The 95,605-nt window shown below is 58.6% G+C and carries 89 protein-coding genes and 2 pseudogenes; 44 read left to right on the top strand and 47 right to left on the bottom strand.

What is annotated here, in order from left to right; translation table 11 throughout:
• The 3 genes and pseudogenes from RRF55_RS10015 to RRF55_RS10005 all read right to left on the bottom strand — a co-directional run.
• Window positions 1-688, bottom strand: a pseudogene (locus RRF55_RS10015) (peptidylprolyl isomerase); the annotation flags it as partial.
• Complete coding sequence (locus RRF55_RS10010; RefSeq protein ID WP_004145917.1) at window positions 685-1,095, bottom strand: hypothetical protein; 411 nt, start codon at window positions 1,093-1,095, stop codon at window positions 685-687. The pseudogene RRF55_RS10015 and the gene RRF55_RS10010, both read right to left, overlap by 4 nt.
• A 247-nt stretch (window positions 1,096-1,342) precedes the next feature.
• Window positions 1,343-1,690, bottom strand: coding sequence for a YacC family pilotin-like protein (locus RRF55_RS10005; protein WP_002888808.1), 348 nt, complete (start codon window positions 1,688-1,690; stop codon window positions 1,343-1,345).
• Window positions 1,691-1,835: 145 nt separating this feature from the next.
• Here RRF55_RS10005 and cueO point away from each other — a divergent pair, with 145 nt between their 5' ends.
• Window positions 1,836-3,434 (top strand): multicopper oxidase CueO, encoded by a 1,599-nt coding sequence (cueO, locus tag RRF55_RS10000; protein WP_064153124.1) that lies wholly within the window; start codon window positions 1,836-1,838, stop codon window positions 3,432-3,434.
• 83 nt (window positions 3,435-3,517) lie between these two features.
• On the opposite strand, the gene RRF55_RS09995 is transcribed toward cueO, so the two are convergent.
• Window positions 3,518-5,908, bottom strand: a complete 2,391-nt coding sequence (locus tag RRF55_RS09995) for a glucose/quinate/shikimate family membrane-bound PQQ-dependent dehydrogenase (RefSeq protein ID WP_064153123.1) — start codon at window positions 5,906-5,908, stop codon at window positions 3,518-3,520.
• Window positions 5,909-5,988: 80 nt separating this feature from the next.
• Between RRF55_RS09995 and RRF55_RS09990 the strand changes: the two genes are divergently transcribed.
• Window positions 5,989-6,108, top strand: a complete 120-nt coding sequence (locus tag RRF55_RS09990; RefSeq protein ID WP_012542835.1) for a hypothetical protein — start codon at window positions 5,989-5,991, stop codon at window positions 6,106-6,108.
• 4 nt (window positions 6,109-6,112) lie between these two features.
• Window positions 6,113-6,649, top strand: a complete 537-nt coding sequence (gene hpt / locus RRF55_RS09985; protein WP_002888819.1) for a hypoxanthine phosphoribosyltransferase — start codon at window positions 6,113-6,115, stop codon at window positions 6,647-6,649.
• 59 nt (window positions 6,650-6,708) lie between these two features.
• Here hpt and can read toward each other — a convergent pair whose 3' ends face one another.
• Window positions 6,709-7,371: a carbonate dehydratase gene (gene can, locus RRF55_RS09980; RefSeq protein WP_002888821.1), complete on the bottom strand. Its 663-nt coding sequence runs from the start codon at window positions 7,369-7,371 to the stop codon at window positions 6,709-6,711.
• A 184-nt stretch (window positions 7,372-7,555) separates the two neighbouring features.
• On the opposite strand from can, the gene RRF55_RS09975 reads away from it, so the two are divergent.
• From RRF55_RS09975 to RRF55_RS09960, 4 genes are all read left to right on the top strand, one after another.
• Complete coding sequence (locus RRF55_RS09975; RefSeq protein ID WP_002888823.1) at window positions 7,556-8,482, top strand: ABC transporter ATP-binding protein; 927 nt, start codon at window positions 7,556-7,558, stop codon at window positions 8,480-8,482.
• Window positions 8,479-9,249, top strand: a complete 771-nt coding sequence (locus RRF55_RS09970; protein WP_002888827.1) for an ABC transporter permease — start codon at window positions 8,479-8,481, stop codon at window positions 9,247-9,249. The genes RRF55_RS09975 and RRF55_RS09970 overlap by 4 nt, the downstream gene beginning before the upstream one ends.
• Window positions 9,250-9,371: 122 nt before the next feature.
• Window positions 9,372-9,812, top strand: a complete 441-nt coding sequence (locus RRF55_RS09965; protein ID WP_004177394.1) for a PTS sugar transporter subunit IIA — start codon at window positions 9,372-9,374, stop codon at window positions 9,810-9,812.
• A gap of 58 nt (window positions 9,813-9,870) precedes the next feature.
• Window positions 9,871-11,124 carry a polysaccharide deacetylase family protein gene (locus tag RRF55_RS09960; RefSeq protein ID WP_021314222.1) on the top strand — a complete coding sequence of 418 codons (1,254 nt, stop codon included), beginning with the start codon at window positions 9,871-9,873 and terminating at the stop codon, window positions 11,122-11,124.
• A 35-nt stretch (window positions 11,125-11,159) separates the two neighbouring features.
• Here RRF55_RS09960 and panD read toward each other — a convergent pair whose 3' ends face one another.
• The 9 genes from panD to thpR all read right to left on the bottom strand — a co-directional run bounded on the left by panD (window position 11,160) and on the right by thpR (window position 18,155).
• Window positions 11,160-11,540 carry an aspartate 1-decarboxylase gene (gene panD, locus RRF55_RS09955; RefSeq protein ID WP_002888834.1) on the bottom strand — a complete coding sequence of 127 codons (381 nt, stop codon included), beginning with the start codon at window positions 11,538-11,540 and terminating at the stop codon, window positions 11,160-11,162.
• Window positions 11,541-11,632: 92 nt separating this feature from the next.
• Window positions 11,633-12,487: a pantoate--beta-alanine ligase gene (panC, locus tag RRF55_RS09950; protein ID WP_002888835.1), complete on the bottom strand. Its 855-nt coding sequence runs from the start codon at window positions 12,485-12,487 to the stop codon at window positions 11,633-11,635.
• Between the two features lie 11 nt (window positions 12,488-12,498).
• The gene (gene panB, locus RRF55_RS09945; RefSeq protein ID WP_002888841.1) at window positions 12,499-13,290 is read right to left on the bottom strand and encodes a 3-methyl-2-oxobutanoate hydroxymethyltransferase; all 792 of its coding nucleotides are present in this window, start codon (window positions 13,288-13,290) and stop codon (window positions 12,499-12,501) included.
• 120 nt (window positions 13,291-13,410) lie between these two features.
• Window positions 13,411-13,890, bottom strand: coding sequence for a 2-amino-4-hydroxy-6-hydroxymethyldihydropteridine diphosphokinase (gene folK, locus RRF55_RS09940; RefSeq protein ID WP_004145905.1), 480 nt, complete (start codon window positions 13,888-13,890; stop codon window positions 13,411-13,413).
• The gene (gene pcnB, locus RRF55_RS09935) at window positions 13,887-15,281 is read right to left on the bottom strand and encodes a polynucleotide adenylyltransferase PcnB (protein ID WP_071526609.1); all 1,395 of its coding nucleotides are present in this window, start codon (window positions 15,279-15,281) and stop codon (window positions 13,887-13,889) included. Before pcnB ends, folK begins: the two co-directional genes overlap by 4 nt.
• Window positions 15,282-15,343: 62 nt before the next feature.
• Window positions 15,344-16,225, bottom strand: coding sequence for a tRNA glutamyl-Q(34) synthetase GluQRS (gene gluQRS / locus RRF55_RS09930; RefSeq protein ID WP_004177391.1), 882 nt, complete (start codon window positions 16,223-16,225; stop codon window positions 15,344-15,346).
• 59 nt (window positions 16,226-16,284) lie between these two features.
• The gene (gene dksA, locus RRF55_RS09925) at window positions 16,285-16,740 is read right to left on the bottom strand and encodes an RNA polymerase-binding protein DksA (RefSeq protein WP_002888845.1); all 456 of its coding nucleotides are present in this window, start codon (window positions 16,738-16,740) and stop codon (window positions 16,285-16,287) included.
• 162 nt (window positions 16,741-16,902) lie between these two features.
• Window positions 16,903-17,619 carry a DNA/RNA nuclease SfsA gene (gene sfsA / locus RRF55_RS09920; protein WP_002888848.1) on the bottom strand — a complete coding sequence of 239 codons (717 nt, stop codon included), beginning with the start codon at window positions 17,617-17,619 and terminating at the stop codon, window positions 16,903-16,905.
• Complete coding sequence (thpR, locus tag RRF55_RS09915; protein WP_004145901.1) at window positions 17,619-18,155, bottom strand: RNA 2',3'-cyclic phosphodiesterase; 537 nt, start codon at window positions 18,153-18,155, stop codon at window positions 17,619-17,621. The genes sfsA and thpR overlap by 1 nt, the downstream gene beginning before the upstream one ends.
• Before the next feature lie 72 nt (window positions 18,156-18,227).
• On the opposite strand from thpR, the gene hrpB reads away from it, so the two are divergent.
• Complete coding sequence (hrpB, locus tag RRF55_RS09910; protein WP_064153122.1) at window positions 18,228-20,657, top strand: ATP-dependent helicase HrpB; 2,430 nt, start codon at window positions 18,228-18,230, stop codon at window positions 20,655-20,657.
• 47 nt (window positions 20,658-20,704) lie between these two features.
• Here the strand turns inward: hrpB and RRF55_RS09905 are convergent, their stop codons facing one another.
• Genes RRF55_RS09905 through RRF55_RS09840 form a run of 14 tightly spaced genes read right to left on the bottom strand, consistent with a single transcriptional unit; the run spans window position 20,705 to window position 32,445 of the window.
• On the bottom strand, window positions 20,705-21,505 hold the full coding sequence (locus tag RRF55_RS09905) for a prepilin peptidase (RefSeq protein ID WP_004145898.1): 801 nt from the start codon (window positions 21,503-21,505) through the stop codon (window positions 20,705-20,707).
• Window positions 21,502-22,248: a type II secretion system protein N gene (locus RRF55_RS09900; RefSeq protein WP_087791831.1), complete on the bottom strand. Its 747-nt coding sequence runs from the start codon at window positions 22,246-22,248 to the stop codon at window positions 21,502-21,504. The genes RRF55_RS09905 and RRF55_RS09900 overlap by 4 nt, the downstream gene beginning before the upstream one ends.
• Window positions 22,238-22,723: a type II secretion system protein M gene (locus tag RRF55_RS09895; protein WP_023312675.1), complete on the bottom strand. Its 486-nt coding sequence runs from the start codon at window positions 22,721-22,723 to the stop codon at window positions 22,238-22,240. Before RRF55_RS09895 ends, RRF55_RS09900 begins: the two co-directional genes overlap by 11 nt.
• The gene (gene gspL / locus RRF55_RS09890) at window positions 22,716-23,909 is read right to left on the bottom strand and encodes a type II secretion system protein GspL (RefSeq protein ID WP_004191957.1); all 1,194 of its coding nucleotides are present in this window, start codon (window positions 23,907-23,909) and stop codon (window positions 22,716-22,718) included. The genes RRF55_RS09895 and gspL overlap by 8 nt, the downstream gene beginning before the upstream one ends.
• A complete protein-coding gene (gspK, locus tag RRF55_RS09885) occupies window positions 23,896-24,882 on the bottom strand; it encodes a type II secretion system minor pseudopilin GspK (RefSeq protein WP_077254427.1) in 987 nt (328 codons plus the stop codon). Before gspK ends, gspL begins: the two co-directional genes overlap by 14 nt.
• A complete protein-coding gene (gspJ, locus tag RRF55_RS09880) occupies window positions 24,879-25,475 on the bottom strand; it encodes a type II secretion system minor pseudopilin GspJ (RefSeq protein ID WP_004145893.1) in 597 nt (198 codons plus the stop codon). Before gspJ ends, gspK begins: the two co-directional genes overlap by 4 nt.
• A complete protein-coding gene (gene gspI, locus RRF55_RS09875) occupies window positions 25,472-25,837 on the bottom strand; it encodes a type II secretion system minor pseudopilin GspI (RefSeq protein ID WP_002889025.1) in 366 nt (121 codons plus the stop codon). The genes gspJ and gspI overlap by 4 nt, the downstream gene beginning before the upstream one ends.
• A complete protein-coding gene (gene gspH / locus RRF55_RS09870; RefSeq protein WP_032414529.1) occupies window positions 25,834-26,349 on the bottom strand; it encodes a type II secretion system minor pseudopilin GspH in 516 nt (171 codons plus the stop codon). Before gspH ends, gspI begins: the two co-directional genes overlap by 4 nt.
• Window positions 26,349-26,771, bottom strand: a complete 423-nt coding sequence (gspG, locus tag RRF55_RS09865; protein WP_002889054.1) for a type II secretion system major pseudopilin GspG — start codon at window positions 26,769-26,771, stop codon at window positions 26,349-26,351. The genes gspH and gspG overlap by 1 nt, the downstream gene beginning before the upstream one ends.
• A gap of 20 nt (window positions 26,772-26,791) precedes the next feature.
• Window positions 26,792-28,006 carry a type II secretion system inner membrane protein GspF gene (gspF, locus tag RRF55_RS09860; RefSeq protein ID WP_032414530.1) on the bottom strand — a complete coding sequence of 405 codons (1,215 nt, stop codon included), beginning with the start codon at window positions 28,004-28,006 and terminating at the stop codon, window positions 26,792-26,794.
• 1 nt (window position 28,007) lies between these two features.
• Window positions 28,008-29,501: a type II secretion system ATPase GspE gene (gene gspE, locus RRF55_RS09855; RefSeq protein ID WP_004151936.1), complete on the bottom strand. Its 1,494-nt coding sequence runs from the start codon at window positions 29,499-29,501 to the stop codon at window positions 28,008-28,010.
• Window positions 29,498-31,471: a GspD family T2SS secretin variant PulD gene (pulD, locus tag RRF55_RS09850; protein WP_004151935.1), complete on the bottom strand. Its 1,974-nt coding sequence runs from the start codon at window positions 31,469-31,471 to the stop codon at window positions 29,498-29,500. Before pulD ends, gspE begins: the two co-directional genes overlap by 4 nt.
• Window positions 31,472-31,480: 9 nt before the next feature.
• Window positions 31,481-32,323 (bottom strand): type II secretion system protein GspC, encoded by an 843-nt coding sequence (gene gspC, locus RRF55_RS09845; protein ID WP_019705882.1) that lies wholly within the window; start codon window positions 32,321-32,323, stop codon window positions 31,481-31,483.
• Complete coding sequence (locus tag RRF55_RS09840) at window positions 32,308-32,445, bottom strand: hypothetical protein (RefSeq protein WP_004219434.1); 138 nt, start codon at window positions 32,443-32,445, stop codon at window positions 32,308-32,310. The genes gspC and RRF55_RS09840 overlap by 16 nt, the downstream gene beginning before the upstream one ends.
• A gap of 184 nt (window positions 32,446-32,629) precedes the next feature.
• On the opposite strand from RRF55_RS09840, the gene pulA reads away from it, so the two are divergent.
• Together pulA and gspB are read left to right on the top strand one after the other, a co-directional pair.
• Window positions 32,630-35,938, top strand: a complete 3,309-nt coding sequence (gene pulA / locus RRF55_RS09835; RefSeq protein ID WP_023287263.1) for a pullulanase-type alpha-1,6-glucosidase — start codon at window positions 32,630-32,632, stop codon at window positions 35,936-35,938.
• A gap of 256 nt (window positions 35,939-36,194) precedes the next feature.
• Window positions 36,195-36,752 (top strand): type II secretion system assembly factor GspB, encoded by a 558-nt coding sequence (gspB, locus tag RRF55_RS09830; RefSeq protein WP_016530435.1) that lies wholly within the window; start codon window positions 36,195-36,197, stop codon window positions 36,750-36,752.
• Window positions 36,753-36,790: 38 nt separating this feature from the next.
• On the opposite strand, the gene gspS is transcribed toward gspB, so the two are convergent.
• Together gspS and RRF55_RS09820 are read right to left on the bottom strand one after the other, a co-directional pair.
• On the bottom strand, window positions 36,791-37,165 hold the full coding sequence (gene gspS, locus RRF55_RS09825) for a type II secretion system pilot lipoprotein GspS (RefSeq protein ID WP_004194926.1): 375 nt from the start codon (window positions 37,163-37,165) through the stop codon (window positions 36,791-36,793).
• A 125-nt stretch (window positions 37,166-37,290) separates the two neighbouring features.
• Window positions 37,291-37,362 (bottom strand): annotated as a pseudogene (locus RRF55_RS09820) (hypothetical protein); the annotation flags it as partial.
• 390 nt (window positions 37,363-37,752) lie between these two features.
• On the opposite strand from RRF55_RS09820, the gene mrcB reads away from it, so the two are divergent.
• The 5 genes from mrcB (at window position 37,753) to fhuB (ending at window position 46,459) form a co-directional block, all read left to right on the top strand.
• Entirely contained in the window at window positions 37,753-40,305 is a 2,553-nt protein-coding gene (gene mrcB / locus RRF55_RS09815; RefSeq protein WP_004213431.1) for a bifunctional glycosyl transferase/transpeptidase, read from the top strand.
• 234 nt (window positions 40,306-40,539) lie between these two features.
• Complete coding sequence (gene fhuA / locus RRF55_RS09810) at window positions 40,540-42,747, top strand: ferrichrome porin FhuA (RefSeq protein WP_004178624.1); 2,208 nt, start codon at window positions 40,540-40,542, stop codon at window positions 42,745-42,747.
• Between the two features lie 45 nt (window positions 42,748-42,792).
• Window positions 42,793-43,590: a Fe3+-hydroxamate ABC transporter ATP-binding protein FhuC gene (gene fhuC / locus RRF55_RS09805; RefSeq protein WP_002889212.1), complete on the top strand. Its 798-nt coding sequence runs from the start codon at window positions 42,793-42,795 to the stop codon at window positions 43,588-43,590.
• Window positions 43,590-44,480 carry a Fe(3+)-hydroxamate ABC transporter substrate-binding protein FhuD gene (fhuD, locus tag RRF55_RS09800; RefSeq protein ID WP_004147133.1) on the top strand — a complete coding sequence of 297 codons (891 nt, stop codon included), beginning with the start codon at window positions 43,590-43,592 and terminating at the stop codon, window positions 44,478-44,480. Before fhuC ends, fhuD begins: the two co-directional genes overlap by 1 nt.
• The gene (gene fhuB, locus RRF55_RS09795; protein ID WP_004147134.1) at window positions 44,477-46,459 is read left to right on the top strand and encodes a Fe(3+)-hydroxamate ABC transporter permease FhuB; all 1,983 of its coding nucleotides are present in this window, start codon (window positions 44,477-44,479) and stop codon (window positions 46,457-46,459) included. The genes fhuD and fhuB overlap by 4 nt, the downstream gene beginning before the upstream one ends.
• A 136-nt stretch (window positions 46,460-46,595) precedes the next feature.
• Here the strand turns inward: fhuB and hemL are convergent, their stop codons facing one another.
• On the bottom strand, window positions 46,596-47,876 hold the full coding sequence (gene hemL / locus RRF55_RS09790; protein WP_002889272.1) for a glutamate-1-semialdehyde 2,1-aminomutase: 1,281 nt from the start codon (window positions 47,874-47,876) through the stop codon (window positions 46,596-46,598).
• A 180-nt stretch (window positions 47,877-48,056) separates the two neighbouring features.
• Here hemL and clcA point away from each other — a divergent pair, with 180 nt between their 5' ends.
• Window positions 48,057-49,475, top strand: a complete 1,419-nt coding sequence (clcA, locus tag RRF55_RS09785) for a H(+)/Cl(-) exchange transporter ClcA (protein ID WP_004191940.1) — start codon at window positions 48,057-48,059, stop codon at window positions 49,473-49,475.
• A gap of 81 nt (window positions 49,476-49,556) precedes the next feature.
• A complete protein-coding gene (erpA, locus tag RRF55_RS09780) occupies window positions 49,557-49,901 on the top strand; it encodes an iron-sulfur cluster insertion protein ErpA (RefSeq protein ID WP_002889275.1) in 345 nt (114 codons plus the stop codon).
• A gap of 71 nt (window positions 49,902-49,972) precedes the next feature.
• Here erpA and RRF55_RS09775 read toward each other — a convergent pair whose 3' ends face one another.
• From RRF55_RS09775 to mtnN, 3 genes are read right to left on the bottom strand one after another with little or no spacing between them, the layout of a single operon-like run.
• On the bottom strand, window positions 49,973-50,596 hold the full coding sequence (locus tag RRF55_RS09775) for a TRIC cation channel family protein (RefSeq protein WP_002889277.1): 624 nt from the start codon (window positions 50,594-50,596) through the stop codon (window positions 49,973-49,975).
• Window positions 50,597-50,632: 36 nt separating this feature from the next.
• The gene (gene btuF / locus RRF55_RS09770) at window positions 50,633-51,433 is read right to left on the bottom strand and encodes a vitamin B12 ABC transporter substrate-binding protein BtuF (RefSeq protein ID WP_002889279.1); all 801 of its coding nucleotides are present in this window, start codon (window positions 51,431-51,433) and stop codon (window positions 50,633-50,635) included.
• Entirely contained in the window at window positions 51,426-52,124 is a 699-nt protein-coding gene (gene mtnN, locus RRF55_RS09765; protein WP_002889282.1) for a 5'-methylthioadenosine/S-adenosylhomocysteine nucleosidase, read from the bottom strand. The genes btuF and mtnN overlap by 8 nt, the downstream gene beginning before the upstream one ends.
• Window positions 52,125-52,207: 83 nt before the next feature.
• On the opposite strand from mtnN, the gene dgt reads away from it, so the two are divergent.
• The 3 genes from dgt to cdaR all read left to right on the top strand — a co-directional run bounded on the left by dgt (window position 52,208) and on the right by cdaR (window position 56,614).
• The gene (gene dgt / locus RRF55_RS09760; RefSeq protein ID WP_032414543.1) at window positions 52,208-53,722 is read left to right on the top strand and encodes a dGTPase; all 1,515 of its coding nucleotides are present in this window, start codon (window positions 52,208-52,210) and stop codon (window positions 53,720-53,722) included.
• Window positions 53,723-53,856: 134 nt separating this feature from the next.
• Window positions 53,857-55,290, top strand: coding sequence for a serine endoprotease DegP (gene degP, locus RRF55_RS09755; RefSeq protein ID WP_004145870.1), 1,434 nt, complete (start codon window positions 53,857-53,859; stop codon window positions 55,288-55,290).
• A gap of 166 nt (window positions 55,291-55,456) precedes the next feature.
• On the top strand, window positions 55,457-56,614 hold the full coding sequence (gene cdaR, locus RRF55_RS09750; protein WP_002889289.1) for a DNA-binding transcriptional regulator CdaR: 1,158 nt from the start codon (window positions 55,457-55,459) through the stop codon (window positions 56,612-56,614).
• Between the two features lie 118 nt (window positions 56,615-56,732).
• Here the strand turns inward: cdaR and RRF55_RS09745 are convergent, their stop codons facing one another.
• From RRF55_RS09745 to map, 4 genes are all read right to left on the bottom strand, one after another.
• The gene (locus RRF55_RS09745) at window positions 56,733-57,119 is read right to left on the bottom strand and encodes a DUF3461 family protein (protein WP_002889292.1); all 387 of its coding nucleotides are present in this window, start codon (window positions 57,117-57,119) and stop codon (window positions 56,733-56,735) included.
• Between the two features lie 107 nt (window positions 57,120-57,226).
• Window positions 57,227-58,051: a 2,3,4,5-tetrahydropyridine-2,6-dicarboxylate N-succinyltransferase gene (gene dapD, locus RRF55_RS09740; protein WP_002889295.1), complete on the bottom strand. Its 825-nt coding sequence runs from the start codon at window positions 58,049-58,051 to the stop codon at window positions 57,227-57,229.
• Between the two features lie 30 nt (window positions 58,052-58,081).
• A complete protein-coding gene (gene glnD, locus RRF55_RS09735; protein WP_439419121.1) occupies window positions 58,082-60,745 on the bottom strand; it encodes a bifunctional uridylyltransferase/uridylyl-removing protein GlnD in 2,664 nt (887 codons plus the stop codon).
• Window positions 60,746-60,802: 57 nt separating this feature from the next.
• On the bottom strand, window positions 60,803-61,597 hold the full coding sequence (gene map / locus RRF55_RS09730) for a type I methionyl aminopeptidase (protein ID WP_011977676.1): 795 nt from the start codon (window positions 61,595-61,597) through the stop codon (window positions 60,803-60,805).
• Window positions 61,598-61,919: 322 nt separating this feature from the next.
• On the opposite strand from map, the gene rpsB reads away from it, so the two are divergent.
• The 20 genes from rpsB to tilS all read left to right on the top strand — a co-directional run bounded on the left by rpsB (window position 61,920) and on the right by tilS (window position 85,600).
• The gene (rpsB, locus tag RRF55_RS09725) at window positions 61,920-62,645 is read left to right on the top strand and encodes a 30S ribosomal protein S2 (protein WP_002889299.1); all 726 of its coding nucleotides are present in this window, start codon (window positions 61,920-61,922) and stop codon (window positions 62,643-62,645) included.
• 119 nt (window positions 62,646-62,764) lie between these two features.
• Window positions 62,765-63,616: a translation elongation factor Ts gene (gene tsf, locus RRF55_RS09720; protein ID WP_004151930.1), complete on the top strand. Its 852-nt coding sequence runs from the start codon at window positions 62,765-62,767 to the stop codon at window positions 63,614-63,616.
• A gap of 150 nt (window positions 63,617-63,766) precedes the next feature.
• Window positions 63,767-64,492, top strand: a complete 726-nt coding sequence (gene pyrH / locus RRF55_RS09715) for a UMP kinase (RefSeq protein ID WP_002889306.1) — start codon at window positions 63,767-63,769, stop codon at window positions 64,490-64,492.
• Between the two features lie 150 nt (window positions 64,493-64,642).
• Window positions 64,643-65,200 carry a ribosome recycling factor gene (frr, locus tag RRF55_RS09710; RefSeq protein ID WP_002889308.1) on the top strand — a complete coding sequence of 186 codons (558 nt, stop codon included), beginning with the start codon at window positions 64,643-64,645 and terminating at the stop codon, window positions 65,198-65,200.
• 228 nt (window positions 65,201-65,428) lie between these two features.
• Complete coding sequence (gene ispC, locus RRF55_RS09705) at window positions 65,429-66,631, top strand: 1-deoxy-D-xylulose-5-phosphate reductoisomerase (RefSeq protein WP_002889310.1); 1,203 nt, start codon at window positions 65,429-65,431, stop codon at window positions 66,629-66,631.
• Between the two features lie 237 nt (window positions 66,632-66,868).
• On the top strand, window positions 66,869-67,627 hold the full coding sequence (ispU, locus tag RRF55_RS09700) for a (2E,6E)-farnesyl-diphosphate-specific ditrans,polycis-undecaprenyl-diphosphate synthase (protein WP_002889316.1): 759 nt from the start codon (window positions 66,869-66,871) through the stop codon (window positions 67,625-67,627).
• Between the two features lie 12 nt (window positions 67,628-67,639).
• Entirely contained in the window at window positions 67,640-68,497 is an 858-nt protein-coding gene (gene cdsA, locus RRF55_RS09695) for a phosphatidate cytidylyltransferase (protein ID WP_002889318.1), read from the top strand.
• Window positions 68,498-68,508: 11 nt separating this feature from the next.
• Window positions 68,509-69,861: a sigma E protease regulator RseP gene (rseP, locus tag RRF55_RS09690; protein ID WP_004177358.1), complete on the top strand. Its 1,353-nt coding sequence runs from the start codon at window positions 68,509-68,511 to the stop codon at window positions 69,859-69,861.
• Window positions 69,862-69,892: 31 nt separating this feature from the next.
• Entirely contained in the window at window positions 69,893-72,322 is a 2,430-nt protein-coding gene (gene bamA / locus RRF55_RS09685) for an outer membrane protein assembly factor BamA (protein ID WP_004177357.1), read from the top strand.
• A 121-nt stretch (window positions 72,323-72,443) separates the two neighbouring features.
• On the top strand, window positions 72,444-72,929 hold the full coding sequence (gene skp, locus RRF55_RS09680; RefSeq protein WP_002889325.1) for a molecular chaperone Skp: 486 nt from the start codon (window positions 72,444-72,446) through the stop codon (window positions 72,927-72,929).
• 3 nt (window positions 72,930-72,932) lie between these two features.
• Window positions 72,933-73,958 carry a UDP-3-O-(3-hydroxymyristoyl)glucosamine N-acyltransferase gene (lpxD, locus tag RRF55_RS09675; RefSeq protein WP_004147159.1) on the top strand — a complete coding sequence of 342 codons (1,026 nt, stop codon included), beginning with the start codon at window positions 72,933-72,935 and terminating at the stop codon, window positions 73,956-73,958.
• A gap of 105 nt (window positions 73,959-74,063) precedes the next feature.
• Complete coding sequence (gene fabZ / locus RRF55_RS09670) at window positions 74,064-74,519, top strand: 3-hydroxyacyl-ACP dehydratase FabZ (RefSeq protein ID WP_004145858.1); 456 nt, start codon at window positions 74,064-74,066, stop codon at window positions 74,517-74,519.
• Between the two features lie 3 nt (window positions 74,520-74,522).
• Window positions 74,523-75,311 carry an acyl-ACP--UDP-N-acetylglucosamine O-acyltransferase gene (lpxA, locus tag RRF55_RS09665; protein WP_004178647.1) on the top strand — a complete coding sequence of 263 codons (789 nt, stop codon included), beginning with the start codon at window positions 74,523-74,525 and terminating at the stop codon, window positions 75,309-75,311.
• Window positions 75,311-76,462, top strand: a complete 1,152-nt coding sequence (gene lpxB / locus RRF55_RS09660) for a lipid-A-disaccharide synthase (RefSeq protein ID WP_004177355.1) — start codon at window positions 75,311-75,313, stop codon at window positions 76,460-76,462. The genes lpxA and lpxB overlap by 1 nt, the downstream gene beginning before the upstream one ends.
• Window positions 76,459-77,058, top strand: a complete 600-nt coding sequence (gene rnhB, locus RRF55_RS09655; protein WP_002889376.1) for a ribonuclease HII — start codon at window positions 76,459-76,461, stop codon at window positions 77,056-77,058. Before lpxB ends, rnhB begins: the two co-directional genes overlap by 4 nt.
• A 17-nt stretch (window positions 77,059-77,075) precedes the next feature.
• On the top strand, window positions 77,076-80,558 hold the full coding sequence (dnaE, locus tag RRF55_RS09650; RefSeq protein WP_032438743.1) for a DNA polymerase III subunit alpha: 3,483 nt from the start codon (window positions 77,076-77,078) through the stop codon (window positions 80,556-80,558).
• A gap of 12 nt (window positions 80,559-80,570) precedes the next feature.
• Window positions 80,571-81,530 (top strand): acetyl-CoA carboxylase carboxyl transferase subunit alpha, encoded by a 960-nt coding sequence (gene accA / locus RRF55_RS09645; RefSeq protein WP_004145855.1) that lies wholly within the window; start codon window positions 80,571-80,573, stop codon window positions 81,528-81,530.
• A 113-nt stretch (window positions 81,531-81,643) separates the two neighbouring features.
• The gene (locus RRF55_RS09640) at window positions 81,644-83,797 is read left to right on the top strand and encodes a lysine decarboxylase LdcC (protein WP_002889384.1); all 2,154 of its coding nucleotides are present in this window, start codon (window positions 81,644-81,646) and stop codon (window positions 83,795-83,797) included.
• Window positions 83,798-83,843: 46 nt separating this feature from the next.
• Window positions 83,844-84,233 (top strand): VOC family protein, encoded by a 390-nt coding sequence (locus RRF55_RS09635; RefSeq protein ID WP_002889387.1) that lies wholly within the window; start codon window positions 83,844-83,846, stop codon window positions 84,231-84,233.
• Window positions 84,234-84,286: 53 nt separating this feature from the next.
• Entirely contained in the window at window positions 84,287-85,600 is a 1,314-nt protein-coding gene (gene tilS, locus RRF55_RS09630) for a tRNA lysidine(34) synthetase TilS (RefSeq protein WP_032414545.1), read from the top strand.
• A gap of 13 nt (window positions 85,601-85,613) precedes the next feature.
• Here tilS and rof read toward each other — a convergent pair whose 3' ends face one another.
• Both rof and RRF55_RS09620 read right to left on the bottom strand, forming a co-directional pair.
• Window positions 85,614-85,874 (bottom strand): Rho-binding antiterminator, encoded by a 261-nt coding sequence (gene rof / locus RRF55_RS09625; protein ID WP_002889424.1) that lies wholly within the window; start codon window positions 85,872-85,874, stop codon window positions 85,614-85,616.
• Window positions 85,861-86,061 carry a YaeP family protein gene (locus tag RRF55_RS09620; protein WP_002889429.1) on the bottom strand — a complete coding sequence of 67 codons (201 nt, stop codon included), beginning with the start codon at window positions 86,059-86,061 and terminating at the stop codon, window positions 85,861-85,863. The genes rof and RRF55_RS09620 overlap by 14 nt, the downstream gene beginning before the upstream one ends.
• A 196-nt stretch (window positions 86,062-86,257) precedes the next feature.
• Between RRF55_RS09620 and RRF55_RS09615 the strand changes: the two genes are divergently transcribed.
• The 3 genes from RRF55_RS09615 to nlpE are packed head-to-tail and all read left to right on the top strand — an operon-like array spanning window position 86,258 to window position 87,954.
• Window positions 86,258-86,803 carry a YaeQ family protein gene (locus RRF55_RS09615; protein ID WP_002889431.1) on the top strand — a complete coding sequence of 182 codons (546 nt, stop codon included), beginning with the start codon at window positions 86,258-86,260 and terminating at the stop codon, window positions 86,801-86,803.
• Entirely contained in the window at window positions 86,800-87,213 is a 414-nt protein-coding gene (gene arfB / locus RRF55_RS09610; protein WP_002889433.1) for an alternative ribosome rescue aminoacyl-tRNA hydrolase ArfB, read from the top strand. The genes RRF55_RS09615 and arfB overlap by 4 nt, the downstream gene beginning before the upstream one ends.
• 42 nt (window positions 87,214-87,255) lie before the next feature.
• On the top strand, window positions 87,256-87,954 hold the full coding sequence (gene nlpE, locus RRF55_RS09605; RefSeq protein ID WP_085354199.1) for an envelope stress response activation lipoprotein NlpE: 699 nt from the start codon (window positions 87,256-87,258) through the stop codon (window positions 87,952-87,954).
• Window positions 87,955-88,085: 131 nt separating this feature from the next.
• Here the strand turns inward: nlpE and RRF55_RS09600 are convergent, their stop codons facing one another.
• The 7 genes from RRF55_RS09600 to metN form a co-directional block, all read right to left on the bottom strand.
• Window positions 88,086-88,928, bottom strand: a complete 843-nt coding sequence (locus tag RRF55_RS09600) for a YaeF family permuted papain-like enzyme (RefSeq protein WP_004212714.1) — start codon at window positions 88,926-88,928, stop codon at window positions 88,086-88,088.
• Window positions 88,929-88,986: 58 nt separating this feature from the next.
• A complete protein-coding gene (proS, locus tag RRF55_RS09595) occupies window positions 88,987-90,705 on the bottom strand; it encodes a proline--tRNA ligase (protein WP_004151928.1) in 1,719 nt (572 codons plus the stop codon).
• Window positions 90,706-90,817: 112 nt separating this feature from the next.
• Entirely contained in the window at window positions 90,818-91,525 is a 708-nt protein-coding gene (gene tsaA / locus RRF55_RS09590; protein ID WP_032414548.1) for a tRNA (N6-threonylcarbamoyladenosine(37)-N6)-methyltransferase TrmO, read from the bottom strand.
• Complete coding sequence (rcsF, locus tag RRF55_RS09585; RefSeq protein ID WP_002889443.1) at window positions 91,522-91,929, bottom strand: Rcs stress response system protein RcsF; 408 nt, start codon at window positions 91,927-91,929, stop codon at window positions 91,522-91,524. Before rcsF ends, tsaA begins: the two co-directional genes overlap by 4 nt.
• A 107-nt stretch (window positions 91,930-92,036) precedes the next feature.
• Entirely contained in the window at window positions 92,037-92,852 is an 816-nt protein-coding gene (gene metQ, locus RRF55_RS09580; protein WP_002889445.1) for a methionine ABC transporter substrate-binding lipoprotein MetQ, read from the bottom strand.
• A 43-nt stretch (window positions 92,853-92,895) separates the two neighbouring features.
• Entirely contained in the window at window positions 92,896-93,549 is a 654-nt protein-coding gene (locus tag RRF55_RS09575) for a methionine ABC transporter permease MetI (RefSeq protein ID WP_002889448.1), read from the bottom strand.
• On the bottom strand, window positions 93,542-94,573 hold the full coding sequence (gene metN, locus RRF55_RS09570; RefSeq protein WP_002889450.1) for a methionine ABC transporter ATP-binding protein MetN: 1,032 nt from the start codon (window positions 94,571-94,573) through the stop codon (window positions 93,542-93,544). The genes RRF55_RS09575 and metN overlap by 8 nt, the downstream gene beginning before the upstream one ends.
• Before the next feature lie 188 nt (window positions 94,574-94,761).
• Between metN and gmhB the strand changes: the two genes are divergently transcribed.
• Window positions 94,762-95,328 (top strand): D-glycero-beta-D-manno-heptose 1,7-bisphosphate 7-phosphatase, encoded by a 567-nt coding sequence (gene gmhB / locus RRF55_RS09565; RefSeq protein ID WP_002889452.1) that lies wholly within the window; start codon window positions 94,762-94,764, stop codon window positions 95,326-95,328.
• Window positions 95,329-95,605 lie beyond the last annotated feature (277 nt).

The following is a 95,605-nucleotide window of genomic DNA, read 5'->3' as shown; positions in this document are numbered from 1 at the left end:
CGGCGGCCAGCCGGGTCGCCAGCGGCTGTTTGTCAGCGTTAAGCGCTTTGACCTGCTCAAGAGCGGCCTGTTTCTCTTTTTCCGCAGCGGCCAGTTGGGTCATTAGCGCGTGTTTATCTTTATTAAGCGTGGTAAAGCTGGCGCTGAGGCGTTTATTTTCAGCTTCGGCTTGCTGAATCTGCGTCGTTAATTGCTGGATCTGCTGACGCGCCGCGGCCTGGCTTTGCTGTAGATTATTATTCTGCACAACGCCTGCTTTTTTTATTAATGCCTCTTTTTCTGCAGTAGCGGCGCTTAAGGCGACCTGTAATTCATTAATTCTCTTATTCAACGCCGCTTGCTCATTCGCTCCGGCAGTATCCGTTTGCGGCGTAGCGGCAAGCTGTTTTTTTAATTGCTGTATAAGCTTATCTTTTTGTGCAATCGCCGCCTGCTGGCTGGTGATTCTTTTTTGTAATTGTGAGGTGTTGGTACCGGTTTTTTTATTATCTGCGCTCTGGCGGCTTTCTTGTGTTTGTTTTGCGCTTGCGGCATCGTTTTTTTCTTGCGCCTGAGATTGCTGGGTTTGCTGTTGGGCGTAATCAAGAAAGGCCGGCGCGGCGCCGGCGGTGAAGGGGGTTGAAAGCGCCAGCGCAGCGACGAGCATCAGCAGGGGCGCGTTGAGGGTCAGCGTGGCGGCTCTGTTCATGGCTGTTTGCTTTCACCACGCTGTACCAGGCTATCGATCAGCGTTTTCTGGATATCGGCGCACAGTTTGATGGATTTAAACTGATACATGGAGTCAATGCCAAGCCGGGTAGGATCCGCCACTTTCTCGCGCACGCTATTGTATTGTGACGCCGCGCGCACTAAAGCGTTAAAGTCATTGCTGAGTTTAGTGGCTTGCTGTGGGTTAACCTCTTTTAGCGAATCCAGCGCCTGGCGACAGGATTCAATGCGCGCTTGTTCGCTGGCCGCCCGCTCCTGCTCTGCCTGCTGCTGTGACGTCAGCGGCGTGGCGATCGGTTTAACCGGCTGGCGGGAAGAGGTATTGCTACAGCCGGCTACTAACAGCGCGGCGAGTGGGATAACACGAAGAGTCAGCGAGATATTCACAATTTCAGTCCATGAAGTAGGTATATTTTTACCGGATTCTAGAAGGGTGCTTTTTATTTTGCAATATATGAATAATGATATTTTATTAGTTTTTTAGTCATTCTTCATTATTATGGGTTTACTTTATTTGGCAAATTGATAGGTTCGCAATTAAATAAGGTTTGTTTATATACAATAATAAATATAAATATTTAAAGGGGGAAGTTGAAATGCTAAAGGCGCGGAGCGTTGCCGCCCGCGCAGGGAATTATTTAACGTAAGCCAGCAGGCTGAGCGAATCGCGGGCCAGCGCTTTACATTTTTTCGCCGTCGGAATGTTAATGCCGCTAAGATCGCGATAGCTGTCTTCGCCTAGCGCTTTCATGTTGTAGCTGTCATAGTTGCTCAGGTCCCACTGGTTCTGTTGGGCAAAGAACACCAGCGCGCGACGGATCTGCGTGTTGGGCAGGTTCTGGTAGCCACAGTCGTTTTTCAGAAACACAAAAACCGCGGTTAAATCAGCCATATCTTCCGCTTCGGATTCGCTGAGCGCGTAGCTGTTGGCGGAGAGAGCAAGCAGGCTGCCGAGTACCATTGTTCTGAAAAGCGTCTTCATTTTTTCTACCATTAGATCACCGACGCTTCAAATTAGCATACTTCTTTACACAGCGCCGATCTTTATTCTTACTCTTCTGCTTGACCTTCCCGTTACGGTAGGGTTTAAGCTCAAATATTCGCCCGCAGAATAAAAGGATGTGAATATGCAACGTCGAGACTTCCTCAAACTGACCGCCGCGGTCGGCATGGCCAGCGCATTGCCGTTATGGAGCCGGGCGGTCTTTGCCGCCAGTCGCCCGGCTCTGCCGATACCGTCGCTGTTAGCCGCCGATGCGCGCAACCGCATCGCGCTCAGGATCCAGGCGGGCAAAACGCGGTTTGGCGCCCTGAATGCCACTACCTGGGGCTACAACGGGTCGCTGCTGGGCCCTGCGCTGCAGTTGACGCAGGGGAAAACCGTCACGGTGGATATTACTAACCAGCTGGCGGAAGAGACCACGCTGCACTGGCATGGTCTGGAGGTACCGGGCGAGGTCGACGGGGGGCCACAGGGGGTTATCGCGCCGGGTGCCACCCGCACGGTAAGCTTCACGCCAACGCAGCGGGCGGCGACCTGCTGGTTTCATCCGCATCAGCATGGAAGCACCGGCCGGCAGGTGGCGATGGGCCTGGCCGGCCTGGTGCTGATCGAGGATGAAGAGAGCGGGCGCCTGCTGCTGCCTAAGCAGTGGGGAATCGATGATGTGCCGGTGATCGTCCAGGATAAGAAGTTCACCGCCGCCGGCGAGATCGACTATCAGCTGGATGTGATGAGCGCCGCCGTCGGCTGGTTTGGCGATACGCTACTGACCAATGGGGCCCTCTATCCCGAACATGCCGCGCCGCGCGGCTGGCTGCGCCTGCGCTTGCTGAACGGCTGTAATGCCCGTTCCCTCAATTTTGCCACCAGCGATAAGCGCCCGCTGTACGTAGTGGCCAGCGATGGCGGTCTGTTGGCCGAGCCGGTCAAGGTCGATGAATTGCCGGTCTTGATGGGGGAACGCTTTGAGGTGCTGGTGGACACCAGCGACGGTAAACCTTTCGATCTGGTGACCCTGCCGGTGAGCCAGATGGGCATGGCGATTGCGCCTTTTGATAAACCACAGCCGGTACTGCGCGTCCAGCCGCTGGTCATTCCCGCCTCCGGCAAGCTGCTGGATACTCTGGCCGCTCTCCCGGCGTTACCGTCCCTGACGGGGCTGACGCAGCGTCAGCTCCAGCTGTCGATGGATCCGATGCTCGACCGGATGGGCATGCAGGCGCTGATGGAGAAGTATGGCGACCAGGCGATGGCCGGAATGGATCACGGCATGATGGGGCATGGCGACATGAGCGACATGGGGAATATGCATCACGGCGACATGAGCATGAACCACGGATCCGGCATGGAGCATGGCATGTCGTCAGGCAAGGGCTTTGATTTCCATAACGCCAACCGCATCAACGGCAAAGCCTTCGACATGAATGAGCCGATGTTTGCCGCCGCCAGAGGCCAGTATGAGCTCTGGGTGATTTCAGGTAAAGGCGACATGATGTTGCATCCGTTCCATATCCACGGCACCCAGTTCCGTATCCTCAGCGAAAACGGCAAGCCGCCAGCGGCGCATCGTCGCGGCTGGAAAGACACCGTTCGTGTGGAAGGGGAGGTGAGTGAAGTATTAGTGAAGTTTGATCATCCGGCGCCGAAGGAGTTTGCCTATATGGCCCACTGCCACCTGCTGGAACATGAAGACACCGGGATGATGTTGGGGTTCACGGTTTAAGTCTCTGCGATCTGCTGCCATCCCCTACGGGAAGAAGGACGGAACACCAAAAAAAACGGCAACTTTCGTTGCCGTTTTGCGTTTTATTTGGCGTCATCCGGGAGCGCATAGGCGACAATATAATCGCCCATTTTGGTACCGAACGAGCCGTGACCGCCGGCAGAGATGACAACATACTGTTTGCCATTCACTTCGTAGGTCATCGGAGTCGCCTGACCGCCGGCTGGCAGACGGGCTTCCCACAGCTTCTCGCCGTTGCTCATATTGTACGCGCGCAGGTAGTTATCTGCAGTCGCGCCGATGAACAGGACGTTACCGGCCGTGGAGATCGGACCGCCCAGCATCGGCATCCCCATGGTAAACGGCAGTTTAACCGGCATCGGGAACGGCAGGCTGTCCTGCGGAGTACCGATACGTTTTTTCCATACCACTTCGTTGGTTTTCAGATCCAGGGCGGAGATATACCCCCAGGCCGGCTGTTTGCACGGCAGGCCGAACGGCGACAGGAACGGGTTCAGCGTTACGCCGTACGGGACGCCGTACTGCGGCTGCACGCCGGACTCGGTACCAGAGCCTTTCGCATCTTTCGGCGGCTCCATCGGATTGCCTGGCCCGCGCGGGATCAGTTTTGAGACGAAAGGCAGCGCCATCGGGTTGGCGATAGCCACCTGACGGTTCGGATCGACGGAGATACCGCCCCATTCAAACATCCCCAGGTTACCCGGGAACACCAGCGTGCCCTGCTCAGACGGCGGGGTGAAGATACCTTCATAGCGCAGCTGGTGGAAGATCACGCGGCACACCAGCTGGTCGAACATAGTGGCGCCCCACATGTCCGCGCCGGTCAGATCTTTCTTCGGACGGAAGCTCAGATCGGAGAAGGGCTGGGTTTTGGTAACGTAATCACCTTTGGCAGCGCCCTGCGGTACTGGTTTTTCCGGCGCCGGGACCACCAGCTCGCCGTTACGACGATCCAGCACGAAGATGTTGCCGGTTTTCGCCGGGGCATAGATGACCGGTACGGTTTTGCCGTTGACCTCAATATCAGCCAGCGTCGGCTGGGAAGGCATGTCCATATCCCACAGATCGTGATGGACGGTCTGATAGCTCCAGGCCAGCTTACCGGTGGTGGCGTTCAGTGCCACAATCGAGCTGGCATAACGCTCTTGCTCCGGCGTACGGTTGCCGCCCCAGATGTCCGGAGTGGTCACGCCCATCGGCAGATAGACCAGATCCAGCTTAGCGTCGTAGGCGGCAGGCGCCCATGAGTTCGGCGAGTTGAGCGTGAAGTGATGTTCATCGCTCGGGATGGCGTTCGGATCTTTCGCACCCGGATCGAAGGCCCACAGCAGTTTACCGGTATTCACATCAAAGCCGCGGATCACGCCTGACGGCTCGCGGGTAGAGAAGTTATCGGTGACCGCGCCGGCAATCACGATGGTTTTATCGGTGATGATCGGCGGTGAAGTGGGTTCATACATGCCCGGCGTGGTGACCGGCATGTTGGTCTGCAGATTGAGAATACCTTTATTAGCAAAGGTTTCGCACAGCTTACCGTTGTCGGCGTTTACCGCGAACAGGCGACCATCGTTCACCGGCAGGATAATGCGGCGCGGACAGTCGGCGACGACGTCGGCAGGGGCGTTATCCGCTTTCGCTTCGTGATAAGAAACACCGCGGCAGGTGACGTGCTGGAACGACGGATCGGCGTTCAGCTGCGGGTCAAAATGCCACTTCTCTTTACCGGTGGCGGCGTCCAGCGCAAACAGGCGCTGGTGAGCGGTACACAGGAAGAGCGTATCGCCGACTTTAATCGGCGTCACTTCGTTAGTGATTTCACCCGGATCGTTCGGCTGTTTCAGGTCGCCGGTGCGGAACACCCAGGCTTCCTTCAGGTTCTTCACGTTATCGGCGTTAATCTGCTTCAGCGGGGAGAAGCGCTGCCCTTCCTGGTTACGGCCATAGGCCGGCCAGTCGCCGTCGGCGACGGTGGAAATCGGTACGGCCGGCGTAGCGTCGGCGCTCAGGGTGCCGTTGACTTCCTGCGGGTCGTTAAAACCAGCCCAGGTCAGCATGCCGCCGCTGATCAGCAGGGCGACGACCAGCGCGCCAACGGCGCCAGCGGAAGGCACCGGCAGACGACGCCAGACAAAGGGCAGGATCAGCCAGATGCCAAAGAAGACGAGGATATCGCTACGCGGCGTCAACGCCCAGAAGTCGAAACCAACCTCCCAGACGCCCCAGATCATGGTCGCCAGCAGCAGCGCGGCGTACAGCCACAGCGCAGCGCGCTTGCCGCGGAACAGCATTACGGTCACGCCCAGCATCACCAGCCCAGCGATAGGGTAGTACCAGGAGCCGCCAAGCACGACCAGCCATGCCCCGCCGATTAATAGATAGAGGCCGCAGAACGCTGCAAATAGCGCAGTCAGCGTCACCAGGAGCCTTGATTGTTGAGACTTTGTTTCAGCCATAAAAAGTTACTCATGTGTTTGTTAAATTTTTTAACTGCAATTAATTATAGGATTTAACAAGTGTGATCGGAATCACAAATATGGCTTTATTAATCCCTGCACCGAAGATTTCTTTTTGCTGGTATACTGGATGGCTTGCCGGTCATCGTCGGGGCGAAAGCAGCGGCTTTGATGATTTATATTTAGAATCAAATGGTTAGTATTATGAAACATACTGTAGAAGTGATGATCCCGGAATCCGAGATCAAAGCGCGTATCGCGGAACTGGGTCGTCAAATCAACGAACATTATCAGAACAGCGGCAGCGAAATGGTGCTGGTGGGGCTGCTGCGCGGCTCGTTTATGTTCATGGCCGACCTGTGCCGTGAAGTGCAGGTGCCGCATGAAGTCGATTTTATGACCGCCTCCAGCTACGGCAGCGGCATGTCCACCACTCGTGATGTGAAAATCCTTAAAGATCTGGATGAAGACATCCGTGGTAAAGACGTTCTGATCGTGGAAGACATCATCGACTCCGGCAATACCCTGTCTAAAGTTCGCGAAATCCTCAGCCTGCGCGAGCCGAAATCGCTGGCCATTTGTACGCTACTTGATAAACCCAGCCGCCGCGAAGTGAACGTCCCGGTTGAATACGTCGGTTTCGCGATTCCGGATGAGTTCGTGGTGGGCTACGGTATCGACTATGCTCAGCGCTACCGCCATCTGCCGTATATCGGCAAAGTCACCCTGCTGGACGAGTAAGGGGATATCCCACTCTGGACAGCGCACGCCGCGCTCTCCAGGGTGGCGAAGTCTGAAGGCTATCTGTGGTTGATGTGCTTGATCTTGAGGTTGGAGATCCCGTGGCGATAGCGCTGTTCGAGGGTTTCCCTGCTCACAGCGGTGACATCCAGATCGCGCAGCAGTCCGTCGTGAATCCCGTAAGCCCAGCCGTGGATGGTCACCTTCTGTCCGCGCTTCCACGCGGATTGCATAATCGTCGAATGTCCCAGATTGTACACCTGTTCCATCACGTTCAGTTCACAAAGGGTATCCAGACGGCGCTCCTCTGGCATTTCACCGAGCAGCGAGCTGTGCTTAAACCAGATATCGCGGATATGCAGCAGCCAGTTGTCGATAAGCCCCAGCTCCGGGTTCTCCACCGCCGCCTGCACGCCGCCGCAGCCGTAGTGGCCGCAGATAATAATGTGCTCGACTTCCAGGACATCGACGGCATACTGCACCACCGACAGACAATTGAGATCGGTGTGGATCACCAGGTTCGCTACGTTACGATGCACGAACAGTTCGCCAGGCTCCAGGCCGGTGAGTCGCTCAGCGGGAACGCGGCTGTCCGAACAGCCAATCCACAGGAAGCGCGGTTTCTGCGTCTGCGACAGTTTCTCAAAAAAGCCGGGGTCCTCTTCCACCAGCATTTTTGACCATAGTGCATTGTTGCTGATGAGTGTATCTATATCATTCATGGACGTTATCGGCCTGTAACCAAGTAAGTGCGTTGCGCTAATATAGGGTAAGCTCACCTTTTTTAAAACCATCTTAACCCGTGATACTTCAGGCTGCAGATGCGTTGGCGGCGTCAGCGCCGGTCCAGCGCAAACGTGAGTCAGGCGGGTTAATGACGTGTCACGACACGAGAAGAGATATTTAATGACCATTGCTCTGGAATTAAAACAGCTCAAAAAAACCTATCCCGGCGGGGTTCAGGCGCTGCGGGGGATCGACCTGCAGGTCGAAGCGGGGGATTTTTATGCCCTGCTGGGCCCGAACGGGGCCGGAAAATCCACGACCATCGGCATCATCAGCTCGCTGGTGAACAAAACCTCTGGTCAGGTCAATGTCTTTGGCTACGATCTGGAGAAAGACGTCGTCAATGCCAAGCGCCAGCTTGGCCTGGTGCCGCAGGAGTTTAACTTCAACCCGTTCGAAACCGTGCAGCAGATCGTCGTTAACCAGGCGGGCTACTACGGCGTTGAGCGTAAAGAAGCCCTTTCCCGCAGTGAAAAGTATTTAAAACAGCTCGACCTGTGGGAAAAACGCAACGAACGCGCGAGGATGCTCTCCGGCGGGATGAAGCGCCGTCTGATGATCGCCCGCGCGTTGATGCATGAGCCGAAGCTGCTGATCCTCGACGAACCGACCGCCGGCGTCGATATTGAACTGCGTCGCTCGATGTGGGGCTTTCTCAAGGATCTCAACGATCGCGGAACCACCATTATCCTGACCACCCACTATCTCGAAGAGGCCGAAATGCTATGTCGCAACATCGGCATCATCCAGCACGGCGAGCTGGTGGAAAACACCTCGATGAAAGCGCTGCTGTCGAAGCTGAAGTCAGAGACCTTTATTCTTGACCTCGCGCCAAAAAGCCCGGTGCCGAAGCTCGAAGGCTACCAGTACCAGCTGGTCGATACCTCGACGCTGGAAGTGGAGGTTCTGCGTGAGCAGGGAATTAACAGCGTCTTCGCGCAGCTGAGCGCCCAGGGGGTGCAGGTACTGAGTATGCGTAACAAAGCTAACCGTCTGGAAGAGCTGTTTGTCACGCTGGTGCATGAGCGAAAAGGAGAATCAGCATGATGCAGCTTTATTGGGTCGCGCTGAAAAGCATCTGGACCAAAGAGATCCACCGTTTTATGCGCATCTGGGTACAGACGCTGGTGCCGCCGGTGATCACCATGACCCTGTATTTCGTGATCTTTGGCAACCTGATCGGCTCGCGCATTGGTGAGATGCATGGTTTTACCTATATGCAGTTTATCGTCCCAGGCCTGATCATGATGGCGGTGATCACTAATGCTTACGCCAACGTCGCCTCATCCTTCTTCAGCGCCAAGTTTCAGCGCAATATTGAAGAGCTGCTGGTGGCGCCAGTGCCGACGCATGTGATCATCGCTGGCTACGTGGGCGGCGGGGTAGCGCGAGGACTGTGCGTAGGTATCCTGGTGACCGCGGTGTCGCTATTCTTTGTGCCGTTCCAGGTTCACTCCTGGCTGTTTGTCGCCCTGACGCTGCTCCTCACCGCGGTGCTGTTCTCGCTGGCCGGGCTGCTGAACGCGGTGTTTGCCAAGACCTTCGATGACATTAGCCTGATCCCGACCTTTGTGCTGACGCCGCTGACCTATCTCGGCGGGGTGTTCTACTCGCTGACCCTGCTGCCGCCGTTCTGGCAGGGGCTGTCGCATCTGAACCCCATCGTCTACATGATCAGCGGTTTTCGCTTCGGCTTCCTCGGTATCAACGACGTCCCGCTGGCGACCACCTTCGCCGTGCTGGTGGTGTTCATTGTCGCCTTCTATCTGCTGTGCTGGTCGTTAATTCAGCGCGGTCGCGGCCTGCGTAGCTGATACTCATCATGGTTAGCGCTTCCTGAAGTAAATATGCGAAGCGCTAACCGCTTATCTTTGACTCCCATCACCGATACGTCATCTTCACCTTGCTACATTATTCGCTGGCTAAGGAGGGAAGCATGCTCGGATGGGTCATTACCTGTCACGATGAGCTGGCGCAGGAGATGCTGGATCGTCTTGAACAAAAGTTTGGTCCGCTGGCCCAGTGCCGGGCGGTCAATTACTGGCGCAATCTCAGCAGCAATATGTTGAGCCGGATGATGTGCGATGCGCTGCATGCCACCGACTCCGGGGACGGGGTCATTTTTCTCACTGACAAAACCGGTGCGGCGCCTTATCGGGCCGCGGCGCTGATGAGTCACAAACATACCCACTGCGAAGTGATCTCCGGCGTCAGCTATCCACTCCTTGAGCGAATGTATCTCCTGCGAGGCACGTTAAGCAGCGTGGCGTTTCGCCAGGCGATCGTCAGCGCGGGCGGGCCGATGGTGAGCAGCCTGTGGCATCAGCAGCAGAAGAACCCCCCGTTCCGGTTGCGCCATGATGCCTGGGGAAATTAAGCAGCGGGACAGATACCGCTTTTGTTACAATAACCGCCGTTGATAGTATAACGGTTTGATGCGTATGCTTGCCCGATTTTTGACCCTGCTTCTTTTCCTGACCTCACTCAGCGCCTCCGCCAGCCTGCTTAGCCAGCAGGGCAAGGCTGTGCGCTATATGCAAACCACCGAAAACGCGGTCATCTGGGCGCAGGTGGGAAACCATGTGGTCAGCGTCGGCAATGTTCGTGCCGGGCAGATCCTCGCAGTCGTCCCGACGGCGGCTGACTACTATGAGTTTCGTTTCGGCTTTGGCACCGGGTTTATTGATAAAGGGCATCTCGAGCCGGTGCAGGGCAAGCAGCGGGTGGAGGACCGTCTGGGGGATCTTAATAAACCGCTGAGTAACCAAAATTTACTCACCTGGAAAGATACACCGCTCTATGACGCTCCCTCGGTAAGCAGCGCGCCGTTCGGCACGCTGGCCAACAATCTGCGCTATCCGATCCTCAGCAAGCTGAAGGACCGGCTCAATCAGACCTGGTTTCAGATCCGCATTGGCGACCGGCTGGCGTGGGTCAGTAGTCTGGACGCGCAGGAGGATCACGGTATTCCCGTGCTGACCTATCACCATATTCTGCGCGATGAAGAGAACACCCGTTTTCGTCATACGTCGACCACCACCTCGGTTCGCGCCTTCACGAATCAGATGACCTGGCTGCGCGATCAGGGCTATACCACGCTGACCCTGTATCAGCTGGAAGGCTATGTGCGTAATAAAATCAATCTCCCGGCGCGGGCGGTGGCGATCACTTTCGATGATGGCTTGAAATCGGTGAACCGCTACGCCTATCCGGTGCTGAAACAGTACGGTTTCCATGCCACCGCGTTTATTATCTCCTCGCGTATTAAGCGCCATCCGCAGAAGTGGGATCCGAAATCCCTGCAGTTTATGAGCATTTCCGAGCTACGCCAGATCCAGGACGTCTTTGATATTCAGTCGCATACTCACTTTTTGCATCGGGTTGACGCCGGCCGGCGGCCGATTTTATTCAGTCGCAATTACCATAATATTCTGTTTGATTTCGCCCGCTCGCGCCGGGCGCTGAGCCAGTTTAATCCGCACGTTCTCTACCTTTCCTATCCCTTCGGCGGCTATAACGCTACGGCGGTGCAGGCGGCGAATGACGCCGGGTTTCATATGGCGGTAACGACGGTGCGTGGGAAGGTGAAGCCGGGGGACAATCCGTTTCTGTTAAAGCGGTTATATATCTTACGCACGGATTCGCTGGAGACGATGTCGCGGCTGATCAGTAACCAGCCGCAGGGGTAATACCGACGCTGCGCCTGAGCGCAGCGTCGCGGCCATCAGGCGACCTGTACCGGAATAGCTTTTGCCTGGCGCTTCATTTCGTTGTCGCCTTCGAAGTAGGCGATGTTAGGCTGCCAGCTGCGCGCCTCTTCGTCCGACATGGTAACGAAGCTGGCGATGATCAAAATATCGCCGACGCTGGCGCAGTGCGCGGCGGCGCCGTTAACGGAGATGATCCGGGAGCCCCGCTCGGCGGCAATGGCGTAGGTGGAGAAACGGTTGCCGTTGGTGACGTTCCAGAGGTGAATAGTTTCATTCTCCAGAATACCGGCCGCATCCAGGAAGTCCTGGTCAATGGCGCAAGAACCTTCATAGTGCAGGTCCGCCTGCGTGACTTTTACGCGGTGGAGCTTGCCCTGCAGCATATTACGCATCATAACTTCTACCCTTCAACCTTAATGTAGCAGAGCGGACACGGCGCCCGCCCTGAGAAAAGCCCGGGCAGTATTGCCCGATTTTTACCCGCTGTCTACTGAGCGAGCGTGACGATCCGGTTGTCGATCAGGCGGGCCTGCCCCAGCCAGGCGGCCATCAGGATCACCGCGCGCTGGCTGGCATCGGTCAGCTCAAGCAGGGTGTCGGCATCGCGGATCTGAATGTCGTCGGCGCGGAAGCCTTTCTCATTCAGCTCTTGTTCAGCGATAGCGATGATCTCATCGAGCTGCCGATCGCCGGCGGCCAGCTTTTCCGCCACCGCGCTCAGCACTTTATACAGACCAGGCGCGATTTTGCGCTGGTCGGCGGTCAGGTAGCCGTTACGCGAACTCAGCGCCAGGCCATCTTTCGCGCGGACGATCGGCACGCCGATGATCTCAATGTCGTAGCCCATGTCGGCGACCATCTTGCGGATCAGCGCCAACTGCTGGAAGTCTTTCTCGCCGAAGCAGGCGACGTCTGGTTGAACAAGGTTGAACAGCTTACTGACGATGGTCGACACGCCGCGGAAATGGCCCGGGCGGCTGGCGCCTTCGAGCATGGTGGATAATCCCGGAACGTCGACGTAGGTCTGGCCTTCAGTACCCTGGGGGTACACTTCCGCCGGCGTCGGCGCGAAGACAAAGTCGACATGACGTTTGTTCAGCTTTTCGCAATCATCCTGTAAGGTGCGCGGGTAGCGCGCCAGGTCGTCGACGCGGTCAAACTGCATCGGATTGACGAAAATACTGACCACCACCACGTCCGCACTGGCTTTGGCTTCATCAACCAGCTTCATATGACCATCATGCAGGTTGCCCATCGTCGGGACCAACGCGATACGCTTACCTTCCTGACGCAGACGGCGGATATGCTGCCGCAGCAGCAGTACGGATTCAATAATCAGCACAACAAGACTCCTTAATGGAAACTGTGTTCTTCGCCCGGATAGACTCCGGATTCGACTTCGGCAATATACTGCCGCACCGCGGCGCGGATGTCGCCCGCTTCGGCAAGGAAATTCTTGGCAAATTTAGGAATGTGGCCGCCGGTAATGCCGAAAGCGTCATGCATCACGAGGATTTGCCCGTCGGTGACATTGCCCGCGCCGATGCCGATCACTGGAATGGTCAGAGCGTCGGTGATGCGCTTCGCCAGTTCAACCGGCACGCACTCCAGGACCAACAGCTGCGCACCCGCCGCCTCCAGCGCTAACGCGTCTTCAAACAGGGTCTGCGCCGCATCGCCGCGACCCTGCACTTTATACCCACCGAATACGTTCACCGACTGCGGCGTCAGGCCAAGATGGCCGCAAACCGGCACCGCGCGCTCCGCCAGCATCCTCACGGTGTCGGCCAGCCAGGCGCCGCCCTCGAGTTTGACCATATTGGCGCCAGCGCGCATCACGATGGCGGCATTTGCAAAGGTCTGCTCGGGGGTGGCATAGGCCATGAACGGCAGGTCGGCAAGCAGCAGGCTGTTTGGCGCGCCGCGGCGGACGGCGCGGGTGTGATAGGCGATATCTTCCACGGTAACCGGCAGGGTGGAGTCGTGACCCTGCACCGTCATTCCCAGCGAGTCGCCTACCAGCAGCACATTTATGCCTTCATCGGCGAACAGCTTCGCGAAGCTGTGATCGTAGGCGGTAATGGTGGCAAAGCGCTTCTTTTCCTGTTTGCATTTCTGCAGCAGGGCAATGGTGGTCGGTTTCATAACATTTCCTGATGATGAAAGTCATATTAACCGGCATTCTAACAGCAGCATTCAGAGGGGCAATGATTTTGGGCAACCGATTACGACGATCGCCGCAAATGCTAAAAAAGGAAGAGGGGATTACCAGCTGGCGGGCTTTTCCGCGCCGAGATTATCCAGCACGGCGCGCAGCGCCGGTCCGTCAGGAAAGTGAAGGTCCGGGGCGATCTCGAACAGCGGCCAGAGCATAAAGCCGCGGTTTTTCATATCGTAGTGCGGAACGGTCAGGCGCTCGCTGTTAATGACAGCATCGCCAAACAGCATGATATCGAGGTCCAGCGTGCGCGGCCCCCAGCGTTCGGCTTTGCGCACTCGCCCCTGCTGCAGTTCGATGCGCTGAGTATGATCGAGCAGCGTCTCGGGGGGCAGGGCGGTTTCCAGCGCAACGGCGGCGTTGAGATAGTCCGGCTGATCCTGCGGGCCCAGCGGCGGCGTGCGGTAGAACGAAGAGACGGCGACCACGCGGCTGTGCGGAATTTCGCCCAGGGCGCGGATAGCCGCCTGCGCCTGCTCCAGTGGAGAAGCAAGGTTGCTGCCAAGAGCGATATAGACCAGAGTCATGCGCTACCCTGGCGCGGCGCGCGCTTGCGCGGACGACGGTGACGACGGCGCGGCGCCGGATCGTCCCCGAGGTCGTTGAGCATATCTTTTTGCGCCGGCGGCGCGGCGACCTGGAATTCGCCCCACCATTTGGTCAGGCGCTGCAGTTCGTGGTTGTTCTCGGCGCCGGCGCGTAGCTCCAGCAGGTCATAGGCGGCGCGGAATTTCGGATGCTCCATCAGCTTCCAGGCGCGTTTGCCCTGACGACGGGACATGCGCAGCTGCAGCTGCCAGATATCACGAATAAGGGTGGTGATGCGCTTAGGGATCGCCAGCGTACGGCAGGCTTCGTCCAGCACATCGTTCATCGCCAGGGCGAAGGCGTCGTAGTACGCCAGGCCGCTCTCCTGAGCGATTTTTTGCGCCGTCTCCAGCAGCGGATACCAGAACATCACCGCGAAGAGGAAGGCCGGATTGACGCGCATATCGTTATGAATGCGGGTATCGGTATTCTTCAGCACCTGGCTGATGATCCGCTCCATCGGGCTGTCGCCGCGCTCGGTAAAGTAGCGGGTGATGGTCGGGAACAGCGGCTGGAACAGGCTGTATTCCCGCAGCAGCATGTAGGTCTGGTAGCCATACCCGGCCTGCAGCAGCTTGAGCACTTCTTCGAACAGACGCGCTGGCGGCACATCGTGGAGCAGGGCGGCCAGGCGCGGCAGCGGTTCAGCCGTTTCCGGGCTGATGGTCATATTGAGCTTGGCGGCAAAGCGCACCGCGCGCAGCATGCGCACTGGATCCTCGCGATAGCGGGTTTCCGGGTTGCCGATCAGACGGATCACGCCGTCCTGGAGATCCTTCATGCCGCCGACGTAGTCGCGAACGGTAAAGTCCGCCACGCTGTAATAGAGGCTGTTGATAGTGAAGTCGCGACGCTGGGCATCCTCCTCGATCGAGCCGAAGATGTTGTCGCGCAGCAGCATGCCGTTCTGGCCCCGCTGGGAGGTGACGCGATCGGTGGTATGCCCTTCGTGATGGCCACGGAAGGTGGCGACCTCAATGATTTCCGGCCCGAACATCACATGCGCCAGGCGGAAACGTCGCCCAACCAGACGGCAGTTGCGGAACAGCTTGCGTACCTGATCCGGCGTGGCGTTGGTGGTAACGTCAAAATCTTTTGGCTTTTTGCCAAGCAGCAGGTCGCGGACGCCGCCGCCGACCAGCCAGGATTCGTAGCCCGCCTTGTTGAGGCGGTACATGACCTTGAGGGCGTTTTCACTGATATCTTTGCGGGAAATAGCATGCTGCTCACGCGGGATCACCGTCATAGGCGTTGGTTCGACGGCGGCTTCTGCCTCGCGCTCCTCACGGCTTAGCACCTTACGGCAAAAATTAGCGACTCGGGTAAAAATGGTGCACCTCGTAGTGTCAGACGGACTTCAGATCAACTGTACAGTGTAAAAATAGCGGCTAATCATAGCTCAGCGGGAGCCATTTGAGAATGCTCGATTTTCGCCGGCTGCCAGTTGGCGACGGCCTGGACGAGTAAATCATCGATGCTCAGGGCCTGCCACTCCTCGGGGATCGCCTGATTCAGAAAGCGGAGCGCCCGGACGATTTCGGGGCGCGGATCGCCTTCCGGCAGCGCCGGCGCGTGGTTTTGTTTAGAGAGTTTATTGCCGTCGCCATTGAGAGCCAGCGGCAGATGGAGGTAATCCGGCGCCTGCCAGCCAAAATGCTGATACAGCGAAATCTGCCGCACCGTCGGCTCAATCAGGTCTGCGCCGCGGACAATCTCGGTGATCCCCTGAAAGTGGTCGTCGACCACCACCGCCAGGTTGTAGGCGAACAGCCCGTCGCGACGGTGGATAATAAAATCCTCACGCGCCAGCGGCTCATTGGCGATGAGCGTGCCGCGCAGACGGTCGCTAAACTGCAGCACCGGACGGGTTTGGCGCAGGCGCAGCGCGGCGTTTTCCGCCCCCAGCCCGAGATCGCGGCAGTGGCCGTCGTAGATCCCGCCCACGGCGTGGATCCGCGCGCGGGTGCAAGTGCAGTAATAGCTCAGCCCTTGCTCGCCCAGCCACGTCAGCGCCTCGCGGTAGGCTTCGTGCCGTTGCGACTGCCACAGCACGTCGCCATCCCAGTGCAGACCGTAGTGGTCAAGCTGGCGCAGGATGGTATCGGCGGCACCGGGGACTTCGCGCGGCGGGTCGATATCTTCAATACGAACACGCCAGATGCCCTGGTTCGCGCGGGCTTGCAGGTAGCTGCCGAGCGCGGCGATCAGAGAGCCGAAGTGGAGTTCGCCGGAGGGGGAGGGGGCGAAGCGCCCTATATAGCGTGAGTCAGTCATGGTACGGACAACAGAACCAGGCGGGAGAGACTCCCGCCAGAGAGTGAGGCAGCAGGGGATTAGCCCGCCATCTGTTTTTCGCGAATTTCCGCCAGGGTTTTGCAGTCAATGCACAGATCCGCTGTCGGACGCGCTTCCAGACGGCGAATGCCGATCTCCACGCCGCAGGATTCGCAGTAGCCGAAGTCTTCGTCTTCAACTTTTTTCAGCGTTTTCTCGATCTTTTTGATCAGTTTACGTTCGCGGTCGCGGTTACGCAGTTCCAGGCTGAACTCTTCTTCCTGGGCGGCACGGTCTACCGGGTCCGGGAAGTTAGCTGCTTCATCCTGCATGTGCGATACGGTGCGATCCACTTCATCCCTGAGTTGATTACGCCATGCTTCAAGAATACGCTTGAAGTGCGCCAGCTGGGCTTCGTTCATATACTCTTCGCCCGGTTTCTCTTGGTACGGCTCCACCCCAGCGATGGCGAGAATACTCAGGGACGATGTTTTACGGTTTTGCCCTTCTTGCATGTTGCTTCTCCTTAACACGCACTATCGATCCCCATGTGGGGGAAAATCAGGCCGCTATAAATAGCAGATGCTTTTCCGGATAGCAATTATCTAAACGTTACACTTGACAACCCTGTGAAGAAAAGCGTATTCGCGCTTGCGACCCGAACACTATTTAGCCACTTATTTACCGGGGTTTAACACCACGGCGATCGGCTTATTCAGAGTCATCCTCGTCGTAGAAAGTTCCGCTTTCCAGGCGAGAATTTCCACCCCCTTGTCCTGGGCTTCTGTTAACAGCTGTGCGTATCTGGCATCAATATGATGCGCGGGAGAAAAACGGTCAATTGCCGAATGCAGGACGGCAAATAAAATCACCGCGCGGTCGCCATTTGCCGCGACGGCCATCAGTTCCCGCAGATGCTTCTGACCGCGCGTGGTCACCGCATCGGGAAAATAACCGTATTCTTTCTCCGCCAACGTAACCGATTTCACTTCAATATAGCAGTTTTGTCGGTCATCTGCCTGTAACATAATATCGATACGGCTATTCTCTTCGCCATATTTCACTTCGCTTTTCAGCTGGTTATAGCCTGAAAGTTCAGGAATTATTCCGGCGGAAATCGCCTCTTTCGCCAAAGAATTCGCGCGCAGCGTATTGACGCAAATAACTGCGCCCTGCTGGGTTTCAGTTAATTCCCAGGTGTGGGCATATTTGCGCTTCGCATTGTCCGAGGTGGAATACCAGACGGTGTCGCCCGGGGCGGCGCAGCCGGTCATCGCCCCGGTATTCGGGCAGTGGAGCGTCAGCTCGCGGCCATCGGGGGTGACCACGTCAGCAAGAAATCGTTTGTAACGTTTAAGCAAAATGGCGGGCTGCAACGGCGGATCAAACTGCATCAACTTTCCTTATCAAACGGATAACGTTCCAGCGCCGTGTAGCGCGTGCGCCCCCGGCTAAAGCTGGACTCATAGAGCACGAACTCGTTCACCGGAAATGTCCAGCGAAAGCCGGGGGCCGGGATCGGCACCGCCCGGCGAGCATCGCGCCACAGGGTAATATGCGGGTGAAACGGCTGCGGGCTCTGATAGCAGCCGCTGCGCGCCGCCTGAGCGCGCAACATGCTGGCGAGCTGCAGCAGGCCGCGCGGCGGCTGGCGGGTTCCGAGCCATACCACTCGCGAACGTAGCCACTGTCCGGCATCGTCCAGCGTCAGGGTAAAGCCCGGCTGGCGCAGCCGGCCAGCGAGAGCGGCCAGCGCCCGCTGTTTTTCCGCGCTCACCTCGCCGAGAAACGCCAGCGTCAGATGAAGATTATCCGCCGCGACGGGCCTGCCGGCATCTTCGGGGAAGTGCGTTGCCCGCCACTGGACAATTTGCTTCTGGACGGCAGACGGCAGTTCAAGCGCAAAAAACAGCCTTTTCGGCTCAGACATGATAGAGACTCGGTAATGAATTAGGGGGATGCTACAATGCGAACCCCTGAATGTTAACCCCCGGAGCCTTTTGTGTCCTCATTGCCGGTTGCCGCTGTCCTTCCAGAACTGTTATCCGCCCTGCAGCATGCGCCGCAGGTTTTGCTCAACGCGCCGACCGGCGCCGGGAAGTCGACCTGGCTGCCGCTGCAGATCCTCGCCGAGGGCAACATCGCGGGACGCATTATCCTGCTCGAGCCGAGGCGCCTGGCGGCGCGTAATGTCGCGCAGCGGCTGGCTGAACTGCTTGGCGAAAAGCCGGGGGAGACCGTGGGTTTCCGCATGCGCGCCGAAACCTGCGTCGGACCGCAGACCCGCCTGGAGGTGGTTACGGAGGGGATCCTGACGCGCATGATCCAGCGCGATCCGGAGCTGACGGGCGTGGGGCTGGTGATCCTCGATGAGTTTCACGAGCGCAGCCTGCAGGCGGATCTGGCCCTGGCCCTGCTGCTGGACGTCCAGCAGGGGTTACGTGACGATCTCAAGCTGCTGATCATGTCGGCGACCCTCGATAACGATCGCCTGCAGCGTCTGCTGCCGGAGGCGCCGGTGGTGGTCTCGGAGGGGCGCGCTTATCCGGTGGAGCGTCGCTTTAGCCCGCTCTCCGCGCACCAGCGTTTTGATGAGGCGGTGGCGGTAGCGGCGGCGGAGCTCCTGCGGCATGAACAGGGATCGATGCTGCTGTTTCTGCCGGGCGTCGGCGAGATCCAGCGCGTTCAGGAACAGCTGACGGAGCGCGTGGCGGAGGATGTCATTCTCTGCCCGCTGTATGGCGCGTTGCCCTTAAGCGAACAGCGCAAAGCGATCCTCCCGGCGCCGGCCGGGAAGCGCAAAGTGGTGCTGGCCACCAATATTGCCGAGACCAGTTTGACCATCGAGGGGATCCGCCTGGTGGTCGACAGCGCCCAGGAGCGGGTCGCCCGCTTTGACCCGCGTACCGGCCTGACCCGGCTGGTGACGCAGCGCATCAGCCAGGCATCGATGACGCAGCGTGCCGGACGCGCCGGTCGTCTCTCCCCGGGGATCTGCCTGCATTTGCTCGGCAAAGAACAGGCGGAACGGGCGGCGGCGCAGAGCGAGCCGGAGATCCTGCACAGCGATCTGTCGGCGCTGTTGCTGGAGCTGCTGCAGTGGGGCTGCCACGATCCGGCCGCGCTGGCCTGGCTGGATCAGCCGCCCGCGGTCAATCTGGCCGCCGCGCGTCGCCTGCTGGAGGCGCTGTCGGCGCTGGACGGCGAGCGGCTGTCGGCGTTTGGCCGCAAAATGGCAGCGCTTGGCAACGAGCCGCGGCTGGCGGCGATGCTGGCCGCCGCGCAGACCGATGACGAGGCGGCGACAGCGGCAAAGCTGGCGGCGATCCTCGAGGAGTCGCCGCGCGGCGGACTGGTGGATTTGGGGGCCGTCTTTTCCCGTCAGCAGGCCAACTGGCAGCAGCGAGCGCAGCAGCTGATGAAGCGCCTGGCCCGCCGCGGCGGCCAGCCCGATGTCGGGCTAATGGCGGGGCTGCTGGCGTCGGCCTTCGCCGATCGCATCGCCCGCCGCCGCGGTCAGGAGGGGCGCTACCAGCTGGCGAACGGCATGGGCGCGATGCTGGACGCCGACGACGCGCTGGGCCGTCATGAATGGCTTATCGCTCCGCTGCTGCTGCAGGGTAGCGCTTCGCCGGATGCCCGCATGCTGTTGGCTCTGCCAGTGGAAATCGGCGAGCTGATCGCCGCCCGCCCTGAACTGGCGAAAAGTTCCGACACGGTGGAGTGGGATGAAGCGCAGGGGACGCTGAAAGCCTGGCGGCGGACGGTGATCGGCCAGTTGGTGATCAAGACCCAGCCGCTGGCGAAGCCCTCTGAGGCAGAGCTGCATCAGGCGATGCTCAACGGTATTCGTGAGAAAGGCCTCGGGGTGCTCAACTGGCCGCCAGAGGCTGAGCAGCTGCGCCTGCGGCTGCACTGTGCGGCGCAGTGGCTGCCGGAAGAGGCATGGCCCGCAGTGGATGACGCTTCGCTGCTGGCCTCGCTGGAGGCATGGCTGCTGCCGCAGATGAACGGCGTTCATTCCCTGCGGGCGCTGAAGGCGCTGGATCTGCGTCAGGCGCTACAGGACTGGCTGCCATGGCCGCTGCGCCAGAAGCTGGATCGCGAGCTGCCGACGCACTATACCGTGCCGACCGGCAGCCGCCTGGCGATCCGATACCATGCGGAGAACCCGCCAGCGCTGGCGGTGCGTATGCAGGAGATGTTCGGCGAGGCCACGACGCCGGTGATCGCCGAGGGGCGGGTGCCGCTGGTGCTGGAGCTGCTGTCGCCTGCCCAGCGTCCGCTGCAGATCACCCGCGATCTGAGCGCCTTCTGGCAAGGGAGCTACCGCGAGGTGCAGAAAGAGATGAAGGGACGCTATCCGAAGCACGTCTGGCCGGACGATCCGGCCAACGCCGCCCCGACCCGCCGCAGCAAAAAATACTCGTAGCCGCCGCTGCCGGGCGGCATCCTGCCCGGCCAGTCGGTTCGCAAACGCTAGACCATCTGCTGCCAGAGAAAAATACCCCCGCCGGCCAGCGCCAGCCAGGGGCCGAAGGCCAGCGGCTGCTGCAGCGACTGCCGGGTCCACAGGCGTTGCAGTAGGGTCCACACCAGCCCGCTGGCCGAAGCGAGCAACAGCACCTGCGGCAGAACCTGCCAGCCGCACCAGGCGCCCAGCGCCGCCAGCAGCTTAAAATCGCCATAGCCCAGCGCCTCTTTCCCGGTCAGCAGGCGGAACAGCCAGTAGACCGACCACAGCGCCAGATAACCGGCCATCGCCCCGGCGACCGCATCCGGCAGGGCAATGTACACCTCGTTAAGATTGAACAGCAGCCCGGCCCACAGCAGGGGCAGAGTCAGGCGATCGGGCAGCAGCTGGGTCCGGGCGTCAATCCGCGCCAGTATCAGCAGGAACGAGAGCAGCACCAGGCCGCCCGCCAGCGGCAGGCCCGGCGCCAGCAAAGCTCCGGCGAGGATAAACAGCAGGCCGGTGGCCAGCTCGGTCAGCGGATAGCTCCACGCGATGGGCGCCTGACAGCAGCGGGCGCGACGGCCCAGCCAGAGGAAACTGAGCAGCGGGATATTGTCCCGCCAGGCGATCGGCTGGCGGCACTGCGGGCAGGAAGATCCCGGGGTGCTGAGGGTTATCCGCTCGTCGTCCGCGGTCTGGGTCAACATGCGCGGCAGACGATAGATCACCACATTGTAAAAGCTGCCCAGCGCCAGGCCGAACAGCAGCAGAAAGCCATACCAGACAAAGGGAAAGTGCAGCGATAACGCGGCTAGTGTCGTCATTTTTGCTCCTGTGGTAACCATTTTCCCTGCAGCTGCCACGGCGTCGGGCCCGGGGCGTTATTCGCTGTCGGGCGCGTGACCAGCAGCGCCAGCAGCGGCGGCATTCCCTGCCGGGGCTGTAGCGTGCCGCGAAACAGATAGCGGCCATCGGGCGACAGAGTCCCCTGGCCGCTGAGGCTCAGCTGATGAGAGTCCTGACGGAGAGTCAGCGCCACGGCGCCGTCCACCGTACAGCGGAAGGTGCCATTAACCTGGGCCAGCTCCAGGCTGCCGACCGGGGAGTGCAGTCGGGCCTGCCGCCACTGCGCGCCTCCGGCGATGATATGCCGGCAGCGTCCGTCGCTGAACCGCCCTTCGGTCAGGCTGAAGGTGACCTCCCCCGCGGCCTTGACGGGCATAGTCGACATCAACCAGCGGCTGAGCAGGCTGGCGGGGGCGGTGAGCCGCCCCTCCTGTAGGCGCAGATCGCGAAGGCCCCACAGCCGGGCCTGACCCATCACGCCGCGGGGATCGCTGAGAGAGACCTGCCAGCCCGCCAGGGTCAGCGACCACGCCAGTCGTTCAAGCCGTTCCCCATGCCAGTAGACCGGTTGCGCCGCGCCGAGCCAGACGCTGCCGCTAAACTGCCCCACCTGTACGCCGGGCGGCAGCATGGGGGCCAGCAGGCGCGCCGGAGCCGTGGCGGTGAGCCACAACAGATAGAGGACCAGCAGCAGTCCGCCCGCGATCCAGTTAGCCTTCATCGTCGCGCTCCAGCAGCAGATGGTTGACCGTGACCCAGCCGGGCCGCGATGGCTGCCCGGTCACGGACAGCGAAATCGCGTTGACGCCGCGCATCGCCGGAGCGTCCAGCCAGTCGATCAGCGCCTGGACAGCGCAGGGCTGAAGGGTGATCTGCAGACGTTTTCCCTGCGGCTGCAGGCGGACGACCGTCAGTCCGTGGCTCGCCGCCTCGCGCATCACCAGCGCGGTGAGCTCCTCTTTTGCCGCCGGCGCGGGCTGCTGGCTGAGCTGCTGCAGGCGCGGAGCCTGCTCCGTCATCCAGCGCAGGCTGGCCTGCTCTTTCACCAGGGTTTGCCGCCACTGCGCCTCGCGGGCTCGCCAGGGCTGCCACAGCCCATACCAGAAGGCGCATGCCGCCAGCAGCCCTGTCAGACCAAGCAACAGGCGCTGCTCCGACGGCGTGCGCTGCCGCCACCAGATAAGCAGATTAGCCATCGTTTTCCTCCAGCGTCAGTTGTCCCTCAATGCCATCCGGTTTCGTGATCATGTCGCCCGGCCGGACGCGAAACCGCGGCTGCGCCCGCTGGGTAAACTGCTCCAGCGCCCGGGAAGAGACCGCGGCGATATCCAGCTGCAGACGATTGCCCGCGGCATCCCAGCTCAGCGCTCGCAGACGGATCCCCGGCGTTTCGCTGAGGATGTTTTGCAAGGCGCTGAGGCGGTCGACGAGGGGGGCATGCTGCGCCTGACGGGTGAGGGTTTGCAGGTGCTGCTGCATCTGCAGTCGTGGGTTAATCACCTTTTTCTCCGTCGGAAACCAGCGGTGATAGAAGGCCCGGCTGGCCTGTTGCGCCGCCTCGGCCTGACGCGCCAGATCGCGATGGTCCAGCACGCTGTTTGCCCCTGCCAGTAACGCCAGAGCCAGCGCGGCATACCGCGCCGGACGCCAGCTCGCCTGCGCAGACCGCCGCCGGACGGCGAACTCCCCCTGCAGCAGACTGAGTTTCTGCGCTGCCGGATGGCGTGCGGCAAGGGTCAGCAATGTCTGCGCAGGCTGCTCCCGCCAGACGCCCGGCGCCGCGGGCGGCGGCGAATAGCTGTCGATGACGTGCTCTTCCGCCTCGCTCTGCAGCAGCTCCGTCAGCCAGACGTTTTCCGCCGCCATGCCGCCCCACGGCTGGTGGCGGATCAGCCACTGCTCGTCCACCTGCACCGCGCTCCACGCCGGCGGTTGCCAGGGCAGGGCCAGCACGTCGGGCGTCAACGCCAGGGGCTGTAAGGAGAGCGATTCGCAGCGCGCCAGCCAGTCGCGCATTTTTTGCCGCTGTACGGCGACGATCTCGCACTGGGCCTGCTGGCGGTGGAGCAGAGCAAAATGGGTGGCTTCCACATCGTCTGCCAGCTGCTCTTCCAGCAGAAACGGGGCCACCTGCAGCGGCGGTTTACGCAGGCCCGCCGGTAGGGTGAGCGAGTGAAACGCGCAGTCGCTGGCCGGGATCAGCACCCAGGCCGGGTACTGCTCAGCCAGCGCCGGGAAAGGGCTGGCGTCGTCAGTCGGCCACCGGCCGCTGGCCTCGTGGTGCGGCTCGCCGGGGGCGAAGAGTTGCCAGTGCAGCGGCGCCTGCGCGGCGGCGAGGCGCACGATCAGCATGGCCTGGGGAGAAGCATTAATCTTGTTCATCGACCACCATAGAGAGTCCATATCGCCGCTGGACGACGGTAAACGTGCGCCCCGATTGTTGCAGGACGCTGTGCAGCTGAAAGCGGAGATTGCCAGTCACCACGGTAAAAGCGGCGATAAAGCGTGCGCTGTGCACCGTCAGCCAGGGACGGGCAAGCGTGGTATCGGTTTTCTGCAGCGTCGGCTGCGCGAGAAAGGCGGCGACGCTGCTCCACCCGGTTCGCGGGCGGTTGTGCAGCAGCTGTTGCGCCTCCTGCAGCGTCAGATCGCCGGGAAAGAGGGCCACCAGCAGGGCGGCCTGGGAGGGGCGCAGGGTGTTGACATTGACCTGCAGCGCGTCATCCGGCTGGACGCAGACGAAGGGGAGCAGGCGCTGATAGAGCGCGGCGTCCATCCCGGCCAGCAGGTGCAACTCGCTGACATCCTGCATCGGCTGGTTGGCGGCGAGATAGCCCGGGGTTTGCGCCATATAGACCTCGTCCTCCGCCCCGTTCAGCCGCGGCTGGCCGTCGCTGTCCGTCCAGTCGCCAAGGGCGGCGGCGATCTGGCTGGCGCGCAGCGGCGGCTCGCCGAGCAGCGCCAGCAGCCGAACGAAGACGTCGGTCGGGTAGGGCGTTCCGTCGCCAGCCTCATCCGCGCGATGGTCAATAGCATTGAGGTTGAAGCAGGCGTGCCCGTCGCGGATCGTGGCGCGGATTTCGCCATCGTCGAGGGTAAAACGGCGCCCCTCCTGCGCCCAGGTTTGCGCCAGATTCGTTTGACTGGGCGAGTCCAGCGCATCGCGTTGCAGCAGCGCGGCGGCCATGTTTTCCGCCGCCAGGGCGTACCATCTGGCCTGCAAATTATCGAGGGTCACGGCGGTATGCTGATACATGACCGCGGTGCGCTCGGTCATGGCGCTGGCGAGGATCATCATCAGGGCGAGGATGAACAGCACCATCAGGAGCGCGACGCCGCGTTGCCGATTTATCACTGGCCGCCTCCCGGGGTGAGTAAAAACAGGCGGGTTATCTCCCCGCTGTTCGCCAGCGTCAGGGTGATCTCCAGCCCCTGCGGCAGCCTCTGCGGGCGGTCCCAGGTTTCCTGCCAGCGCCCGTCGGCGTAAAACCGCAGGCGAAACGCGGTTACCTCGCGCAGCAGCACCCGGACCGTCGGCTGGCTGCCGGTCAGCGGATCCTGCTGATCGAAGCTCAGACGCTCAAGCTGCTGCTGGCGCAGACGGTAGCTGACGTTCTGGATCTCCGATCGCGGGAGGATCCCCAGCGGGTTTGGCCAGCCGCTGCGGCTGAAGGCCAGTCCCCAGTCGTCGCTCTGCAACTGGAAACGTCCGGCGAAGAAAAACGTGTCGCTGTTTCTGGCGCGACGGGGAATGATGTGGGTGACATCGTCGGCGATCTGGCGAAAGGCGCGCTGGAGGGCCGCGATCTGCTGGCTTTTCTCGCGGGTCAGGCCATCGGCGCGGATGACGTTCTGCAGCACCATCACGGCGGCGGCGCTGAGGACGGCGAGGATAGCCAGCGCCAGCAGCGTTTCGATCAGAGTGAAACCGCGCATTTTCGTTATCATGGCGGCGTCACCCAGGTGCGCAGGGTGGCCAGCGGCGCGGGATCGCTTTTTTGCCGCCGGACCTCCACGTCCAGCGCCCGCAGCTGCGGCAGCGCGGTTTCCACTCCCTGCCAGCGGACAAACCAGCGCGTCCCGGCGGCCTCCACGGTGGTTTCAGACCAGCTGAGGGCAGGCCAGCGTTTCTCCAGCCGCAGCTGCACCAGCTGGTTATCCGCCAGCCAGCTGGCGAGGATTTTCTCTTCCATACGCCCGAGCTGGCGCGTCTGCTGCAGGGTGGACTGCATCACCGCCAGGCCAGCGAGGGCGAAAATCACCAGCGCGACCATCACTTCGATAAGCGTCATTCCGGCTTCACGCTTCATGGCTGCTCCCGCGCCGCCAGCGGCTGGCTGTCGCCCTGGGCGTCGACGTTGATGCCCGTCGCGGCGTCAATCCGCAGCTGAAACGGCGTGACTTCACCGCCGGGAAAAATAAGCACGTCGGGCTGCTCGCCCGGCGTCCACGCCTGGCCGTCGGGAAAGCGCAGCGTCAGCCTGGCCCGCGGGAGGGTTTCCGCCGTGGTGACGCGTCCGGCCTGCAGCGGCAGCCACTGCGCGTTGCCCCACCGGTCATCCGTCTCCGCCGGGGTGCTATCGTCGGCAGGCTGCAGGCGCATAAACTGCCAGCGCTCAGGGTGGATGATAATGCCGAAGAGCTGACCGGTTTGCTGCCCGCGCTCGCGGACAAAATCCAGTTGCGTCTGAAAGCGCGCCAGGATCTGTGTGGCCTCCTGGGTGCGGGCGGAGGGAAACGCCAGCAGCACCATGCTGGCGCTGACGCCGATCAGCAGCAGGACCAGCATCATCTCCAGGAGGGTGAAACCGCGCTGAGACACTATTTCTTCCCGAGGGTCCAGTTGCCGATATCGTCATTGGTGTCGGGCATCCCGTCCGGGCCGACGCTGAAGACGTCGATGGCGCCATGCTGACCCGGGCTTAACAGCTGATACTCATTCCCCCACGGGTCCTGCGGCAGACGGCGGATATAGCCGCCTTCCGGGTAGTTGCGGGCATGCGGCTCGGCGGCCGGAGCGGTCACCAGCGCCTGCAGTCCCTGTTCGGTGTTGGGGTAGCGGCTATTGTCGAGTTTATACATGTCCAGCGCTCCCTCGAGCGCCACCAGATCGCTGACGACTTTCTGGCGGTCCGCTTTCTCCTTGTTGCCCATCAGGTTAGGCACCACCAGGCTGGCGAGAATGCCGAGAATGACGATCACCACCATAATTTCCAGTAACGTGAAACCGCGTTGCCGTTGCATAGTTTTCTCCATTAATACAGTTACATACTCATAAGGGTGTTCAGTTGCAGGATCGGCTGCAGGATGGCCAGCACGATAAACAGCACCATGCCGGCCATGGTGACCACCAGAAGAGGCTCAAACAGGCTGAGGGCCATCTGGATCTGCGCGCTCAGCTCCCGGTCCTGGTTCTCCGCCGCGCGCTCCAGCATGGCGGTCAGTTCTCCGCTCTGTTCGCCGCTGGCGATCATGTAGCGCATCATCGGCGGAAACAGGGCGGTGGATTCCAGCGCCCGATGCAGACTGACGCCTTCGCGTACCGATTCGCTGGCCGCCGCCAGCTGGCTGCGTGCCCAGGCGTTGCTGAGGACGTCGGCGCTGATGCGCATCGACAGCAGCAGCGGCACCGCGCTGGCATTGAGAATGCTTAAGGTGCGGGCGTAGCGCGCGCTGTTGACGCTGCGGGCCACGCGGCCGATGACCGGCAGGCGCAGCAGCGCCCGGTCCCAGGCGAGCCGCCGGGCAGGCTGGCGCAGCAGATAGCGCAGCGCCAGCAGCGCCAGTAACGACAGCAGCGCCAGCCAGGGGCCCGCGCTGCGCACGATGTCGCTCAAGCTCATTAGCAGCCGGGTAGAGAAGGGCAGGGCCTGTTTAAGATGGACAAACTGCTCAACGACTTTCGGGACTACGGTGGAGAGCAGAATGGCGATCACGCTGATAGCGACCAGCGTCAGTACGATGGGGTAGATCATCGCCTGCAGCAGGCGGGCGCGGAGCTGCTGGCGCTGCTCGGTATAGTCAGCAAGCCGGTTCAGTACGCCGTCGAGATGGCCGGAGGTTTCGCCGGCCGCCACCATGGCGCAGAACAGCCTGTCGAAGCAGGCGGGATAGCCGCGCATCGCCTCCGCCAGCGAGTGGCCTTCGAGCACTTTGCTGCGCACCCCGGCCATTAACGTTCTTAGCGACGGCTTTTCGCACTGCTGGGCGACGGCATCGAGCGCCTTTTCCAGCGGGATCCCGGCGGCAACCAGAGTCGCCAGCTGGCGAGTGAGCAGGGCTAAATCACCGGCGCTGGTACGCCGGGTAAGGGATCCGCCGGCCCACAGTCGGCGCGCCGGGTCGGCAGTTGTCACTTCCAGCGCCAGCCAGCCCTTGTCCCGCAGCAGCTGGCGGGCGTGGCGGGCGGAGTCGGCCTGCTGAAGGCCGCGGCGGGTTTTGCCCTGCGCGTCCAGCGCCTGATAGCGAAACAGGGCCATCTTAGACGCTTTCCGTCGTTTGCTGTTCGGTGACCCGCATCACCTCCTCCCAGCTGGTGATCCCCGCCAGCGCTTTGTCGCGTCCGGCATGACGCAGGGTTTGCCAGGCTGGCCCCAGCTGCTGGATCAGGGTGATCTCGTTCTCGCCGCGGTGGATGGCGGCGCGCACGCGATCGTCGATTAGCAGCAGTTCATGGATCCCGGTACGCCCGCGATAGCCGATGAAATTACACTCCGGACAGCCTTTGGGCTGCCACAGCCGCGCGCCGACCGGGACCGCCATCTGCCGGGCGGTGTTGGCATCCGCCTGCCAGGGCTGACGGCAGTGCGGGCAGAGTTGGCGCACCAGCCGCTGCGACATCACCGCCAGCAGCGAGGTGGAGAGTAAAAAAGGCTCCACGCCCATATCCTGTAGACGGGAAATGGCGCCCAGCGCGCTGTTGGTGTGCAGGGTCGACAGCACCAGGTGCCCGGTCAGCGAGGCCTGAACGGCGATCTGGGCGGTTTCGCCATCGCGGATTTCGCCCACCAGCACTACGTCCGGATCCTGGCGCAGGATGGCACGCAGGCCGCGGGCGAAGGTCATCTCGACTTTGGCGTTGACCTGGGTCTGGCCTATGCCCTCCAGCTCATACTCCACCGGATCTTCAATGGTCATGATGTTGCGCTCCCGGGCGTCGAGGCGGCTGAGGGCGGCGTAGAGCGTCGTGCTTTTCCCGGAGCCGGTCGGACCGGTGACCAGGATGATGCCGTGCGGGCGGGCGATCAGCGCATCGACCCGATCGAGCAGGGCGGGCGGCATGCCCAGCGTCAGCAGATCCAGGTTGACGCTGTTTTTGTCCAGCAGACGCAGGACGACGCGTTCGCCGTGGCTGGAGGGCAGGGTGGAGACGCGCACGTCGATTGCTCGCCCGCCGATGCGCAGCGCCATGCGGCCATCCTGAGGGACCCGCTTTTCGGCAATGTCCAGGCTGGCCATCACCTTGATGCGCGAAATTAACAGGGCGGCCAGCCGCCGCTGCGGGCGCAGAATTTCGCGCAGCACGCCGTCGACGCGAAAGCGGATCTGCAGATGGCGCTCGTAGGTTTCGATATGAATATCCGAGGCTTTCTCTTTGATGGCCTCGGTGAGCATGGCGTTGATCAGGCGGATGATCGGCGCGTCGTCCTCACTGTCGAGCAGATCGTCGGTGTCCGGCAGCTCTTCGGCGAGGGTATAGAGGTCGAGCTCGTTGCCGATGTCGGCCATCATGCGGTGCGCCTCCGCCGAATCACGCTGATAGCTGAGCACCAGCACTTTCTCGAACGCGTCCGGCGCCAGACGGCTGACGCGCATCGGGCCGTCCGCCAGGCGGCGCGCTTCCAGCAGCGCCCGGGCGGCGGTATCGGGGCGGCACAGCGCTTCGCAGCATTCGCCGTCGCTGAGCAGCACAAGATGGTGCGCGCGGGCCCAGGCGAAGGGCAACAGCGGACGGCGTTCGGCGGCTGGCGTCATGGGCGGCCTCCGAGATTGAAGGCGTCAATGGCGGCGCTGACCTGGCGGAAGGCCTGGGTCTCCTGCTGCGGATAGATATGCAGCAGGTCGTTGCTGAGCGACGCTTCGCTGCTTTCTTTACCCCGCTGTTTAGTTTGCGCATTGTTGAAGGCGGTGTACTGGCCGGAAGATGCCTGGCGGTACTCATCGCGATCGCGAATGATGGTCGGGCGGATAAACAGCATCAGGTTGCGTTTCGACACTTTCTTGCTGTCGGAGCGGAACAGGGCGCCGATCACTGGGATATCCCCGAGCAGCGGCACTTTGTCAGCGGTATCGGTGACGGTTTTATCCAGCAGCCCGCCAACCACCACCGTTTCGCCGCTGCCGACCAGCACGGCGTTATTCACCGTCCGGGTATTGAAGGTCGCCCCGAGATCGCTGCTGGTGCTGGAGGCCGAGTCGGCAACGCTCGATACCTCCTGCTCAATCTCCAGCAGCACCGCATCGCCTTCGTTAATCTGCGGCTTCACCTTCAGTTTAATGCCGACGGTTTTGCGCTCGACGGTATTGAAGATGTTGTCGCCTGAGGTGGTTTGCGAACCGGTTAATACCGGAACTTCCTGGCCGACGTTAAAGGTGGCTTGCATGTTATCGAGGGTGACGATGCTGGGGGTGGCCAGAATATCGTTCTTGGTACTGCTGGAGAGGGCGGTGAGCAGCATCGCCCAGTTCCCCTGATAGAAGCCGGCGGCGATACCGTTAAACGAGCCGAGGGCGCTGGCCAGCGAGCTGCTGATGGTACCGTCTTTGTTGTACTGGTTGGCGCCGGCGATAGCCGTCGATATCGGCAAACCGCTGTTGGTGAACTGCGTCATGCCGGCGTTTTTGTTTGCCCACTGGATACCGAGATTAAGGCCATCGGCATCCTGCACTTCGGCAATAATCGCCTCCACAAGCACCTGCGGGCGGCGGATATCGAGCTGGGCGATCACCCGCTCAAGATCGTTCATCACGTCCGGCGCCGCGGTGACGATCAGGGCGTTGGTCTGGCCGTGGGCTTTGATAATAATATTTTTGTCGATCGCGGCCACTGGCCTGGCGCTTTGCTTGTCGCTCTGCAGCGAGCTGCTGATCCCGGTCAGAACCTCCACCAGATCGGCGGCTTTGGCGTACTTCAGGTAGATCACTTTGGTGTTACCCTGTACCGCCTGCTGGCGGTCGAGCTGTTTGATCATGGCGATGATGCGCTGGCGCGAGTTTGGTTCGCCGCTCACCAGTACCGCGTTGGTGCGCTCATCGGCCACCACGTTCGCCACCATCGAGCCCGGCAGCGCCGACTTGCTGGTATCTTTATTAAGCTCGGTAACCAGTTTGACTACTTCCGCGGCGGAGGCCCAGGAAAGGGGCACGGTCACCACGCTGCGATCCCCGGCGTTGTCGACGCGCTCGACAATGGTCAGCAGGCGTTTGATAACCGCCGCGCGGCCGGTCATCAGCAGTACGTTGGAGGGCTCATAATGGACCACGCTGCCGGCGCCAGCGTTATCGTTCAGCTGGCGGAGCAGCGGGGCGAGATCGCGGGCGGCGACGTTGGTCAGGGGCACCACCCGGGTGACCACTTCATCGCCTTCGCCCGGCGCGGCCGCGCTGGCGACCGGCACGGCCGAGGTCTTGGCGTCTTTGGCGCGGACCACTTTTAGCACGCCGTTATTCATATTGATCACGGCGAAGCCATATACATCCAGCACGCTGAGGAAGAATTGATAATATTGTTCTTCATTGAGCATATCGTAACTGCGCACGGTGATAGTGCCGCGTACGCTGGGATCGATAATCACCGTTTTATTCAGGTTTTTGCTGACGGTATTGATAAATTCCTGGATATCGGTGCCTTTAAAACTGGCGGAAAATTCCTCCGCGGCGGCCGGAGAAAATAGCAGCGGGGTTAATATCAGCAGCGCAGGCAGCATTTTTCGCAGGCTTTTCATGGTTGGCAATTATTCATCCCCCAGCGCGAAAGCAATATCGTGTCGTTGGCCTTCCCGCTCAACGGTTAGCGTTATTTCGGTCATGTCGGCCAGATTCTGCAGCGCCTGTTGCGCTTGCTCCTGGTCGCGTAAATCGATGCCATTTAAGGCAATCGCCAAATCATTTGCCTGCAGGCCGGACTGGCGAAACAGCGAGGCGTCTTTGCCTGGGTTTAGTCGATAACCCAGCAGTTTGTCGCCGCTGAGTACCGGCGAAATAGATAAATAAGTGAGGATATTTTGCGGCTGTTCGCGGAGTCGCTTCACGAGGGGCGGGTTGCCCGCGGCGGTGGGCGGCGGCGACGGCGCGCGACTGTCGTTAAATAATAAAATGGCCTCTTTGCGCCCCTGATAGTTGACGATGATCCGGTCAGGCAGAATGGCGGCGATCCGCGCATCATATCCTGGGAGGGGATCGCCCGTGCTAAGGCTAACCTGCTGATTTCCCTTTTCGATAATAGCGATGGAGCGCGCCGGGTTGCTGCTGGCGAGTAGCCCGGCCAGGCGTAGCTTCAGGCTGGAAACCGGCACCTGATTGAGACTGGCAGCATCCGTTGGCGTGGGGCTATTTTTCACCGCCAGGCCAAACAGGGTAAATGCGGGCCGCACATTTTTTAATTCCGGATCTGCCGGCGGAGGCATGGTTAACGGTAGAGCGGAAATATCCTCAGGACTCACAGGGAATACCACGCGCCAGGTTAATTTCGCCAGCTGTGGGATAGCGGTTATTAATATGATGAGCGTCACAATTTGTGGTAATAATTTAATTATCCCTTTATTTATATTTGTTAACCTCATCACAGAAACTGGCATTTTAATTCCTTTGCTAATTTATTTTTCTGCACGTTGGCGTAATACCCTACCGAAACAGGTAGGTGATTATTGGCTTTTGAATTATTTATTGCCGGAGAGTGGCGATAAGCGTGGCGAATCATAATCAGTTTGCGGTTTCGGGTCGTCATTCCCTTTATTGATTTACTCCCCCGGCTTCCTACGCCCCCCGCTCATTTGTGGGGGATGATTGCGCCTGGGAAAGCAAAAATATCTAATTAGCGCGCTGTAAAGATATTCATCCTTTCTTACCTTTTATAATTTAATAAGCATATTAGGGACTATCGAATGCTCAGATATACCTGTCATGCCCTATTTCTTGGATCGTTAGTATTATTGAGTGGCTGTGATAACAGCTCTTCCTCTTCTACCTCTGGCTCACCGGGTTCACCAGGCAATCCTGGCAACCCAGGCACTCCCGGCACGCCCGACCCGCAGGATGTCGTCGTCCGCTTACCGGACGTTGCCGTCCCAGGCGAAGCGGTGCAGGCTTCCGCCAGGCAGGCTGTCATTCATCTCGTCGATATCGCCGGCATCACCAGCAGCACGCCGGCCGACTATGCGACGAAAAACCTCTATTTATGGAACAACGAAACCTGTGACGCGCTGAGCGCGCCGGTGGCGGACTGGAATGATGTCAGCACCACGCCGACCGGCAGCGACAAATATGGCCCTTACTGGGTGATCCCGCTGACTAAAGAGAGCGGATGCATCAACGTTATCGTCCGCGATGGCACCAATAAGCTTATCGACAGCGACCTGCGCGTCTCTTTCAGTGACTTCACCGATCGGACGGTATCGGTCATCGCCGGCAACAGCGCGGTCTATGACTCCCGCGCCGACGCCTTCCGCGCCGCCTTTGGCGTGGCGCTGGCCGATGCGCACTGGGTCGATAAGACTACTCTGCTGTGGCCGGGTGGGGAAAATAAACCCATTGTGCGCCTCTATTACAGCCACAGCAGTAAGGTGGCCGCCGACAGTAACGGCGAATTTAGCGATAAATATGTCAAGCTGACCCCCACCACCGTCAGCCAGCAGGTAAGCATGCGCTTCCCGCATCTCGCCAGCTATCCAGCCTTTAAACTGCCGGATGATGTTAACGTCGATGAATTGCTGCAGGGCGAGACGGTGGCGATAGCCGCGGAAAGCGATGGGATCCTGAGCTCAGCCACCCAGGTGCAGACCGCCGGCGTGCTGGACGATACCTATGCCGCCGCCGCCGAGGCGCTGAGCTATGGCGCCCAGCTAACCGATAGCGGCGTGACCTTCCGCGTCTGGGCGCCCACGGCGCAGCAGGTCGAGCTGGTGATCTATAGCGCGGACAAGAAAGTGATAGCCAGTCACCCGATGACCCGCGACAGCGCCTCCGGCGCCTGGTCCTGGCAGGGGGGAAGCGACCTGAAGGGCGCCTTCTACCGCTACGCGATGACCGTTTACCACCCGCAGTCGCGTAAAGTCGAGCAGTACGAAGTGACCGATCCCTACGCCCACAGTTTGTCGACCAACTCGGAGTACAGCCAGGTGGTCGATCTGAACGACAGCGCGCTGAAGCCGGAAGGCTGGGACGGGCTGACGATGCCGCACGCGCAGAAAACCAAAGCCGATCTGGCGAAAATGACGATTCACGAATCGCATATTCGCGATCTCTCCGCCTGGGATCAAACCGTTCCTGCGGAGCTGCGCGGTAAGTATCTGGCGCTCACCGCCCAGGAAAGCAATATGGTCCAGCATCTGAAACAGCTGTCGGCCTCGGGCGTGACCCATATTGAGCTGCTGCCGGTCTTCGATCTGGCGACGGTCAATGAGTTCAGCGACAAGGTCGCCGATATTCAGCAGCCGTTCAGCCGCCTGTGCGAGGTCAATAGCGCGGTGAAGAGCAGCGAGTTCGCGGGCTATTGCGACAGCGGTTCGACGGTCGAAGAGGTGCTGACCCAGCTGAAGCAGAACGACAGCAAGGATAACCCGCAGGTGCAGGCGTTGAATACGCTGGTGGCGCAGACCGACTCCTATAACTGGGGCTATGATCCGTTCCACTACACGGTGCCGGAAGGATCCTACGCCACCGATCCGGAAGGCACGGCGCGCATTAAAGAGTTCCGCACCATGATTCAGGCGATCAAGCAGGATCTGGGAATGAACGTCATTATGGACGTGGTGTACAACCACACCAACGCCGCCGGCCCGACCGATCGCACCTCGGTACTGGATAAGATCGTCCCCTGGTACTACCAGCGTCTGAACGAAACCACCGGCAGCGTGGAATCGGCTACCTGTTGCTCCGACTCGGCGCCAGAGCACCGGATGTTCGCCAAGCTTATCGCCGATTCACTGGCGGTATGGACCACCGATTATAAGATCGATGGCTTCCGCTTCGACCTGATGGGCTACCACCCGAAAGCGCAGATCCTCTCGGCCTGGGAACGCATTAAAGCGCTGAACCCGGATATCTACTTCTTTGGCGAAGGCTGGGATTCCAACCAGAGCGATCGCTTTGAAATTGCCTCGCAAATCAATCTCAAAGGCACCGGGATCGGCACGTTCTCCGATCGTCTGCGCGACGCCGTGCGCGGCGGCGGGCCGTTCGACTCCGGTGACGCATTACGCCAGAACCAGGGCGTGGGCAGCGGGGCCGGCGTTCTGCCGAATGAGCTGACCACCCTGAGCGACGATCAGGCGCGTCACCTCGCCGATCTGACCCGTCTCGGCATGGCCGGTAACCTTGCGGACTTTGTGCTGATCGACAAAGACGGCGCGGTGAAGAGAGGCAGCGAGATTGATTATAACGGCGCGCCAGGCGGCTATGCGGCTGATCCGACGGAAGTCGTGAACTATGTGTCAAAACACGATAACCAGACGCTGTGGGACATGATCAGCTATAAAGCCGCTCAGGAGGCGGATCTCGATACCCGCGTCCGGATGCAGGCGGTGTCGCTGGCGACGGTGATGCTCGGCCAGGGGATCGCCTTTGACCAGCAGGGCTCGGAGCTGCTGCGCTCTAAATCCTTTACCCGCGATTCGTATGATTCCGGCGACTGGTTTAACCGCGTGGACTACTCCCTGCAGGACAACAACTACAACGTCGGTATGCCGCGCAGCAGCGATGATGGCAGCAACTATGACATTATCGCCCGGGTGAAAGACGCGGTGGCTACTCCGGGTGAAACGGAGCTCAAGCAGATGACCGCGTTTTATCAGGAGCTGACCGCGCTGCGTAAATCGTCTCCGCTGTTTACCCTCGGCGACGGCGCGACGGTGATGAAGCGCGTGGACTTCCGCAATACTGGCGCCGATCAGCAGACGGGTCTGCTGGTGATGACCATCGATGACGGGATGCAGGCTGGCGCCAGTCTGGACAGCCGTGTCGACGGCATCGTGGTGGCGATCAACGCCGCGCCGGAAAGCCGGACGCTGCAGGACTTCGCCGGCACATCGCTCCAGCTGAGCGCTATTCAGCAGGCGGCGGGCGACCGGTCGCTGGCGAGCGGCGTGCAGGTTGCCGCTGACGGTTCGGTCACGCTGCCGGCCTGGTCGGTTGCCGTTCTCGAGTTGCCGCAGGGCGAGTCGCAGGGCGCTGGCCTGCCGGTGAGCAGTAAATAACATAACGTAGGGCGCCCGTAAGGGCGCCTCTGGCTGATGACAAACCTGTTTCGTTATTGTGCTCGCCTTTCTGTCGGGTGGCGGCTTTCGCCTTACCCGGCCTACGAAAGATTACAATATCAAACAGTTATGCAGTTATCTGTAGGCCCGCGCAAGCGTAGCGCCGCCGGGCAATTCCTGAAGATTGCACTTTGTCAGCAGTCTGGGGCATCCGTAAGGGCGCCTTCTCGTTATGGTGAGGGAACAGGAGACGGTTGTGATTGTTCGTGATGACAGTGAAAGAGGGATCCCGCCGCTGGTGACGCATCAGCCGCCGTCCTCGCTGGATGATGCGCCGGTGATCCGCGGACGGATGGTGCAGATCCCCGGCTGGATTATCCCGCTGTACGCCGGATTATTTATCACGCTCGGCTGGTTTGGCGGCGAGCAGTGGCGTCACCCGGCACCGCCGCAAACGCTGCCCTTGCCGGTGGCGCATGCGGCGCTTCTGCCGTTAACCGCTGCCGGAGAGGCCGCGCCAAAGACGCCGCCGCCGGCGGCAAAAGCCAGCGCGCCCGCGGCGCCGGAAGTGGACAGCGATACGCTGCCGCCTCTGCGCTACAGCGCCCATGTCTATGCCTCGCTACCGGAAAAGCGCAGCATTGTGTTAAACGGCAAAGCGTGGACGGAGGGCGATTCACCCCTGCCCAATCTGGTGGTGGAGCAGATCCAGCAGGATGTGACGATCTTCAGCTTCAACGGCACGACCTTTACCCTCGCGGCGCTGGAGGACTGGCCGGGCGGAAAAATTGACGAGGAGCCGAAAGAGGAATAAAAGCGCGCACAATAACCGGCGCGCTGAGGATATTTCGCTTAGTCGCTGCGCAAGCTGGCAATAAATGGCGCGAGCTGACGATTAAATTGACTGCACTGTGTGGCTTCCGGGGTACTGTCCTGTAATAGCTGTTGGTAAAGCCGGTCGCTATTTTGGCTTAACGTCGCCACGTCAATATTTCCCCATCCGCGCGCTTTACCGACATTCACCGCTGCCCGATATATCGTTTCATCAGCGGGGAGATCGCTACGATTACATTTATTCTTGAGATAGCGCGTCCCGGCCGCCACGGACGAGAGCTGCTCGAGCTGCGCCTGGCTGCTGATAGCCGGGCTGAGCGTTGAGGCGGGTTTTTGTTGGCAGCCAGAGAGAAGGGCTACCATGCAAAGCGGAAATATAAGCGGAATACGCATCATAGAGTAATCAAAATAATGAATCACTGGCCGCTAGTTTAACAAATATTTCCCTGGTGTCATCATAAAATATTATTCTGCATAAATGTTAACAGGCTCTCATTTTTATCAACGGAAAGGCGCTAAATCGACTTTACTTTTATCAATAATAAACGTTGGCGCTGGGAAAATATATTTTCATCTGCGGATGATGCCACTGCGTTGACCGGCAGGAAGCGCGCCGTTTTTTATGTTATTAAAAAACATACTCTTTCCCATCTTGTTACGTGCGCAGGAGGTAAAATGCTGGTTAAGAATGTCGCATTTTAGTGCTATCCTGTATGCCCTGAACATTACGTGCTATGTTCTGACTTATTCTGCCGATGATGCGTTTAACACAATGATTTTATGGTGAATTTTTATTGTTAGTATCATGTAACATGAAGCAAACCAACCCTCTGAAAGGCTGGCGGCGCGTCCTGCCTGCCAGCAGGTTGTCGTCCGAAGGATAAGCAGCCTGGACGTTAATTTGAGAGATTTCTTCTTCCTCTGAACAGGGGAAGTATTGAGAATCAGGCCTTTGCGCCTGAACGTTGCGGAGAAAAAGCATGGCGGGAGATGACCGCGAGCCTATCGGACGTAAGGGAAGACCCTCACGTCCGACTAAACAGAAAGTCACCCGTCGCCGGGTCCGGGAAGAGGACTACGACGACGAGTATGATGACGATGATTATGAGGATGAGAAACCGGTGCCGAGAAAAGCCAAAGGCAAAGGTGGCAAGCCTCGTCGGAAGCGCAGCTGGCTGTGGCTGCTGGTCAAGCTGGGGATTGTCTTCGCGGTGCTGATTGCCGCCTATGGCGTCTACCTCGACCAGAAAATCCGCAGCCGCATTGACGGTAAAGTCTGGGAGCTGCCGGCCGCGGTCTATGGCCGGATGGTCAACCTTGAGCCGGACATGCAGATCAGCAAAAACGAGATGGTGCGTCTGCTCAACGCCACGCAGTATCGCCAGGTCAGCGCGATGACGCGCCCCGGCGAATATACCGTGCAGGCTAACAGCATCGAGATGATCCGTCGTCCGTTCGATTTCCCGGACAGTAAGGAAGGGCAGGTGCGCGCGCGTCTTACTTTCGACGGCGACCATCTTGAGACCATCGAGAATATGGATAATAACCGCCAGTTCGGTTTCTTCCGCCTCGATCCGCGCCTTATCACCATGCTGCAGTCGCCGAACGGCGAGCAGCGCCTGTTCGTGAAGCGCAGCGGCTTCCCCGATCTGCTGGTGGATACCCTGCTGGCGACCGAAGACCGCCACTTCTATGAGCACGATGGGATCAGTCTCTACTCCATCGGCCGCGCGGTGCTGGCGAACCTGACGGCAGGCCGAACGGTGCAGGGGGCGAGTACCCTGACCCAACAGCTGGTGAAAAACCTGTTCCTCTCCAGCGAACGCTCCTACTGGCGTAAAGCCAACGAAGCGTATATGGCGCTGATCGTCGACGCCCGCTACAGCAAGGATCGCATCCTTGAGCTGTATATGAACGAGGTGTACCTCGGCCAGAGCGGCGATAACGAAATTCGCGGCTTCCCGCTGGCCAGCCTGTATTACTTCGGCCGTCCGGTGGAAGAGCTGAGCCTCGACCAGCAGGCGCTGCTGGTGGGGATGGTGAAAGGGGCGTCGGTCTATAACCCGTGGCGTAACCCGAAACTGGCCCTTGAACGACGCAATCTGGTGCTGCGTCTGCTGCAGCAGCAGCAGGTTATCGACCAGGAGCTGTACGACATGCTCAGCGCCCGTCCGCTGGGCGTGCAGCCGCGCGGCGGGGTGATTTCACCGCAGCCGGCGTTTATGCAGATGGTTCGTCAGGAACTGCAGGCGAAGCTGGGCGATAAAGTGAAAGATCTTTCCGGCGTGAAGATCTTCACCACTTTCGACTCGGTGGCGCAGGATGCGGCGGAAAAAGCGGCCTCCGAAGGGATCCCGGTTCTGAAGAAACAGCGTAAGCTGGCAGACCTGGAAACCGCCATGGTGGTGGTTGACCGCTTCACCGGCGAAGTGCGGGCGATGGTCGGCGGCGCGGAGCCGCAGTTCGCCGGTTATAACCGCGCGATGCAGGCCCGCCGATCGATTGGTTCTCTGGCCAAGCCGGCGACCTATCTGACCGCGCTGAGCCAGCCGAATCAGTATCGCCTGAATACCTGGATCGCCGATGCGCCGGTGACGATTCGCCTGTCCAACGGTCAGACGTGGTCCCCGCAGAACGACGATCGTCGTTTCAGCGGTCAGGTGATGCTGGTCGATGCCCTGACTCGCTCGATGAACGTCCCGACGGTTAACCTCGGGATGGCGCTGGGCTTGCCGGCGGTAGTCGATACCTGGACTAAACTGGGGGCGCCGAAGAATCAGCTCAACGCGGTGCCGTCGATGCTGCTTGGCGCGCTGAACCTGACACCGATTGAAGTGGCCCAGGCCTTCCAGACCATCGCCAGCGGTGGGAACCGTGCGCCGCTTTCCGCGCTGCGGTCAGTGATTGCCGAAGATGGCACTGTGCTCTACCAGAGCTATCCGCAGGCGGAGCGCGCGGTGCCTGCCCAGGCGGCCTACATGACGCTGTGGACTATGCAGCAGGTGGTGCAGCGCGGTACGGGGCGTCAGCTGGGGGCGAAGTATCCGGGCCTGCATCTGGCGGGGAAAACCGGGACCACCAACAATAACGTCGATACCTGGTTCGCCGGCATCGACGGTAGTCAGGTGACCATCACCTGGGTGGGGCGCGACAATAACCAGCCGACCAAACTGTACGGCGCCAGCGGCGCGATGTCGATTTACCAGCGCTATCTGGCGAACCAGACGCCAACGCCGCTGGTGCTGACGGTGCCGGAAGACGTGGTTGATATGGGCGTGGACAGCAACGGCAACTTCGTCTGCAGCGGCGGTATGCGTTCGCTGCCGGTCTGGACCACGCAGCCGGATGCGCTGTGCCGTCAGGGCGAAATGATGCAACAGCAGCAGTTGCAGCAACAGGAAGCGAAAAATCCGTTTAATCAGTCCGGGCAGCAGCAGCCGCCGCAGCAGCAACAGCAGCAACAGCCGCCGAAGCAGCAGGAAAAGAGCGACGGCGTCGCGGGCTGGATCAAGGATATGTTCGGCAGTAACTGATTTTGACCGCACGACCAGACCCCTTAATACGAAAGTATTAAGGGGTTTTTTTATGCCTGTAAAAAAGTTAACGGCTCTTTAACTCCATAATAACTATCTGGTTATTAATTCAGCCTTCGACCGGCGGCGACAGGCATATCGCTTGCCTTGCCTTCGACGTTTCGCCTATTATATCGCCCGTCATAATAATAATTCTCGTTTACGTTATCATTCACTTTCATCAGAGATATACCCATGGCGCGTCCAAAAACTGCTCAGCCAAATCACTCGCTGCGTAAAGTCGCAGCTGTAGTAGCCACGGCGGTTAGCGGCATGTCTGTCTACGCACAGGCAGCAGAACAACCGAAGCAAGAAGAAACCATCACCGTCGTTGCCGCCCCGGCCGCCCAGGAAAGCGCCTGGGGACCGGCGCCGACTATCGCGGCAAAACGCTCCGCCACGGCGACCAAAACCGATACCCCGATTGAAAAAACGCCGCAGTCTGTGTCGGTGGTGACGCGCCAGGAGATGGAGATGCGCCAGCCGACGACGGTAAAAGAGGCGCTCTCCTATACGCCCAGCGTCTTCTCCACTCGCGGCAGTTCGACCACCTATGACGTGGTCACCATTCGCGGCTTCACCACCTCGACGACCGTCAACACCAACCAGTATCTGGACGGCATGAAGCTGCAGGGGAATAACTACTCTGAAGTCTCCATGGATCCTTACTTCCTCGAGCGTGTGGAAGTGATGCGCGGGCCAACCTCGGTGCTGTACGGCAACAGCAACCCGGGCGGTATCGTCAGCATGGTCAGCAAGCGCCCGACTACCGAGCCGCTGAAAGAAGTGCAGTTTAAGATGGGCACCGACAATCTGTGGCAGACCGGGTTTGACTTTAGCGACGCCATTGATGATGCCGGCGTTTGGTCGTATCGCCTGACCGGCCTTGGCCGCAGTCAGGATGCCCAGCAGCAGATGGCGAAATCGACTCGCTACGCGGTGGCGCCCTCCTTTAGCTGGCGTCCGGACGATAAAACCGACTTCACCTTCCTGAGCAACTTCCAGAATGACCCGGATGCGGGCTACTACGGCTGGCTGCCGCGCGAAGGCACCGTGGTGCCGTATTACGACGCCAACGGTAAGGCGCACAAGCTGCCGACCGATTTCAACGAAGGCGAGTCCGATAATAAAATCTCCCGCCGCCAGAAGATGGTGGGCTACAGCTTCTCCCATCAGTTCGATGACACCTTTACCGTGCGGCAGAACCTGCGCTATGCCGATGTGCATACGCTCTATCGTTCGGTATACGGCAACGGCTATGTCGCGCCGGGCTACATGAATCGCGCCTACGTGCGCTCCGACGAGCACCTGAACACCTTCACCGTCGATACCCAGCTGCAGTCTGATTTCGCCACCGGCGCGGTCAGCCATACGCTGCTGACCGGCGTGGACTACTCGCGGATGCGTAACGATGTGGATGCCGACTACGGGACGGCGGATCCTATCAGCATGAGCAATCCGCAGTACGGCAATCCGAATATTCAGGTCACCTTCCCGTACGCGGTCCTCAACCGGATGGAGCAGACCGGCCTGTACGCGCAGGATCAGATGGAGTGGGATAAATGGGTGATGACCCTGGGCGGCCGTTACGATTACGCCACGACCTCAACGTTAACCCGCGCCACCAACAGCCTGGCGGAGAATCACGACCAGCAGTTCAGCTGGCGCGGCGGCATCAACTACCTGTTCGATAACGGCATCTCTCCGTACTTCAGCTACAGCGAATCGTTTGAACCGGTATCGGGTTCCAACAGCCGCGGCCAGCCGTTCGATCCGTCGCGCGGTAAGCAGTATGAAGCCGGCGTGAAATACGTGCCGAAAGATATGCCGGTGGTGGTCACCGCGGCGGTCTATCAGCTGACCAAAGACAAGAACCTGACGGCTGATCCGGCTAACCAGGCGTTCAGCATCCAGACCGGCGAGATCCGCTCCCGCGGCCTTGAGCTGGAGGCGAAGGCGGCGGTGAACGCCAATATTAACGTCACCGCAGCCTACAGCTACACCGATGCGGAGTACACTCACGATACGGTGTTCAACGGCAAACGTCCGGCGGAAGTGCCGCGTAACATGGCCTCCCTGTGGGCGGATTATACCTTCCACGAAACCGCGCTGAGTGGTCTGACGATTGGGGCCGGGGCGCGCTATATCGGTTCAACGGTCAGCTACTACAAAAATGACACCAGCACCGGTAAGAAAAATGATGCCTTTAGTGTGGCCGGTTATGCGCTGATGGATGCGACGGTGAAATACGATCTGGCGCGCTTTGGCCTGCCGGGATCGTCGGTCGGCGTCAACGTCAACAACCTGTTCGACCGCGAATATGTCTCCAGTTGCTACAGCGAATACGCCTGCTACTGGGGCGCCGGACGTCAGGTCGTCGCCACCGCCACCTTCCGTTTCTAACCACCTACGGGCGCGGTTCGCCGCGCCCTCTATCAGGTTATCGCTATGCAGGAACAGACTCCGCACGCAGAAACCACCTTCGCGCTGGATCGCGTCACTTTCCGTGTGCCTGGCCGCACATTGCTCCATCCGCTCTCGCTCACCTTCCCGACCGGAAAAGTCACAGGCCTGATCGGCCATAATGGCTCCGGCAAGTCGACGTTACTGAAAATGCTTGGCCGTCATCAGCCGCCCTCCGCAGGCGAAGTGCTGCTGGACGGGCAGCCGCTGGAGAGCTGGGGCAGCAAAGCCTTTGCCCGCAAAGTGGCCTATCTGCCGCAGCAGCTGCCGCCGGCCGAAGGTATGACGGTGCGCGAGCTGGTGGCGATCGGCCGCTATCCATGGCACGGCGCGCTGGGTCGCTTTGGCGCAGCGGACCGTGAGAAAGTAGAAGAGGCGATTGCGCTGGTGGGGCTGAAGCCGCTCGCTCATCGTCTGGTGGACAGCCTCTCCGGCGGTGAACGCCAGCGGGCGTGGATCGCCATGCTGGTGGCGCAGGACAGTCGCTGCCTGCTGCTCGATGAACCCACCTCGGCGCTGGATATTGCTCATCAAGTCGATGTTCTGGCGCTGGTGCATCGTCTCAGCCAGCAGCGCGGCCTGACGGTGATCGCCGTCCTGCACGATATTAATATGGCGGCCCGCTATTGCGACTATCTGGTGGCCCTGCGCGGCGGAGAAATGATTGCTCAGGGGACGCCGGCGGAACTGATGCGCAGCGACACTCTGGAACAGATCTACGGCATCCCGATGGGGATCCTGCCACACCCGGCCGGTGCGGCGCCGGTAAGCTTTGTCTATTGATGATGAACCCAACTCTGATAACCCGACGCCGCCTGCTGATCGCGATGGCGCTCTCGCCGCTGCTGTGGCAGATGCGCGGCGCGCAGGCGGCCGACGTCGACCCGCAGCGCGTGGTCGCCCTGGAGTGGCTGCCCGCGGAGCTGCTGCTGGCGCTCGGCGTGACGCCCTATGGCGTGGCCGATATTCCCAACTATCGCTTGTGGGTGAACGAACCCGCGCTGCCCGACTCGGTGATCGATGTTGGTCTGCGTACCGAACCCAACCTTGAACTGCTGACGCAGATGAAACCGTCGTTTATCGTCTGGTCGGCGGGCTACGGCCCGTCGCCGGAGAAGCTGGCGCGTATCGCGCCCGGCCGCGGTTTCACCTTCAGCGACGGCAAACGGCCGCTGGCGATGGCCCAGCGTTCGCTACTGGAAATGGCCGATCTGCTGGGCAAAACGCAGCAGGCGAAGCGCCATCTGGCGGAGTTCGACGCGCTGATGGAGAGCCTGCGTCCGCGTTTTGCCGGGCGCGGCGATCGTCCGCTGCTGATGATCTCTCTGCTCGATCCCCGCCACGTGCTGGTGTTTGGCGAAAACTGCCTGTTCCAGGAGGTGCTTGATCGCTTTGGTATTAAAAACGCCTGGCACGGCGAAGCGGCATTCTGGGGAAGCGTTAGCGTTGGCATCGACAGGCTGGCGGCATTTAACGAAGCCGATGTCATCTGTTTCGACCATGGCAATGAGCGAGATATGGCTCAACTGCTGGCGACGCCGCTATGGCAGGCGATGCCCTTCGTGCGCGCGGGCCGCTTCCAGCGCGTTCCGGCGGTTTGGTTCTACGGCGCGACGCTGTCAGCGATGCATTTTGCCCGCGTGCTGGCTGATGCCCAGGGGAGTCCGGCATGAATACGCGTCTCTCGCCGTTAGCTATTATCCTGCTGGCCGGGCTGCTGGGCGTCGCCTTCGCGCTGAGCATCGTCAACCTCAATGTCGCCTTGCCCTATGCGCAGTGGCGGCAGGCGCTGTGGCAGCCGGATGTCGATGATATTGCCCAAATGCTGTTTCATTACAGTTTGTTACCGAGACTGGCTGTTGCGCTGCTGGTGGGCGCCGGGCTGGGACTGGTTGGTGTCCTGTTCCAGCAGGTGCTGCGTAATCCGCTGGCGGAACCGACCACCCTTGGCGTCGCCACCGGCGCGCAGCTGGGGATAACGGTCACCACGTTATGGGCTATTCCCGGCGTGCTGGCGTCGCAATTCGCCGCGCTGGCCGGGGCCTGTCTGGTGGGCGCGCTGGTGTTTGGCGTCTCGTGGGGCAAGCGCCTGTCGCCGGTAACGCTGATCCTGGCGGGGCTGGTGGTCAGCCTTTACTGTGGCGCGCTTAACCAGCTGATGGTGATTTTCCATCACGACCAGCTGCAAAGCATGTTCCTGTGGAGCACCGGGACGCTGACGCAGACCGACTGGAGCGTGGCGCAGCGCCTGTGGCCGCAGCTGCTTGGCGGGGCAATACTCACCTTGCTGCTGCTGCGGCCGCTGACCCTGATGGGGCTCGATGACGGGGTGGCGCGTAACCTCGGGCTGGCGCTGTCCCTGGCGCGCCTCGGCGCCCTGACGCTGGCGATCGTCATCAGCGCGCTGCTGGTGAACGCGGTAGGGATTATCGGCTTTATCGGCCTGTTCGCGCCGCTGCTGGCGAAAATGCTTGGCGCCCGTCGGCTGCTGGCGCGGCTGCTGCTGGCGGCGCTGATCGGCGCGCTGCTCCTGTGGCTTTCCGATCAGGTGATCCTCTGGCTGAGCCGGGTATGGCGGGAAGTCTCCACCGGCTCGGTCACCGCCCTGATTGGCGCGCCGCTGCTGCTGTGGCTGCTGCCGCGGTTGCGCAGCATCAGCGCCCCGGTGATGAACGGCGGCGATAATGTGCAGCCTGAGCGCTATCATGTGCAATGGTTTGTTCTCGCAGGCGTCGCGTTGCTGCTGCTGGCGGTGAGCGTGGCGCTGGCCTTTGGTCGCGATGCCCACGGCTGGCTGTGGGCCCACGGCGATCTGCTGGAGCAACTGCTGCCCTGGCGCTGGCCGCGGGTGCTGTCGGCGCTGTTCGCCGGGGTCATGCTGGCGGTCGCCGGCTGTATTATCCAGCGCCTGACCGGCAACCCGATGGCCAGCCCGGAAGTGCTGGGCATCAGCTCCGGCGCGGCTTTTGGCGTGGTGCTGATGCTGTTCTTCGTGCCTGGCGACGCCTTTGGCTGGCTGCTGCCGGCCGGCAGCCTTGGCGCGGCGGCCACCTTGCTGATCATTATGCTCGCCGCCGGGCGCGGCGGCTTCTCGCCGCATCGGATGCTGCTGGCGGGGATGGCGCTGAGCACCGCCTTCACTATGCTGCTGATGATGCTGCAGGCCAGCGGCGATCCGCGTATGGCGCAGATCCTGACGTGGATCTCGGGGTCGACATATAGCGCGACGCCGGAGAGGGTGGTGCGTAGCGGCGCGGTAATGCTGGCGCTGCTGGCGCTGGCGCCGCTCTGTCGTCGCTGGTTAACCATCCTGCCGCTGGGCGGGGAGGCGGCGCGAGCGGTGGGCATGGCGCTGACGTCATCGCGGATTGTTCTGCTGCTGCTGGCGGCCTGCCTGACGGCGGCGGCGACGCTGACCATCGGCCCGCTGAGCTTTGTCGGGCTGATGGCGCCGCATATCGCGCGGATGATGGGCTTCCGGCGAACCCTACCGCATATGGTGATTTCAGGGCTGACTGGCGGGCTGCTGCTGGTCTTCGCCGACTGGTGCGGACGGATGATGATGTTCCCGTATCAGATCCCGGCGGGGCTACTGTCGACCTTTATCGGCGCGCCTTACTTTATTTATTTGCTGAGAAAGCAGAGTCGCTAACGGTCCTGGATGGCTTCAACATCCCCGGTGGCGCTATCGCTTACCGGGGCTACAGCGCTGTGCGATTTGGTAGCCCGGATAAGGCGCAATGCGCCTCCTCCGGGAAAATCCCTGCGCCACCAGGCATTCAAGCACCTTACAGCTTGGCAAATACCCGACGCGCGGCGTCGATGGTGTTGTCGATATCTTCTTCGCTGTGGGCCACGGACATAAAGCCGGCCTCAAACGCTGACGGCGCCAGGTACACGCCTTCCTCCAGCATCAGATGGAAGAAGCGCTTGAAGCGTTCAACGTCGCACTTCACCACGTCCTGATAGCAGGTGACGGTTTCGGCATCGGTAAAGAAGATGCCGAACATGCCGCCGACGTTATTGACCACCAGCGGGATCCCGGCGTCACGTGCCGCATCCAGCAGGCCTTGCGCCAGCTGGTTAGTCAGTTCAGTCAGGGTTTCATGGACCCCCGGCTGCGCCACTTCGTTCAGGCAGGCGAAGCCAGCCGCCATGGCGATCGGGTTGCCGGAGAGGGTGCCCGCCTGATAGACCGGACCGGTGGGAGCCAGGGCATCCATCACCTCACGGCGGCCGCCGAAGGCGCCTACCGGCATCCCGCCGCCGATGATTTTCCCCAGACAGGTCAGATCCGGCTCCACGCCGTAGTAAGCCTGAGCGCCTGCCAGCGCCACGCGGAAGCCGGTCATCACTTCGTCGATAATCAGCAGGGCGCCAAATTCGTCGCACAGGGCGCGCAGGCCCGGCAGGAATTCCGGCTGCGGCGGAATGCAGTTCATATTTCCGGCCACCGGCTCGACGATGATGCAGGCGATCTCCTGCGGATACTGCTCGAACGCCGCGCGCACCGAGGCGAGGTCGTTATAAGTGCAGGTCAGGGTATGTTTGGCGAAATCGGCCGGGACGCCCGGCGAGTTCGGCTGGCCGAGGGTCAACGCGCCGGAACCGGCTTTCACCAGCAGGCAGTCGGCATGGCCGTGGTAGCAGCCTTCGAACTTAATGATTTTGTCGCGTCCGGTGAAGCCGCGCGCCAGGCGAATGGCGCTCATGGTGGCTTCGGTACCGGAGTTCACCATCCGCACCATATCCATGGTCGGCACCAGCTCGGTCACCAGGGCCGCCATTTTCACTTCCATTTCGGTCGGCGCGCCAAAGCTCAGGCCGCGGGATGCCGCCTCGATCACCGCATTGCGGATAGCCGGGTGGTTGTGGCCCAGCACCATCGGACCCCAGGAACCGACATAATCGATATAGGCTTTCCCATCCACGTCATAGAGGTAAGCGCCATCCGCGCGTTCGATAAACAGCGGTGTGCCGCCGACGCCGGTGAAAGCGCGCACCGGCGAGTTAACGCCGCCGGGGATCAGTTCGCGCGCAGCGTGGTACAGATTTTCAGATTTGCTCATGGCCAGGGTCCTGGTTCGTGAAAAATGTTTTATCGGCTATTCTAAGTTATTCCAGGATGGTTATGAAAGTTTTGCCCAATTGAAACAATGTGCCGCAAGGGCATTTTTTTGACGACGCAGCGCGCCGGGACGGCTAAAATGCCGCTCTCTTCATTTGTATTACCAATAATTGATAACGGCATGAAAGCAGAAACTCCCTCTTTTGAAGCACATCAGTTTGTGCGGGTGCGTCGCGGCGATGCGGTGCGCCGTCTGATTCAACGCGATAAAACGCCGCTGGCGGTGCTGTTTATGGCGGCAGTGGTCGGCACGCTGGCGGGGCTGGTGGGCGTCGCCTTTGAAAAGAGCGTGAACTGGGTGCAGAACCAGCGGATCGGCGCGCTGGCGCAGGTGGCGGACCACTGGTATCTGGTCTGGCCGCTGGCGTTTATCCTGTCGGCGCTGCTGGCGATGGTCGGCTATTTTCTGGTGCGTCGCTTTGCGCCGGAGGCCGGCGGCTCCGGGATTCCGGAAATTGAGGGCGCGCTGGAGGAGCTGCGGCCGGTGCGCTGGTGGCGCGTGCTGCCGGTGAAATTCGTTGGCGGCATGGGGACCCTTGGCGCCGGGATGGTGCTGGGTCGTGAAGGACCGATGGTACAGCTTGGCGGCAACATTGGGCGCATGGTGCTGGACGTTTTCCGCATGCGCAGTCCGGAAGCGCGGCATACGCTGTTGGCGACCGGTGCGGCGTCGGGGCTTTCGGCGGCCTTTAATGCGCCGCTGGCCGGTATTCTGTTTATCATCGAAGAGATGCGCCCGCAGTTCCGCTACAATCTGATCTCCATTAAAGCGGTGTTTACCGGCGTGATCATGTCGAGCATTGTGTTTCGCATTTTCAACGGCGAAGCGGCGATCATTGAGGTGGGTAAACTAAGCAACGCCCCGGTAAATACCCTATGGCTGTATCTGGTGCTGGGCATGCTGTTTGGCTGCTTTGGCCCGCTGTTTAATTTTCTGGTGCTGCGCACTCAGGATCTGTTCCAGCGCATCCACGGCGGCAACATCAAAAAATGGGTGTTTATTGGCGGATTAATCGGCGGGCTCTGCGGTCTGCTGGGGCTGATGCAGCCCTCCGCGGTGGGCGGTGGCTTTAACTTGATCCCTATCGCCGCTGCCGGTAACTTCTCCGTCGGACTGCTGCTGTTTATCTTTATTGCCCGCGTGGTGACCACGCTGATCTGCTTCTCTTCCGGCGCGCCAGGGGGCATTTTCGCGCCTATGTTGGCGCTCGGCACGCTGCTGGGCACGGCGTTCGGCATGGCGGCTATTCCGCTGTTTCCGGCCTACCATCTCGATGCCGGCACCTTCGCGATTGCCGGTATGGGGGCGCTGCTCGCCGCCTCGGTGCGTGCGCCGCTGACCGGGATCGTGCTGGTGCTGGAGATGACCGATAACTATCAGCTCATTTTGCCAATGATTATTACCTGCCTTGGCGCAACACTACTGGCGCAATTCCTCGGCGGTAAGCCTTTGTATTCGACCATTCTGCAGCGTACTCTGGCGAAGCAGGAAGCCGAGCAGGCGGCAAAAGCGCAGCAGGCTCCCCGGGAGAATACTTGAACGATTTACCAGGGTATTAGATAATGGCTCAAAAGGTCCGGTTATTCTTTAACCGGCCGGAAGTATCAATGGGAGCAGAAAATGAGTGATGACGTAGCGTTGCCGCTGGAGTTTACCGAAGCCGCAGCCAATAAAGTAAAACACCTGATTGCGGATGAAGATAATCCGAACCTGAAACTGCGCGTGTATATCACCGGCGGCGGTTGCAGCGGTTTCCAGTATGGCTTCACCTTTGACGATCAGGTGAACGAAGGGGATATGACCATTGAGAAACAGGGCGTCGGCCTGGTGGTTGACCCGATGAGCCTGCAGTATCTGGTCGGCGGCTCGGTCGACTATACCGAAGGGCTGGAAGGTTCGCGCTTTATCGTGACCAATCCGAACGCGAAAAGCACCTGCGGCTGCGGCTCCTCGTTCAGCGTTTAAAGCGAGTTCTCCCCCAGCGGGAGGGAGCAAACCCTAAAAACGGTAACCTTAAGGTTACCGTTTTGCTTTTATTACCGACCGTTATCGTCCAGGGCAAACGTCGGCAGCTTCAGATGCCAGCGAATAGCCGCCAGACGAATTACCAGGGTGACCACCATCCCCATCATTGCCGAATTCTCCAGCGGGAGATGAAAGGTGTCGTGTGCCGTGGCGTGGACAATACCGCCGACGATACAGGCGGTGGCGTAGATTTCGGTACGCAGAATCATAGGAATTTCCCGCGCCAGCACGTCGCGAATAATCCCGCCGCCGACGCCGGTCACCACCCCCATGCACACCGCGACCAGCGGGCCGCTGCCAGCGAGAAAAGCTTTATTGACGCCAATGCCGACAAACACCGCCAGACCGACGGCATCAAGAACGGGCAGGATCCATTTCGGCAGCCGGCGAGGCTGGCGGACCAGCAGGATGGTCAGCATGCTGGTGACCATCGCCACCACCAGATCGGTGGGATCTTTGACCCAGAATACCGGGCCATTCGCCAGCGCCATGTCGCGGATGGTCCCGCCGCCTACCGCCGTCACTACCCCTAACACCAGCACGCCGAATGGGTCCATACGCAGTTTTCCGGCCAGCAGTACGCCGGAGATCGCGAAGACAGCTGTGCCAATAATATCCAGCCAATAGACAAGCATCGTTGATTCCCACTGAACATCCGGTGTGCCGGATGATTATTTTACCTGGTCAAGCGCCGCACAAAGTTGTTTGGCGGCGAGGATAATACGTGGGCCGGCGCGTTCAAACCAGTCGCTGTGTAACGCAATCAACGAAATGGTGAGCTGATGTTGCCAAAAGCGCTGCGCTTCGGCAATGCGGCTGGCATCCCCGGTCACCACGATCGCCTGCGGCTGGCGGGCCAGCACCTGTTCGCGGCTCACCTGCGGCCAGGGAACGCGGCTGGTGGCGAAGATATTCTCGCCGCCGCAAAGCCTTAGCACCTGATCCTGAATCGAACCGGGGCCGCTGGTGAACAGCGGTGCGGAGCCGAACTGCAGGAAGACGCGTTTCTTCGGCGCGTTGGCATAGCGCGCTTTCAACGCATCGTATTCCTGCTGCATCGCCTGCGCCGCCTGCTGCGCTTTTTCCGGCTGCGGGCTCCACTGCGCCAGCTCACGCAGGGTAGCGATGATCTCTTCTATGGTCGAGGTCTGTACCCACAGGACGTGAATACCCAGAGACTGCAGCTGGTTAACCTGGCGTTCGGCATTGCCCCCGCGCCAGGCCAGCACCACGTCTGGCTTGAGCGCCACGATGCGTTCCAGGTTCATTCCCTGCCAGCTGGCAACCTGTTCGATCGTTTTGGCCTGCGAAGGATAATCGGAATAGCTGCTGACGCCGACCGGCGTGATCCCGGCGGCAAAGGCCAGTTCGGTATTGGCGGGGGAGAGGGTGATCACCCGCGGCGCGGCCAGCAGCCACGCCGGGGCGAGTAACAGCAGCGCGGCAAGCGCGAAGGATAGCGACTTAGCCACGTGCCAGGTTCTGTACCAGATTCTCCACCATCAGGGTGGACTGTCTGGCGGCGACCGCAAGGAACTCCTCAAAGCTGAGGTGGGACTGCTGGTCGGCCACGTCGGAGATAGCGCGAACCACCACGAAGGGAACCTTAAAGTTATGGCAGACGTGGGCGATGGCGGTCGCTTCCATTTCCACGGCGATCGCCTGCGGGAAATTATGGCGGATCTTCGCCAGACCGACAGAGCCGTTAATGAAGGCATCCCCGCTAACGATGAGGCCGCGAACGGCGTTGAGATCTAACGCTTTAATGCAGCTCTCTGCGGCGGCCACCAGTTTTTCATCCGCCTTAAAACCCGCCGGGCAGCCAGGGAGCTGGCCGTATTCATAGCCGAAGGCGGTGACGTCGGCGTCGTGGTAGCGCGCTTCATCGGAGACGACGATATCGCCGACCTTCAGCGTCGACGCCAGGCCGCCGGCAGAACCGGTATTAATGATCACGTCAGGCTGGCAGCGCTCCAGCAGCAGGGTCGCGCCCATCGCCGCCGCTACTTTTCCGATACCAGACTTCAGCAGAGCGACGTCAACGCCGTGAAGTTGGCCGGTATAGATTTCGCTTCCGCCAATGGTGATGGTCTGGCGGTTTTCGATTTTGTCGCGCAGAAGGGTAACTTCCTCTTCCATAGCGCCAATAATGCCAATTTTCATAGATTTACTCGCGATGTGTCAGGTTTAGTTGCATAGTCTATCATGCGCTTAAGGGGAAGCGTATTGCTCGCGCGGGAGAGGCTATGGCAAAGATTGATTTTCGCAACAAGATAAACTGGCGTCGACGCTTCCGTTCGCCGCCGCGGGTGGAGACGGAGCGCGACATCCTGCGGATCTTTGAAAGCGATCGGGGACGGATCGTCAACTCGCCGGCAATCCGCCGCCTGCAGCAAAAAACTCAGGTCTTCCCGCTCGAGCGCAACGCGGCGGTGCGCACTCGCCTGACCCACTCGCTGGAGGTGCAGCAGGTGGGGCGCTATATCGCCAAAGAGGTGCTGAGCCGGCTGAAAGAGCTGAGGCTGCTGGAAGAGTATGGCCTGGAAGAGCTGACCGGGCCATTCGAGAGCGTGGTGGAGATGGCCTGCCTGATGCACGATATCGGCAATCCCCCGTTTGGCCATTTTGGCGAAGCGGCGATTAACGACTGGTTCCGTCAGCGCCTGGCGCCCGGCGATGCGCTCGGGCAGCCGCTGACCGACGATCGCTGCGAAGTGCAGGCCTTACGCCTGCATGACGGAGAGACATCGCTTAATGCGCTGCGCCGTAAAGTGCGCCAGGATCTCTGCAGCTTTGAGGGCAACGCGCAGGGCATTCGTCTGGTCCATACGCTAATGCGTATGAACCTGACCTGGGCGCAGGTGGGATGTATCCTGAAATATACTCGTCCGGCGTGGTGGTCTGAGGAGACGCCGGCCAGCCACAGTTATTTAATGAAGAAACCTGGCTATTATTTAGCCGAAGAAGAGTATGTCGCGCGTTTGCGTAAAGAACTGGATCTCGCGCCTTACAATCGGTTTCCATTAACCTGGATTATGGAGGCTGCGGATGACATCTCATATTGCGTCGCGGATCTCGAGGACGCGGTGGAAAAACGTATTTTTAGCGCAGAACAGCTCTATCAGCATCTTTACGACGCCTGGGGCAGTCATGAAAAAGGCTCGTTATTTTCGCAGGTAGTAGAAAATGCCTGGGAGAAATCGCGAGCCAATTATCTGAAGCAGAGCGCGGAAGATCAGTTTTTTATGTATTTGCGGGTGAATACGCTGAATAAGCTGGTGCCCTACGCGGCGCGCCGATTTATTGACAACCTGCCGGCAATCTTCACGGGGGACTTTAATCATGCGTTGCTGGAGGACGACAGCGATTGCAGTCAGCTACTGGAGCTCTATAAAAATGTGGCGATAAAACAGGTCTTTAGCCATCCGGATGTTGAGCAGCTGGAATTGCAGGGCTACCGGGTGATCAGCGGCCTGTTGGATATCTATCAGCCGCTGCTGAAATTATCGCTGGAGGATTTCAGCGAATTAGTAGCGCAGGAGCGGGTACGACGTTTACCCATTGCCTCCCGGCTGTATCAGAAACTTTCGACCCGTCACCGGCTGGCCTATGTTGAAGCGGTAAATAAACTGGCGCGTACGGCGCCCGAATTTGCGCTGATGGAATACTATTATCGCTGCCGTCTGATTCAGGACTATATCAGCGGGATGACGGATTTGTATGCGTGGGATGAATATCGGCGACTCATGGCGGTGGAATAGGCTGGAGTTTTGTAAAGATGGACAATAAATTTTTACTTTTTCCAGAAACTTAATTCCGGAACTTAGCGTTATAAAATGACTCTGATAGTCACGTACACAGCAACTTTCGTTACCTGATATTGAGATTGAAACTGATGAAAAAAACCACGTTAGCAATGAGTGCACTGGCTCTGAGTTTAGGTCTGGCGTTGTCCCCGCTCTCTGCGAGCGCGGCAGAAACGGCATCTTCGGCCACTAATGCACAGCAGATGCCAAGCCTGGCCCCGATGCTGGAGAAGGTGATGCCGTCGGTGGTGAGCATTAACGTTGAAGGTAGCACCACCGTTAATACCCCACGGATGCCACGTAACTTCCAGCAGTTCTTTGGCGATAATTCGCCGTTCTGCCAGGATGGTTCTCCTTTCCAGAGTTCGCCGTTTTGCCAGGGCGGCGGACAGGGCGGTCAGCCTGACGGCGGCCAGCAGCAGAAATTTATGGCGCTGGGCTCCGGCGTCATCATTGATGCCGCCAAAGGGTATGTGGTGACCAACAACCACGTCGTGGACAACGCCACCACGATTAAGGTTCAGCTGAGCGATGGCCGTAAGTTTGATGCCAAAGTCGTCGGCAAAGATCCGCGCTCTGATATCGCGCTGATTCAGATTCAGGATCCAAAAAACCTGACGGCGATTAAGCTTGCCGACTCCGATGCGCTGCGCGTCGGTGATTACACCGTGGCTATCGGCAACCCGTTCGGTCTGGGCGAAACCGTGACCTCCGGGATTGTCTCCGCGCTGGGCCGTAGCGGCCTCAACGTGGAAAACTACGAAAACTTTATCCAGACCGATGCGGCGATTAACCGCGGGAACTCCGGCGGTGCGCTGGTGAACCTCAACGGCGAGCTGATCGGTATCAACACCGCCATTCTGGCGCCGGACGGCGGCAACATCGGTATCGGTTTTGCTATCCCGAGCAACATGGTGAAAAACCTGACCGAGCAGATGGTGAAATATGGCCAGGTGAAACGCGGTGAGCTCGGCATTATGGGCACCGAACTGAACTCTGAGCTGGCGAAAGCGATGAAAGTCGATGCCCAGCGCGGGGCCTTCGTCAGCCAGGTAATGCCAGGTTCGGCGGCCGCGAAAGCGGGCATTAAAGCCGGCGATGTCATCACCTCCCTCAACGGGAAAGCGATCAGCAGCTTCGCCGCGCTGCGTGCCCAGGTCGGCACCATGCCTATCGGCAGCAAAGTTGAGCTTGGTCTGCTGCGCGACGGCAAACCGGTGACCGTGACCGTCGAACTGCAGCAGAGCAACCAGACCCAGGTTGACTCCAGCACCATCTTCAACGGGATTGAAGGGGCGGAAATGAGCAATAAGGGTCAGGATAAGGGCGTGGTGGTCAATAATGTGAAAGCCGGTACCCCGGCGGCACAGATTGGCCTCAAGAAAGGCGACGTCATCGTCGGGGCGAATCAGCAGCCGGTGAAAAACATCGCCGATCTGCGGAAAATCTTCGACGCCAAACCGTCCGTACTGGCGCTGAACATTCAGCGCGGCGACGCCTCTATCTATCTGCTGTTGCAGTAACCGCCAGCGCTCGCTTCCCAGCCCCTTCCCTCGCCGAGGGCAGGGGCTTTTTTCGTTCTGTGACCGCCCCCACAACTCCACATATCTCACCCCGGCTTAGTGCAAATGCACAATGCAGCGCGACGATGACTCTTTTATGCTGGTGCCCAGCAAAGGGGAGGACTACATGGCTGGCTGGCATCTTGATACCAAAATGGCGCAGGATATTGTGGCGCGGACCATGCGCATCATCGATACCAATATCAACGTGATGGATGCCCGCGGGCGGATCATCGGCAGCGGCGATCGGGAAAGGATTGGTGAATTGCACGAAGGCGCGCTGCTGGTCCTCTCCCAGGGGCGGGTGGTGGATATCGACGACGCGGTCGCTCGCCATCTGCACGGGGTTCGCCAGGGGATTAACCTGCCGCTGCGCCTGGAGGGGGAGATCGTCGGGGTGATCGGCCTGACCGGCGAGCCGGAGTCGCTGCGAAAATATGGCGAGCTGGTGTGCATGACAGCAGAGATGATGCTGGAGCAGTCGCGGCTGATGCATCTCCTGGCCCAGGACAGCCGTCTGCGCGAAGAGCTGGTGATGAACCTGATTCAGGCGGAAGAGCATACCCCGGCGCTGAACGAATGGGCTCAGCGTTTAGGCATCGATCTCAATCAGCCGCGCGTGGTGGCGATGATTGAGGTAGACAGCGGTCAGCTCGGCGTGGACAGCGCGATGGCGGAACTGCAACAGTTACAGAACGCGCTGACCACCCCCGATCGCAATAATCTGGTGGCCATTGTCTCGCTCACGGAAATGGTGGTGCTGAAACCGGCGCTGAACAGCTTTGGCCGCTGGGACGCTGACGATCACGTCCGGCGCGTCGAGCAGCTTATCGCCAGGATGAAAGAGAATGGCCAGCTGCGCTTTCGCGTGGCGCTGGGCAACTTCTTCACCGGCCCAGGAAGTATCGCCCGCTCTTACCGTACCGCACGGACGACAATGATGGTTGGCAAGCAGCGGATGCCGGAGAGCCGCAGTTATTTCTATCAGGATCTAATGCTGCCGGTGCTGCTTGACAGCCTGCGCGGCGGCTGGCAGGCCAATGAGCTGGCCCGTCCGCTGGCGCGTTTGAAGGCCATGGACAACAACGGGCTGCTGCGGCGGACGCTGCAGGCGTGGTTTCGCCATAACGTGCAGCCGCTGGCGACGTCAAAGGCGCTGTTTATTCATCGCAATACGCTGGAGTACCGGTTGAACCGTATCTCGGAGCTGACCGGCCTGGATCTCGGTAGCTTTGACGACAGGCTGCTGCTGTATATCGCGCTGCAGCTGGACGAACAACGCTAAGACGTGGAGGCAAAAAAATGCCGGGCAGCGACGCGCCATACCCGGCCTGGACGATGCATGCTGTCTGGAGTGGATAGAGACCACCAGCCCGGCCAGGCAACGCGCCGCCGGGATGCTCTTACTTACGGGTGAGCTTTTCCAGATCGGCTTCGATTTCGCTGATCTTATTGGTGACCACGCTTTCCAGATGGCGTAAATCGTCGAGGATTTTACGCTTGAGATCGATTTCAGTGCGATCGCGCTGGCAGATCTGATCTAACTCGTCGATAACGTAGCGCAGATTGGGGCTGATCTCCTGGACCTCTTTGTAGCCCTGGCCGACGCCGTCGGCGACGACGGTTTTGCGCTGACGCGGATATTTGAACTTCACGCTCTTGGCGAAGAATTCGCCTTTGTCTTTCTGAAAATAGATTTTCAGAATGTCGTTGTTAGCTTCCTGCCGCAGGCTATAGCGATCGATCTCATCAGGGTTGGTAATGCCAAGACTTTTCAGATTATCGTACATAACGGTACCTTTGATAGCATCATAACCATTGAATAATTAACGAAAAAATCCATTTTCGCCAGCATCAAATATAAAAAAAGCGGGATATCTCCCGCTTTTTATTTGCTTTAGTCGATGGTGCGCAGCAGTTCGTTAATGCCGACCTTGCCGCGGGTTTTGGCATCGACTTTCTTCACAATCACCGCGCAGTACAGGCTGTATTTACCATCTTTCGACGGCAGGTTGCCTGAGACCACCACCGAGCCAGCCGGTACGCGGCCGTAGAAGACTTCGCCGGTTTCGCGATCGTAGATTTTGGTGCTCTGACCGAGGTAAACGCCCATGGAGATGACGGAGCCTTCTTCGACAATCACCCCTTCAACCACTTCAGAGCGCGCGCCGATGAAGCAGTTATCTTCGATGATGGTCGGGTTCGCCTGCAGCGGCTCCAGTACGCCACCGATGCCGACACCGCCGGACAGATGCACGTTTTTACCGATCTGCGCGCAGGAGCCGACGGTGGCCCAGGTATCAACCATGGTGCCTTCGTCAACGTAGGCGCCGATGTTAACGTAGGACGGCATCAGCACAGTGTTGCGGGCGATGAACGCGCCCTGGCGCACGGCGGCCGGCGGCACCACGCGGAAACCTTCTTTCTGAAAACGCGCTTCGTCGTAGTCAGCGAATTTCATCGGCACTTTATCGAAGTAGCGGCTTTCCGCACCATCGATAACCTGGTTATCGTTAATACGGAAAGAGAGCAGTACCGCCTTCTTCAGCCACTGATGCGTCACCCACTGACCGTCGATCTTCTCAGCGACGCGCAGCGCGCCGGAATCAAGAAGGGCGATAACCTGGTTAACCGCTTCGCGGGTCACGGTATCCACATTAGCCGGCGTAATGTCGGCGCGACGCTCGAAAGCGGACTCAATAACGTTCTGTAACTGCTGCATTGTTTCTTTCCATTCACTAAAAAAAATACGTCACCCTTTATCGTTTGGATTGAGGGCCGCTGTCAACCGTTGTTGCACTTCTTGTTGCAGCTCATTATTAAGGGCACGCCGGTCGGCGGTGGCGATTATAAATAAATCTTCTACTCGCTCACCAATTGTCGTAATTCGCGCCCCGTGAAGCGATATCCCGAGGTCGGCGAACACCTGCCCGACGCGGGCGAGCAGCCCGGGCTGGTCGAGCGCTATCAGCTCCAGAAACGATTTTCGGTCGGTATGGGTCGGCAGGAAATTCACCTCGGTGTCCACGGAAAAATGGCGTAGCTTTGCCGCCTGACGACGCGGGGCCGGAGGCTGCCAGCTGCGCTGAGTGATGGTCTGCTCCAGCCCCTGGCGGATCGCCTCGTGGCGGTCGGCGGAAAGGGGGCTGCCGTCGGGCTCAAGGACGATAAAGGTATCCATCGCCATACCGTCGCGGGTGGTGAAGATCTGCGCGTCGTGGACGCTGAGGTTGCGACGGTCAAGTTCGCCACACACCGCGGCGAACAGGTAAGGGCGATCCGGGCTCCAGATAAAAATCTCCGTACCGCCGCGGGTGGCCTGCGAGCTCAGCAGGATCATCGGTTTATTCAGATCGTGGCGCAGCAGGTTGCGGGCGTGCCAGGCGAGCTGCGTCGGCGTATGTCGCACGAAATAGTTGGCGCGGCAGCGGTTCCAGATCTGATGCAGCGCCTCTTCATTAATATTGTCCATCCGCAGCAGGGCCAGCGCCTGCAGCTGATGGTGACGCACTCGTTCGCGCATGTCCGGGGTGCTTTGCATGCCGCGACGCAGCTGCTTCTCGGTGGCGAAATAGAGTTCACGCAGCAGGCTCTGCTTCCAGCTGTTCCATAAGGTTTCGTTGGTGGCGCAGATATCGGCGACGGTCAGACACACCAGATAGCGCAGACGATTTTCCGTTTGCACCTCCTCGGCGAACTGCTTAATCACCTCCGGATCCTGAATATCGCGCCGCTGGGCGGTGACCGACATCAGCAGGTGGTGACGCACCAGCCAGGCGACCAGCTGCGTTTCGCGCGAGTTCAGCCCGTGCAGCTCGGCAAACTTCAGCACATCCTGCGCGCCGAGGATCGAGTGGTCGCCGCCGCGCCCTTTGGCGATGTCGTGGAACAGGGCGGCAATTAAGATCAGCTCCGGGTGCGTTAAGCGCGGCCACAGCTCCACGCACAGCGGGTGGCGGCTGCGGGTTTCTTCTTTGGCAAAGCTTTCCAGCTTGAGCATCACCCGGACGGTGTGTTCATCGACGGTGTAGGCGTGAAACAGGTCGAACTGCATCTGGCCGACGATATGCGACCACTGCGGCATATAGGCCCACAGTACGCTGTGGCGATGCATCGGCAGCAGCCCGCGACTTACCGCCCCCTGATGGCGCAGCATACTAAGAAAGAGCGTGCGCGCCTCCGGGATATAGCACAGCGGCTGGGTGAGATGACGGCGGGCGTGGCGCAGATGGCGCAACGTCGTTGAGTAGATGCCGGTGATGGTGCTGTTGCGCACCATGATATAAAACATGCGCAGAATGGCCTGCGGTTCGCGAATAAACAGCGTGTCGTCACGCAGATCGATAAGGGTGCCGCGCAGCTGGAAATCATCATCGATCGGGCGTGGTTTTTCATCCTCGGTCAGGGCGAGGATAGCCTCCTCAAACAGCTGAAGCAGCATCTGATTCAGCTCGCTCACCCGGCGGGTAACGCGGAAGAAGTCCTTCATCATATGCTCAATCGGCTGGTTGCCGTCGCCTTCATAGCCTAGCCGGCGGGCCACGCTGAGCTGGCGGTCGAAAAGCAGACGGTTGTCATAGCGCGTGAGTTCGAGATGCAGCGCGAAACGGATGCGCCACAGCTGATGCAGACACTCATTGAGTTCATTGCGCTCGGCTTCGGTCAGAAAGCCGAAGCCGACCATCTCATCCATTGAGGTGGCGCCGAAATGGCGGCGAGCCACCCACTGTAGCGTATGGATATCGCGCAAGCCGCCGGGGCTGCTTTTCACGTCCGGCTCGAGGTTATAGCTGGTGCCATGATAGCGCTGATGACGGACGTTCTGCTCTTCGACCTTGGCGGCGAAGAACTTTTCCGATGGCCAGAAGCCGTCGCTAAAAATATGTTTTTGCAGTTCAAGGAACAGCGCGACGTCGCCGATCAGCAGGCGCGATTCGATTAAGTTGGTGGCAACGGTCAGATCCGAGAGACCTTCCAGCAGGCACTCTACGAGGGTGCGTACGCTGTGGCCTACCTCCAGCTTGACGTCCCACAGCAGGGTGAGCAGTTCGCCGACTTTTTGCGCCTGGTCGTCCGGCAGTTTTTTACGACTGAGGATCAGCAGATCGACGTCTGAGAGCGGGTGCAGTTCGCCACGGCCATAGCCGCCGACGGCGACCAGCGCCAGGTCGCTGACGGATTCAAAACCGCAGGCGATCCATAATCGCTGCAGCAACTGGTCGATAAATTCGGTGCGCGCCGCGATGAGCTGCTCCGCGACGATGCCGGAGTCAAACGCCTCGCCCAGCCAGTGCTGGAAGGTATCGATGTGCGCCTTGATTGCGGCACAGTTCAGATCGCCCTGGGGCCAACTCACCGGGTGTTCCGGCGGGACGGGCAGGAGAGGGGAGGCTGTGTCAGGTAATGAGTTGCTCATCGCGTCACCATAAGAAAAAACTATCTAATAAAAAAGCCGGCGGGCGCCGGCTTTTCATCATTCATCGTGCGAGATTATCGCCGGGATGGTGTCATCCTTGCGTAGCGTCAGAATTTCGCAGCCGTTGTCTGTCACCACAATAGTATGCTCGTACTGCGCAGACAAGCTCCGGTCTTTGGTTTTCACCGTCCAGCCGTCTTTCATGCTGCGGATCTCTTTTTTACCGGCGTTGACCATCGGCTCGATGGTGAAGGTCATGCCTGGTTTGAGTACGACGTTGGTCTCCGGCGAATCGTAGTGCAGAACCTGAGGTTCTTCATGGAACCCGCGGCCGATGCCGTGGCCACAGTACTCACGCACCACGGAGAAACCTTCGGCTTCCACAAATTTCTGGATCGCCGCGCCGATCGCGCGCAGGTTGATGCCTGGCTTCACCATTCTCAGCGCCAGGTACAGGCTTTCCTGAGTGATGCGGCACAGGCGCTCGCCGAGAATCGTCGGTTTGCCGACGATAAACATTTTGGAGGTATCGCCATGGAAATCATCTTTAATGACGGTCACGTCGATATTGACGATATCGCCATCTTTCAGCAGCTTGCCGTCATCAGGGATACCGTGACAGACCACTTCATTGACCGAAATGCAGACGGATTTCGGATAGCCGTGATAGCCGAGGCAGGCGGAAATGGCCTTCTGCTCGTTAACGATATAGTCGTTACAGATGCGGTCCAGTTCGCCGGTGCTGACGCCCGGTTTGACGTAGGGTTCGATCATTTCCAGCACTTCGGCGGCCAGGCGGCCGGCAACGCGCATTTTTTCGATGTCTTCAGATGTCTTAATAGAGATAGCCATGGAGTATGTCCAGCAGTGTCGATATTTTCGACAATAATAGAGTAAGTCCTGTCAATGGTAACAGTCCGGGCAGGCTGGTGCCAAACTGAGAATCATTAACAGCACGCGACGTCAACAAGAGTTGGTGTCTGGATGGATTTTGTGGTATAAAGCGCGCCGGACTTCCGTTCCATCTCAGATACACAAGGATGGACGTAAGCGACATAGCTCACTTTGTGTAATAACACACACGTATCGGCACATATTCCGGGGTGCCCTTCGGGGTCGGTAATATGGGATACGTGGAGGCATAACCCCAATTTAATCTATAGAGGTTTTAAACATGGCAACTGTTTCCATGCGCGACATGCTCAAGGCTGGTGTTCACTTCGGTCACCAGACCCGTTACTGGAACCCGAAAATGAAGCCTTTCATCTTCGGCGCGCGTAACAAAGTTCACATCATCAACCTTGAGAAAACCGTACCGATGTTCAACGAAGCTCTGGCTGAACTGAACAAGATCGCTGCTCGTAAAGGTAAAATCCTTTTCGTTGGTACTAAGCGCGCTGCAAGCGAAGCGGTAAAAGACGCTGCTCTGAGCTGCGATCAGTTCTTCGTGAACCATCGCTGGCTGGGCGGTATGCTGACTAACTGGAAAACCGTTCGTCAGTCCATCAAACGTCTGAAAGACCTGGAAACTCAGTCCCAGGACGGTACTTTCGACAAGCTGACCAAGAAAGAAGCGCTGATGCGCACTCGTGAGCTGGACAAGCTGGAAAACAGCCTGGGCGGTATCAAAGATATGGGCGGCCTGCCGGACGCACTGTTCGTTATCGACGCTGACCACGAGCACATCGCTATCAAAGAAGCAAACAACCTGGGCATCCCGGTATTTGCTATCGTTGATACCAACTCTGATCCGGACGGCGTAGACTTCGTTATCCCGGGTAACGACGATGCAATCCGCGCAGTAAGCCTGTACCTGGGCGCTGTTGCTGCTACCGTTCGTGAAGGTCGCTCTCAGGACCTGGCTTCTCAGGCGGAAGAAAGCTTCGTAGAAGCTGAATAATAAGGTTTAAGCCCTTATTAGTACCGTGTATGAATAGGGGCCCATTATCGGCCCCTTTTTTCAATTTACGCTGTTTGGCCGTTGGCCGGGCAGTATCCACATCTCCCGAGGATTTTAGAATGGCTGAAATTACCGCTTCCCTGGTAAAAGAGCTGCGCGAACGTACTGGCGCAGGCATGATGGATTGCAAAAAAGCGCTGACTGAAGCGAATGGCGACATCGAGCTGGCAATCGAAAACATGCGTAAATCCGGCGCGATCAAAGCGGCGAAGAAAGCAGGCAACGTGGCTGCTGACGGCGTGATCAAAACCAAAATCGAAGGCAACTACGGTTACATTCTGGAAGTTAACTGCCAGACTGACTTCGTTGCTAAAGATGGTGGTTTCCAGGCATTTGCCGACAAAGTACTGGACGCCGCTGTTGCAGGTAAAATCTCCGACGTTGAAGTTCTGAAAGCGCAGTTCGAAGAAGAACGTGTTGCGCTGGTTGCTAAAATCGGCGAGAACATCAACATCCGTCGTATCGCTGTTCTGGAAGGCGACGTTCTGGGCAGCTACCAGCACGGTGCGCGTATCGGCGTTCTGGTTGCCGCTAAAGGCGCTGACGAAGAGCTGGTTAAGCAGCTGGCAATGCACGTTGCTGCAAGCAAGCCGGAATTCGTTAAGCCGGAAGACGTGTCTGCTGAAGTGGTAGAGAAAGAGTACCAGGTTCAGCTGGACATCGCGATGCAGTCCGGTAAGCCGAAAGAAATCGCAGAGAAAATGGTTGAAGGCCGCATGAAGAAATTCACCGGCGAAGTTTCTCTGACTGGTCAGCCTTTCGTTATGGAGCCGAGCAAATCTGTTGGCCAGCTGCTGAAAGAGCACAACGCTGACGTGACTGGCTTCATCCGCTTTGAAGTGGGCGAAGGCATTGAGAAAGTTGAGACTGACTTTGCAGCAGAAGTTGCTGCGATGTCCAAGCAGTCTTAATTTTTAAAAAAAGGAGCCGCCTGAGGGCGGCTTCTTTTTGCGCCCATTTTGTAAATTCAGCCAACTGCTTATAGTGGCCGCGCTGAAATGCGACATACAATGTCGCCGGAATTAACACATCTCATTCGTTGACAGTCTCAGGAAAGAAACATGGCTACCAATGCAAAACCCGTCTACAAACGTATTCTGCTGAAATTAAGTGGCGAAGCGCTGCAGGGCTCAGAAGGCTTCGGTATTGATGCAAGCATACTTGACCGCATGGCTCAGGAGATCAAAGAGCTGGTTGAGCTGGGTATTCAGGTTGGCGTAGTAATTGGTGGCGGTAACCTGTTCCGTGGTGCTGGTCTGGCGAAAGCGGGTATGAACCGCGTTGTGGGCGACCACATGGGCATGCTGGCAACGGTCATGAACGGCCTCGCAATGCGTGATGCGCTCCACCGCGCCTATGTGAACGCTCGTCTGATGTCCGCCATTCCGCTGAACGGCGTATGCGACAACTACAGCTGGGCAGAGGCGATCAGCCTGCTGCGCAACAACCGCGTAGTGATCCTCTCCGCTGGTACCGGCAACCCGTTCTTTACCACCGATTCCGCAGCCTGCCTGCGCGGTATCGAAATTGAAGCCGATGTGGTGCTGAAAGCCACTAAGGTTGACGGCGTATTCACCGCTGACCCGGCAAAAGATCCTTCTGCCACCATGTACGATCAGCTGACCTACAGCGAAGTTCTGGAAAAAGAGCTGAAAGTCATGGATCTGGCGGCCTTCACCCTGGCGCGTGACCATAAATTACCGATTCGCGTCTTCAACATGAACAAACCTGGCGCCCTGCGTCGCGTGGTGATGGGCGAAAAAGAAGGCACATTGATCACGGAATAATTCCCGTCAGCGCCAAATCCGGGTAATATTCCGCTTTACTTTCGCGGGGATATTGCCCGGTGATTTTCATTAAATCTGACTATACTTAGCTCATTTTCCGACGGGTGTCCCGTCTGGTCTGACTGAGACAAGCTTTCAAGGATTCGTAACGTGATTAGCGATATCAGAAAAGATGCTGAAATCCGCATGGAAAAATGCGTCGAAGCATTCAAAAACCAAATCAGCAAAATTCGCACGGGTCGTGCTTCTCCGAGCCTGCTGGACGGGATTGTTGTTGAATACTACGGTACTCCGACCCCGCTGCGCCAGCTGGCCAGCGTCACCGTCGAAGACTCCCGTACCCTGAAAATCAACGTCTTTGACCGTTCTATGTCCGCGGCCGTTGAAAAAGCGATCATGGCCTCCGACCTCGGTCTGAACCCAAGCTCTGCCGGCAGCGATATTCGTGTCCCGCTGCCGCCGCTGACCGAAGAGCGTCGTAAAGACCTGACCAAGATCGTGCGTGGTGAAGCCGAGCAGGCGCGCGTTGCCGTGCGTAACGTTCGCCGTGACGCCAACGATAAAGTCAAAGCGCTGCTGAAAGAAAAAGAGATCAGCGAAGATGACGATCGCCGTTCTCAGGACGACGTGCAGAAAATGACTGACGCCGCCATCAAAAAAGTTGACGCGGCGCTGGCAGACAAAGAAGCGGAACTGATGCAGTTCTAATGCTCTGCCCTTACTCGGGCCAGACAGGCTCTGGCCTGAGTAAAATCTGAAACGCCGTACAGAAGACTGTACGCTCAATTCTCGGGATTGCGTTGCAACCGCTGGCCTTGTAGCCTTTAGCGCTTAGTTGAAGGCCTAATGCCGCCGTCTCATCCCCGATAGTTGCTGCGTAGGGGCTTGCTGGCGGCGTTTTGCTTTTTATTCTGTTTCCACTCTTCTGGACGTCTCATGAAGCAATTAACCGTTCTCGGTTCGACCGGCTCCATTGGCTGTAGCACGCTGGACGTGGTGCGCCATAACCCTGGTCGCTTTTCCGTCGCCGCGCTGGTCGCGGGGAAAAACGTTGACCGTATGGTTGAACAATGCCTGGAATTTACCCCCCGTTACGCGGTGATGGACGATGCGCAAAGCGCTGAGCGGTTGCGCACCCGTCTGCATGAGCATGGCAGTCGCACCGAGGTGCTGAGCGGCCAGCAGGCGGCGGCAGAGGTCGCGGCGCTGGATGAGGTCGATCAGGTCATGGCGGCAATCGTCGGCGCGGCGGGACTGGTGCCGACGCTGGCGGCGATCCGCGCCGGGAAAACGGTATTGTTAGCGAATAAAGAATCGCTGGTGACCTGCGGTCGCTTATTCATGGAGGCGGTGCAACAGTCGGGGGCGCGATTGCTACCGGTCGATAGCGAGCATAACGCTATTTTTCAGAGTATGCCGGAGACAATTCAGCAGCATCTGGGATACGCTGATCTTGCCCGGAATGGCGTCTCGTCAATCCTGCTGACCGGCTCCGGTGGGCCTTTCCGCGAGACGGCCGTGGCTGAACTGGCGGCGATGACCCCGGATCAGGCCTGCCGTCATCCCAACTGGTCGATGGGGCGCAAGATCTCCGTCGATTCGGCCACGATGATGAACAAAGGCCTGGAATATATTGAAGCGCGCTGGCTGTTTAACGCCTCGGCCCAGCAGATGGAAGTGCTGATCCATCCGCAGTCGGTGATCCACTCGATGGTTCGCTATCAGGATGGCAGCGTGCTGGCCCAGCTTGGGGAGCCGGATATGCGCACGCCGATCGCCCATACCATGGGCTGGCCGCAGCGACTGAATTCCGGCGTTAAACCGCTGGACTTCTGTCAGTTGAGCAATCTGAGCTTCTCCGCGCCGGACTATACGCGATATCCGTGCCTGAAGCTGGCGATGGACGCGTTTGACGTCGGCCAGGCCGCGACCACGACGCTGAATGCGGCTAATGAAGAGTCGGTTGCCGCGTTTCTGCATGGCGATATCCGCTTTACCGATATTGCGGCGGTTAACCTGGCGGTGCTGGATAAGATGGACCTGCAGGAGCCGCAAAGCATTGATGATGTTCTGGTTATCGACGCCGAGGCGCGCGCAATCGCTCACCAGCAGCTGCAGCGGTTGGTTGCGCAGGCGTAACGCGGTGATATTTGTGGGCGCAAGGCTTCGGTGATATAGTCTGCGCCACCCGATCGTTGCATTTTGTTGTTAAAGATTACGGTGGCCGTGACAAAACACGGCTTTTTTGCGTAAAGCTTTTGGTTGTTCTCTGCGATTGGCTGCAGCCCCGGCACCGGATAAAAATGCGTATCCAGCGCGGCCCGGTGGCCTCTGTTTGGTGGCTAGTTAATCCTTATTATGGACTTAAAACGCGTGATGTTGTCTGCTAATCAAACTGTCAGCGAAATATCGCCCACCCATGGCTGCCGTCATGTCGCCATTATTATGGATGGCAACGGCCGTTGGGCGAAACGGCAAGGTAAAATTCGCGCTTTCGGGCATAAGGCCGGTGCGAAATCCGTGCGTCGCGCGGTCTCCTTCGCGGCGAATAATGGGATTGAGGCGTTAACGTTATACGCGTTCAGCAGCGAAAACTGGAACCGTCCGGCTCAGGAAGTCAGTGCGCTGATGGAACTGTTCGTCTGGGCGCTGGATAGCGAAGTCAAAAGCCTGCACCGACACAATGTGCGTCTGCGGATTATTGGCGACACCACGCGCTTCAATGCGCGCCTGCAGGAGCGGATCCGCAAAGCGGAAGCGCTAACCGCAAACAATACCGGCTTAACGCTGAATATTGCAGCCAATTACGGCGGTCGCTGGGATATTACCCAGGGCGTTCGTTTGCTGGCGAAACAGGTACAGGACGGGACGCTGCTGCCTGAGCAGATCACGGAAGACATGCTGAGTCAGCAGGTCTGCATGCATGAACTGGCTCCCGTTGATTTAGTTATTAGGACCGGGGGAGAGCACCGAATAAGTAACTTTCTGATTTGGCAAATTGCCTATGCCGAACTTTACTTTACGGATGTTCTTTGGCCCGATTTTGCTGAACAGGACTTTGAAGGTGCACTCCATGCCTTTGTTAATCGAGAGCGTCGTTTCGGCGGCACTGAGCCGGGTGGCAGTCATGCCTGATGGGGGTCACTTTTGCTGAAGTATCGCCTGATATCTGCTTTCGTCTTAATCCCCATCGTCATTGCGGCATTGTTTTTATTGCCGCCGATGGGCTTTGCTATCGTCACCCTGGTGGTCTGTATGCTCGCCGCCTGGGAGTGGGGACAACTGAGCGGTTTTACCTCGACGTCGCAGCGGGTTTGGCTGGCGGTGCTGTGCGGCCTTCTGCTGGCGGCGATGCTTTTTCTGCTGCCTGAATACCACTATGACGTTCATCAACCGATGGTTGAAGGGTCGCTATGGGCCTCTTTTGCCTGGTGGATCGTCGCGTTACTGCTGGTGCTCTCATACCCGGCGTCGGCGGCATTCTGGCGCCACTCTAAGGTGCTGCGCCTCATCTTCGGCATTCTGACCATCGTCCCGTTTTTCTGGGGCATGCTGGCGCTGCGCGCCTGGCACTATGCCGATAACCACTATAGCGGCGCGCTGTGGCTGCTGTACGTCATGATCCTGGTGTGGGGCGCGGACTCTGGCGCCTATATGTTTGGTAAAATGTTTGGCAAGCACAAGCTGGCGCCGAAGGTCTCACCGGGTAAAACCTGGCAGGGCTTTTTTGGCGGTTTGCTGACCGCGGCAGTGATTTCCTGGGCCTACGGCGTGTGGGCCCATCTTGACGTCACGCCGACGGTGCTGCTGGTTTGTTCGGTGGTGGCGGCCCTGGCTTCGGTGCTGGGCGACCTGACGGAAAGTATGTTTAAGCGCGAGGCCGGCATTAAGGATAGCGGGCACTTGATTCCCGGACATGGTGGTATTCTCGATCGTATCGACAGCCTGACGGCGGCGGTACCGGTCTTCGCCTGTCTGCTACTGTTGGTCTTCAGGACGATTTGACGGAAGGTTATATGCTGAGCGTGCTCTGGAATCTGGCGGCTTTTATCATTGCGCTTGGCGTACTGATTACGGTGCATGAGTTTGGCCATTTTTGGGTGGCGCGCCGCTGCGGTATCCGGGTTGAGCGTTTTTCTATCGGCTTCGGCAAAGCGCTGTGGCGGCGGATGGATAAGCAGGGCACAGAGTTCGTCATCGCCCTGATCCCACTGGGCGGCTACGTCAAGATGCTGGATGAGCGTGTTGAAGCGGTGGCGCCGGAGATGCGTCACTATGCCTTCAACAATAAAACCGTCGGTCAGCGTGCGGCGGTGATTGCCGCCGGCCCCATCGCTAACTTCATTTTCGCTATCTTTGCTTACTGGCTGGTCTTTATCATCGGCGTTCCCGGCGTGCGGCCGGTGGTGGGTGAAATAACACCCAATTCGGTTGCCGCGCAAGCACAAATTGCAAAAGGAACGGAACTTAAAGCGATAGATGGTATCGAAACGCCTGATTGGGATGCGGTGCGTCTGCAGCTGGTGGCCAAAATCGGCAACCCGCAAACAATAGTTACCGTCGCCCCTTTCGGGACCAATCAGCGCCAGGATAAAATCGTCGATCTGCGGCACTGGTCGTTTGAGCCAGACAAGCAAGATCCCGTGACCTCGCTGGGGATCCAGCCGCGCAGCGCGCAGATTGATACGGTGCTGGCTGAGGTTCAGGCGGGATCGGCAGCCCAGAAAGCGGGTTTGCAAGCGGGCGACCGGATCGTTAAAGTCGATGGTCAACCGTTAACGCAGTGGATGACGTTTGTTAATCTGGTGCGCGATAATCCGGGCAAAGCGCTGGCGCTGGAGATTGAACGGCAGGGGAGTGCGCTGCCGTTAACCCTGACGCCGGATGCGAAAACGGTGAAAGGTAAGGCGGAAGGGTTCGCAGGGGTGGTGCCAAAGGTCATCCCGCTGCCTGAAGAATACAAGACAGTACGTCAGTACGGACCGTTTGCCGCCATCGCTGAAGCCACGGATAAAACCTGGCAGCTGATGTCGCTGACGGTCAGGATGCTGGGTAAATTGATAACCGGTGATGTCAAACTGAACAACCTCAGTGGGCCGATCTCTATCGCTCAGGGGGCTGGAATGTCAGCGGAGTTTGGGTTGATTTATTATCTGATGTTCCTGGCGCTGATTAGCGTGAACCTCGGAATCATCAACCTGTTCCCTCTACCCGTACTGGATGGGGGACATCTGCTGTTTTTAGCGATTGAAAAGCTGAAGGGCGGGCCGGTATCCGAGCGAGTTCAAGACTTTAGTTATCGCATTGGCTCAATACTGCTGGTGCTGTTAATGGGGCTTGCACTTTTCAATGATTTCTCTCGGTTATAAGAGAGTTTGTTAGGAAGAACGCATAATAACGATGGCGATGAAAAAGTTGCTCATAGCGTCGCTGCTGTTTAGCAGCGCGACTGTATACGGTGCTGAAGGGTTCGTGGTGAAGGACATTCATTTCGAAGGCTTGCAGCGTGTCGCTGTTGGTGCGGCCCTCCTCAGTATGCCAGTGCGTCCTGGCGATACGGTGACCGACGATGATATCAGTAACACTATTCGCGCGCTGTTTGCCACTGGCAACTTCGAGGACGTCCGCGTCCTGCGCGATGGTGATACCCTGCTGGTGCAGGTGAAAGAGCGTCCGACGATCGCCAGCATCACCTTCTCCGGCAACAAGTCGGTGAAAGATGACATGCTCAAGCAGAACCTTGAGGCCTCAGGCGTTCGGGTGGGCGAGTCGCTTGACCGCACGACCATCGCGGATATCGAGAAGGGTCTTGAAGACTTCTACTACAGCGTCGGTAAATACAGCGCCAGCGTCAAAGCAGTCGTTACGCCGCTGCCGCGTAACCGTGTCGATTTGAAGCTGGTCTTCCAGGAAGGCGTCTCCGCAAAAATTCAACAGATCAACATCGTCGGCAACCATGCGTTTTCGACCGATGAGCTGATCTCCCACTTCCAGCTGCGCGATGAGGTGCCGTGGTGGAACGTGGTCGGCGACCGTAAATACCAGAAGCAGAAGCTAGCGGGCGACCTTGAAACCCTGCGCAGCTACTACCTGGATCGCGGCTATGCCCGTTTCAACATCGATTCTACCCAGGTCAGCCTGACTCCGGATAAGAAAGGGATCTACATCACCGTCAACATCACCGAAGGCGATCAGTACAAGTTTTCCGGAGTGCAGGTGACGGGCAACCTTGCTGGCCATTCCGCGGAAATCGAAGCGCTGACTAAAGTTGAGCCAGGCGAACTGTACAACGGCGCGAAAGTGACCAAGATGGAAAACGACATCAAGAAATTGTTGGGTCGTTATGGTTACGCCTATCCGCGCGTGCAGTCGCAGCCGGAGATCAACGACAGCGATAAAACCGTTAAGCTGCACGTTAACGTCGACGCAGGCAACCGTTATTACGTGCGTAAAATTCGCTTCGAAGGCAACGACACCTCTAAAGATGCCGTACTGCGCCGCGAAATGCGCCAGATGGAAGGCGCATGGCTGGGCAGCGACCTCGTCGATCAGGGTAAAGACCGTCTCAATCGTTTAGGTTTCTTTGAAACGGTGGATACTGATACCCAGCGCGTGCCGGGCAGCCCGGACCAGGTCGACGTTGTCTACAAGGTGAAAGAGCGTAACACCGGTAGCTTCAACTTCGGTATCGGCTACGGCACCGAGAGCGGCGTCAGCTTCCAGGCGGGCGTTCAGCAGGATAACTGGTTAGGTACTGGCTATGCTGTCGGGATCAACGGTACCAAAAACGACTACCAGACCTATACCGAGCTGTCGGTGACCAACCCGTACTTCACCGTAGACGGTGTAAGCCTCGGCGGTCGTGTCTTCTATAATGACTTTGATGCGAACGATGCGGATCTGTCTGACTATACCAACAAAAGCTATGGTACAGACATTACGCTGGGCTTCCCGGTCAACGAATACAACACGCTGCGCGCCGGCGTCGGTTATGTGCATAACTCCCTGTCCAATATGCAGCCGCAGGTGGCAATGTGGCGTTACCTTAACTCGATGGGCCAGTATCCGGACAACACCAACGACCGGAACTCGTTCAGTGCGAATGACTTCACCTTCAACTACGGTTGGACCTATAACAAGCTTGACCGCGGCTTCTTCCCAACGGAAGGTTCGCGCGTCAACCTGAACGGTAAGGTGACCATTCCGGGCTCAGACAACGAGTACTACAAAGCGACGCTGGATACCGCGACCTACGTGCCGATCGACAACGATCATCAGTGGGTAGTACTGGGTCGTACGCGCTTTGGTTATGGCGATGGTATCGGCGGCAAAGAGATGCCGTTCTATGAGAACTTCTATGCCGGTGGTTCCAGCACCGTGCGTGGCTTCCAGTCGAACACCATTGGTCCGAAGGCGGTGTACTTCCCGTCGAGCAGCCGTCATGATGGCGACAGCGGCTATACCAACGACTGTAAGAGCACCGAATCCGCACCGTGTAAATCCGATGATGCGGTGGGCGGTAACGCCATGGCGGTGGCCAGCCTGGAGCTGATTACCCCGACGCCGTTTATTAGTGACAAATATGCGAACTCGGTCCGGACTTCCGTCTTCTGGGATATGGGTACCGTATGGGATACTCACTGGGATTCGAGCGCGTACGCTGGATATCCGGATTACAGCGATCCGAGCAACATCCGTATGTCTGCGGGTATTGCCGTGCAGTGGATGTCGCCGTTGGGGCCGTTGGTCTTCTCCTACGCCCAACCGTTCAAAAAGTACGATGGAGACAAAGCCGAACAGTTCCAGTTTAACATTGGTAAAACCTGGTAATTGTTGGCGGCAACGGAATGCAAGTGCAGTATAGCGCTGACCGTAGGCGATAACGCGTTTATCGCCTCGCCACGCAAATAACGGTACCCCTGGGTACTCATGGGATGGTAAGGAGTTTATTGTGAAAAAGTGGTTATTAGCTGCAGGTCTGGGTTTGGCAATGGTAACTTCCGCTCAGGCGGCAGATAAAATTGCCCTGGTGAACATGAACAGCCTGTTCCAACAGGTTGCCCAGAAAACTGGCGTTTCCAACACGCTGGAAAACGAGTTCAAAGGCCGCGCTAGCGAACTGCAGCGTATGGAAGGCGACCTGCAGTCCAAAATGCAGCGTCTGCAGTCCATGAAGCCGGGCGCCGATCGTACCAAACTGGAAAAAGACGTGATGGCACAGCGCCAGACCTTCTCCCAGAAAGCGCAGGCGTTTGAACAGGATCGCGCACGTCGTTCCAACGAAGAGCGTGGCAAACTGGTTACCCGTATCCAGACTGCCGTACAGAGCGTAGCGAAAGATCAGAGCATCGATCTGGTGGTTGACGCGAATGCCGTTGCATATAACAGCAGCGATGTAAAAGACATCACCGCTGATGTGCTGAAACAGGTTAAATAAGTAATGCCTTCAATTCGACTGGCTGATCTCGCGCAGCAGTTGGATGCAGAATTACACGGTGATGGCGATATCGTCATCACCGGCGTTGCGTCCATGCAGAGCGCGAAAACGGGCCAAATCACTTTCATGGTCAACCCTAAGTACCGTGAGCACCTGGCCGCTTGCCAGGCTTCTGCCGTTGTGATGACGCAGGATGATTTACCTTTTGCCCATAGCGCCGCGCTGGTAGTGCGTAACCCCTACCTGACCTACGCGCGCATGGCTCAAATTCTGGATACCACGCCGCAGCCGGCTGAGGATATCGCGCCGAGCGCGGTCATCGATCCGTCGGCGAAGCTGGGTAGCAACGTTGCCATCGGCGCCAACGCGGTTATCGAATCCGGCGTAGTGCTGGGCGATAACGTAGTTATCGGCGCAGGCTGCTTCGTTGGGAAAAATACGAAAATAGGCGCCGGCTCGCGTTTGTGGGCTAATGTGACCGTTTACCATGAGATTGAGATCGGCGAGAATTGCCTGATTCAGTCCAGCACGGTGATTGGCGCGGATGGCTTCGGCTACGCTAACGATCGCGGTAACTGGGTAAAGATCCCGCAGCTGGGTCGCGTCATTATTGGCGATCGCGTGGAGATTGGCGCCTGCACCACGATTGACCGTGGTGCGCTGGACGATACCGTGATTGGCAACGGGGTTATCATTGATAACCAGTGCCAGATTGCGCATAACGTGGTGATTGGCGACAATACCGCGGTCGCTGGCGGCGTTATCATGGCGGGCAGCCTGAAAATTGGCCGCTACTGCATGATTGGCGGCGCCAGCGTGATTAACGGCCATATGGAAATCTGCGATAAGGTCACCGTCACGGGGATGGGGATGGTGATGCGTCCTATCAGCGAACCTGGCGTATATTCCTCCGGTATTCCGCTGCAGCCGAACAAGGCGTGGCGTAAAACCGCTGCGCTGGTGATGAATATCGACGAGATGAGCAAGCGCCTGAAAGCGATTGAGCGCAAGGTTAATCAACAAGACTAATTCATCATTTGGTCACATGACATTTCCGGCCTGTTGCATTCGCTAAAAGATTGCCGCAGGCCGTGTTATTATTGCCTTTTAGTACATTTAGACAGGAAGAGTATTTTGACTACTGACACTCATACTCTGCACATTGAAGAGATTCTGGAACTTCTGCCTCACCGTTACCCGTTCCTGCTGGTAGACCGCGTGCTGGATTTTGAAGAAGGTCGTTTTCTGCGCGCAGTAAAAAATGTTTCTGTAAACGAGCCGTTTTTCCAGGGGCACTTCCCTGGTAAGCCGATTTTGCCGGGCGTCCTGATTCTGGAAGCAATGGCGCAAGCCACCGGGATTCTGGCGTTCAAAAGCGTCGGAAAACTGGAACCAGGCGAGCTGTACTACTTCGCGGGTATCGATGAAGCACGCTTCAAACGCCCGGTAGTACCAGGCGATCAGATGATTATGGAAGTCACTTTCGAGAAAACCCGCCGCGGCCTGACCCGTTTCAAAGGCGTTGCGCTGGTTGACGGTAAAGTGGTTTGCGAAGCGACGATGATGTGTGCGCGTAGCCGGGAGGCCTGATACGTGATTGATAAAACCGCTTTTGTTCATCCTACCGCCATTGTAGAAGAAGGCGCCGTGATTGGCGCTAACGTCCACATTGGTCCGTTTTGTATTGTTGGCGCTAACGTCGAAATCGGCGAAGGCACCGTGCTGAAGTCTCACGTTGTCGTTAACGGCCACACCAAAATCGGCCGTGACAATGAGATCTATCAGTTCGCTTCCATCGGCGAAGTTAACCAGGATCTGAAATATGCTGGCGAACCGACCCGGGTGGAAATTGGCGATCGCAACCGCATTCGCGAAAGCGTCACCATTCATCGCGGCACAGTACAGGGCGGTGGATTAACAAAGGTGGGCAACGATAACCTGCTGATGATCAACGCCCACGTGGCGCACGATTGTACGCTTGGCGATCGCTGCATTCTGGCCAATAACGCGACGCTCGCGGGCCATGTTTCGCTGGATGATTATGTCATTATCGGCGGCATGACGGCGGTGCATCAGTTCTGCGTCATTGGCTCACACGTTATGGTTGGCGGCTGCTCCGGCGTGGCGCAGGACGTTCCGCCGTTCGTAATTGCCCAGGGCAACCATGCGACGCCGTTCGGCGTTAACATCGAAGGGCTGAAACGCCGCGGCTTCAGCCGGGAAGCAATCACCGCGATCCGCAACGCGTATAAACTGCTGTACCGCAGCGGCAAAACGCTGGAAGAAGCCAAGCCGGAAATCGCCGAACTGGCTGCTCAGCATCCTGAGGTTCAGCCGTTTGTCGATTTCTTCGCTCGTTCTACCCGCGGCTTGATTCGTTAATGGCTGAACAGCGTCCCCTGACGATTGCCCTGGTCGCCGGAGAAACCTCCGGCGATATTCTAGGCGCTGGTCTCATCCGCGCGCTTAAAGCACGCATCCCGAATGCGCGCTTTGTCGGCGTGGCGGGGCCGCTAATGCAGGCGGAAGGGTGCGAAGCCTGGTATGAAATGGAAGAGCTGGCGGTGATGGGCATTGTTGAAGTGCTCGGTCGCCTGCGTCGCTTACTCCATATTCGCGCCGATTTGACCCGCCGCTTCGGCGAGCTGCGTCCCGATGTCTTCGTCGGCATCGACGCCCCTGACTTTAATATCACCCTCGAAGGAAATCTGAAAAAGCAGGGCATCAAAACCATTCACTACGTCAGCCCGTCGGTCTGGGCCTGGCGACAAAAACGCGTTTTCAAAATCGGCAGATCCACCGATCTGGTGCTGGCCTTTCTGCCTTTCGAAAAGGCGTTTTATGACAAATTTAACGTCCCCTGCCGCTTTATCGGTCATACCATGGCGGATGCGATGCCGCTGGATCCTGACAAAGGCGCTGCGCGCGACCGGTTAGGGATCCCGCACAGCGTGCGCTGCCTCGCTCTGCTACCCGGCAGCCGCGGCGCGGAAGTCGAAATGCTTAGCGCCGACTTCCTGAAAACCGCGCAGCTTCTGCGCACCACCTATCCCGATCTGCAGGTGGTGGTGCCGCTGGTTAATGCTAAACGGCGGGAGCAGTTTGAGCGTATTAAAGCTGAGACGGCGCCGGATATGATCGTGCATATGCTGGACGGTCAGGCGCGCGATGCAATGATCGCCAGCGACGCCGCGCTGCTGGCCTCCGGGACGGCAGCGCTGGAGTGTATGCTGGCGAAATGCCCGATGGTGGTTGGCTACCGGATGAAGCCGTTCACCTTCTGGCTGGCGAAGCGGTTGGTAAAAACCGACTACGTCTCGTTACCGAACCTGCTGGCCGGTCGCGAACTGGTTAAAGAGCTGCTGCAGGATGAGTGCGAGCCCCAGGCGCTGGCAGCCGCTCTGCAGCCGCTGCTGGCCGATGGCAAAACCAGCCATGAGATGCATGAGACGTTCCGCGCCCTGCATCAGCAGATCCGCTGCAACGCCGATGAGCAGGCGGCGGACGCCGTACTGGAGTTAGCAAAACAATGATGGAGTTCGTCTATCCGCATACCCATCTGGTTGCCGGCGTCGATGAGGTCGGGCGTGGCCCCCTGGTTGGCGCGGTGGTGACCGCGGCGGTGATCCTCGATCCGGCGAAGCCGATTGTGGGTCTGAATGATTCCAAAAAACTCAGCGAGAAGCGTCGTCTGGCGCTGTTCGATGAGATTAAAGAGAAAGCGCTGTGCTGGAGCCTGGGGCGCGCCGAGCCGCACGAAATCGACGAGCTGAATATTCTGCATGCCACTATGCTGGCGATGCAGCGCGCCGTCGCCGGCCTGAGCATTGTTCCTGAGTTTGTCCTGATCGATGGCAACCGCTGTCCGTCGCTACCGATGCCCTCCCAGGCGGTGGTGAAAGGCGACAGCCGGGTGGCAGAAATCAGCGCAGCGTCTATTCTGGCAAAAGTCACTCGTGACGCCGAAATGGCCACGCTGGACCTCGCATTTCCCCACTACGGATTTGCCCAGCATAAAGGCTATCCCACCGCTGTTCACCTGCAGAAGCTGCAGGAACACGGCGCAACAGAGCATCACCGGCGCAGTTTTGGCCCGGTGAAGCGTGCCCTGGGCCTGGCGTCCAACTAAGTCACCGGGATCTTAAGATGGCTGAACCACGTTTCGTACACCTGCGGGTGCACAGCGACTATTCCATGATCGATGGGCTGGCGAAGACCGGGCCGCTGGTGAAGAAGGCGGCCTCGCTTGGCATGCCAGCGCTGGCGATCACTGATTTCACTAACCTGTGTGGGCTGGTGAAGTTCTACGGGACGGGACACGGCGCGGGGATTAAGCCGATCGTCGGCGCCGACTTTCACGTGCAGTGCGACCTGCTCGGCGATGAGTTTACCGAACTGACGGTGCTGGCGGCGAATAACACCGGCTACCAGAACCTGACGCTGCTGATTTCCCGTGCCTATCAGCGCGGCTACGGCGCCCTGGGGCCGTGGATCGATCGCGACTGGCTGGTGGAACATCAGGAAGGGCTGATTCTGCTCTCCGGCGGCCGTAAAGGTGACGTCGGCGTCAGCCTGATCCGCGGCAATATGCCGCTGGTGGAACAGTGCGTCGCTTTCTATGAAGAGCATTTCCCTGACCGCTATTTTCTGGAGCTGATCCGTACCGGTCGTCAGGATGAAGAGAGCTATCTCCATGCCGCCGTGGCGCTGGCGGAAGCGCGCGGCCTGCCGGTGGTGGCGACCAACGATGTCCGCTTCCTTGAAACCGGCGACTTCGACGCCCACGAAATCCGCGTCGCCATTCACGACGGCTTCACGCTCGACGATCCGAAACGGCCGCGTAACTACTCGCCGCAGCAATATATGCGCAGTGAGGAGGAGATGTGCGAGCTGTTCGCCGACATCCCGGAAGCGCTGGCAAACAGCGTAGAAATCGCCAAGCGCTGCAACGTCACCGTGCGGCTTGGCGAATATTTCCTGCCGCAGTTCCCGACGGGCGATATGACCACCGAAGATTTCCTGGTCATGAAATCGAAAGAGGGTCTGGAAGAGCGTCTGGCGTTTCTGTTTCCGGATCCGGAAGAGCGCGCAAAGCGTCGACCGGAGTACGACGAACGTCTGGACATCGAGCTGCAGGTTATCAACCAGATGGGCTTCCCGGGCTACTTCCTGATCGTGATGGAGTTTATCCAGTGGTCGAAGGATAACGGCGTGCCGGTAGGCCCGGGCCGCGGTTCCGGCGCCGGTTCTCTGGTGGCCTACGCGCTGAAGATAACCGATCTTGACCCGCTGGAGTTCGACCTGCTGTTCGAACGTTTCCTTAACCCGGAGCGTGTCTCGATGCCCGACTTCGACGTCGACTTCTGCATGGAGAAACGCGACCAGGTTATCGAGCACGTGGCGGACATGTACGGCCGCGATGCGGTATCGCAGATCATTACCTTCGGTACCATGGCGGCGAAAGCGGTTATCCGCGACGTGGGTCGCGTACTGGGTCACCCGTACGGCTTTGTCGACCGTATCTCTAAGCTGGTGCCGCCCGATCCGGGCATGACGCTGGCGAAAGCCTTTGAGGCCGAACCGCAGCTGCCGGAGATCTACGAAGCGGACGAAGAAGTTAAAGCGCTTATAGACATGGCGCGTAAGCTGGAAGGGGTGACGCGAAACGCCGGTAAACACGCCGGTGGGGTGGTTATCGCTCCGACTAAAATCACTGACTTCGCGCCGCTGTATTGCGATGAACAGGGGCTGCATCCGGTCACCCAGTTTGATAAGAACGACGTGGAATACGCCGGGCTGGTGAAGTTCGACTTCCTCGGTTTGCGTACGCTCACTATCATTAACTGGGCGCTGGAGATGATTAACAAGCGCCGTGAGAAGAACGGCGAAGGGCCGCTGGATATCGCCGCTATCCCGCTGGATGACAAGAAAAGCTTTGACATGCTGCAGCGCTCGGAAACCACTGCGGTGTTCCAGCTTGAATCGCGCGGCATGAAAGATCTGATTAAGCGCCTGCAGCCGGACTGCTTCGAAGATATGATCGCGCTGGTGGCCCTGTTCCGCCCGGGCCCGCTGCAGTCGGGGATGGTAGATAACTTTATCGACCGTAAGCATGGCCGCGAGGAGATCTCTTATCCGGACGTGCAGTGGCAGCATGAAAGCCTGAAACCGGTGCTGGAGCCAACCTACGGCATCATCCTGTATCAGGAACAGGTCATGCAGATTGCCCAGGTGCTGTCCGGATACACCCTCGGCGGCGCGGACATGCTGCGTCGTGCGATGGGTAAGAAAAAGCCGGAGGAGATGGCCAAGCAGCGTTCTATCTTTGAGGATGGGGCGAAGAAAAACGGCATTGACGGCGAACTGGCGATGAAAATCTTCGACCTGGTGGAGAAATTCGCCGGTTACGGATTTAACAAATCGCACTCCGCCGCCTACGCGTTGGTCTCCTACCAGACGCTGTGGCTTAAGGCGCACTACCCGGCCGAGTTTATGGCGGCGGTGATGACCGCCGATATGGACAACACCGAGAAAGTGGTTGGCCTGGTGGATGAGTGCTGGCGAATGGGGCTAAAAATCCTGCCCCCGGATATTAACTCCGGCCTGTACCATTTCCACGTCAACGACGATGGCGAGATCGTCTACGGCATTGGCGCCATCAAGGGCGTCGGCGAAGGACCGATCGAAGCGATTATTGAGGCGCGCAACAATGGCGGCTATTTCCGCGAGCTGTTCGACCTCTGCGCGCGAACCGATATTAAAAAGCTCAACCGTCGGGTGCTGGAAAAGCTGATTATGTCCGGGGCGTTCGATCGTCTCGGCCCACATCGCGCGGCGCTGATGAATTCGCTGGGCGATGCGTTGAAAGCCGCTGACCAGCACGCGAAAGCCGAGGCCATCGGCCAGGCTGATATGTTCGGCGTGCTGGCGGAAGAGCCCGAGCAAATTGAGCAATCCTACGCCAGCTGCCAGCCATGGCCTGAGCAGGTGGTGCTGGATGGTGAAAGGGAGACCCTGGGGCTATACCTCACCGGACACCCGATTAACCAGTATCTGAAGGAGATTGAGCGCTACGTCGGCGGCGTGAGGCTCAAAGACATGCATCCGACCGAACGTGGGAAAGTCACCACGGCGGCGGGGCTGGTGATTGCGGCGCGGGTAATGGTCACCAAGCGCGGCAATCGTATCGGCATCTGTACCCTGGATGACCGTTCCGGGCGGCTGGAAGTGATGTTATTCACCGACGCGCTGGATAAATATCAGCAGTTGCTGGAAAAAGACCGCATACTTATCGTCAGCGGACAGGTCAGCTTTGATGACTTTAGCGGGGGGCTTAAAATGACCGCCCGTGAAGTCATGGACATTGACGAAGCCCGGGAAAAATATGCTCGCGGGCTTGCTATCTCGCTGACGGACAGGCAAATTGATGACCAGCTTTTAAACCGACTCCGTCAGTCTCTGGAACCCCACCGTTCGGGAACCATTCCAGTGCACCTCTACTATCAGAGGGCGGATGCACGCGCGCGGTTGCGTTTCGGCGCAACATGGCGCGTCTCTCCGAGCGATCGTTTACTTAACGATCTGCGGGGCCTTATCGGCTCGGAGCAGGTGGAACTGGAGTTTGACTAATACAGGAATACTATGAGTCTGAATTTCCTAGATTTTGAACAGCCGATTGCAGAGCTGGAAGCGAAAATCGATTCCCTGACTGCGGTAAGCCGTCAGGATGAGAAACTGGATATTAACATCGACGAAGAAGTGCATCGTCTGCGTGAGAAAAGCGTAGAGCTGACGCGCAAAATCTTCGCCGATCTCGGTGCATGGCAGGTTGCGCAACTGGCGCGCCACCCGCGCCGTCCTTACACCCTGGATTATGTCCGCCTGGCGTTCGACGAATTTGACGAACTGGCCGGTGACCGCGCCTTCGCTGACGATAAAGCGATTGTCGGCGGTATCGCGCGTCTTGACGGTCGTCCGGTGATGATCATCGGCCACCAGAAAGGTCGTGAAACCAAAGAGAAAATTCGCCGCAACTTTGGGATGCCGGCGCCGGAAGGCTACCGCAAAGCGCTACGCCTGATGGAGATGGCTGAGCGGTTTAAAATGCCGATCATCACCTTTATCGACACCCCGGGCGCCTACCCGGGCGTCGGCGCGGAAGAGCGTGGCCAGTCGGAAGCGATCGCCCGCAACCTGCGTGAGATGTCGCGTCTTAGCGTGCCGGTTATCTGCACCGTAATCGGTGAAGGCGGCTCCGGCGGCGCGCTGGCGATCGGCGTGGGCGACAAGGTCAACATGCTTCAGTACAGCACCTATTCGGTCATTTCGCCGGAAGGCTGCGCCTCCATTCTGTGGAAGAGCGCGGATAAAGCGCCGCTGGCTGCGGAAGCAATGGGCATTATCGCCCCGCGTCTGAAAGAGCTGAAGCTGATCGATTCTATCGTTCCGGAACCGCTGGGCGGCGCTCACCGCAACCCGGAAGCGATGGCAGCGAGCCTGAAGGCGCAGCTGCTGGCAGACCTGGCAGACCTCGATCTGCTCAGCGAAGAAGAGCTGCTGAACCGCCGTTATCAGCGTCTGATGAGCTACGGTTACGCTTAACTTTTTCGTCAGGACTAAACACTAAGGGCCGGATTTTCCGGCCCTTTTTTTATGTGCGGTGCGCCCGGGGGATTGCTATGATGCTTGACTTAGGTGAATACCAGGAGGAAAGCGTGAATATCATCGCCATCATGGGGCCTCACGGCGTCTACCATAAAGACGAGCCGATCAAAGAACTGGAAGCGGCGCTGCAGCGCCAGGGCTTCCAGACCATCTGGCCGCAAAACAGCGCCGACCTGCTGCAGTTTATCGAGCACAACCCGCGCATCTGCGGGGTGATCTTCGACTGGGATGAATACAGCGTCGATCTGTGCAGCGATATCAATCAGCTCAATGAATACCTTCCTCTGTACGCTTTCATTAACGCCCACTCGACGATGGATGTCAGCAGTCAGGATTTGCGCATGACGCTGTGGTTCTTCGAATATGCGCTGGGACTCTCCGAAGAGATCGCCACCCGCATTGGGCAGTACACCCGCGAGTACCTGGAGAATATCACTCCGCCGTTTACCCGCGCGCTGTTCAACTATGTCCAGGAGGGAAAATATACCTTCTGTACGCCGGGCCATATGGGCGGCAGCGCCTATCAGAAAAGCCCGGTGGGCTGCCTGTTCTATGATTTTTTTGGCGGGAATACGCTGAAGGCGGATGTCTCGATTTCGGTCACCGAGCTGGGCTCCCTGCTGGATCATACCGGCCCGCACCTGGAGGCGGAGGAGTATATCGCGCGCGCCTTTGGCGCCGAGCAAAGCTATATGGTGACCAACGGCACCTCGACGTCCAATAAAATTGTCGGCATGTACTCGGCGCCCGCCGGCAGCACCCTGCTGATTGACCGTAACTGTCACAAATCGCTGGCCCACCTGCTGATGATGAGCGATGTGGTTCCCCTGTGGCTGAAGCCGACCCGCAACGCGCTGGGGATCCTCGGCGGTATCCCCCGGCGCGAATTTACCCGCGACAGCATTCAGCAGAAAGTGCGCGACACGGGCGGGGCGCAGTGGCCCGTGCATGCGGTGATCACCAACTCCACCTACGATGGTCTGCTCTATAACACCACCTGGCTTAAGGAGACGCTCGATGTCCCGTCGATCCATTTCGATTCCGCCTGGGTGCCCTATACCCATTTCCATCCGATATATCAGGGGAAAAGCGGTATGAGCGGGGAGCGGATCCCCGGGAAAGTCATCTTCGAGACGCAGTCGACGCATAAGATGCTGGCCGCGCTGTCGCAGGCCTCGCTGATCCACATTAAAGGCAATTATGATGAAGAGACCTTTAACGAAGCCTTTATGATGCATACCTCTACGTCGCCGAGCTACCCCATCGTCGCGTCGATTGAGACCGCGGCGGCGATGCTGCGCGGCAACTCCGGTAAACGTCTGATCCAGCGCTCCATTGAGCGGGCGCTGGACTTCCGCAAAGAGGTGCAGCGACTGCGCGAGGAGTCGGACGGCTGGTTCTTTGATATCTGGCAGCCGGAAGCCGTAGATAAAGCCGAGTGCTGGCCGGTAGCGCCGGGCGAGGACTGGCACGGTTTCAAAGATGCCGATGCGGATCATATGTATCTCGATCCGGTGAAGGTCACCATTCTGACGCCGGGCATGGACGAGCAGGGGAATATGGATGAAGAGGGGATCCCGGCGGCGCTGGTGGCGAAGTTCCTCGACGAGCGGGGCGTGGTGGTAGAGAAAACAGGCCCCTACAATCTGCTGTTCCTGTTCAGTATCGGCATCGATAAAACCCGGGCGATGGGGCTGCTGCGCGGCCTGACCGAGTTTAAACGCGCCTACGATCTCAATCTGCGGGTGAAAAATATGCTGCCGGATCTGTACGCCGAAGATCCCGACTTCTACCGCAACATGCGGATCCAGGATCTGGCGCAGGGGATCCACCGCTTGATCCGTCAGCATCAGCTGCCGCAGCTGATGCTCAGCGCCTTTGACGTCCTGCCGGAAATGAAAATGACGCCGCATCACGCCTGGCAGCGCCAGATCAAGGGGGAGGTGGAAACTATTGAACTGGAGAACCTGGTGGGGCGGATTTCGGCCAACATGATCCTCCCTTATCCGCCGGGGGTTCCGCTGCTGATGCCGGGAGAGATGATCACCGAGGAAAGCCGGGCGGTGCTCGATTTTCTGCTGATGCTTTGCTCTATCGGCCGTCATTACCCGGGCTTTGAGACCGATATTCACGGCGCCAAGCGCGATGAGGACGGTGTGTATCGGGTACGAGTCTTAAAAAATGACGAAAGGCTTGCGCGTTAACGGCGCGCACGAGTAACGTGGCTGGCTTAACAGAAGGAGTTTAACCATGCTGGGTTTGAAACGGGTTCACCATATTGCCATCATTGCGACCGACTACGCCCGCAGTAAAGCGTTCTATTGCGATATTCTGGGGTTTACGCTGCAAAGTGAGTTTTATCGCGCCGAGCGCGATTCCTGGAAAGGCGATCTGGCGCTCAACGGCGAGTATGTGATTGAGTTGTTCTCGTTCCCGTTTCCGCCAGCCCGCCCCAGTCGTCCGGAAGCCTGCGGGCTGCGTCATCTGGCCTTTAGCGTGGATGATATCGACGCCGCGGTAGCCCATCTCACCGCGCATGGCGTGGAGTGCGAAGCGATTCGTGTCGATCCCTTTACCGGTAAACGCTTTACCTTCTTTAGCGATCCGGACGACCTGCCGCTGGAAATATATCAGCAGTAAATCTTGCCAGCGCGGCCCTGGCCCGGTAACGTGCCGGGCCATCACTTCTCGGTATGTTCGTGGATATGACGGCTGATATTGCGCATACGCTTCATCCCCATCGCCAGCTGCTGGTGGCCTTCAGCGGCGGTCTGGACTCGACGGTTCTTCTGCATCAGCTGGTGCTGCTGCGGGAACAGGATCCCTCGCTGACGCTGCGGGCGGTGCATGTTCACCACGGCCTTAGCGCCCACGCAGACGACTGGGTGGCGCATTGTCGGCAGATTTGCCAGCAGTGGCAGGTGCCGCTGGTGGTGCATCGCGTGACGTTAGCCCGGGGAGGGCTGGGCGTCGAGGCCCACGCTCGTGCGGCGCGCTATCAGGCCTTTCAGGATACGCTCAATGCCGGCGAGGTGTTAGTGACCGCCCAGCACCAGGACGATCAGTGCGAAACCCTGCTGCTGGCGTTAAAACGCGGCAGCGGTCCTACCGGCCTGTCGGCGATGGCGCCATCCTCTGCCTTTGCCGGCAGTCGACTACTGCGTCCTCTCCTCAATGAAACCCGCGAATCACTACGCCAGTGGGCGCTCGCCCATCAGCTGTCGTGGATCGAAGATGAGAGTAATCAGGATGATACCTATGACCGCAATTTCCTGCGCCTGCGGGTGATCCCGGTGCTGCGCGAGCGTTGGCCGCACTTTAGCGAGGCCGTCGCCCGCAGCGCCAGCCTGTGCGCCGAGCAGGAACAACTGCTGGACGAGATGTTGGCGGCGGAGCTGGCGTCGCTGGTGGCCGAAGATGGCTCGCTGGCTATCGCGCCGCTGGCGACGATGAGTCCGCCGCGCCGAGCGGCGCTGCTGCGTCGCTGGCTCGCCGGGCAGCAGGCGCCGATGCCCGCCCGCGAGGTGCCTGAGCGCCTCTGGCACGAGGTGGCGCTGGCGCGGGAAGATGCCAGCCCCTGTCTGCGGCTGGGGGAATTTACCGTCCGCCGTTTTCAACAGCGTTTGTACTGGGTGAAGTATCTTCCCGGTCAGACGGACAGCGTTCAGCGCTGGCCCGACTGGCGCCAGCCGCTGCGGCTGGCGGACGGTCTCGGCGAGCTGACGCTGCAGCCCGACGGCAGGCTGCGCCCGCCGTCGGCGGATGAGCCGGTCACCGTCCGCTTTCGCGCCAGCGGCCACCTGCATATTGTCGGGCGCCATGGCGGACGCAAGCTTAAGAAGCTCTGGCAGGAGCTGGGCGTTGCTCCGTGGCGACGAGACACCACGCCGCTGCTTTTTTACGGCGAAACGCCGATTGCCGCAGCGGACGATCTGTTTGTGACCACAGAAGGTGAAGTGAAGGACGGGGAAGGGGTCAGGCTGATGTGGAGGAAAACGGGCGATTAAGCCCGTTTTTGATTCAGGATTCGCTCACCACCACGGTGCCGATTTCCGGGTGACTGAAGCTGGCGATTTTATCCAGGCGCAGCTCGCGGACGTTGCCGGCGAGTTCGACCACCAGATACTCGATATTTTTTCGCGAGATAAGATCGCTGGCCTTTGCCTGCAGCTGTTCGCCATCCTTCAGCGCCAGCGTCAGCACCAGGTGATGCTGGCAGGCCAGCTCCAGGTTGTCGTAATCATCGCAGTTAATGGGTTGATAAGTATCATTCATTGACATAATCGCTCACCAGTAAGTTTGCTGCCGCATAAGCGGCCTTTTCCCTGACTGACTCCGAAAGGGCCTCATCCGCCGCAATCTCATTCAATACTTTCAACACGCAACCCAGCGCATCCGGGATATACCCTAAGTCTCCGCTGGCTATTTCCGCATACCGCTTGCGTATTAACTCACAATAGTGGTCCACATGCCCTCCTGTCAGCGTTCTGACTCAACCGTGGGATGCAAGTTTAAGCCTACGAAGATAAACTCTGTTTAGCAAGGGAACTATATCATAGTCATTTAAGCAATTTCAGCAGGATGAAACAGGTTGCTGCGATTGACGACAGCCTTTTGCCGCCAGTTTCGCTACAATGTACGCCATTCTTTTCAGGAGTTTATTCATGGCGCTGAAAGCGACTATATATAAAGCTGCGGTAAATGTAGCCGATCTGGATCGCAACCAGTTTCTGGATGCTAACCTGACGCTGGCTCAGCATCCGTCAGAAACCCAGGAGCGCATGATGCTGCGCCTGCTGGCATGGATCAAATATGCCGATGAACGGCTACAGTTTACCCGCGGTCTGTCGTCGGACGACGAGCCGGAGCTGTGGCTGCTTAACGATCATCTCGGGGTCGATCTGTGGATCGAACTGGGTCTGCCGGATGAGCGGCGGATTAAGAAAGCCTGCTCACGGGCGCAGGCGGTGGCGCTGTTTGCTTATAATAGCCGGGCAGCTGAAATCTGGTGGCAGCAGAATCAGAGCAAGCTTGCGGCGTACCCGAAGCTGACCATCTGGTATCTTGATGATGCGCAACTGGCACTGCTTAGCGCCTTTGCCGACCGTACCATGACGCTGCAGGCCACTCTGCAGGAGGGCAGTATCTGGTTATCCGACGCTCGGAATAATCTGGAAATTCAGCTTACCGCCTGGCAAGCGTCGGCATGATTACTATTAGCCGCAGCGTAGCCCTCGCCGACGACGAGATCGTCTTGTCAGGCATTCGCGCCCAGGGAGCAGGGGGGCAGCATGTGAACAAAGCGTCGACGGCGATCCATCTGCGCTTTGATATTAAAGCTTCAAGCCTGCCGGAGTTTTACAAAGAGCGCCTGCTCGCCGCCAGCCACCACTTAATTTCTGCTGACGGTGTGGTTATCATTAAGGCTCAGGAATACCGCAGCCAGGAGATGAACCGTGAAGCGGCGATCGCCCGGCTGGTGGCCCTTATTAAAGAATTAACCGCAGTGCAAAAAAGTCGCCGGGAGACGCGACCGACTCGGGCATCGAAAGAGCGACGCCTTGCTTCCAAGGCACAGAAGTCCTCAGTCAAGGCGCTGCGTGGGAAAGTTCGCCAGTGAAGGCGTCGGCGAACGGGTGAAATGGATGATAAGGAAAGCAAAGTGAAGAAAATCGTATTCTCCGTGATAGCGGCCTGTTCGCTGTTCGCGCTGTTTGGTTGTAACCATCGCGCCGAGACTGACACGGTCCAGCCAGCGGCGATGGAAGAGCTCAAGCCGATGCAGCAAAGCTGGCGAGGCGTGCTGCCTTGCGCGGATTGCGAAGGTATCGACACCTCGCTGTTCCTGGAAAAAGACGGGACCTGGGTGATGAATGAGCACTACCAGGACGCCCGTCGTGAGCCGTCATCCTTTGCCTCGTACGGCACCTGGGCACGTACCGCGGATAAGCTGGTGCTGACCAACAGCAAGGGCGAGAAATCTTACTTTCGCGCGAAAGGCGACAAGCTGGAGATGCTCGACCGCAACGGAAGCCCCATTCAGTCTCCTCTCAACTATACCCTGGAGCCAGTGAAGGCCAGCCTGCCGACGACGCCGATGGCGATGCGCGGCATGTATTTCTATATGGCCGATGCGGCAACCTTTACCGATTGTGCGACCGGTAAACGCGTCGCGGTGGCGAACAATGCCCAGCTTGAACGGGATTATGCCGCCGCGCGCGGGACCGATACTCGCCCGGTACTGCTGGTGGTAGAAGGGCACTTTACTCTCGAGGCGAACCCGGATACCGGCGAGATGATGAAAACGCTGATGACGGATCAAGCCGGCAAATTTATTCCCGGTAAAGACTGCAGCCATTGATTGTCAGGCCCCTGTCCGGGTAACGGGCAGGGGATGATCCCGCGCAGTACCACCTACTTCCTCCTGTTATTAGCCCTGTCACATCAACAGTGAGCGTGGATCTGGCTGGTGGAAAAGCGTCAATCGTTTCTTTACTCCGCACCGTCCTTCGGTTTGTTCAGCCCCACCAGCTTACCGGCCTGAAGATAAACTCCCAGTTTCAAATGCCCGACATACTGGAGCTGCGTTTCGGGTTTAAACGTGGCGACGTCTCCTTCCCGCATGTGCAGCAGATCGGAAGGACTGATCCACGCCGCCTGCGCGAGCGTCAGCGGATGCCCGGCTCGGACAAAGGCCTCGCTGACAAACTCCGAGCAAAACCACGCTTTCTTGTCGCCGCTTGCCGCATCGCCCAGCTGCGCTTTGGCCAGGCCGCTGACGCACTGCTGGCGAAAGTCTCGTGAGAAGGGGTTGAGCGAGCAGAGCGGTTTGGTGACCATATAAGGGATAAACTGAATAATGCCGCGATAGTTATACCCGCTGTCTTTGACCTGCCAGGCAAAACTTTTCATCGCCGTCGCCTGGTCCGGCGTCAGGTCAGGCACCCTGAGAGCAAAGAGTTTATCGCTGTGCGCCAGCGCCTGCTGAAGGGTAATCACTTGTACGCCGGCGCCGGTGGCTTCCGCAACCTGACCTTCGCCAACATACAGCGCGACGTGGCTTACAGAAGAGGCGCTGAAGGCGCGGATCCCAAGCGATGTGACGCCCAGGCTGGAGGAGAACAGCAGGTCGCCGGAGCGCAGGTCGCTTTCGGCGATTTCGCGCAGTCCGCTGCCGGCAATCGAGCTTTGACGCTGGAGGGTAACAGCCCAGGATGATGAATGGTCATCGGCAGCAGATGTGGAAGGCGAGCTGCGGCCGACGTCCAGGGTACAGGCGGTAAGCAGGAGCAGGGCAAAAGTAAGCAGTCCGCTGCGGAGGAGATGTGCAGTCATTGGTACTGTCCTTGTAAAAAAAAGGCCCTGACATCCGTTCAGGGCCCTGAGGTGGGTGTTAGCCTTTTATCGCTTTAACCAGATATTCCACAATATCCCCGGTCTTAATCAGCTGCTTCTCACCGTTGCGACGATACTTGTATTCGATATCATCGTTGTCGAGGTTACGATCGCCCAGCACGATGGTGTGCGGGATACCGATCAGCTCCATATCGGCGAACATCACGCCCGGACGCTCTTTACGATCGTCCATCAGCACTTCAATACCCTGGGCGCTCAGCTCGGCGTACAGTTTCTCTGCCAGCTCCTGCACACGGTAAGACTTGTGCATGTTCATCGGCAGGATCGCCACCTGGAACGGCGCAATCGCATCCGGCCAGACGATACCGCGATCGTCAAAGTTCTGCTCAATCGCCGCCGCTACCACGCGAGTCACCCCGATACCATAGCATCCCATGGTCAGGATCTGGTTACGGCCATCTTCGCCCTGGACCGCGGCTTTCATCGCCTCGGAGTACTTCGTCCCCAGCTGGAAGATATGACCCACTTCGATACCGCGCTTAATAAGCAGGGTACCTTTACCGTCCGGGCTCGGGTCGCCGGCGACGACGTTACGGATGTCGGCCACTTCCGGCGTCGCGACATCGCGGTCCCAGTTGATGCCGAAGTAGTGTTTGCCATCGATATTGGCGCCAGCGGCGAAATCGCTCATCACTGCTACAGTACGGTCGATAATCACCGGTACCGGCATGTTCACCGGGCCCAGGGAGCCCGGACCGGCGTTCACCAGGGCGCGGATCTCTTCTTCGGTGGCGAAGGTCAGCGGGCTGGCGACCTGCGGCAGTTTTTCCGCTTTCACTTCGTTCAGCTCGTGATCGCCGCGCACCAGCAGGGCAACCAGCGGGGAAGCGCTATCTTCAACCGCTTTCACCAGCAGAGTTTTCACGGTTTTTTCGATCGGCAGGTTGAACTGCTCCACCAGCTCGGCGATGGTTTTGGCGTTCGGCGTATCGACCAGGGTCATCTCCTGGGTGGCGGCTGCGCGCGGCTCTTTCGGCGCAACGGCTTCCGCAAACTCGATGTTTGCCGCGTAGTCGGAGCTGTCGGAGAAGATCACATCGTCTTCGCCGCTCTGCGCCAGCACCTGGAATTCATGAGAGGCGCTGCCGCCGATAGAACCGGTGTCAGCCTGTACCGCGCGGAAATCCAGCCCCATACGGCTGAAGATTTTGCTGTAAGCGGCATACATCGCGTCGTAGGTTTCCTGCAGCGATTCCTGCGAAGTATGGAAAGAGTAGGCATCTTTCATCAGGAATTCACGGGAGCGCATCACCCCGAAACGCGGGCGTACTTCGTCGCGGAATTTGGTCTGGATCTGATAGAAGTTCAGCGGCAGCTGTTTATAGGAGTTCAGCTCGTTGCGGATCAGATCGGTAATGACCTCTTCGTGGGTTGGGCCGAGGACGAACGGACGATCGCCGCGATCGGCAATGCGCAACAGTTCCGGGCCGTACTGCTCCCAGCGCCCGCTCTCCTGCCACAGTTCAGATGGCTGAACGACCGGCATTAACACCTCGATCGCACCGGCGTTGTTCATTTCTTCACGCACGATGTTTTCGACTTTTTTCAGGACGCGCACGCCGGTCGGCAGCCAGGTGTATAACCCGGAGGCCAGCTTGCGGATCATCCCGGCGCGCAGCATCAGCTGATGGCTGATTACCTCGGCGTCGGCAGGTGTCTCCTTCAGAGTGGAGAGCAGATATTGGCTAGTACGCATGTTGTAACGGTTCCAGTTAAACGAGCGGAACAGGCTGGTTGCCCAGCCTGAAACAAAAAAAGTGGTTTAGTTTACCAGTGTGGCAAAGATGCCAAAAGAGAGGAAAATAAAATTAGCGCGCTTCGAGGGCAAAGACTTCAAAACCGGAGGCAGTCACCCGCCAGCGGACGTTGAAATCCAGCAGCCAGACGGCATACGTTTTTCCCGCTTGTTCCTCTTTTCGGTAGGCCGGACGCGGATCCTGCGCCAGCACCTCGCGGATAAACGCTTTGATATACGGGTAGCGTTTTTCCAGCGTGAGTAACTGTGCGTCTATTTCCGGCGTAAAGCTGACGTTCATACCCGCCAGCGGCGCCTGCTGTGCATAGCTGGCGCTGGCGTCCGGCAGGGCTTCGGCGAAAGGAAGATACGGTTTGATATCAACCACCGGCGTCCCGTCGACGAGATCGAGGCTGCCGAGTTCCAGTATTACCTGATCTTTCTGACAGCGAATGCCCTTGAGCTCAACGAGCGACATGCCGATGGGATTAGGGCGAAACGTTGAACGGGTGGCGAAGACGCCCATCCGCGCATTGCCGCCCAGTCGGGGAGGTCGCACCGTCGGACGCCAACCGCCTTCCATTGTCTGATGAAACACAAACAGGATCCACAGATGGCTGAAACTCTGCAGGCCACGCACGGCGTCGGCCTGGTTATAGGGCGCGACCAGATGGAGTTCTCCGCCGCCGTGTTTCACCAGGCCTGGCTGGCGAGGAACGGCAAACTTCTCTTTATACGGCGAACGGATGACGCCTATTTGCGCGAACTGAAATGCGCTCATTGCGCCGAGACGTTAAGCGCTGAACCCAGGCAAACGGCCTGACGGTAGCAGCCTGGCGTACCGCTGGTCACTTCGCAGCGGTGAAGCAGGACGGCATTAGCTTTCATACGCGCGGCATTAATTTGCAGGCGCTTGCGCGCGGTGGGGATATTCGGCGGAGAATCCTGATTCGAAGCCTGGCAGGACTCGCCAGATACTTCACCCAGATCGCGGAACGGTTTACCAACCAGCTCTGACGCATCGGTGTAAATACGTACTGGGGCCGGGCGGGTGGCGCGCGGTTTGCTCGGCTCAGATTTAACCGGCGGGGTTGCAGTGCTTTGAGCAGGCTCAACGGGAGATCTGCTTAGCATGGAACAACCGCTTAACATGAGTGCTAACAAACAGATCGGTAAAGCACGCATAGTATTTCCTCAATGAATAAAAAACAGGGCGTTATTGAATCAGGTGCTTGCATAAATGACAAGACGGGCGTGAAGCCCGTCCTGAATGATATTACGGTGAGAAAAGATTACCAGCCTTTCACGGCACCGCCGTTAAAGATCTTGTTCGCTGCTTCGTAAACTTCATCGCTCTGGTAAGCCTGAACGAATTTTTTCACATTCTCAGCATCTTTATTGTCTTCACGCGCCACAATCAGGTTCACGTAAGGAGACTCTTTACCTTCAACAAAGATGCCGTCTTTCGCCGGGGTCAGGCCAATCTGGCTGGCGTAAGTGGTGTTGATAACGGCCAGCGCAATCTGCGCATCGTCCAGGGAACGCGGCAGCTGCGGCGCCTCCAGTTCAACAATCTTCAGGTTTTTCGGGTTCTCGACGATGTCCAGCGAGGTCGGCAGCAGGCCCACGCCGTCTTTCAGTTTAATCAGACCGACCTGCTGCAGCAGCAGCAGGGAACGACCGAGGTTAGTCGGATCGTTAGGGACGGCGATCTGTGAGCCCGGCTGCAGTTCGTCCAGCGATTTGATTTTCTTCGAATAACCCGCGATCGGGTAGACGAAGGTGTTACCGACAGCCACCAGCTTATAGCCGCGGTCTTTAATCTGCTGATCGAGATACGGTTTATGCTGGAAGGCGTTCACGTCGATATCGCCTTTGCTCAGCGCTTCGTTCGGCAGAACGTAATCGTTGAAGGTCACCAGTTCTACGTCAAGGCCATACTTCTCTTTTGCTACTTTCTGTGCAACTTCAGCGACCTGCTGTTCCGCCCCGACGATAACGCCGACTTTAATATGATTCGGATCTTTTTCATCCTGACCGCAACCCACCAGCGCCAGAGAACCGATTAACGCGCCAACTGCCGCAAAAGTTTTGAAATTAAAGGCCATGTTATTTCCTTCCTGTAAGAATGAGTGTTGTCTGCCAATAACGTTATTTGTGAGTCACAGCCCGGACGATGCGATCGCCAGAGAATTGAATTAAATAAACCAGAACAACCAGCAATACCAGTACGGTATTCATCACGGTGGCGTTATATCCAATATAGCCATACTGATAACCAATCTGACCCAGGCCACCGGCGCCCACCGCGCCGCCCATTGCGGAATAACCCACCAGCGTGATGAGCGTGATGGTGGCGGCGTTGACCAGACCCGGCAATGCTTCAGGTAGCAGGACTTTGCGCACGATCTGCAGCGGCGTGGCGCCCATCGCGCGGGAGGCTTCAATAAGGCCGGTGGGGATTTCCAGCAGGGCGTTCTCCACCATGCGGGCGATAAACGGCGCGGCGCCAACTGTTAATGGCACAATCGCTGCCTGCAGGCCGATAGAGGTACCGACGATCACGCGGGTAAACGGAATCATCCAGACCAGCAGGATAATGAACGGGATGGAGCGGAAAATATTCACCAGCGCCGACAGCGTACGGTACAGTTTGGCATTGGCGACGATTTGCCCCGGACGGGTAACGTACAGCAGCACGCCCACCGGCAGGCCGAGGACAAAACCGAAGAAGCCAGAGACAAAAGTCATTGCCAGCGTTTCCCATACGCCGCGCAACAGCAGCCACATCATTGCCTCAGACATAACCCAATACCTCTACTTTTACATGATGTTCCTGCAGCCAGGCGATGGCCGCCTGAGTGTCTTCCTGTGTACCGTGCATTTCGGTGAGCATGATGCCGAACTTCACCCCGCCGGCATAATCCATCTGCGCGCTGATAATGTTGTTATTCACGTTGAAGCGACGCGCGGTTTCAGAGAGCAGCGGCGCATCGACGGAGTGGCCGGTAAATTCCATGCGCAGCATCGGTACGCTATCCGCTGTGGCGGTAGGTTTCAGGCGCGCCTGATAGTCATCCGGAATATCGAGGTGCAGAGTGGACTGAATAAACTGCTGAGCCAGCGGCGTCTTCGGATGGGAGAAGACTTCGCTCACGGTGTCCTGCTCGATCAGTTGACCATTACTAATGACCGCCACGCAGTCGCAGATACGTTTAACCACGTCCATTTCATGGGTGATCAACAGGATGGTCAGTCCCAGGCGACGGTTAATGTCTTTCAGCAGTTCGAGAATGGAACGGGTAGTGGCCGGATCCAGGGCGCTGGTGGCTTCATCGCACAGCAATACTTTAGGATTGCTGGCCAGCGCGCGGGCAATCGCCACGCGCTGTTTCTGGCCGCCGGAGAGGTTGGCCGGGTAGCTGTCGTGCTTATCACCCAGACCGACAAGATCCAGCAGCTCCGTGACACGGCGTTTGATTTCAGCCTGCGGCGTGTTATCCAGCTCCAGGGGTAATGCCACGTTGCCGAAAACGGTCCGCGAGGCCAACAGGTTAAAATGCTGGAAAATCATGCCAATTTGACGGCGAGCGCGGGTTAGCTCTTTCTCCGACAGGGCAGTCAGTTCCTGACCGTCAACCTGTACGCTGCCCTCGGTCGGGCGCTCCAGCAGGTTCACGCAGCGAATCAGCGTACTTTTACCGGCGCCGGAGGCACCGATGACGCCGTAAATCTGTCCGGCAGGGACATGCAGGCTGACGTTATTCAGCGCCTGAATGCTGCGATTCCCCTGCTGGAATACTTTGGTGATATTGGAAAGTTTAATCATCAGTTATTTATTATCGTTTAGCCGTTTGCCGTGGCATTTTCTTCTGCCGTATCCAGGCGATGCCTGGCAATGAAATGGATGTTAAGGCATCCAGACGTCTAAATCAATCTGACTCTTTATAATGAGCACTTTCTTGCATGCGGAAACATGCGATACTAGCGGCACTAGTCTTTTTCAGGAGCAAACCGGTGGCAAAGTCAGTACCCGCAATTTTTCTCGACCGTGACGGCACTATTAATGTCGATCATGGCTACGTCCACGAAATCGACAATTTTGAATTTATCGATGGCGTCATTGACGCGATGCGCGAACTAAAAGAGATGGGCTACGCGCTGGTGCTGGTCACTAACCAGTCCGGTATTGCCCGCGGTAAATTTACCGAAGCCCAGTTTGAAACGCTGACCGAATGGATGGACTGGTCTCTGGCAGACCGCGGCGTCGACCTCGACGGTATCTACTATTGCCCGCATCACCCGCAGGGTGCGGTTGAGGAGTACCGCCAGACCTGTGATTGTCGTAAACCGCATCCGGGGATGCTGATTTCCGCCCGCGACTATCTGCATATCGATATGGCTGCTTCTTATATGGTAGGGGACAAACTGGAAGATATGCAGGCGGCAGCGGCTGCGGATGTCGGGACTAAAGTACTGGTGCGCACCGGTAAGCCCCTGACTGAAGAAGCGGAAAAAGCGGCGGATTGGGTGCTAAATAGCCTGGCTGAGCTGCCGGCGGCGATTAAAAAGCAGCAAAAATAAGCGTTGCGTTTAAAAGATGAGCGGTTGAAATAAAATTGTATTTTTCCGCTTGTCATTCCCGGAGAGCTCCCTATAATGCGCCTCCATCGACACGGCAGATGTGAATCACTTCACACAAACAGCCGGTTCGGTTGCAGAGAAAAATCCTGAAAAACGGGTTGACTCTGAAAGAGGAAAGCGTAATATACGCCACCTCGCGACAGAGCGCTAAAGCGCGTCGCAACTGCTCTTTAACAATTTATCAGACAATCTGTGTGGGCACTCAAAGTGACATGGA

The organism is Klebsiella sp. K47, from assembly GCF_051858335.1.
In the GTDB taxonomy this organism is placed as follows: Bacteria; Pseudomonadota; Gammaproteobacteria; order Enterobacterales; family Enterobacteriaceae; genus Klebsiella; species Klebsiella pneumoniae.
The sequence above is the reverse complement of the archived record's forward strand: the minus strand, read 5'-3'. Positions and strand labels throughout refer to the sequence as shown.

What these genes read in the sequence shown, in the direction of transcription:
- gspL (WP_004191957.1), bottom strand. Translation starts at nt 23,909, where the DNA reads ATGAACAAGATTAATGCTTCTCCCCAGGCCATGCTGATCGTGCGCCTC.
- gspE (WP_004151936.1), bottom strand. Translation starts at nt 29,501, where the DNA reads ATGACGCCAGCCGCCGAACGCCGTCCGCTGTTGCCCTTCGCCTGGGCC.
- erpA (WP_002889275.1), top strand. Translation starts at nt 49,557, where the DNA reads ATGAGTGATGACGTAGCGTTGCCGCTGGAGTTTACCGAAGCCGCAGCC.
- RRF55_RS09775 (WP_002889277.1), bottom strand. Translation starts at nt 50,596, where the DNA reads ATGCTTGTCTATTGGCTGGATATTATTGGCACAGCTGTCTTCGCGATC.
- RRF55_RS09615 (WP_002889431.1), top strand. Translation starts at nt 86,258, where the DNA reads ATGGCGCTGAAAGCGACTATATATAAAGCTGCGGTAAATGTAGCCGAT.
- lpxB (WP_004177355.1), top strand. Translation starts at nt 75,311, where the DNA reads ATGGCTGAACAGCGTCCCCTGACGATTGCCCTGGTCGCCGGAGAAACC.
- RRF55_RS09905 (WP_004145898.1), bottom strand. Translation starts at nt 21,505, where the DNA reads ATGACGACACTAGCCGCGTTATCGCTGCACTTTCCCTTTGTCTGGTAT.
- RRF55_RS09635 (WP_002889387.1), top strand. Translation starts at nt 83,844, where the DNA reads ATGCTGGGTTTGAAACGGGTTCACCATATTGCCATCATTGCGACCGAC.
- can (WP_002888821.1), bottom strand. Translation starts at nt 7,371, where the DNA reads ATGAATGATATAGATACACTCATCAGCAACAATGCACTATGGTCAAAA.
- dksA (WP_002888845.1), bottom strand. Translation starts at nt 16,740, where the DNA reads ATGCAAGAAGGGCAAAACCGTAAAACATCGTCCCTGAGTATTCTCGCC.
- RRF55_RS09965 (WP_004177394.1), top strand. Translation starts at nt 9,372, where the DNA reads ATGCTCGGATGGGTCATTACCTGTCACGATGAGCTGGCGCAGGAGATG.
- ispC (WP_002889310.1), top strand. Translation starts at nt 65,429, where the DNA reads ATGAAGCAATTAACCGTTCTCGGTTCGACCGGCTCCATTGGCTGTAGC.
- panD (WP_002888834.1), bottom strand. Translation starts at nt 11,540, where the DNA reads ATGATGCGTAATATGCTGCAGGGCAAGCTCCACCGCGTAAAAGTCACG.
- sfsA (WP_002888848.1), bottom strand. Translation starts at nt 17,619, where the DNA reads ATGCAGTTTGATCCGCCGTTGCAGCCCGCCATTTTGCTTAAACGTTAC.
- RRF55_RS09900 (WP_087791831.1), bottom strand. Translation starts at nt 22,248, where the DNA reads ATGAAGGCTAACTGGATCGCGGGCGGACTGCTGCTGGTCCTCTATCTG.
- RRF55_RS09995 (WP_064153123.1), bottom strand. Translation starts at nt 5,908, where the DNA reads ATGGCTGAAACAAAGTCTCAACAATCAAGGCTCCTGGTGACGCTGACT.
- metN (WP_002889450.1), bottom strand. Translation starts at nt 94,573, where the DNA reads ATGATTAAACTTTCCAATATCACCAAAGTATTCCAGCAGGGGAATCGC.
- rcsF (WP_002889443.1), bottom strand. Translation starts at nt 91,929, where the DNA reads ATGCGTGCTTTACCGATCTGTTTGTTAGCACTCATGTTAAGCGGTTGT.
- pulD (WP_004151935.1), bottom strand. Translation starts at nt 31,471, where the DNA reads ATGAAAAGCCTGCGAAAAATGCTGCCTGCGCTGCTGATATTAACCCCG.
- dnaE (WP_032438743.1), top strand. Translation starts at nt 77,076, where the DNA reads ATGGCTGAACCACGTTTCGTACACCTGCGGGTGCACAGCGACTATTCC.
- dgt (WP_032414543.1), top strand. Translation starts at nt 52,208, where the DNA reads ATGGCAAAGATTGATTTTCGCAACAAGATAAACTGGCGTCGACGCTTC.
- cueO (WP_064153124.1), top strand. Translation starts at nt 1,836, where the DNA reads ATGCAACGTCGAGACTTCCTCAAACTGACCGCCGCGGTCGGCATGGCC.
- gspC (WP_019705882.1), bottom strand. Translation starts at nt 32,323, where the DNA reads ATGCCAGTTTCTGTGATGAGGTTAACAAATATAAATAAAGGGATAATT.
- rnhB (WP_002889376.1), top strand. Translation starts at nt 76,459, where the DNA reads ATGATGGAGTTCGTCTATCCGCATACCCATCTGGTTGCCGGCGTCGAT.
- hemL (WP_002889272.1), bottom strand. Translation starts at nt 47,876, where the DNA reads ATGAGCAAATCTGAAAATCTGTACCACGCTGCGCGCGAACTGATCCCC.
- RRF55_RS09895 (WP_023312675.1), bottom strand. Translation starts at nt 22,723, where the DNA reads ATGGCTAATCTGCTTATCTGGTGGCGGCAGCGCACGCCGTCGGAGCAG.
- RRF55_RS09975 (WP_002888823.1), top strand. Translation starts at nt 7,556, where the DNA reads ATGACCATTGCTCTGGAATTAAAACAGCTCAAAAAAACCTATCCCGGC.
- mtnN (WP_002889282.1), bottom strand. Translation starts at nt 52,124, where the DNA reads ATGAAAATTGGCATTATTGGCGCTATGGAAGAGGAAGTTACCCTTCTG.
- RRF55_RS09960 (WP_021314222.1), top strand. Translation starts at nt 9,871, where the DNA reads ATGCGTATGCTTGCCCGATTTTTGACCCTGCTTCTTTTCCTGACCTCA.
- RRF55_RS09745 (WP_002889292.1), bottom strand. Translation starts at nt 57,119, where the DNA reads ATGTACGATAATCTGAAAAGTCTTGGCATTACCAACCCTGATGAGATC.
- panB (WP_002888841.1), bottom strand. Translation starts at nt 13,290, where the DNA reads ATGAAACCGACCACCATTGCCCTGCTGCAGAAATGCAAACAGGAAAAG.
- gspI (WP_002889025.1), bottom strand. Translation starts at nt 25,837, where the DNA reads ATGAAGCGTGAAGCCGGAATGACGCTTATCGAAGTGATGGTCGCGCTG.
- pulA (WP_023287263.1), top strand. Translation starts at nt 32,630, where the DNA reads ATGCTCAGATATACCTGTCATGCCCTATTTCTTGGATCGTTAGTATTA.
- ispU (WP_002889316.1), top strand. Translation starts at nt 66,869, where the DNA reads ATGTTGTCTGCTAATCAAACTGTCAGCGAAATATCGCCCACCCATGGC.
- gspF (WP_032414530.1), bottom strand. Translation starts at nt 28,006, where the DNA reads ATGGCCCTGTTTCGCTATCAGGCGCTGGACGCGCAGGGCAAAACCCGC.
- RRF55_RS09990 (WP_012542835.1), top strand. Translation starts at nt 5,989, where the DNA reads ATGGCTTTATTAATCCCTGCACCGAAGATTTCTTTTTGCTGGTATACT.
- accA (WP_004145855.1), top strand. Translation starts at nt 80,571, where the DNA reads ATGAGTCTGAATTTCCTAGATTTTGAACAGCCGATTGCAGAGCTGGAA.
- degP (WP_004145870.1), top strand. Translation starts at nt 53,857, where the DNA reads ATGAAAAAAACCACGTTAGCAATGAGTGCACTGGCTCTGAGTTTAGGT.
- lpxD (WP_004147159.1), top strand. Translation starts at nt 72,933, where the DNA reads ATGCCTTCAATTCGACTGGCTGATCTCGCGCAGCAGTTGGATGCAGAA.
- dapD (WP_002889295.1), bottom strand. Translation starts at nt 58,051, where the DNA reads ATGCAGCAGTTACAGAACGTTATTGAGTCCGCTTTCGAGCGTCGCGCC.
- rof (WP_002889424.1), bottom strand. Translation starts at nt 85,874, where the DNA reads ATGTCAATGAATGATACTTATCAACCCATTAACTGCGATGATTACGAC.
- fhuA (WP_004178624.1), top strand. Translation starts at nt 40,540, where the DNA reads ATGGCGCGTCCAAAAACTGCTCAGCCAAATCACTCGCTGCGTAAAGTC.
- cdaR (WP_002889289.1), top strand. Translation starts at nt 55,457, where the DNA reads ATGGCTGGCTGGCATCTTGATACCAAAATGGCGCAGGATATTGTGGCG.
- RRF55_RS09575 (WP_002889448.1), bottom strand. Translation starts at nt 93,549, where the DNA reads ATGTCTGAGGCAATGATGTGGCTGCTGTTGCGCGGCGTATGGGAAACG.
- thpR (WP_004145901.1), bottom strand. Translation starts at nt 18,155, where the DNA reads ATGTCTGAGCCGAAAAGGCTGTTTTTTGCGCTTGAACTGCCGTCTGCC.
- hpt (WP_002888819.1), top strand. Translation starts at nt 6,113, where the DNA reads ATGAAACATACTGTAGAAGTGATGATCCCGGAATCCGAGATCAAAGCG.
- metQ (WP_002889445.1), bottom strand. Translation starts at nt 92,852, where the DNA reads ATGGCCTTTAATTTCAAAACTTTTGCGGCAGTTGGCGCGTTAATCGGT.
- RRF55_RS10005 (WP_002888808.1), bottom strand. Translation starts at nt 1,690, where the DNA reads ATGAAGACGCTTTTCAGAACAATGGTACTCGGCAGCCTGCTTGCTCTC.
- bamA (WP_004177357.1), top strand. Translation starts at nt 69,893, where the DNA reads ATGGCGATGAAAAAGTTGCTCATAGCGTCGCTGCTGTTTAGCAGCGCG.
- pyrH (WP_002889306.1), top strand. Translation starts at nt 63,767, where the DNA reads ATGGCTACCAATGCAAAACCCGTCTACAAACGTATTCTGCTGAAATTA.
- gspG (WP_002889054.1), bottom strand. Translation starts at nt 26,771, where the DNA reads ATGCAACGGCAACGCGGTTTCACGTTACTGGAAATTATGGTGGTGATC.
- gluQRS (WP_004177391.1), bottom strand. Translation starts at nt 16,225, where the DNA reads ATGACTGACTCACGCTATATAGGGCGCTTCGCCCCCTCCCCCTCCGGC.
- arfB (WP_002889433.1), top strand. Translation starts at nt 86,800, where the DNA reads ATGATTACTATTAGCCGCAGCGTAGCCCTCGCCGACGACGAGATCGTC.
- rpsB (WP_002889299.1), top strand. Translation starts at nt 61,920, where the DNA reads ATGGCAACTGTTTCCATGCGCGACATGCTCAAGGCTGGTGTTCACTTC.
- map (WP_011977676.1), bottom strand. Translation starts at nt 61,597, where the DNA reads ATGGCTATCTCTATTAAGACATCTGAAGACATCGAAAAAATGCGCGTT.
- proS (WP_004151928.1), bottom strand. Translation starts at nt 90,705, where the DNA reads ATGCGTACTAGCCAATATCTGCTCTCCACTCTGAAGGAGACACCTGCC.
- gspS (WP_004194926.1), bottom strand. Translation starts at nt 37,165, where the DNA reads ATGCGTATTCCGCTTATATTTCCGCTTTGCATGGTAGCCCTTCTCTCT.
- mrcB (WP_004213431.1), top strand. Translation starts at nt 37,753, where the DNA reads ATGGCGGGAGATGACCGCGAGCCTATCGGACGTAAGGGAAGACCCTCA.
- tsf (WP_004151930.1), top strand. Translation starts at nt 62,765, where the DNA reads ATGGCTGAAATTACCGCTTCCCTGGTAAAAGAGCTGCGCGAACGTACT.
- RRF55_RS09970 (WP_002888827.1), top strand. Translation starts at nt 8,479, where the DNA reads ATGATGCAGCTTTATTGGGTCGCGCTGAAAAGCATCTGGACCAAAGAG.
- clcA (WP_004191940.1), top strand. Translation starts at nt 48,057, where the DNA reads ATGAAAGCAGAAACTCCCTCTTTTGAAGCACATCAGTTTGTGCGGGTG.
- folK (WP_004145905.1), bottom strand. Translation starts at nt 13,890, where the DNA reads ATGACTCTGGTCTATATCGCTCTTGGCAGCAACCTTGCTTCTCCACTG.
- rseP (WP_004177358.1), top strand. Translation starts at nt 68,509, where the DNA reads ATGCTGAGCGTGCTCTGGAATCTGGCGGCTTTTATCATTGCGCTTGGC.
- RRF55_RS09600 (WP_004212714.1), bottom strand. Translation starts at nt 88,928, where the DNA reads ATGACTGCACATCTCCTCCGCAGCGGACTGCTTACTTTTGCCCTGCTC.
- tilS (WP_032414545.1), top strand. Translation starts at nt 84,287, where the DNA reads ATGTTCGTGGATATGACGGCTGATATTGCGCATACGCTTCATCCCCAT.
- fhuC (WP_002889212.1), top strand. Translation starts at nt 42,793, where the DNA reads ATGCAGGAACAGACTCCGCACGCAGAAACCACCTTCGCGCTGGATCGC.
- glnD (WP_439419121.1), bottom strand. Translation starts at nt 60,745, where the DNA reads ATGAGCAACTCATTACCTGACACAGCCTCCCCTCTCCTGCCCGTCCCG.
- RRF55_RS09840 (WP_004219434.1), bottom strand. Translation starts at nt 32,445, where the DNA reads ATGATTCGCCACGCTTATCGCCACTCTCCGGCAATAAATAATTCAAAA.
- fhuD (WP_004147133.1), top strand. Translation starts at nt 43,590, where the DNA reads ATGATGAACCCAACTCTGATAACCCGACGCCGCCTGCTGATCGCGATG.
- fhuB (WP_004147134.1), top strand. Translation starts at nt 44,477, where the DNA reads ATGAATACGCGTCTCTCGCCGTTAGCTATTATCCTGCTGGCCGGGCTG.
- tsaA (WP_032414548.1), bottom strand. Translation starts at nt 91,525, where the DNA reads ATGAGCGCATTTCAGTTCGCGCAAATAGGCGTCATCCGTTCGCCGTAT.
- gspJ (WP_004145893.1), bottom strand. Translation starts at nt 25,475, where the DNA reads ATGATAACGAAAATGCGCGGTTTCACTCTGATCGAAACGCTGCTGGCG.